Here is a 115,343-nt window from a genome sequence, read left to right as displayed (position 1 = left end):
TCTGGCAATGGATCAAGCATCAAAAGCCGCTCAGCAATGGCAACGTGGTAACCAAAGAGCTATTTACGCAGTACCTCGAAGAAGAAATGGCTGTGCTTGAAAACGAACTGGGCACTGAACGTTTTGCTCAAGGGCGATACCGCCAAGCGGCAACGTTAATGGCCGAGCTGACAACCAGTGATGAGCTAGTTAACTTCTTAACCCTGCCAGGGTACGAGTATTTGCCTTAATGGGCATGGAAGCAAAACAACAACATGGAATGAAAGCGAAGGGCTGACAAGGCTCTGCTAACAAAGAGGAATGGAACATGACTTTGACTCGCCAACAACAAATCGCGCAACTGGAAAAGGATTGGGCTGAAAATCCACGCTGGAAAAACGTAAAGCGAACGTACACCGCTGAAGAGGTGGTCAGTATGCGCGGCTCTTTTGTCCCCGAGAATACCATTGCTAAACGCGGTGCAGCTAAGCTGTGGGATCTTGTTAACGGCAGTGCGAAAAAAGGCTATGTTAACTGCTTGGGCGCGTTAACGGGTGGCCAAGCTGTGCAGCAAGCAAAAGCCGGCATTGAAGCTATTTACTTGTCAGGCTGGCAAGTGGCAGCGGACAATAACACAGCGTCCAGCATGTATCCGGACCAGTCACTGTATCCAGTTGACTCAGTCCCCTCGGTTGTTAAACGTATCAACAATGCTTTTCGCCGCGCGGATCAAATACAGTGGTCAAAAGGTGGAACCCCAGAAGAGGGGACTGATTATTTTCTCCCTATTGTTGCCGATGCCGAAGCTGGCTTTGGTGGTGTACTCAACGCCTATGAGTTGATGCGCAATATGATTGAGGCAGGCGCAGCAGGCGTCCACTTTGAAGATCAATTGGCGTCAGTGAAAAAGTGTGGTCACATGGGTGGAAAGGTATTGGTGCCAACCCAAGAAGCCGTGCAAAAGCTGGTTGCAGCGCGTTTGGCGGCGGATGTTGCAGGGACTGACACGCTCGTGATTGCCCGTACCGATGCTAATGCGGCTGATCTGCTTACCTCAGACTGCGACCCTTATGATAAAGACTTTATTGCAGGTGAGCGCACCGCAGAAGGTTTTTATCGCGTGCGTCCAGGGATTGAACAAGCGATTTCCCGTGGTCTCGCTTATGCACCGTATGCTGATTTGATTTGGTGTGAAACCGCGACACCGGATCTGGAAGAAGCACGTCAATTTGCCGAGGCGATTCATGCGCAATATCCGGATCAATTATTGGCATATAACTGCTCGCCATCCTTTAACTGGGAAAAGAACTTGGATGCCGACACCATCGCTCGTTTCCAGCAAGCGCTGTCCGACATGGGTTACAAGTATCAGTTCATCACCTTAGCGGGCATTCACAACATGTGGTACAACATGTTCGATCTTGCCCACGCTTATGCGCAAGGTGAGGGAATGCGCCATTATGTAGAGAAGGTACAGCGACCTGAATTTTCTGCGGCGGAGCGTGGTTACACGTTTGTGGCTCACCAGCAGGAGGTCGGTACTGGCTATTTTGACCAGATGACTAATATTATCCAAGGCGGTCAATCTTCGGTAACCGCACTGACGGGCTCAACGGAAGAAGATCAGTTTTAATTAAAACCGTTATCATGGAAATGAAGCCAGAAAGGGAGTGGAAACACTCCCTTTTGTTTATTCACCTTCTTCCATCGGCTCGCTTTCTTCTTGAATTTCGAGCAAGGTCGACGCAATGGCGACAAAGTCACTATCAGTAATGATCCCAACAAGGCGTTGATTTCTAATCACGGGTAAACACCCTATTTTACGCGCTAACATTGATAATGCTGCGGCACGTAACGACGCCTCTGGCGAGACGGTGACAAGTTGCTTATCGGTAAATTGTGCGAGTGGGGTATGGATTTGATGATCGCCATTGGTTGCTCTTCCTAAAGACGATGCCTGGGCTGAAAGCACATCGCGCTGGGTAACGAGCCCAAGCAAGCGTTCATTATCATCGACGATGGGTAAGTGACGGAAGCGTTCCGCGCGCATTAAGCGGTGGGCATCATCAAGCGTATGATCCGGACTCAGTGTATGTGGATGGCGAGTCATCATATCATCAACGGTAAACATGGCACCTCCTTGTTATCAGTGCACAGGATTAATTTAACTGTAGTGCACTTGGCACGGGGTGGACGTGATACACATCAATTATCTGCGCGAGGCTATTATCCGCAAAAGGCTATTATTCGCAAAAGGCAATGATCTGCAAAAGGACATCATCCACGAAAGTTAATCATCCGCCAAAGTTAATCATCCGGCAAAGGCTTCAAACGTAAATATCGCCATGCTATTAATGCGCACTGAAACGATTGCCTGCTTCGCTCGCTTGATATTCACGGTGGGCTACCTATACTAGCGGCCTGCTTTTTATCTAGGCAAACGTCATGCAATTATCCGATTTTCACTTTGAACTCCCTGATGAGTTGATTGCGCGCTATCCACAGCCGGATCGCAGTGCAAGTCGCTTATTGTCACTTGATGGCACCAGCGGTGAGGTAGCGCATCGTCAGTTTAAAGATATCCTCGAACTGGTTGAACCTGGGGATTTGATGGTGTTCAACAACACACGTGTGATCCCTGCACGCGTGTATGGCCGCAAAGCCTCGGGTGGAAAAATAGAGGTGCTGGTGGAGCGTGTGCTCGACGAACGTCGTTTCCTTGCCCACGTGCGCGCGTCTAAAGCGCCAAAACCCGGTGCTGAATTATTCCTCGGTGATGACGGACAGATCCCGGCAGAAATGGTGGCACGCCATGACGCCCTGTTCGAAATCCAGCTAAACAGCGATAAAGGCGTAGTGGATACACTCAACGACATCGGCCATATGCCGTTGCCGCCGTATATCGACCGTCCTGATGAAGAAAGCGATAAAGAGCGTTATCAAACCGTGTATAACCAAAAACCTGGGGCGGTGGCTGCGCCAACGGCGGGATTACACTTTGATGATGCCATTATGGCAACGCTCAAAGAAAAAGGCGTCAATATTGCCTTTGTTACTTTGCATGTGGGCGCCGGAACATTCCAACCGGTTCGGGTCGACAACATTGAAGAGCACATTATGCATGCCGAGTATGCTGAAGTGCCTCAAGAGGTGGTCGATGCGGTCAATCAAACGCGTGCACAAGGTAAACGCGTGATTGCGGTGGGGACCACGTCAGTACGGTCATTGGAAAGTGCAGCACAAGCGGCGAAGCAAAAAGGTGAACCACTGGCGCCATTTTTTAATGACACCCAGATTTTTATCTATCCCGGTTACCAGTGGCAGCTAGTGGATGTGCTTGTCACCAACTTCCACTTGCCGGAATCAACCTTGATCATGCTGGTGAGTTCTTTTGCCGGTTACGAACATACCATGGCCGCTTATCGCGCGGCAGTTGAAGCGCGCTATCGCTTTTTCAGCTATGGCGATGCCATGTTTATAACCCGTCAGCAACAACCTGATTAATTAAGTTCACGCGAAGCCTGGCTTCGTGTGATCTAAGCTTGCGGCAGGGTAAACCTTGTTAGCATAAGACACACGCCAGACTGTTTCTCTGGCACTGAGGAGGATTCGTGGAATACGAACTGAAGAAAACCGATGGACGCGCCCGCCGTGGCCGTTTGATTTTTGAGCGCGGCACGGTCGAAACCCCGGCATTTATGCCCGTGGGGACCTATGGCACCGTAAAAGGCATGACCCCAGAAGAAGTGAAAGGCACTGGGGCTGAGATCTTACTCGGTAATACCTTCCATTTATGGTTACGTCCGGGGCAAGAAGTCATGCGACTGCATGGGGATTTGCATGACTTTATGCAGTGGCATGGCCCTATTTTAACCGACTCTGGCGGCTTCCAAGTTTTTAGCTTAGGAGATATCCGTAAAATCACTGAAGAAGGAGTGCATTTTCGTAACCCGGTTAACGGTGATCGGATTTTCATGGATGCGGAAAAATCCATGGAGATCCAATACGACCTTGGCTCAGACATCGTGATGATCTTTGATGAGTGTACCCCGTATCCTGCGACGCACGCTGAAGCGAAAAAGTCGATGGAGATGTCACTGCGCTGGGCCAAGCGTAGTCGCAATCATTTTGACAAACTTGGTAACAAAAATGCGCTGTTCGGCATTGTGCAAGGTGGTGTATATGAAGACTTACGCGATGTGTCGGTAGAAGGCCTAACTGAGATTGGCTTTGATGGTTACGCCGTTGGCGGACTTGCCGTCGGTGAGCCAAAAGAAGATATGCATCGCATCTTGGAGCATACCTGCCCGCAGTTGCCGGAAGACAAACCCCGTTATCTAATGGGAGTGGGTAAACCGGAAGACCTCGTGGAAGGGGTGCGTCGTGGCGTTGATATGTTCGATTGCGTGATGCCGACCCGAAATGCTCGAAATGGTCACCTATTTATTACCGGTGGTGTGATCAAGATCCGTAATGCGAAACATAAAAGTGATACCTCGCCTCTGGATCCTGAGTGTGACTGTTACACTTGCCGCCATTATAGCCGTGCCTATCTTTACCACTTAGACCGTTGTAATGAAATCCTCGGTGCGCGACTCAATACTATCCATAACTTGCGTTATTATCAGCGCGTCATGGAAGGTTTGCGTAACGCGATTGACGAAGGTAGATTAGATGCCTTTGTAGCGGATTTCTACGCGCGTCGTGGCAAGGAAGTGCCACCGCTCGATTGATTTCGAATTCAACAACTAAAACGAGGACGTGATTGAATGTTTATCTCACAAGCTCACGCAGCGGCTGAAGCCGGCCCACAAGGTGGCGGTATGCAGCTTTTTATTATGCTTGGTCTCTTTGCGGTTATTTTCTATTTTATGATTTATCGCCCGCAATCTAAGCGTGTTAAAGAGCATAAAAACCTAATGGCATCCATGAGCAAAGGAGACGAAGTACTGACCGGTGGTGGTTTGGTGGGTAAAATCACCCAAATTGCTGAAGACAATGACTTTATTGTTATTGCTCTTAACGACAATAACGAAGTGACCATTAAAAAAGACTTCGTGACGGCAGTACTGCCCAAAGGTACTATCCAGTCTCTCTAATTCTCGCAACCATAAAGGATGCATGCTGTGCTAAACCGTTATCCTTTGTGGAAGTACATCATGGTGCTAATAGCCTTGGTTATTGGCATCGTGTATGCGCTTCCCAATTTATACGGTGAAGATCCAGCAGTACAAATTTCCGGGGCGCGTGGCGCCTCGGTAGATATGACTGCGCTGGACTCCATCAAACAAACTCTCGAATCTAATGACCTCTCCTACCAATCCATTGCGCTTGAAGACGGCACTGTCTTAGCTCGCTTTAAAGACACTGAATCGCAAATCAGTGCTCGTGATGCGTTGATGTCTCGCTTTGATAGCAATAACTATGTGGTCGCATTAAACCTGGCGCCAGCGACCCCTTCTTGGTTGGACGCCCTTGGCGCAACACCAATGAAATTGGGACTCGATTTACGTGGCGGGGTACACTTCTTAATGGAAGTGGACATGGACGCTGCGCTAGAAAAGTTGATTACCCAGCAAGAAGACAGCTTTCGTACTGATTTACGTGAAGCGCGCATTCGCTATCGTGGTTTACGTGTCGAAGATAACACGCGCGTAATGGTTAACTTGCGTAACGCAGAAGACACCAATAAAGCGCTCGAGCTACTGTCGAACAATTATCGGGATATGAACTTCTCGATTGATGAAGACGACGGCACCTTAACCGCGGTGTACAAAGAAGAGCGATTAAAAGAAATCCGTAACTACGCGGTGGCGCAAAACATCACTATTTTGCGTAATCGTGTCAATGAGCTCGGGGTCGCAGAGCCTTTGGTCCAACGTCAAGGTGCGAGTCGCATCGTGGTTGAGTTGCCAGGTGTGCAAGATACGGCCCGAGCAAAAGAAATTCTCGGTGCGACCGCGACCTTGGAATTTCGTGAAGTCGACCAAGATGCCGATTTATCTGCAGCGATGGCAGGGCGTGTTCCGCCGGGTAGTGAGCTAATGAGCTCGCGTGACGGGCGTCCTGCGGTGTTGAAAAAGCGAGTCATCTTAACCGGTTCACACATCACAGACGCCAGTTCATCACGTGATGAGTACAGTCGCCCACAAGTGAACATCTCGCTCGACAGCGAGGGCGGTGACAAAATGTCTGACTTCAGTAAGCGTAACATTGGCGAGCTGATGGCAACGGTGTTTGCTGAGTACAAAGACAGTGGTGAGCGTGACGAAAATGGCAAAGTGATCTTGGAAAAACACGAAGAAGTGATTAACCAAGCGACCATTCAATCGGCATTAGGCCGTGACTTCCGAATTACCGGGATCGACTCAGCAGCTGAAGCTCACAACCTTGCGTTATTGCTACGTGCCGGTGCGTTGATTGCGCCCATTTCGATTGTTGAAGAACGCACCATAGGTCCATCCATGGGGCAGCAAAACATCAATATGGGTATACAAGCCTGTTTATGGGGCCTCGTTGCAGTCATGCTGTTTACACTGGTGTATTACCGCCGCTTCGGCTTGTTTGCTAACTGTGCCTTGTTCGCGAATATCATCTTGATTATTGGGATTATGTCGCTTATTCCGGGCGCCACCATGACGCTACCGGGCATTGCCGGTATTGTCTTAACCGTGGGGATGGCGGTGGATGCTAACGTGCTTATTTTTGAACGTATTCGAGAAGAGCTGCACGAAGGGCGTAGTCCACAACATGCGATTGATCGGGGTTATTCCAACGCCTTTAGTACCATTGCCGATGCTAATATTACCACGCTGATTACGGCGATCATCTTGTTTGCTGTGGGTACTGGCGCAATTAAAGGTTTCGCGGTGACACTATCGATTGGTATTTTGACCTCCATGTTTACCGCTATCGTGGGAACGCGTGCACTGGTAAATCTTGTGTATGGCGGCAAGCGCGTCGAAAAACTGTCGATTTAAGGGAGCCCAAGCATGTTTCAAATATTTAAACCGGACATGTCGATCAACTTTATGCGTTGGTCTAAAGTGGCCTTCGTGTTCTCGATCTTCATGATTGCGGCGTCTGTGGTCACCTTATCAACCAAATGGTTGAATTGGGGGCTCGATTTTACCGGCGGTACCTTGATTGAAGTCGGTTTTGAACAACCGGCTGATCTTGCCCTAATCCGTGATTCGTTATCCGCTGAAGGCTTTGGCGATGCGGTGGTGCAAAACTTTGGTAGCGCCACGGACGTGATGGTTCGGCTGCGCCCACGTGATGACATGGAAGGTGAAAACCTCGGTAATGAAGTACTGAATGCCATCAAAGCCGGTACCGGTGATAACGTCGAGATGCGCCGCATCGAGTTTGTCGGCCCCAATGTCGGGGACGAGCTGACCGAAGCGGGTGGCTTGGCAATCATCATTGCATTGGTTTGTATCCTGATCTACGTCTCGTTCCGTTTCGAATGGCGTCTAGCTTCCGGTGCCGTCATGGCGCTGGCTCACGATGTGATTATTACGCTGGGGATTTTCTCTCTGTTCGACGTGGAGGTGGATCTCACTATCGTCGCTGCTTTGCTGACAGTCGTGGGTTACTCGCTTAACGATACCATTGTGGTGTTTGACCGTATTCGTGAGAACTTCCGCAAACTTCGTAAAGGCGAGTCAGACGAAATCATCAATGCGTCTGTTTCACAAACCCTAAGTCGGACAACCATTACTTCAGGCACTACCTTGTTTGTGGTGATTTCGCTCTTTACCTTGGGTGGGTCGATGATCCATGGGTTTGCCATGGCACTGTTGATTGGTATTACCGTCGGGACATACTCATCGATTTATGTCGCTTCGGCGCTGGCCTTGAAACTCGGTATTGCGCGCGAGCACCTCTTGATCCCTGAAGTGGAAAAAGAAGGGGAAGAGTTCGACGCGATGCCTTAACCACGCTTGCCCTGTGCTTAGAGTGGGGCTATGCAGTGACCAAGTGGCGAATTGTTTACAAGCCGTCATCATCTTCAGGTACAAAAAAGCGGCGCTCATTGAGCGCCGCTTTTTATTAATATCTTATCGGTGTCTTTATTTTTTCATCGACTCAGGCGCGTGTTCGCGAACTTTGGCGAGTATACCTTTCACCACACGTGCGCCACCGCTGACAATATTGCCAGAGCGCATATAGTCGGTACCGCCGTTAAAGTCAGTGCAAATGGCACCCGCTTCGCGCGCAATTAACTCACCCGCAGCCAGATCCCAAGGCTTAAGGCCTAGTTCAAAGAAGCCGTCAACACGGCCCGCGGCAACGTAGCAAAGATCGAGCGCTGCCGATCCAGTACGACGGAAGTCAGCACAATCGACAAACAACGCCCCAACAACGGCGATAAAGCCTTCAGCGTGCTGTTTAGCTTTAAACGGGAAGCCGGTCGCTAAGAGGGTGCCGTCAAGCTCTTTGGCGCTGCCAGTACGGATACGCTTGTTATTGAGTTGTGCGCCAGAACCACGTTGAGCGGTAAATAGCTCATTGCGGATAGGATCGTAAACGCAACCAATTTCTGTACGGCCTTTAATGCGCACAGCAATGGAAACGCAGAAATGCGGGAAGTCGTTAATGAAGTTAGTGGTGCCATCCAGTGGGTCGATGATCCATTGATAATCGCTATCTTTGCCTTCCGCCACGCCTGACTCTTCGCTAACGATGGTGTGGTCCGGATATGACTTTTTAATAATATCGATAATGATTTGTTCCGCCGCTTTGTCGACATTAGTGACGAAGTCATTAGTGCCTTTTTGTGCGGTTTCGATGTTGTCTTTGTTTTCTGCAGATTTAGCGATAAAATCGCCAGCCTTCCGTGCAGCACGGACGGCGATGTTTAGCATCGGATGCATACGGTTTTCCCAACGGATGTTAAAGAACGAAAGCGGGGCGGAGTATAACAGAGCCAGAGCAAAAGGAAAGTGGGTATTTTTTAACCGTCAATAAGCGCGTGCTCTCTGCTAAATATGACGCCAGCCGCAGGCTTAGCTGAGAAGTATTATCGATTGCACTGTGATAAACTGCGCAGATCTGACAGACCGCTGCCCATCCCATCCAAGATGGACAGAGCAAGAGACGAAAACAACATCATGCTAGATCAAATTCGCGTTGTATTAGTAGGCACGTCCCACTCCGGAAACATTGGCTCAGCCGCCCGAGCGATGAAAGTCATGGGACTGACCAACATGACATTAGTGGCGCCTGGCTGTGAAGTAGACGGTCAAGCCATTGCCTTAGCCGCAGGGGCCAGTGATATTGCCAATAACGCGAGAGTGGTGAATACGCTTGAAGAAGCGGTGGCCGATTGTGGCCTAGTGATAGGCACCAGCGCAAGAAGCCGAACATTAGAATGGCCGATGCTGGATGCGCGAGCGTGCGGCCAAAAAGCCATTCAAGAAGCCGCAACACATCCGGTTGCCATCGTTTTTGGCCGAGAGCGAACTGGCTTAACCAATGAAGAGCTGCAAACATGTCACTATCATGTTTCGATTCCATCCAATCCAGACTACAGCTCTTTGAATTTGGCCATGGCTGTGCAAACGCTGTGTTATGAAATGCGTGTCGCCTGGTTGGACAGTCAAGCCTATCAAGGCCCAACCCTTGAACAAGACTATCCGCTGAACCAAGATTTGGCGCGTTTTTATACGCACCTCGAAACGGTTCTTACTAAAACAGGGTTTATCCGTACTCAGCACCCTGGCATGGTCATGACAAAACTACGTCGCTTATTTAATCGCGCGCGCTTAGAGAGTCAGGAACTCAATATTTTACGAGGCGTGCTGTCTTCGGTGGAAAAGGTGACCAAACAGGCGGCATCGAGCGAGCAAAATACCGATAATCACTCCCCACGTTGATCCTTTCAAATGAGGCGTCGTACACCTTGGTGAAAACTTGACAAAAATACTCAGGTAAATACTTGACCAAAATACTCGGGTATGTAACCATTTGAGCATCTATTCACCACAGGTAGCGTGTTATGAGATTGACTTCGAAAGGCCGTTATGCGGTTACCGCCATGCTCGACGTGGCGCTTCATGCCGAGCAGGGCCCTGTGCCCCTGGCGGACATCTCTGAGCGTCAAGGCATTTCCTTGTCTTATCTTGAGCAACTTTTTTCACGGCTCCGTAAGTCGGGACTGGTCAGCAGTGTTCGTGGTCCAGGCGGTGGTTATCGTCTCGGGATAGCAGCCAACGAGATTGCCGTTGGCGCGGTGATTGCCGCGGTTGACGAATCGGTGGATGCGACAAAATGCCAAGGTAAAGCAGACTGCCAAGGCGGAACCCGTTGTTTGACACACACCTTGTGGCACGACTTAAGTGCCCGTATTAGCGGTTTTCTAAACGACATCACGCTCGGTGAGCTGATGCATGATAACGAAGTGAAGCAAGTAGCAGATCGTCAGGATGCTAAACTGGACGCCTCATTGGCGCCAAGAAACACGTTTAGCTCGAAGGTCAAACAAGATAGCGCCACCATAGGCGTGAACGTTCGCTCCTGATGACCAATGTCGGTGTAATTGGAGAAAAACATGAAATTGCCCATATATTTTGATTATTCAGCCACGTGTCCGGTTGATCCGCGCGTTGCTGAAAAAATGAGTCAGCATCTGACCATGGACGGGGTCTTCGGTAACCCAGCCTCTCGCTCGCACCGTTTTGGCTGGCAAGCAGAAGAAGCCGTTGATACTGCACGCGAAAACATTGCCGATTATTGCAATGCCGATCCGCGTGAGATCGTGTTCACCTCTGGCGCGACGGAATCAGACAACCTAGCCATTAAAGGTATTGCCAATTTCTACTCGAAAAAAGGCAAGCACATCATTACCTGCAAGACCGAGCACAAAGCGGTACTTGATCCATGCCGGCAGCTAGAGCGAGAAGGCTTTGAAGTCACCTACCTCGACCTAGAAGAAAACGGCTTAGTTGATCTGAAAAAGCTAGAAGCGGCGATGCGTGATGACACCATTTTGGTCTCTATCATGCACGTGAATAACGAAATCGGCGTGATTCAAGACGTTTCGGCTATCGGCGAATTATGCCGCGAGCGCAAAATTATGTTCCATGTGGATGCTGCACAATCTGTGGGCAAAGTGCCTTTAGATGTGAAAGAAATGAAAATTGATCTGATTTCTTTCAGCGCGCACAAAGCTTACGGACCAAAAGGCATCGGCGCTTTGTATGTTCGCCGTAAGCCACGGGTGCGTATTGAGGCGCAAATGCACGGTGGTGGTCACGAGCGTGGTATGCGCTCAGGCACCTTACCGACCCACCAAATTGTGGGTATGGGTGAAGCCTTCCGTATCGCTAAAGAAGAGCGTGAAAAAGATTTTGAACATGCACTTGCGTTACGTAATCGCTTTTATGACGGCGTCAAAGATTTAGAAGAAGTTTACGTTAATGGTGATTTGGAGCAGCGCGTTCCACACAACTTGAACGTGAGCTTTGCCTTTGTTGAAGGTGAGTCTTTGTTGATGGCGCTAAAAGATCTGGCGGTATCGTCTGGGTCGGCGTGTACATCAGCAAGCCTTGAGCCTTCTTATGTTCTTCGTGCGCTAGGACGCGACGATGAGCTAGCACACAGCTCACTACGTTTTTCATTTGGTCGTTTTACTACTGAAGAAGAAGTGGATTACGCGATTGAAAAAGTCCGTGAGGCCGTGAACAAGCTGCGAGAAATGTCACCACTTTGGGACATGTACAAAGACGGTATTGATTTAAGTACCGTTGAATGGGCGCACCACTAATACGAAAAACGCGCCAACTGGCAACAGTGAGCAATCATATTGAGGAAACAATTATGGCTTACAGCGAAAAAGTAATTGACCACTACGAAAACCCACGTAACGTTGGCTCGTTTGAAAAAGGCGATCCATCCGTCGGTAACGGCATGGTCGGTGCCCCTGCATGTGGCGACGTCATGAAGCTACAAATCAAGGTGAATGACGAAGGCATCATCGAAGACGCTAAATTTAAAACCTATGGCTGCGGGTCAGCGATCGCATCGAGCTCGTTGGTTACCGAATGGGTAAAAGGCCGTTCGATTGACGATGCCGCTGCAATCAAAAACTCTGAGATTGCGGAAGAGCTTGAGCTGCCACCGGTTAAAGTCCACTGCTCTATCTTAGCGGAAGACGCCATTAAAGCAGCAGTTAGCGACTACAAGAAAAAACACCAGCAGTAAAACGAAGGGGTTGTTGATACTATGGCTATTACCATGACACAAGCGGCATCAGATCGCGTAAGAGCGTTTCTAGACAACCGTGGAAAGGGCATTGGCTTGCGTCTTGGCGTACGGACGTCAGGATGTTCTGGCATGGCCTATGTCATTGAATTTGCTGATGAGCTTCAAGAAGGTGATCAGGTATTCGAATACGATGACGTCAAGGTAATCGTCGATGGCAAGAGCTTGCTCTATCTCGAAGGGACAGAGTTAGATTTTGTCAAAGAAGGCCTAAATGAAGGTTTTCAGTTCAACAACCCTAACGTCAGTAGCGAATGTGGTTGTGGCGAAAGCTTCAACGTGTAAAACGTGAGAGCACATGAATCATTTTGAACTCTTCGGGCTACCGTATCAGTTTGAGCTGGACGGTAGCTCGCTTTCTTCAACGTTTCGGGAGCTGCAACGCCAGTATCACCCAGATAACGTTGCTAGCCAAGACGATAAAACGCGTCTTCAGGCGGTGCAGAAAGCCTCGCAAATTAACGATGCGTTTCAGACGTTGAAAGGTCCCGTTCGACGCGCTGAATATATGCTGACGTTACAAAGCATTGATATAAAAGACGAAAAGCAAACAATGCAGGATCCTGAGTTCTTAATGCAGCAAATGACACTGCGTGAAGAACTGGAGTCGATCACTGATAGCCAAGACGATGCTGCGTTATTTGATTTTGGCGCAAAAGCACAAGCGCTTTATGATGCCTTGATCAAAGAGGTTAAGCAGGCACTCGCTGCTTCTCAATGGCAAGAGGCGGCAGTGATTGTGCGCAAGCTTAAGTTTGCAGAGAAGCTTTGCTCCGAAGTGGAGCGCGTCGAAGATCAGCTGATGAGCTGATCGGCACTATTCGCCTGTCAACGCAGTAAAGTTTAAGGATTAGACATGGCACTGTTACAGATTTCAGAGCCCGGTCAAAGTGCCGCGCCGCATGAACACAAGCATGCAGTCGGCATCGATTTGGGTACGACCAACACTTTGGTTGCCACGGTACGAAGCGGTGTCGCAACCACCTTGAACGATGAACACGATCGATCACTGATCCCGTCGGTGGTCCACTATGGTGGTGATGCCATTTCAGTGGGTTATGATGCCCTTCCTCATGTGCAAACGGATAGTGCCAACACCTTGGTATCGGTCAAGCGCATGATGGGACGCTCTTTGGATGACGTCCAGACACGTTATCCGCAACTTCCTTATCGGTTTTCACAAACTGAAAATGGCCTGCCACAAGTCGAGACACGACGTGGTGCCATCAACCCAGTTCAAGGCTCGTCCGATATTTTGCGGGCGGTACGTGAACGTGCAGAAGTCAGCTTGGGTGATGCGCTTGAAGGCGTGGTGATCACTGTTCCAGCTTATTTTGATGATGCGCAGCGAGCAGGCACCAAAGATGCCGCGACACTCGCGGGCCTGAATGTACTCCGTTTACTCAATGAGCCAACCGCAGCGGCCATTGCTTATGGGCTCGACTCGGGCCAAGAGGGCGTGATCGCTGTGTATGATCTCGGGGGCGGGACCTTCGATATATCGATTCTCCGTCTCTCCCAAGGCGTGTTTGAAGTCATGGCCACCGGGGGCGATTCAGCACTAGGTGGGGATGATTTTGACCACCTGCTCGAGCAATGGATCTGTGAGCAAGCCGGGTTTGAAACCCTCAGTGGTGATGAGCGCCGTACGGTGCTCCACGCAGCGACACAGGCTAAAATCGCATTGTCTTCCTCCGCCAGTACCGACATTGACGTACTCGGTTGGCAAGGTACGCTGACACGTGACACCTTTGATGCCTTGGTCGCCCCTTTGGTTAAAAAGACCTTGATGTCGTGCCGTCGTGCGCTTAAAGACGCCGGCGTCAGTGCCGATGAAATCCTAGAAGTCGTGATGGTCGGCGGGTCAACCCGGGTACCGGCCGTTCGCCATCAAGTCGGCGACTTCTTTGGTCGTGAACCGTTAACCAGTATCGACCCAGATAAAGTGGTCGCGATAGGTGCCGCAACACAAGCGGATATTTTGGTCGGCAATAAGCCCGACTCTGACATGTTGTTGCTGGACGTGATCCCGCTTTCGCTCGGCATTGAAACCATGGGCGGCCTGGTAGAAAAAATCATTCCACGCAATACCACCATTCCTGTGGCGAAAGCCCAAGAGTTCACCACGTTTAAAGACGGTCAAACCGGCATGAAAGTGCACGTGGTACAAGGTGAACGTGAAATGGTGGATGATTGCCGCTCGTTGGCGCGTTTCTCCTTAAAAGGCATTCCACCGATGACCGCGGGGGCAGCCCATGTCCGCGTGACCTACCAAGTGGATGCCGACGGTTTGCTGTCTGTGTCGGCCATGGAAAAGTCGACTGGTGTGGCCTCGTCGATCCAGGTTAAACCGTCTTACGGGCTCAATGATGACGAAATCGCCAACATGATCAAATCATCATTTACCCATGCGGAAGAAGACAAAGATGCCCGCTATTTGGCGGAGCAACGCGTTGAAGCCGATCGGGTGATCGAAGGCCTACTGGTCGCCATGCAACAAGACGGTGACACCTTGCTCGATCATAATGAGCAACAAGCGCTCGTGAACGAAATTGAAACATTGATCGCGCTGCGTAACGGCGATGATGGCGCTGCCATTGAAGCGGGAATCAAAGCACTAGATAAAGCCAGCCAGACCTTTGCGGCACGTCGTATGGACAAATCGATTCGTAATGCGTTGGCCGGTCAATCCATTGATGAGGTGTAATCATGCCTAAGATTATTGTTCTGCCGCACCACGAGTTATGCCCAGAAGGTGCGGAACTGGAAGGGAAAGAAGGGGAGACCGTCCTCGATGTGGCGCTAAAAAATGGCATTGGCATCGAGCACGCGTGTGAAAAGTCTTGCGCGTGTACTACCTGTCACATTGTGGTTCGCGAAGGCTTTGACTCGCTCGACGAAAGTGATGAGCTTGAAGATGACATGCTCGATAAAGCATGGGGACTTGAGCCAGAGTCCCGCTTGGGCTGTCAGGCGAAAATTACCGATGAAGATCTGGTGGTCGAAATTCCACGCTACACCCTAAACCATGCAGCGGAAAATCATTAATCTAATGCTGTAACGGACGGAGAAGCAAAATGAGTTTAAAATGGACGGATTCACTCGATATTGCGATTGAGCTGTGTGACGCTTACCCAGATGTCGATCCTAAAACAGTACGTTTTACCGACTTGCATCAATGGATCACCGAACTGGATGACTTTGACGATGATCCTGAGCGCTCGAATGAACGGATTTTGGAAGCGATCATTATGTGCTGGATGGATGAGCAAGACTGAGGGCTAGCTCTCGTGAGTGATTGATAATACTTGTGTTATTGTCACCGGCTCGGCACAGTATCGACGGCCAAATAGAGTTATTACCAAAAGCGGGCCCATCGGTTCGCTTTTTTTATTCCACTGGGTGCCATGTACTCAACGTACGCTGCCCAGTCAAACACGCTGTACAGTAAAAAACAGCGCGACAGTACAAGGAGTACAAAATGTCAGAAACATTAAAAGTAACCCTGTCGCATCAGCCGGCAGCCGCGCAATGGGGCGATAATGCGCTGGTCTCTTTTGACGCCGATAAAGCGCTTATCCATGCACCGAGCGACACCAATCAACGAGATAAGGTGCAACAAGCCGCGCGTAAACTCGAGGGGCAAGGTGTCCCTGCACTGACGCTGACCGGCGAGCATTGGGATCTTGAATTAGTGTGGGCCTTTTACCAAGGGCTTCGCGGTCCTAAAAATAAAGTGGCTTTTGCGCAAGCGGTCTTAAATGACACAGACACCAAGGAGTTCGAACTTCGGCAAACTGTTGGTGACTGGGTGCGCGATATTATCAACCAACCGGCAGAAGAAGTCGGTCCGCATCAGTTGGTGGCCCGCGCAGGGGAATTTGTAAAATCGATGGCACCGGAGCCGGAGCATGTCACTTACAAGATTATTTCAGGCACGGATCTGTTAGAAAAAGGCTGGCACGGCATCTATACCGTTGGACGAGGCTCTGCCCGTAAACCGACCATGTTGCAATTGGACTACAACCCGACCGGCGATCCGGATGCACCGGTTTATGCATGCTTAGTCGGAAAAGGGATCACCTTTGATTCGGGCGGCTATAGCATCAAAGGCTCAGATTTTATGACCACCATGAAAGCCGATATGGGTGGCTCGGCAACCGCGACAGGCGCATTGGCGATGGCAGTGGCGAAGGGCCTAAATAAGCGCGTGAAATTAGTGCTTTGCTGTGCAGAGAACATGATCTCAAGCAGTGCCTACAAGCTAGGTGATATTATCACTTACAAAAACGGCGTGACGGTTGAAGTATTGAATACCGATGCCGAAGGACGCTTGGTGCTCGCGGATGGCTTAATGTATGCCAGTGAGCAAAAGCCTGAACTCTTAATTGATTGCGCCACCCTGACGGGCTCAGCAAAAGCCGCATTGGGTAACGATTATCACGCATTGTTTAGCTTTGATGATAAGCTCGCCCATCGTACCCTTGAGGCGGCACAGCAAGAGGGTGAAGGAATGTGGTCTCTCCCTGTGGCTGAATTCCATCGTAAGTTACTGCCTTCTTCATTTGCTGATATTGCCAACGTATCGACAGGCGCGTACATGCCAGGTGCGAGCACGGCCGCCGCGTTTTTATCGTATTTTGTCGAAGATTACCAAAAAGGCTGGATGCACATCGACTGTTCGGGGACTTATCGTAAAGCCGCCAGTGACAAATGGGCGGTCGGTGCCACCGGGATGGGCGTGAAAACCTTGGCGCGTGTGTTATTGGATGAAGCCAAATAACCTCATCAATTAATCGGTGAGGTGTTAACGAATTTTTTGTGTGAGTTAACGCTTCACCGCATTGGTGATAGGGGCAGACAACAAAGTTTGCTAGGGTAAGCGCGTTGTTGCTCCTAGTGAGCCTGATTTAGACAGTAAAAGGACAAGCGAATGACCATTGAACGCACTTTTTCTATCGTCAAACCTGATGCCGTAGAGCGTAACTTGATTGGTACGCTTTATCAGCGTATCGAAAGTGCTGGCTTACGCATCGTGGCAGCGAAAATGTTACACCTTAGCAAAGAACAGGCTGAGGGGTTTTATGCTGAGCACCAAGGTAAACCTTTCTTTGCGTCCTTAGTCGAGTTTATGACCTCTGGACCGATTATGGTGCAGGTGTTGGAAGGCGAGGGTGCCATTAACCGTTATCGTGAGTTGATGGGCAAAACTAACCCCGAAGAAGCGGCTTGCGGGACATTGCGCGCTGACTACGCGGAAAGTATGCAATATAACTCCGTACATGGCTCGGATAGCCCAGGCTCGGCTGAACGTGAAATTGCGTATTTTTTCACCGCGGATGAGATTCATCCTCGTTGTTAACGCAAAGACGGATATAAAAGGTTTATAAAGAGGCGCGAGCCTCTTTTTTGTTTTGTTCTTCTCCTGCCTCTTACCTGAATAACCACGCTCATAGAGAGTGGAAAGTGTGATCTAAAGCCTGTACAATTTCGCGCCTTAAGCGCGTTCCGAACAGGGATCTTGACTAGATTCAAGGTGTATTCACTCGAGAACGCCAGGCCAATACCCGTGTCTTACCATATAGCTAGTTTTTACGAGGCAACCCCAATGACGACAGAGAAAGTAAATCTGCTTGATTTTGACAGGCAAGGATTGCGTGCCTATTTCGCCGATGAGCTCGGTGAAAAAGCCTTCCGCGCTGACCAAGTCATGAAGTGGATGTATCATTTTGGTTGCGATGACTTCGATGAAATGAACAACATCAACAAGAAGTTACGTGAAAAGCTCAAGCTGGTCGCCGAGGTTAAAGCCCCTGAAGTGAGTGAAGCGCATTACTCAAAAGATGGCACCATTAAATGGGCGATGCGAGTGGGCGGTCAAGATGTGGAAACCGTGTATATCCCTGAAGATGACCGGGCAACATTGTGTGTTTCCTCTCAGGTTGGTTGTGCGCTCGACTGCAAATTTTGCTCGACCGGTGCGCAGGGTTTTAACCGTAATTTGCGGGTTTCTGAAATTATTGGCCAGGTTTGGCGTGCCGCAAAAGAAATTGGTATCGAAAAAGAAACCGGACGCCGTCCTATTACCAATGTGGTGATGATGGGGATGGGCGAGCCGTTGCTGAACATGAAAAACCTGCTGCCGTCACTCAACCTGATGCTCGATGATAATGCCTATGGCTTGTCGAAGCGTCGTGTCACGGTATCGACTTCCGGTGTGGTGTCTGGCTTGGAGCAGATGATTGGTAAAATTGATGTTGCGCTAGCGATTTCACTGCACGCGCCGAATGATGAACTGCGTAGCCAAATTATGCCGATTAACGATCGCTGGGATATCGACGCTTTCTTAGATGTGGTGCATCGTTATATTGAAACCTCGAATGCCAACCGTGGCCGTGTCACGGTTGAATATATTTTGCTCGATCATGTGAATGACTACATGGAGCATGCGCGCCAACTCGCAGAGCTGTTAAAAGATACACCGGCGAAGATTAACCTGATCCCATTTAACCCGTATCCTGGATCGCCATTCAATAAACCAAGTAACTCTCGTATTGATAGGTTTATGAAAACCTTAATGGAATACGATTTTACGGTCACGGTGCGTAAAACGCGCGGCGATGATATTGATGCGGCGTGTGGCCAATTAGCCGGAGACATTGTCGACCGGACAAAACGCGCCGAAAAGCGACTGGGTGCGCAGGAGGTGATCCCTGTTCGACCCGTCTAGCATTATAGGTCTTTATAAGGGAAGAACATGGTAAAAACTGGCTGGGTATGGGTGTTGATTATCACGTTGGCAGGTTGTGCCTCGCCAGTTTCACAGCAAAACGACGCTAAGTTTGATAAGATTCAAGCGGCCGAGGCACGAATTTCGTTGGGGTTAGGTTACTTAAACAGTGATCGCTATCAACAAGCGCAGCAAAACTTGCAGCAAGCACACCAATATGCGCCTAATTACTATCGTACCTCGCTGTCTATGGCGTATTATCAACAACGTGTCGGTGAAACCGACCAAGCGGACCGTTTATATCAAAAAGCGTTATCGCAAGCGTCTAAAAAAGGCGATGTGTATAATAACTACGGTGTGTTTTTGTGCGAACAACAGCGTTTTGCTGAGGCAAAAGAGGCATTTTTGCAAGCCGTCGCACAACCGTATTATCATCGCGTGTCAGACAGTTATGAAAATGCCGCGTTCTGCCAGCTAAAAGCGGGCGAAACTAAGAGCGCGAAGGCCTTGTTGGAAAAAGCGACTGAGCATGACCCGCTGAATGTCCGCGCAGGATTACAACTTGCCAAGTTAGAGATAGAACGAGGGCAAGAGGCAGGTGCCATTACGCGTATCAAACGACTCCATAAACGCGTTGGTGCCCATCCCAGCGGATTATTATTGTTGGTCAAAGCTTATCAGCAACAAGGCAACACGGAGCGAGCTGCCCATGATGCTCAGCGATTGGCGCACCAGTTTCCAGAATCCAAAGAATATCAATTGTACTTAGCGAATGAATACTGAACAGACGGAAGAACACGCGCAAAAAGATACGCAACCTGCGCCCGGGGAAGTATTAAAGCAAGCGCGAGAAAAAATGGGCTGGAGTGTTCGCGATGTGGCTGACCGACTGCGATTGCGCGTCAGTGTCATCGAGGACCTCGAAAGCAATAATCCAGATATGGATCAACTGGCCACGTTTACGCGTGGCTATTTGCGATCCTATGCCAAGTTAATGCAAATCGACGCCGACCAGCTTCTCGGTGACAGCAATATGGAAGCAAGCAGTGCGGCAACGGTTCAGAAAATGCAAAGCTTTTCGCGCAAGACACGACGGCAAAGGAGTGAAAGCCGTTTGATGTGGTTGTCTTGGGTGATCATTGCTATTGCGGTGGGTATTACTGGCGTGTGGTATTGGCAAAATCAACAAGCGATGACATCGTTACCCACGCAGCTGGATAGCGAACAAGCCGATGAGTTAGTAACCACCCCTTCTGACCAAGACAGTGCTGTGATTGCCGCCGAGCCCCAACCGAGCACCGATGAACTCGACACTGAGCCTGCTAAAGCAGTCGATGCGCCGCAGCCGGTAGAACCCGCGGCCAAAGCCAGTGATGAGGGGCAATCGAATCCTGTGTCTACCTCTGATGAGGCAACAGCCGCTAAGACACAAATGGAGGCGCAAACGACTGACGCAGCGAGTCGTCAGGAAACAGCACAAGCGCCAGTGACGGATCCGGCAGCAAAAACGACCGCAAGCGCCAACGAAAATCGCCTGGTCATGACCTTTACTGGCGATTGCTGGATTGATGTGCGTGATGCCAATGGCGAACGCTTGGCGACAGGAATAAAAGCTGAAGGTGAGCAAATTACCTTAACTGGCGAAACGCCGTACCAATTGGTACTTGGGGCGCCAAGTGTGGTGAACATTACCTTTAATGGCGACAATATTGATCTTGATGGCTACCCAACCGGGCAAGTGGCTCGGTTGCGCCTTCCGCAGTAATCAGAGAACGTCAATATGCACAACGAAAATCCGATTAAACGTCGTCCGTCCAAACGTATCAATGTGGGCAATGTGCCGATTGGTGATGGTGCGCCCATTGCAGTGCAATCAATGACCAATACGCGCACCACGGATGTTGAGGCGACCGTGGCGCAAATAAAAGCGCTCGAAAATGTGGGTGCAGACATTGTTCGCGTGTCAGTCCCCACTATGGATGCCGCTGAAGCCTTCAAAACAATTAAAGCGCAAACGTCGATCCCGCTAGTGGCAGATATTCACTTTGACTATCGTATCGCGCTTAAAGTCGCTGAATACGGTGTCGATTGTTTGCGGATCAACCCTGGGAATATCGGTAAAGAAGAGCGCATCCGTGCGGTGGTCGATGCTGCTCGCGATAAAAACATCCCGATTCGAATTGGTGTTAACGGTGGCTCGCTAGAACGTGATCTCCAGGAAAAATACGGTGAGCCAACGCCAGACGCGCTGGTAGAATCCGCGATGCGTCATGTTGATATTCTCGATCGACTCAACTTCGACCAATTTAAAGTCAGTGTGAAAGCATCAGACGTTTTTTTAGCGGTGGAATCCTACCGCAAATTAGCACAACAGATTGAGCAACCTCTTCACCTCGGGATCACCGAAGCAGGTGGTGCGCGCGCAGGGGCGGTAAAATCATCGGTTGGGCTAGGCATGTTACTCGCTGAAGGTATTGGCGATACGTTGCGTGTGTCGTTAGCAGCCGATCCTGTTGAAGAAATTAAAGTTGGGTTTGATATTCTTAAATCCCTCCGAATTCGCTCACGCGGGGTGAATTTTATCGCCTGCCCAAGCTGCTCTCGTCAGGAATTTGACGTCATCGGCACCGTGAATGCGCTTGAACAGCGCGTAGAAGATATTCTGACGCCAATGGACGTTTCAATCATTGGTTGCGTTGTCAATGGCCCAGGCGAAGCCGAAGCGTCACATCTTGGCCTTGCTGGTGGCAACAAGCGCAGTGCTTATTATCTCGACGGCAAACGTCAAAAAGAGCGCTTTACCAATGACAACTTGGTGGATGAGTTAGAAGCAAAAATCCGCGCCAAAGCGGCGATGATGGATGAGCGCAACCGCATCAAGGTGTCTCAAATCGATCAAGAAGGCTAAGCCATCAGGCTGCCTTTTCCCCTTTTATATATGATATCGGTAACGGAAGTTAACGTGGCTAAAACAATTCAAGCAATCCGAGGCATGAATGACTGCCTCCCTTCTCAATCTCCTTTGTGGCAGAAGCTCGAAAATACGATTAAACAGGTCGTCAGTGCCTATGGCTACAGTGAAGTACGTATGCCTATCGTCGAAGCAACACATCTGTTTAGCCGTGCGATTGGTGAAGTGACCGACGTTGTCGAAAAAGAAATGTACACCTTTGATGATCGAAACGGTGACAGCCTAACGCTACGACCTGAAGGCACGGCGGGTTGTGTCCGCGCAGGGATCGAAAACGGCTTGCTCTATAACCAGGAACACCGTTTGTGGTATACCGGGCCAATGTTCCGTCATGAGCGTCCACAAAAAGGCCGCTATCGTCAATTTCATCAATTTGGAGTGGAAGTCTTTGGCTTGAATGGCCCTGACGTTGATGCCGAATTGATCATGATGACGGCCCGGATGTGGCGTGAGCTGGGGATTGCTGAACACGTCCGTTTAGAACTTAACTCCATTGGTTCGCCGCAAGCGCGTGCGGATTATCGCCAAGCACTGGTTGCTTTTCTGATGCAGCACGAATCGGTGTTGGATGAGGACAGTAAACGTCGCATGCAGACCAATCCGCTACGTGTATTAGATACCAAAAACGCGGATATCCAGGCGATTCTTGTTGATGCGCCAAAGCTCAGTGATTATCTGGATGACGAGTCAAAACAACATTTTGCTGGATTGTGTGAACTCTTGGACGCGGCAGGTATCGAATACCAAGTGAATCACCGTCTAGTACGTGGACTTGATTATTACAACCGCACGGTCTTTGAGTGGATTACCGATAGCTTAGGCGCGCAGGGCACGGTGTGTGGCGGCGGCCGCTACGATGGTTTGGTTGAACAACTCGGTGGTAAGGCAACACCGGCGGTCGGGTTTGCAATGGGCCTTGAGCGCTTAGTCTTGATGCTCGAAAACCTGAGCCAAGATGATATCCGCCCAGTGGTGGATGTATACATGGTGACGGCAGGCGAGGGCGCCTTAGCCGCTGGGATGAAACTAGCCGAAAACCTGCGTGAGCAAGTGCCGGGGTTACGCGTTATGTCGCACTTTGGTGGTGGCAGTTTTAAAAAGCAATTTAAACGTGCAGACAAAGTCGGCGCATCCGTCGCATTGGTTTTGGGCGAAGACGAAGTCGCTAATCAAACGGTAGCGCTAAAAGATTTAAAAGGCGGCGAGCAACAAACTCTGAAGCAGGATCAGATCGCTGCGACATTAAAAGCATTGATTTAGAGAGGACAGATCGTGGACGTCTACACCACAGAAGAGCAGCAAGTTGAAGCCATTAAAAAGTGGTGGCGAGATAACGGGAAAGCGGTTGTAATCGGCGCTGTTGTCGGTTTAGGTGCCTTGTACGGCTGGCGTTATTTCCAGTCGCAACAGGTCGAAAGTAAGGAACAAGCCTCTCAACAATACGAACAAACTTTGAACAGTATCGAGAGCGGTGATGGCACGGCACTGAGCCAGCTCGAGGGGCATGAAGGTTATCAAGCGCTGGCGGCACTTAACCTGGCAAAGAAACAGGTTGAACAGGGAGAGCTAGACAGTGCACGTAAACAGCTGCAAACGGCCCAGCAAGCGGTAAATGATGATGCGCTCTATGGGTTGGTAACCACGCGTTTAGCGCGTGTGAACGCGGAGCTGGGTCAGTATGACGCGGCACTGAGTGAACTGGATAAAGTGACCGCGTCAAGTTGGACAGCCAAAGTACAGGAAATTCGCGGTGATATTTTGCTTCGGCAAGGGGACAGTGAGGCCGCTCGTGATGCCTATACCGCCTCGCTTGAGGCAGGAGCGAGTCCAACCGTCACGATGAAGCTTGATAACCTCAGTCAATAAGGGCGTGGTATGAAAAAAGGATTATGGCGCATAGCCGCTGTGGCCACGACTTTGGCGATACTGACCGGTTGTGCGGGTGAAGAAGATGTTGTGCAAATGGCACCATTACCCACTGTAACGGATAAAATTGCATCATCACAGATTTGGCAAGCCCAAGTCGGTGATGGTGTCGGGCAATATTATTCGGCCCTTCAACCGACGGTCGCGTACGATAAGGTATTCGCCGCTGACCGCCAGGGAGAAGTGGCTGCGTTTGATCTTGAAAGTGGCGAGCGTATTTGGCAGCAGTCGGTGCAAACTGAGACGCCAGCGTTGTTATCTGGTGGGCTGAGTGCATCCTACGGTAAAGTGTATGTTGGCGGAGAAACCGGCGAACTGTATGCCTTGGATGCTGAAACAGGCGAGCGCCTTTGGCAGCAAAATGTGAACGGTGAAATCCTGGCCAAGCCTTTGGTCGACGCTGGTATGGTGATCGTTAATACCAGCCGCGGTGAGTTGGTTGCGCTTGATGCGGAATCCGGTGAGCCTCAGTGGAGTAACGCCAATGATGTCCCTAATCTAAGTTTGCGCGGCGAGAGTGCCCCCGTAACCGTGTCAGGCGGTGTATTCTGGGGGATGGCGAATGGTCGTCTTGGCGCCGCGATGATCGAAACAGGTCGCTCTATTTGGCAAATTCCGATTTCGACACCCAAAGGGGCGACCGAAATTGATCGTCTTGTTGATGTGGATGCGACCCCTGTGATTGATGGCGACCGTTTGTATGCCGTGGGCTATAATGGGCAGTTAGTGTCGATTGATTTACGCTCGGGAAAAGCAGCATGGAAGCGTGATTTTTCATCGGCCAACGATTTTATTGCGGCGGGTAATAGCCTTTATTTAATTGATGATAAAGACAATATTGTCGCATTAGATGCACGTAATGGTTTAGAGAAATGGCGCAACAGTGAGTTAGCGTATCGCATATTAACTGCGCCAGCGGCAAGCGATGGTTATCTCGTGGTTGGAGATAGCCAAGGGTACTTGCATTGGCTCGATCCAGAAACTGGGGATTTTGTTGCCCAGCAATCGCTTGAAGGCGAGGGTATTGCGGTGGCGCCCGTGCAAACCGATAATGGCTATATCGTGATAACACGCGATGGCCAATTGAGAAAGCTGGCTATCGACTAGTATCAGCCACCCAGTTTTATATTTAGGCTCCTGGCTGTATAGACAGTTGGGAGCCTTGTTTATTGATAAGAGAATGAAAATTAAGAGGTCTACATGATTCCTGTTATAGCCCTAGTAGGGCGCCCGAATGTGGGAAAATCGACGCTCTTTAACCGTCTTACCCGCACGCGCGATGCATTAGTAGCGGATTTTCCGGGACTGACCAGGGATCGAAAATACGGCAAGGCATTGCTGGATGAGCACGAATTTATCGTGATCGACACCGGCGGGATTGATGGTACAGAAGAGGGTGTAGAAACCAAAATGGCCGAACAATCGCTTGCTGCGATTGAAGAAGCCGACGTGGTGTTATTTATGGTGGACGGGCGTGCAGGATTAACACCTGCTGATCGGGATATTGCTCAACATATCCGTGTCCGCGAAAAAACTAGCTTTTTGGTCGTCAACAAAGTAGACGGTATTGACCCAGATACCGCAACCGCAGACTTTTGGCAATTAGGCATGGACAACATGTATCAAATTGCTGCCGCACACGGTCGTGGGGTCAGCGGATTGATTAATCGTGCTCTAACGCCCTTTGCCGAACAAGCGCTACAGCAAGCGCAGGAAGAGACAGGTCTGGTTGACCTGACCGATGAGCAAGATGACATCGATGATCAAGACAACCCGACCGTGAACACAGAAGAGCAGGCAGAAAATGAGTACGCCTACCTTCAATCACTGCCGATTAAAATTGGTATTATAGGTCGCCCCAATGTGGGTAAATCGACCTTGACCAATCGCATGCTCGGTGAAGAACGAGTCGTCGTTTACGATATGCCGGGGACCACACGAGACTCCATTTATATCCCGATGGAGCGCGATGGGCGCGAGTACGTGATGATTGATACGGCCGGTATACGTCGTCGTAAACATGTTAGTGAAAAAGTTGAAAAATTTTCTGTTATTCAAACACTTAAGGCTATCGAAGACGCGAACGTCGTGCTGCTAGTGATTGATGCTCGAGAAAATATATCTGATCAAGACTTGAGCTTGCTAGGGTTTGCCTTGAATGCGGGCCGTTCGATCGTGTTGGCGGTTAACAAGTGGGATGGCTTAGATAGCGAGATTAAAACGCGGGTGAAATCCGAGCTGGATCGTCGCCTTGGTTTTGTCGACTTTGCACGCGTTCACTTTATTTCTGCGTTGCATGGTACCGGTGTCGGTCACTTGTTTGAGTCCATTCAAGAAGCCTATCAGTCGGCGACCAAACGTGTCGGAACCGCGATGCTAACCCGTATTTTGAAAATGGCGCAAGATGACCATCAGCCTCCAATGATACGTGGCCGCCGAGTGAAGCTAAAATATGCACACGCCGGTGGATATAACCCACCCATTGTGGTCGTCCATGGTAACTTGGTGAGTGAGTTGCCAGACTCCTATAAGCGCTACCTGATGAATTATTATCGTCGAACCTTAGACATTATGGGCACACCGATAAAGATTCAGTTCCAGAACAGTGAAAACCCGTATGAGGGTAAAAAAGAAAAGCTGACGTTATCTCAGTCACGTCAACGCAAACGCTTGATGGACATGGTTAAAAACCGCAATAAGAAGTAAACGAAAGCCCAGCCTTGATGCTGGGCTTTTTTGATCCCGCCTACTTTTAACGATCCAAACCTGGATCTTGAATTTATCATTCGTGATCATAATCACATTAAAGCCACGTCGTCTGTGATGTCGTGGATCTTAGCTTATCGCGTGACTGGGCAGGTTTTGAGCGGCGATAATTGCATCACCCCTTCACCTCACTCTCATTTCATTTATGCTGGATCTTTAATTTACAACGCTATTTTTTAGTGTTTTATATCGATAAAAATCCAAATGCAGAACATGTAACTTATGCTTTYGGGAAGTGTATTGATAAATATTCTTTTCAGGGTAGGAAGCTGATCAAGGGGAATTAACCCCAAGATCGCTCGATCGCTTACTGATCGGTTAGATGTGTATTGTACAGAGTTTAATCAGCCGACTGACTTGGATGACGCTGTTGTACCACGCTGGTGATCTCGCCGTTACTGAGCTGGGTGCGCAGGATATCGCCTTCATGCAGTTGATTGATGTTATTAATAATTCGCCCATCACTGTCACGGCTAATCGAATAGCCACGAGAGAGCGTCGCTAATGGACTGACGGCATCCAAGGTCGCCACCAAGGTCAAAAGTCGCTGCTGCGCGTGTGACAATTGCGAGTTCATCGCGTGGACGAGGCGTTGATGGTGCTGTGCCAATTGAGCCTGATGTTGATGAATACGATGCTCAGGCGTCACGCGTTGTAACCGGCTATCCAGGGCATTAAGCTGGTGGTTATATCGTGAAAGCTGTTTCGTCAGTCCTTGGTGAATGCGCCTTTGCAGCTCATCAATATGCTGACTTTGCTGTTGCAGACGACGACGGGGGTGTTGGTGAGACAAACGGTGTTCGTGTTGCGTCAGTTCCCGTTGCTGGCGATAAAGTAGCGTGCCGATCGCGTTTTTAAGCGCTTGCTCGCGCTGCTGATATTGCTGCAAGCGATAACTCAGATCACGGCTAACAAGTTCTGCGGCAGCTGATGGGGTGGGGGCGCGAACATCGGCAACAAAGTCAGCAATGGTCACATCCACTTCATGGCCTACGGCACTGACGATGGGGATCTGACTCGCGGCGATGGTACGGGCGACGATTTCTTCATTAAAGCACCATAAATCCTCGAGTGACCCACCGCCACGACCAACAATCAGTACGTCACACTCATGACGGCTATTGGCGCGCCCGATCGCTTGCGCTATCGATACTGCCGCATCTTGCCCTTGCACCAGGGTCGGATAAATCACCACCGGCAGGCTAGGGTCCCGTCTTTTAAGTACATTCAGAATATCATGCAAGGCAGCGCCGGTTTTGGAGGTGATTATGCCAACGCGCTTTGGTTGGTCGGGCAAAGCTTGCTTAGCGGTTTGTGCGAACAACCCTTCTGCGGCTAACGCTTGTTTACGTTGCTCAAACGCCTGCTGCAGTCGTCCATCGCCTTCGGGCTGCATGCTTTCTAAGATTAGCTGATAGTCGCCTCGAGGCTCGTACATAGACACACGCGCGCGCACCAGGACTTGATCCCCATTTTTGGGTTTAAAGGTCACGCGACGATTGTTACCACGAAACATGGCACACTTCACTTGGCTTTGGTTGTCTTTGAGTGACAAATACCAATGGCCAGACGTTGCCGCGGTAAAATTGGAGAGTTCGCCCGTTAGCCAGACAATGCCAATGTTTTTTTCTAAGCAAAGACGCACCTCCGCATTGAGGCGGGAAACGGACAAAATATGTTGATTACTCGCGGTCACAATCGCTGATCCTTTTGATAAACCTGATCGCATACTACCTGCCGTATACTGGGATGCCAACTGACTCAGCATGACGATAGCCAGGCGATCGAAGCAATCGATTGCGAAAAAATGAACAATGTATCCGTTGATAAATCAACCGACTAAATCTGTCTTGGACAATCAATCGCTATTCTTAGTAAAAATCGATAGCCAAACGTTTGCGCTGCACGTATAATTCTGCGGCAATATTTTGTTCCCCTTCACAACTTTTAGTGTGAGATATTGCAATGCTGAGAATCGCGAAAGAAGCGTTAACCTTTGACGATGTACTCCTCGTCCCTGCCCACTCAAATGTACTCCCTAACCATGCGGATCTGCGGACCCAATTGACCCGTTCAATTAGCCTGAACATCCCTGTGCTCTCTGCAGCAATGGATACAGTGACCGAAGCCCGTTTGGCCATCGCATTGGCACAAGAAGGCGGCCTTGGCTTTATCCATAAAAATATGACCATCGAGCAGCAAGCCGAGCAAGTGCGCTTGGTGAAAATCTATGAAGCGGGCATGGTGTCTAACCCGGTTACGGTGACGCCTGAGATGACCATTGCCGATGTCAAAGCCTTGACCGAACGCAATGGCTTTGCCGGTTATCCAGTGGTGAATAAACAAAAAGAGCTGGTTGGCATTATTACAGGACGCGACGTGCGTTTTGTCTCAGATCTTAGCAAACGTGTTGAAGATGTGATGACCCCTCAGTCTCGTCTCGCCACCGTGCGTGAGGGCGCTGAGCGTGAGCAAGTGCAACAGTTGATGCAGCAGCATCGCGTCGAAAAAATTCTGGTCGTCAACCAAGACCATCATCTCAGCGGCATGATCACCGCCAAAGATTTCCAGAAAGCGGAAAGCAAGCCTAACGCCTGTAAAGACGAACAAGGTCGTTTGCGTGTCGGTGGTGCCGTCGGCGCAGGGGCGGGCAATGAAGAGCGTATCGCGGCCTTGGTGGAAGCGGGAATCGATGTGTTACTTATTGACTCATCACACGGCCACTCTGAGGGCGTCCTACAACGTATTCGTGATGCCAGAGCCTCGTACCCGCACTTACAAATTGTGGGCGGTAACGTTGCCACTGCCGAGGGCGCACGTGCCTTGATTGACGCGGGTGTGGATGCCGTAAAAGTCGGTATTGGCCCAGGCTCTATTTGTACCACGCGTATCGTCACTGGCGTGGGTGTGCCGCAAATTACCGCGATCAGTGATGCCGCTGCCGTCGCGCAAGAGTATGGTATTCCGGTAATTGCCGATGGCGGTATTCGTTTCTCGGGTGACTTGTGTAAAGCCATTGCTGCCGGCGCATCCTGTGTGATGGTGGGCTCAATGCTCGCCGGTACCGAAGAGTCTCCGGGTGAAGTCGAGCTTTACCAAGGCCGCGCGTACAAATCTTATCGCGGTATGGGCTCAGTGGGCGCCATGTCAAAAGGCTCATCTGACCGTTACTTCCAAAGCGATAACGCCGCCGATAAGTTGGTGCCTGAAGGCATAGAAGGGCGCGTTGATTACAAAGGCATGATGAAAGAGATCATCCACCAACAAATGGGCGGGTTGCGTTCAAGCATGGGCTTAACGGGCTCTGCCACCATAGAAGAGATGCGCACTAACGCGCAGTTTGTTCGCGTGACCGGCGCGGGCATGAAAGAATCACACGCGCATGATGTCACCATTACTAAAGAAGCGCCGAACTATCGCCTCGGCTAAAGACATCACTACCGCGATGCATTTGAGAGGGGAGCACAGCTCCCCTTTGTTCCACTTAATTGAGAAAGCCAGATAATGACCCAGAACATTCATGCTCAACGTATTTTGATCCTTGATTTTGGCTCCCAGTACACCCAGTTGATTGCGCGCCGTGTCCGTGAAATTGGTGTGTATTGTGAGCTTTGGAGCTGGGATGTCGATGAGCAAGACATTCGTGACTTTGCTCCCAACGGCATCATCCTATCCGGTGGCCCAGAGAGCGTGGCAGAAGCCAACTCGCCACGTGCACCGCAATATGTCTTTGACGCAGGCGTGCCTGTGTTGGGCGTATGCTATGGCATGCAGACCATGGCTGAGCAGCTTGGTGGTAAGGTTGCGGGCTCTGAGCATCGCGAGTTTGGCTACGCGCAAGTAAAACGCGTTGGCCAGAGCGCACTGTTTGATGGCATTGAAGATGCTATTGCCGATGATGGTCACCCACTTTTAGATGTGTGGATGAGCCACGGCGATAAAGTGGTCGCGATTCCGGAAGATTTTGTCAAAATCGCTGAAACAGACACCTGTCCGTTTGCAGCCATGGCCAACGAAGATAAACGTTTTTATGGTGTTCAGTTTCACCCAGAAGTGACGCACACGCGCCAAGGCAAACGGATGCTTGAGCAGTTTGTGATGCAAATCTGCCAGTGCGAGCGTTTGTGGACACCGGCAACCATTATTGACGATGCGATTGAGCGTATTCGTGAGCAAGTGGGGGATGACGAGGTGATCCTTGGCTTGTCTGGCGGCGTCGATTCTTCTGTAGTGGCTATGCTGGTTCACCGTGCGATTGGCGATAAGCTCACGTGTGTGTTCGTTGATAACGGCCTGCTGCGCCTTAACGAAGGTGAGCAAGTGCTGGAAATGTTCGGCGATCACTTTGGGTTGAACATTATTCATGTCAATGCGGAAGACCGCTTCCTTAATGCCTTGAAAGGTGAAGCCGATCCCGAAGCGAAGCGTAAAATCATTGGCCGGGTGTTTGTCGAAGTGTTCGACGAGCAAGCGAGTAAAATGGACAATGCTAAATGGCTGGCGCAAGGCACCATCTACCCAGACGTGATCGAATCGGCGGCTTCGAAAACCGGTAAAGCGCATGTGATCAAATCACACCACAACGTCGGTGGCTTACCGGAAGAGATGGAAATGGGTCTGGTTGAGCCACTCAAAGAGCTGTTCAAAGACGAAGTCCGTAAAATCGGTCTTGAGCTGGGCTTGCCATATCACATGCTGTTCCGCCACCCCTTCCCAGGGCCAGGCTTAGGTGTGCGCGTGCTGGGCGAAATCCAAAAAGAATACTGCGATCTGCTTCGTCGCGCCGATGCGATCTTTATTGAAGAGCTACGCAACGCCGATCTCTACGAGAAAGTCTCGCAAGCCTTCGCCGTGTTCTTACCGGTTCGCTCGGTGGGCGTGATGGGCGATGGCCGTAAATACGATTGGATCATCGCCCTGCGTGCCGTCGAAACCATCGACTTTATGACCGCGCACTGGGCACACCTGCCATACGATTTCCTCGGCAAAGTGTCGAACCGCATCATCAACGAAGTCGACGGCATCTCCCGCGTGGTTTACGACGTCTCCGGCAAACCGCCTGCGACGATTGAGTGGGAATAAGCGTTTGAGAAAGTAAAACGCTAGTTTAACGACATAAAGCCCATGCCTAGCGTGGGCTTTTTTGTTTCTAAATGTTTCATTGCTGTCTGTAAGCATCCGTTTTTTGTGCTGCTTTTCTAACTTTAAAGGAATTTAACATTGGGTTAACTGGCTTACTTATGGCTAACTATGCTGATTTTTGCTTTACTGACGATAATTTGTCATTTTATTGTCATTAAAGCCTGCTGGATCAGGTAAGCCAAAACACAACATCGAAAATAATGGAGTTCCCAGTGAGTCAACACATTAATCCAGCAACCGATACAGGCCGACCGCGCGGCATGGATCGGTTTTTAAATATGATAGAGCGTGCGGGTAACCGGATCCCAGATCCTGCCTTATTGTTTTTCTGGGGCCTGGTGACGGTTTGGGTGCTCTCCGCTCTTTTGTCACAAATCACGTTTAATTCTGTTCACCCATTGACCGGGGACACCGTCCAAGTCAAAAACCTGCTCACCGGTGATGCGCTCGCCCACTTTTTAGCCAATATGGTTGACACTTTTACAGGTTTTGCGCCGCTTGGGATTGTATTGGTTGCGATGTTAGGGGTGGGTGTGGCTGATCAGTCAGGCTTTATCACCACCGGTTTGAAGAAAATGCTGAGTGTGACGCCGAAGCAAGCACTCACACCCATGCTGATTTTGGTGGCGATCGTGTCACACACGGCGGCGGATGCAGGCTATGTACTGGTGATCCCACTCGGCGGGATTATCTTCCACGCGGCGGGGCGTCATCCGCTAGCGGGGATTGCCGCCGCTTTTGCTGGGGTGTCGGGAGGCTTCTCGGCCAACTTTATTCCGTCTGGCATTGATCCTTTGCTGGCAGGCTTTACCGAGTCGGCCGCACACGTGTTGGATGACAGCTACCAAGTTAATCCCCTCGCTAACATCTACTTTACGGGCTTGTCGTCTATTTTAATCGTGGCGCTGGGCTGGTTTGTGACTGAGAAAATTGTCGAGCCACGCTTAAATCGCACACCGATTGATGAGGATGCCGAAGAGGCGCCTGATCTGGGCTCATTCACCACCATTGAAGGTAAAGCCTTTAACCGTGCCGGATTGGCGATGCTGGCCGGGATTGCCGCGCTGGTGGCGGCCTCATGGCCGGAAACCTCGCCGCTTCGGTCACCGGCGGGCGAGCTCACCGCCTTTGATGCACCGATTATGCAATCGATCGTGCCGCTCATTTTTGTGCTGTTTATTATTCCAGGCATTGTGTATGGCAAAACCGCAGGCACCTTTAAAACCAGCCAAGATGTGATTAAATCCATGTCTGACACCATGGCGACCATGGGCGCTTATATGGTGATGGCATTTTTCTGTGCGCAATTCTTAGCCGCATTCACCCAATCAAATATTGGTACCTTGTTAGCGCTGAATGGCGCGGAGCTATTGCAGTCAATGAACCTGCCAGGTGAGATGACGATTGTGGGGATGATTTTGCTCACCGCACTCGTGAACCTGTTAATCGGTTCTGCGTCAGCGAAATGGGGTCTGATTGGACCGATTTTGGTGCCAATGCTGATGGTTGTCGGTATTTCCCCTGAATTGTCACAAGCGGCCTATCGTGTCGGGGATTCCGTTTCGAACATTATCTCGCCATTAATGGTGTTCTTCCCACTCGTTGTGGTGTATTGCCAGCGCTATGTTAAAGCAACAGGCATTGGCACCGTGGCGTCAATGATGATCCCTTATTCATTGACCATGCTGGTGGGCTGGACCTTGTTCTTGCTAGCGTACTGGGCATTCGGATTGCCACTGGGTATTCAAGCAAGCTATCAGTACCTGGTGCAATAACGGTCACATAGAGCGCGTATCGTCTATCATGACGTTGCAGACACAAGCCGGCCTTCGAGCCGGCTTATTTGTGTCGTATACTAGCGATGAATTACATAGCCAATAAACCGAGGTTGGAATGAACGAGCCACAAACGTCGGATACGATTCACGACGTTTATATGCGCCAGGCGATCACACTGGCCGACAATGCTGAGCAAGAAGGTGAAGTGCCTGTCGGCGCCGTGGTGGTGTATCAAGGTGAGGTTGTGGGCACAGGGTGGAACCGAACCATTACCCAGCATGATGCCACTGCCCATGCCGAAGTGATGGCCTTACGCCAAGCCGGCCAAGTGCTGGGTAATTATCGCCTATTAGACGCGGATCTTTATGTGACACTCGAACCGTGCCCGATGTGTGCGGCGGCGATGGTGCATGGCCGTGTCAGAAAGGTGTATTTTGGCGCGCCGGATCCCAAAACCGGCGCGGCTGGCTCGGTGATGAACCTACTCAGTTATGAAGAGGTAAATCACCATGTGCAAAGCGAGGGTGGGATATTAGAAGCTGAGTGCCGTGCGCAACTGCAAGCGTTTTTCCGCCGTCGTCGTGCTGAAAAAAAGGCTGCAAAAAAAACAGCCCGTGGTGAGGCTTCTATTGTGTCGTCTGATTCAGACCAAGCGTCTTAAAACGCCTCATCAAACGCGGCAAACTCACGAATCGCAAACGCGCGTTGGCGCCATAGTACTTTCTTGTGCATATTTTGGCGCATGCGCTTGCGACGGTTAGCCGATGAAATATTGTTTTTACGAAAGCTTTGTTTCACCAGCCGTTTTTTTGGCACCATAGGATCCTCATTGCGGTTGCTTTTCTGATTGCGATATTGGGTTTTGTTCAGAGCCCTCTGGCGTAGTATCCGGCGCTGGTTCAGCAACTTGCTCGGAGGATGGCTCGGGCGCAATGATGGTTTGCAGCCCACCGAGCGATTCGACTTGCTGACTGTCCAGCGACTCTATATGTGCTTTTTCATAGCCTAGAATACTCTGATAATAACGGCGAATATTCTCAACATAGCTTAGCGCTTCATAGCCACGTGCATAGCCGTATCGCGTTTGCGTGTAATATTGGCGCTTAGCGAGCAAGGGAAGTCGCTGTTTCACATCACTCCACGAGTTAGGATTGGCGCCTTGCGCTTCAGTGAGTCGCCGTGCATCCATCATATGACCAAAGCCAATGTTGTAAGAGGCGAAAGCAAACCAAATCCGCTCGTGTGGGTTAACACTGTCGGGAATCCGGTCGAGCATACGCTGCAGGTAGAGTGAGCCGCCTTTGATGCTTTGTTCGGGATCCAGACGGTTGCGCACGCCGACGGATTTAGCGGTCGGTAACGTCAGCATCATCATCCCACGTACCCCTGTGGGAGATATGGCGCGTGGGTTCCAGTGCGATTCTTGATACGACAAGGCGGCAAGCAGGCGCCAATCAAAATCGTTCGCATGCTTTTTGAAAAGGGGCTCCCACTGCGGGAGTTTGCTTTCTATGGCGCGCAAAAATGCGCGGGTATCAACGTAATCAAATTGATTCACGTGGCCAAAATACTTTTCTTCTAAAATTGCCAAGTCACCGGTTTGGTTCAGCTCACCAAAAAAATTCACCATCAGGGCATAGGCGCTGCTGTCGCCCTGTTTTTTCATAAACCAGGCGACGGGCTCATCTTCACTCAGAGCCATGGCGACGGCAATATCGGGTTGGGTGCGTTGCATTAAGGCAATATCGACGGAGTCGGCAATGGTAAAATCGATATCACCGTCTGCAACCTGTTTAAGCAGTTCATCGTCGTCGGCGTCTTGCACAACTTTCCAGCTTAAATCGGGGTGATCGTTTTTAAGCGATTGTAAGGTGAGATCGTGACTCGAACCTTCCACTACCGCCATTACCGCGTTCTCGCGGTTAAAATCGCCAACATCGCGAGGGCGCCAATGTCCCTTTTTATACACCACTTGTTGGCTGACAAAATAGTAGGCGGGGCCGGGGCGAAATTGGGCCAAGCGTTGGTCGGTAATGGTGAGTCCTGCAGCAATTAAATCGACATCACCGCGCTCTAATGCAGGAAAGAGGCCGGATAACGTATAGGTCGGCACCATTTCCAGCTTTACGCCAAGCTTGTCAGCAAAACGTGATGCAAGTTCGTAATCCAGCCCGGTTGGGCCATCAGGACCAATGTAATAAGAAAGTTCGTTATTGAGCGTTCCGACTCTTAGCACGCCGCGGTCGCGGATTTTTTCCAGTACGGTGCGATCGTCGAAGTGCCAATCACACCCCGTTAATACCAGGCTAACTACCAGCACGACAAGGCTAGTCATCCATGATTTCAGAGAAAAGTCACGCTGTATCAAAGGCTGTCGCTCGCAGTTGCTGGCTAGCGTGGTAGTGCTAGCGATGATCGATAGACGCCACATTCTACGTGAATAGGTTGGATACGGATAGAGGGAAAATTTTTTGCGCAAACGGTTGCGTCAGGTGTGTTGTCGCTAAGGATTTTGCCCTATAATGGCCGCCGTCTGCTTAAAAGGCCAGCGAAAACGCATTTTTGCGTGTTCAAACCACTGCGGTCAAGAGCGTGGTGATACCCAAGTTATCGTGCCAGGATGCGTCAATTTGGGTATACCCTTTCATTTACCGCTAACGAGAGACGTACGCACATGGATATTTTGCGTGGTTCCCCCGCACTGTCTGAGTTTCGTGTCAATAAACTACTGGCCAGCTGCCAAGCGCATCAGTTACCGGTCACGGCACTGTATGCTGAGTTTATTCATTTCGCTGATTTGCATCACCCTTTGGATAGCGCGAGTCGCGAGAAGCTCGAAAAGCTGCTGACTTACGGACCCACTTTACCGCCGCACGCACCTGAAGGGACGCTGTTTCTCGTTACGCCTCGTCCCGGCACCTTGTCGCCGTGGTCATCCAAGGCAACCGATATTGCCGATAATTGCGGGTTGGACGCGGTGAAACGTTTAGAGCGTGGTACCGCGTACTATATTCAACTCTCTGCGCCATTAACTGATGAGCAACACGCAACCTTAATCGGGTTGTTGCACGATCGGATGATGGAAACGGTATTTAGTGAGCTTGAGGCCGCTGAGGTGCTGTTTGAACAAGCGGAACCTGCGCCGATGCACAGCGTGGACATTCTCGTGGGTGGTCGAGCCGCTTTGACTGAGGCGAACCAAGTCTTAGGATTGGCTCTGGCAGAAGACGAAATTGACTATCTAGTTGAGAACTTTACCCAGCTGGGGCGTAACCCCAACGACATCGAACTGATGATGTTTGCGCAAGCCAACTCAGAGCATTGCCGCCACAAAATCTTTAACGCCGACTGGACCATTGATGGTGAAAAGCAGCCTAAATCGCTGTTTAAGATGATCAAAAACACCTATGAGCAAACCCCAGATAACGTGCTGTCGGCGTATAAAGACAACGCAGCCGTAATGACGGGCTCAAACGTTGGGCGCTTTTTCCCGACGCCAGAGAGCCACAGCTATCAGTATCACCATGAACCCGCCCATATTTTGATGAAGGTGGAAACCCACAACCACCCCACCGCGATTTCACCGTGGCCAGGGGCCGCGACCGGCTCTGGCGGTGAGATTCGTGACGAGGGTGCGACCGGTGTCGGCGGTAAACCCAAAGCAGGGTTGGTCGGTTTTTCCGTCTCTAATCTGAAAATCCCGGGCTTTATTCAGCCGTGGGAGCGAGACTATGGCAAGCCTGAGCGCATTGCCACTGCGCTCGATATTATGCTGGAAGGCCCGCTAGGCGGTGCGGCGTTTAATAACGAATTTGGCCGTCCTAACTTGCTGGGCTACTTCCGTACCTATGAGCAATCAGTGACCTCGCATGCCGGTGAGGAAGTGCGCGGCTATCACAAGCCGATCATGCTCGCAGGCGGAATGGGCAACATCCGCGATGGCCATGTGCAAAAAAGTGAGATTGACGTGGGGGCCAAACTGATTGTGTTAGGTGGCCCGGCGATGAACATCGGCCTTGGTGGCGGAGCAGCATCGTCGATGGCATCCGGCCAGTCGGCGGAAGACTTGGACTTTGCCTCGGTACAACGTGAGAATCCAGAAATGGAACGCCGTTGCCAAGAGGTGATTGATCGCTGCTGGCAGCTTGGCGAGGATAACCCAATTGCCTTTATCCACGATGTGGGCGCGGGTGGCCTTTCAAATGCGATGCCAGAGCTGGTTGATGATGGCGGCCGCGGCGGGTGTTTTAACTTACGTGATATTCCGAATGATGAGCCGGGAATGAGCCCGCTCGCCATTTGGTGTAACGAGTCACAAGAGCGTTACGTCTTGGCGGTCAAACCCGAAAACCTGGCGCTTTTCGAAGCCTTGTGCGAGCGTGAACGCGCCCCGTACGCAGTCATTGGTGATGCCACCGACGCGCGTCACCTGTCGCTTGAAGATAGCCACTTCGGTAATAGCCCTATCGATATGCCGATGGATATTCTGCTGGGTAAAGCGCCCAAAATGCACCGTGACGTTACACGCCAACAAGTGACAGGTACCGCGCTAAACACCCAAGGCATTGAACTGGCACAAGCCTGCGAGCGTGTTTTACGCTTGCCAGCAGTGGCGGAGAAAACCTTCTTGATCACCATCGGCGACCGCTCGGTGACCGGATTGGTTGCGCGTGACCAAATGGTTGGCCCGTGGCAAGTGCCGGTGGCGAACTGTGCGGTGACGGCGGCCAGTTATGACAGTTATCACGGCGAAGCGATGGCGATGGGCGAACGTACCCCGTCCGCCTTGCTCGATTTTGCTGCCTCTGCCCGTATGGCAGTGGGTGAAGCGTTGACCAATATCGCCTGTGCCGATATTGGCAGTCTGACCAACATTAAACTGTCTGCCAACTGGATGTCCGCGGCGGGTCACCCGGGCGAAGATGCTGGCTTGTACGAAGCGGTCAAAGCCGTGGGTGAGGAGCTGTGTCCTGAGCTATCACTGACCATTCCGGTGGGTAAAGATTCGATGTCGATGAAAACTCAGTGGCAGCAAGACGGTGAAAACAAAACGGTGACGGCACCGATGTCGCTGATCATCACCGCCTTTGGCCGCGTGGAAGATGTGCGTCGTACCGTGACCCCACAATTGCGTAGCGATAAAGGTGACAGCCACCTGATTGCGATTGATCTTGGTGAAGGCGCGCAGCGTCTGGGCGCAACCGCGCTGGCTCAGGTGTATCATCAATTGGGCGATAAGCCTGCCGATGTCACCAACAGCGCCCGCCTAAAAGGCTTTTTCAATGCGATGCAAACCTTGGTGGCAGAGCAAAAACTGCTGGCGTATCACGACCGAGCCGATGGCGGGCTATTCGTTACCTTGGCTGAAATGGCCTTTGCCGGTCACACCGGTATTGACGTGGACATCGCCCGTTTAGGCGACGATGCCTTGTCGGTGTTGTTTAACGAAGAGCTGGGCGCGGTGATCCAAGTGGCGACGCAAGATCTCGAGCGTGTTAATGCGGTGTTGGATGAACATCAATTAACCGCATGCAGTCACCTGATTGGCGGCCTAAGTGATAGCGATGAGATTATCGTGCGTCACGGTGAGGCACCTATCTATCAAGCCAGTCGCCAGCACTTACGTCAGATTTGGGCTGAAACCACCTATCAAATGCAAGCGCGACGCGATAATCCGGACTGTGCACGCCAAGAGTTTGACGCCAAACAGGCGGCCGATCCTGGGTTGCACGCTAGTCTGAGCTTTGATGTGCACGAAGATGTTGCTGCGCCATATATCGCGACCGGTCAACAACCGACCATGGCTATTTTGCGTGAGCAAGGCGTGAATTCGCATGTGGAAATGGCCGCCGCCTTCGATCGCGCTGGATTTAACGCCGTGGACGTTCATATGAGTGACATTCTCTCAGGACGCGTTAGTTTGGACGGTTTCCAAGGGCTGGTGGCCTGTGGCGGTTTCTCTTACGGTGACGTGTTAGGCGCTGGTGAAGGTTGGGCGAAATCCATTCTGTTTAATAGCCGTGCGCGCGACCAATTTAGTGCCTTCTTTGGCCGTGAAGACACGCTAGCACTTGGGGTGTGTAATGGCTGCCAGATGCTATCGAACCTGCATGAACTGATCCCAGGGGCTGCACACTGGCCACGATTTGTTCGCAATGAGTCCGAGCGCTTTGAAGCCCGCTTTAGCATGGTGGAAGTGCAATCAAGCCCATCCGCCTTTTTTGCCGGGATGGCAGGGTCACGGATGCCCATTGCGGTATCGCATGGTGAAGGACGGGTAGAAGTGCGCGATGCTGAGCACTTGGCGGCGATTGAGGCGTCAGGCACGGTGGCGCTGCGTTACACCGATAATCACGGCCAGCCAACACAAGCGTATCCTGCCAACCCGAATGGCTCACCAAATGGCATTACCGCGCTGACTACCGAGTCGGGCCGTGTGACCATTATGATGCCGCACCCTGAGCGGGTATTCCGTACTGTCGCTAACTCTTGGCACCCAGATGATTGGGGTGAAGATAGCGCGTGGATGCGGATGTTCCGCAACGCGCGGGTTACTCTAGGGTAAGCACCGTACCAATAAAGCCGCCCACTTTGGCGGCTTTTTGGTGATATGCGAGAATCGATGGATGATTTTTTATCCTGCTGCGATACAATTTCAGCTAAACAACTGATCCATCAGGACCGGCTGCGGCCAACGAGAAGGATAACGGAATGAAAAAAATTGAAGCCATCATCAAGCCATTCAAACTCGATGACGTACGCGAAGCGCTGGCAGACGTCGGGATTACAGGGATGACCGTCTCAGAGGTAAAGGGTTTTGGTCGTCAAAAAGGCCACACTGAACTATATCGTGGTGCCGAATACATGGTGGACTTTCTGCCTAAGGTGAAATTGGAGGTAGTGGTGTCTAACGATGTTGCTGAGCAATGTGTCGATACCATTATTGAGACCGCGCAAACCGGCAAAATTGGTGATGGTAAAATCTTTGTCTTTGACGTTGAGCGTGTGGTGCGTATCCGTACCGGCGAAGAAGACGAAGAAGCGATTTAATTGCACGAGTTAGACTAATACGGCAAGCAATAAAAAGCCAAGCGTGATGCTTGGCTTTATTGTATTCACGGTGTAGATAGCGTATTCACGGTGTAGATAACGTATGCGCGGTGTAGATACTGTCTACGCGCCACGATTGGCCGGATGCGCTTGATAGCGTCCCGGTTTGTGGTTCATCGCTAACACTAAATTGAGTACAATCGCACCGGCCACAGACCACATCAGCAGGTTCAGATCGATAAGGAAGAAAGATAACGCGAGAATGGTGCAGTCGATGCCCATTTGTAGCTTTCCTGCCGAGATCCCAAACTTGTCCTGACAATAGAGCACCAGTACGTTAAAACCGCCTAAGCTGGCATTATGGCGGAAAATCATCAACATACCGACGCCCATCAATAGTCCACCAATCACCGCACAGTAGGCGGGGGCCAGCCAAGTGATTTGAAAAAAGTAGGCAATATGATCAGCCATCACCGATACGGCGCCACCGGCAAGTAAACTGCGTAATGCAAATCGCGGACTCATACGAAACCAAGCCATTACATAAAACGGGCAATTGCAAAGAAAATACAAAGTACCGAACGATAGGTCGGTAAATTGGCTGACTAATAACGCCAGGCCTGTGGTCCCCCCGGTTAAGAGTCCGGCCTGTTGCAAGAAAAATACCCCCTGGGCGACTAAAAACGCGCCCGAGGCGATAGCAATAATGTCTTCTTTAAAGCTGTGTTGATACTGGCTCACACGGCTTCTCCCTACTTAATTAGCGTGATAAAAACAAAAACGTGTTAGCAACAAAAGCCCCGCCAAAACCCAATAGGCTGGCGGTTAAAAAAGGTTAATGGGCACTGGCGACGAGTGCCTGCGGGTGCGGGCGCGCATTCTATCGCCAATGAGGCTTGGGAAACAGTCGACAACGTAAATAACCTGCGTCTTGATTGTCATTATTATGATACTCCGCTGTAAAGTGTTTACAGTGGATAGCGTGCTGCTGCGCCGTGATACAAGCCAAAACAGCCAGGTTTTAAATAAAAAAATCATCCCCCAGGCTACCTGATTGAAGGGAATTTTTGTAGAATAGCAAACGCAGTCATGGCGGTAACGAAAACGTTTGCGTAAGTGAGTCAAACGTTTGATGTTGCCTTGGCTTAATCGCTTTGATTCGCAGGTGAAAGCGATTAAGCCAGGGCGTGATCTAAAACATCACACCGAGACTAATTGTTGCTAGGTGGCCTATCGGATCCTAGCGTTCGCTTTATGGGTGATTGCCCGCCAATGTTAAGTCAGGAGAGACCAATGCTAAAGCGTGACATGAATATCGCGGATTATGACCCAGCGCTGTTTGCGGCGATGGAAGAAGAAAGTACGCGTCAAGAAGAACACATTGAGCTGATTGCGTCAGAAAACTACACCAGCCCGCGCGTGATGGAAGCGCAAGGCTCTCAACTGACCAATAAATACGCGGAAGGCTACCCAGGTAAACGGTATTACGGCGGCTGTGAATACGTGGATAAAGCCGAAGCCTTGGCGATTGAGCGTGCCTGTCAACTCTTTGGCTGTGAGTATGCCAATGTTCAGCCGCACTCTGGCTCACAGGCGAATAGCGCGGTCTACATGGCGCTACTAAACCCAGGTGATACGGTACTGGGTATGAGCTTGGCGCATGGTGGTCACTTAACCCATGGTTCGCCAGTTAACTTTTCCGGCAAGCATTATCATGTGATCCCTTACGGTATCGATGAAGCCGGTAAAATCGATTACGAGCAAATGGAGCAGCTTGCACTCGAGCATAAGCCAAAAATGATCATTGGCGGGTTTTCTGCATACTCACAAGTGGTTGATTGGAAACGCATGCGTGAGATTGCAGATAAAGTCGGGGCTTGGTTCTTGGTGGATATGGCACACGTGGCTGGCTTAATTGCCGCTGGTGTTTATCCCGATCCACTGCCTTACGCACATGTGGTCACGACGACGACGCACAAAACCCTTGCAGGTCCGCGTGGTGGTTTGATCTTATCAAATGCCGGTGAAGATATTTATAAAAAGCTCAACTCTGCGGTGTTCCCTGGCGGCCAAGGCGGCCCATTGATGCACGTGATTGCGGGTAAAGCCGTCGCGTTTAAAGAGGCGATGGAGCCAGAGTTCAAAGCCTATCAAGCGCGCGTGATTGATAACGCACGTGCGATGGTGAAAGGGTTTCAAGCTCGCGGTTATAAAATCGTATCGGATTCCACTGACAACCACTTGTTGTTGGTTGATTTAATTGATAAAGACATTACTGGGAAAGAAGCCGATGCCGCGTTAGGTGCCGCTAACATCACAGTAAACAAAAACAGTGTACCGAACGATCCACGTAGTCCGTTTGTCACCTCCGGTATTCGTGTGGGGACGCCAGCGATTACACGTCGTGGCTTTACCGAGCAAGACGCCGAACAACTCGCGCATTGGATGTGTGATGTGCTTGATAACATCAACAATGAGCAAGTGATTGCAGAGACCAAAGAGAAGGTCCAAGCCATCTGCCGTCGTTTGCCGGTATATGCTTAATAAAGCAATACAGATTATCTAAAAAGATGGGCGCCTATGGGCGCCTTTTTTATATTTATCTGAGAACGAAGTCTAGTTGAGACACAAAACCCGTACTCCGTCTCCTTAGAGAGGCTTTTTCATCCTCGCAAATCGGTTACACTAGCAGGACAATATTGAGGAGACGACGCGCATGCACTGTCCATTCTGTGGTGCTACCGACACCAAAGTGATCGATTCTCGACTCGTGGCTGATGGCCATCAAGTTCGCCGTCGTCGCCAATGTTTGGCGTGCGCTGAGCGATATACGACGTTTGAAACAGCGGAATTAGTCATGCCACGGGTGATCAAAACCAACGGTAATCGAGAGCCCTTTGACGAAGATAAATTGCGGGGCGGTATTCAACGTGCGTTGGAGAAGCGTCCTGTCAGTACGGATGATATCGAAAAGTCGATAAATAGCATTAAGTCGCGTTTGCGAGCGACGGGTGAGCGAGAAATAGGATCAGCCATGGTTGGCAACTTGGTCATGGAAGCACTGAAGGAGCTTGATAAGGTGGCTTATATCCGTTTTGCCTCTGTTTACCATAGCTTTGAAGATATTCGCGAATTTGGTGAAGAGATTGCACGGTTACAAAAATGACAACTAGCCATCAAGATCAAACGATGATGGCGCGCGCATTAGCGCTTGCGGCCCAAGGTCGCTTTACCACCACCCCTAACCCCAATGTCGGCTGTGTGATTGCTCACGGTGATGACATTGTGGGTGAGGGGTTTCACATTGCTCCAGGTGGTCCACACGCCGAAGTTCACGCCTTAAAAGCAGCGGGGGAGCGCGCGGTGGGCGCGACGGCTTATGTCACTTTAGAGCCTTGCTCTCACTATGGTCGCACGCCGCCGTGTTGTGATGCGTTGGTTGCCGCCAAGGTCACGCGTGTTGTCTGTGCGATGCAAGACCCTAATCCTAAAGTGGCAGGGCGCGGTCTCGCGCGGTTACAACAAGCCGGTATTGAGGTCGTGGTTGGTGTGATGGCTGAACAGGCCAAAGCGCTGAATCCTGGTTTTATTAAACGTATGCAAACCCAGATGCCCTATGTTCAGCTCAAACTGGCGGGCAGTCTTGATGGGCGCACCGCCTTGGCAAATGGGCAAAGTAAATGGATCACGGGTGAACCAGCGCGCGCCGATGTGCAGACATTTCGCGCCCAAGCGAGCGCTATTTTATCGACCAGCGCCACGGTATTAGCCGATAACCCCAGCCTAAATATACGTCGTAGCCAGCTTGCAACTGAGATCCTCGACCATTACCCGCAATCAGTACTGCGCCAGCCGACGCGCGTGATCTTGGATAAACATAATAAAACGTCACCTGAAGCGACCGTCTATCAGCTTGAGGGCGAGGTGATCCGAATTGTCGATATGCCAAGTAGTCAGATATGGCCGGATAACGTCCACGAATGGGTCATGCCCGACGCTTCGCTCAGCGCTATCCTTCACGCATTGGCACAACATGATATCGATAAGGTTTGGGTAGAAGCAGGCGCGAGGCTGGCGAATCAGTTATTAACTGAGTCGTTAGTGGATGAGCTGATTGTTTATCAAGCGCCGGTATTGCTGGGGGCAGATAGCCGCCCGCTGATTGCTTTAGACGGGTTGCAACGTATGGATGACGCACCGCGTTTTTATTTTAATCAAGTGACGCCTATCGGTGACGATGTTCGCCTAATCGCAACGCTCTCGGAGCATGCGGTCATCACGCAAGAGTATTAATACGATGTTTACTGGAATTATCGAAGCGGTGGGCCGAATTCAAAAGCTGACTCGCCGTGGCCAAGACATGACCCTCACCATAGAGAGTGGTGCCCTCGACCTCTCGGATGTCAAACTGGGCGACAGCATCGCCACCAATGGGGTGTGTTTAACCGTGGTTGCATTGACCGCAACCGGTTATAGCGCCGATGTGTCGTCAGAAACGCTGGCGCGTTCATCACTCGGGATCTTGTCTGTTGGTGATAACGTCAACCTGGAAAAGGCGATGTTGCCGACTACGCGTTTTGGCGGACACATGGTCTCTGGGCATGTGGATGGCCTAGGGGAAGTGACGTCAGTGAGTCAAACGGGACGTGCATGGGAGTACTGGATTGCATTACCGCCTGAACTTGCCAAATATGTGGCGTTGAAAGGATCGATAACGGTGGATGGCATTAGCCTGACGGTGAACGACGTCAATGGCAGTGCGTTTAAGCTCACTATCGTACCGCATACGGCTGAACAAACGACAATTCAGCACTTTGCTCCGGGGCGTAAGGTGAACATTGAAGTCGATGTCATCGCCCGTTACCTTGAGCGATTGATGCTCGGAGACAAAGCGGCTGAACCGACACAATCAACGGGCGTGAGTCTTGAAACGCTCGCCCGTTCCGGTTTTTTGAAATAAGGAATCCAAGATGGCAATTAGTAGCGCCCAAGAAATCATTGATGATATCCGCCAAGGTAAGATGGTGGTATTGATGGATGACGAAGATCGCGAAAATGAAGGCGACTTGATCATTGCAGCAGAAGCCATTACGCCAGAAGCGATCAATTTTATGGCGACCCACGGGCGTGGTTTGATTTGTTTAACGCTGACTCAACAGCGCTGTCTGCAACTTGGATTGCCCTTGATGGTGTCAGATAACAATGCGCAGTTTTCCACCGCCTTTACTGTCTCGATTGAAGCGGCCGAAGGCGTGACCACTGGCATTTCGGCGGCCGACCGCGCGCGCACCGTGCAAGCGGCGGTGGCGTCAGATGCCAAAGCCGCCGACTTAGTACAGCCTGGGCATGTTTTTCCGCTCATGGCGCAAGAGGGCGGTGTACTGACTCGCGCAGGTCATACAGAAGCGGGCTGTGATCTGGCGCGCCTAGGCGGTTTTAACCCTTCCTCGGTGATTGTTGAGATCTTAAATGAAGACGGCACCATGGCGCGTCGTCCTGACTTAGAAGTGTTTTGTGACAAGCATGGTATTAAACTTGGCACCATTGCCGATCTGATTGAGTATCGTAATTTAAACGAAACGACCATCGAGCGTGTTGCTGCCTGTACTCTGCCGACCGAATTTGGTGAGTTTGATCTGGTAACCTACCGGGATACCATTGATAACCAAATTCATTACGCGATGCGTAAAGGCGAGATTAGCACCGATCCGACATTGGTAAGGGTTCATCTGCAAGATACGTTTACCGATTTACTTCGCTCCGATCGTACTGCTGAGCGCAGCTGGGGGCTGACTCGTGCGATGAAGCGCATCAGTGAAGAAGGCGGTGTGTTGGTTATTTTGGGGAAAGAAGAGACGCCTGATTCCATTATCAGTAAAGTCAAAGCGTTTGAAGCGCAAGATAAAGGTGAGAAACCAGCAGGTGCCAAATGGCAGGGCACGTCACGCCGAGTCGGAATTGGATCACAAATATTAGCCGATCTGGGCGTGAAACAAATGCGTTTGCTCTCTTCATCGACAAAGCGTTATCACGCCCTGTCAGGCTTTGGCCTGAACGTGGTTGAATACGTGACCGAATAAATACTGAGAGAAGCGATGAGGCTCGGGCGCGTTTCCCAAGACACTGAGCATGGTGTCAATGGTAAAAAGTATGCTAGAATCGCGCGGTTTCTCATTCCGGAAAGCAAGTCACAGGAAGGCTCATGAACGTAATCGAAGGTGCATTTGCCGCGCCCAATGCGCAGGTTGCTATTGTTATCTCTCGCTTTAATAGCTTTATTAATGAGAGTTTGCTAGATGGTGCGGTTGACGCACTGAAGCGCCAAGGCCAAGTCAACGACGATAATATTACCGTGGTCCGTTGTCCCGGTGCTTACGAGTTGCCTGTGGTGACCCAAAAGTTGGCGAAAAGCGGTCGTTATGATGCGATTGTCGCGTTAGGCTCAGTGATCCGCGGCGGCACACCGCATTTTGACTATGTTGCCGGAGAATGTAACAAAGGGTTGGCACAAGTAGCTCTGGAGTATGAAACCCCAGTTGCTTTTGGTGTGCTGACGGTAGACACCATTGAGCAAGCGATCGAACGCGCAGGTACCAAGGCTGGTAATAAAGGGGCAGAGGCTGCACTGAGCGCGCTTGAAATGGTGAATGTTCTGTCCCAGATTGAATCCTAATGGGGGTTAAAGTGAAACCAGCCGCACGGCGTAATGCTCGCCAATTTGCATTGCAAGCCATTTACACATGGCAAATCGCAAAAGGGAATGTCGCTGATATTGAAGCGCAGTTTTTGGCCGCAGATAAATACGAAGAAGAAGATGAGCACCAGAAAACAGAGCCACTTCTTCGCGATCCGGAAACAGATGTTGCGTATTTTCGTACGCTGTTCAGTGGTGTTGCGCTCAGCCATCAAGAACTTGATAGCAAGATGCGTCCGTATTTGTCTCGTCCATTACAAGATCTTGACGATATGGAGCACGCCTTATTGCGTCTTGCGATGTATGAGCTGATCAAATGCGATGATGTCCCTTATAAAGTGGTCATCAATGAAGCCATTGAGTTGGCTAAACGCTTTGGTGCGGAAGACAGCCATAAATTCGTTAATGGTGTCTTGGATAAAGCGTATCCTCGGTTACGTTAATCCCTCCTTACTAGGCCAGCCATGCTGGCCTTTTTATTGATCTAATCCGATAAATAGTTTTTATGACGCGCAACGAATTTGATTTGATTCGCGATTATTTCGCACGTCAACCGGTTAACCGTCGAGATGTCGCCCTAGGCATTGGCGATGATTGTGCGATCACTGAGGTGCCAGACGGCTGCCAACTCGTGGTCACCACAGATACGTTAGTCGAGGGCACGCATTTTCTTCCTTCCGCCAAGGCATCCGACGTTGCTCACAAAGCCTTAGCCTCTAACTTAAGTGATCTTGCCGCAATGGGTGCGATGCCAGCTTGGTGCTCGCTCGCTCTAACCTTGCCCGATTCTGATGAAGCCTGGGTGGCCGGTTTTTGTCAGGGGTTTTCTGCTTTGGCTGAACACTTTCAGGTTCAGTTAATCGGGGGCGATACCACGCGAGGTCCAAGAAGCATTACCATGACGTTGCATGGCCACGTGCCTAAAGGGCAGGCACTGACGCGTTCAGGCGCCAAACCTGGCGACTGGATCTATGTAACGGGATCGCTAGGTGAAAGCCAGGCAGGGCTTGCTTATGTGCTTGGCAAACCCATCGTTGATGAGGCGCGTGCTAATCGCTTGATTAACCATCATTATCGCGCTCAACCGCGCGTAGCTGCCGGGCAGGCACTGCGGGGCATTGCTTCGGCTGCTATCGATATCTCTGATGGTTTGTATGCAGATTTAACCCATATTCTCCAAGCCAGTGATGTCGGGGCGCAAATTGAGGTCACACGGCTGCCGATTTCTGAACGTTTACTCGCAGAGGTTGATAGCGAAACAGCCGCACAAAAAATGGCCCTGACGAGTGGCGAGGAGTATGAACTTTGCTTTACTGTCCCAGAAATGCATCGTGGCACACTTGATACAGCATTAAAACACAGTGGCACTAAGGTGCAGCGTATTGGCCAAATTAATGGCCACCGTGCGCTTGAGTTAGTTTCACAAGGTCAGCCACTTGATTGGACGCTGACAGGTTGGGATCATTTTAAGGAGTCAAATTGTGACGGATCCTAAACACCGTTTATCGTTGTCTAATCCTATCCACTTATTGGCGCTCGGGTTTGGCGGTGGCTTATCGCCGATAATGCCCGGCACAGTCGGTACGTTAGTTGCGATTCCGTTTTATTGGGCGCTGGTCACTTTTGGTGGGGTTGTTGGGCTTTGGATCGCCATTATTGTTGGCGGCATCGCAGGGATTGCCATCTGTGGGCGTGCGTCTAAAGACATGCAAGTCCACGATCATGGTGCGATTGTTTGGGATGAGTTTGTCGGCTTCTGGTTGACGATGGCGCTTGTCCCCACAACAGATTGGAAAACGGTATTGGCTGGCTTTATTTTATTCCGCCTGTTCGATATGGCAAAGCCTTGGCCAATCAGCTGGTTAGATAAACATGTTCATGGTGGTATCGGTATCATGGTGGATGATATTCTCGCCGGAGTGATGGCGATGCTAAGCTTGTGGCTCTTAACGACCTACATGCCTACGCTTTTTTAGCATGACTCATTCAGTATTAATCATGCATTAAGGATGGCGCTCCCACAGGGACTCGAACCCCGATCGATCGCTTAGGAGGCGACTGCTCTATCCTGTTGAGCTATGAGAGCGTGCGGCCATTATACGTAAAAACAGGCGCGATTTAAGCGCCTGTTTTTATTTAGTTAAGCCCTTTGGTCACTATGTCGCCAATTTGAATGCTGCCGGTTAAGGTTTGAGGCTGAATCACAGCTTCAGCACTACTCTCATACACGCGAGCCACGGTCAGGGTGATACCGCTTTTGCGGCGCTGAGTGCGTACAATCCCTAAATCATCAGTGAAAGAAGCGACATGCCATAGGTTTAATTGATCACCTTGCTGCACACCATTCACACGGCCTACATTAATTTGCGCAATATTGTCTTTTAATGACACTATTTTAGGCTTACTGGCACGGCAAGCCAGTGAAGACTCGAGATCCAACAAAATATTTCGGCTCATCCGGCGCGCCATCTGCCCATAGGGTGATTGCCAAAACCGTGCCGTTTGCGTATCGACTTGGCTGTGTCGCTCAAACGGCCATTGCGCGATATCACGATAGCGGCGTTGGAAGATCACTTCCCCGCTCTCACTGTCCATCGCTTGTACATTGACCGCTAATTGTCGATTATTTTTAGCTTTACCGAAGCCACTATCATCCGTGGTGGCAGATAAGTCGGTGATCGCACCTGTCACAACAAACTGCGCGTCTTTGTCGTCCGCCAGCATGGTAATCGCGTTTGGCATATTGGGTGATACATCAACATTGGCGATCCCGCGTCCCACAAAACTTTGTGCATGCTGTTTAACTTCACGGCTCAACAGAACTGAAAAGTCATCACCGAATTGATAGATCCCACCTAACGCTGCCTGCTGTGGCGACATAATGGGGAAACGGGTTAACACTATGCCTTTTTTATACTGGGTTTTGTGGCAAGCGTTTGCCGAGGGGTAGATATCTAGCCGCAGGTTAACCACATAATTGCCACCTTGCGTGCCTTCCTCCAGCACTTGCACCTCGCGCACCGCGTTACCGCTAAATAGATAGTCAGGTTTTACTTGTGTATAAAAACGTTTGAGCTGCTGAAGGCTCCCCACATCGGCACCCGCAAAACGAATGGCGTCAAAAGTTGCCGCTTCGAGTGCGCGCACGCGCGCCGCTTGCTGGCTTTCGAGTATAGGGGAACTGGCGGATACCTCATACCAGGCAGCTTGCGTGAACGGAGTGACAACAAAGCTAACAACCAGTGTTAGCCGCGCCAAAAGGGTTTTCATAGTCAAGATCTCACTTAGTGGGTACGGAAATTGCTTTAACTTCATTAACGCGTAGGGTAACGGCCTACCAATAAGATGACGCAAAGACGCTGATGCAAGTTGTGTTCCTAAATGAGAATGAGCAATCTAAGGTAAAGGTTTGACGACATTGACCGATACACTAGATAACACACTTGTCTCACATCGATGACTGAGCGCGGAGCATGATACGATGAAAAAGTGGATAGTGGCGATAGTAGCGCTATTGGTAACGGGCTGTGCTTATACGCCTATTTATAACGGTAAAGAGCCGTATTCAGGCAGTGAGTTTTTTCTTAAGCAGCGGCCACGCCACACACTCGACTATTTTTTAAATAGCATGGCGGATGAACTTTTAGCGACGAATGCTTATTTGACGGCACGCACACCGCTGGCCGTGACTTCGTTTGTCGATCTGCAAAATATGGGCGAAACAAACTGGTTAGGAAACACTGTCACCGAAGGGTTGATTTACCAGATGCAAAGCCGTGGTTTTACGGTGGTAGACTTTAAGTCAACGGGCGCTATTCGGGTCACAGAAGAAGGTGATTTCACGATCAGCCGTGACTGGAAGGAGCTCGATCCTGAGCAGCAAATCGACTATGTATTAACAGGCACCATGCTGCGTCAAGGCGGTGGGGTGCTCGTCAATGCGCGTGTTATCGGTATGGAGTCGCGTGTGGTTGTCGCCTCAGCGCAAGGGTTTTTACCCGCGGACCGGATTGGCCGTGATATCGATAGCTTGTACAAGGTGCGTAAACGTGATGGTGTGATCATTCGCGACGATCAAAACCGCATGAAACGTGAAACCGTCGTACTAAAGCCTTAGCACAGGAAAAGAGTAAGGTAGATAAATGTTTAAAAGACATGGATTACTTTTCGCCGCATTATTGATGCTCTCTGCATGTCAGCCTCTTACCAGAATGAAAGAAGAAAGCATTATTTCGGCGGTTGGCATGGCCTCGATCAGCGCCCAACAAGGTGCGACCCAAGAAGACAAAGAAACACGGGCGATGCGCGCGTCTAAAGTGGACGCCTACAAAGAGTTGAGCGAGCAAGTTTATGGATTGCGGATAAGCAGCCGTGCGAGCGTTAACGATCAAAGTCTAGGTCGTGACAGCACGCAAGGCGCCGTCGATGGCATTATTCGCGGCGCCGAAGTGGTGGCGAGTTACAAAGTTGGTGATAGTTACGTCACAGAGCTCGAACTGAACCTAGATACAATGCAAAAAATGAAACGCTATGGTGAGTCACAGCAGGTGCCAACCAACAACTCTATTATCTTCTAATGGCGCTGTCTGATTTTCCAATAATATGTGCGTGAACAACGACAATAAAGCGGGCCAAGTGCTCGCTTTTTTAGTTGGCTGATTGATTGTGATTAAAAACGACCGTTGCTTAATCTGTTTTTCGCGTTGGGACGGTTGAAGCTTTAATAGATGGCAAATATTTGACGCGCAGGCTTAGAGAGGGCGAGGGGAAGATGGACAGCGCTTTTTAGGCTTTGATGTTAGTGCCGAGTGTTTTTCTCCCTGATGCATTGCCGTCCTGGTTGTAAGTCAGCTCTGATTTGCCACCGCTTTCTTGGAACAAGTTGCGCAGACGATGAATGCTTAAGCTGGCTCGTTGCAATGCAACGCCGTTGGTTTCGTTTTGTTGTTTACAGGTGGACAAACACGTTTGGATCGCGCTGATGTGTTCACGCATGGTTTCGTCATGATGGAGTGAATCACGTTCAGAGTGACGACTGATTTGCGCATCATTTCGCTGGATTTCATTGATTAACGCTTGTTTTTCTTTCGCGATGGTTTCGATATCATCCGATACACGGCTCGCGATGATACTGGCTTCTTTTTCAAGGAGCGTTTGCAGCGCTTGAACACACTCACGCTGTTGCTCGACAAGCGTCATTAAAGGCGCAGTAGGACTCATAACCACTCCGTCAGCTTAGCTTTCGTTTAGATCATTCTCAAAGCGCATCATGTTGGCAGCCAGCTTGTCAGCATCCACTCTATACGAACCGTTAGCAATCGCTTGCTTGATTTGCTCAACCTTCGCACTATCAAAGTGGGGCTCGGCGGCCATTTCTTGATTCATTTTGTCGATCTTCTGGCTTTGTTGGCTTAATGAAACAGCATCGTCTTGAGATTTCACTCCCTGCTGTTCACGGACCGCGCCGCCTTGTGTCTCTTGTGTTTTGGTCTGGTTACTGGTGTTTCGTGTGGTGGTCAGCGCTTGCTGGTTACCACGTAGTTGATCAATACTCGCCATAACATTGCCTTACTGTCAGTCGCTTTTGAGTCCGTCGCTCAGCATATCGGCACATTTTGCAGTTACTTTAGCATTGAGACGTAAAAAGTCAGAAATTAACCGTTACTTCGCCGACCGCTGAGATTGTAGCATCGACGAGACGTTTAGATTTGTTGTTCTTGACTTTTATTTGCTCACCTAGCGCTCCATCACTTAATGCCGTGCCTTTTGCAACAATATTGAGTCCGTTTCCTTGTGCAGTGATTAAAACGTCATCATTTCGACACACCGCACAGACATCACTACTGCTAATCGGTTCGCCCATCCCCACCGTCCGTTTGACTTTGGAACCAATCAAGCGGGCGGGCTGAGTATAGGTTCTACCGCGTTGAAACCGACTATTTACCATTTGAATGGCAAGATCATTTGAAGCAATAGTCATGCCACGATTAAGAGGCCGCTTCGCCACGACCGAGGGTGTCATCAGCTCAATCTTAACCGGAATGTACACTTGCCAGTTGTCTTGATCACAAGACACCATCACAGTAACCGACGTATTAAGCTGTTGTCGTCCAGGCACATCGGTATCCAAAGGAACAGGGCAGTCTGTTAAACGCATGCGAGAATCCAGATTACCTGCTGTAATATCGATTTTGCCGTTTTTGGGCACAGAAATAATGTCTGCAACATGTTTTTCTGCTGCATCTTGTACCGCTTCAATTTGACTTACTGTTGCAGCGGCTATACTTAGGCTAAAGCTTGCGAGCAAAGTGACGCTAAATAAGCGTAATATCTTGGACATAGTTCCAAACCATCGGTAGCGGACAAAGAAGAAATTTCCCTTCTTTCTCGAGAGTCATGTGATTACCCACTATGATTACCATGCTACTCTACAAAAAAAATGGGGCAATATGGAGTTTATCTTATGACAGGTGGTGTTCTTGATTCGGTCAACCAACGTACGCAGTTGGTGGGGCAGAACCGCTTAGAGTTGTTGACTTTCCGCCTGATGAGAAACCAACGCTTTGGCATTAATGTCTTTAAAGTCAAAGAGGTCTTGCAGTGTCCGCGATTGACGGCGATGGCGAATTTGCATCCTCTTGTCAAAGGCGTGGCCCATATTCGAGGTCAAACGATCTCTGTCATTGATATGAGCCTTGCAACGGGTGGGCCAGCTATTCCCGATCCTGAAAATCGATTTGTGATCATTTCAGAGTTTAACCGATCCATGCAAGGATTCTTGGTAGGTTCTGTTGAGCGCATTGTTAATATGAATTGGGAAAAAATACTGCCCCCGCCACAGGGAACGGGCCGCTCGCATTATCTGACAGCCGTCACTGAAATCGATAATGAGCTGGTTGAAGTGCTTGATGTCGAAAAAATCCTCAACGAAATCGCCCCAGTGAATGAGGACATCAGTGAAGAAGTCTTGTCAAAACGTGAAGAGCGAGAGGAAAGCGCGCCTAGTCAAGTTTTGGTAGCGGATGATTCCAGTGTCGCGCGTCGACAAGTGAAACGTGCTGTAGAAAGTGTCGGCTATGACGTTATCCTCGTGCAAGATGGCAAAGAAGCGCTCGATAAGCTGAAAGAAATGGCTGCAGAGGGGAGTATCTATAGCCAGTTGGCCTTGGTGATATCCGATATCGAAATGCCTGAAATGGATGGGTACACGCTCACAACTGAGATTAGAAAAGATTCGAGTCTTAAAGATCTTCATGTAGTATTGCACTCATCACTAAGTGGGGTTTTTAACGAGGCGATGGTTCAGCGCGTCGGAGCCAACTCGTTTATCGCTAAGTTCGATCCAGATGAGCTGGGATCTACCGTCCTTGAAGCGGTTAAGTCGTAACGTAACCAGAGCGATTGAGTGAATTAATGACAAATGTAGCAATCAGTGATCAAGAATATCGAGACTTCTGTAGGCATCTCGAGTCCAAGTGTGGGATCGTACTCGGAGACAGTAAACAGTATCTGGTGCGTAGCCGCCTGAGCCCACTTGTGAATAAATTTGGCTTGGCGTCACTGTCGGAGCTGGTCAAGTCGGTCATCACTGGACGAAATCGTGAATTAGCTGTCGCGGCCATTGATGCGATGACGACCAACGAGACGTTATGGTTTCGTGATACCTATCCGTATGAAGTCTTGGCACATCGTTTACTTCCAGAGCTGGCGAAAGCACGTAAACCAATCAAAATTTGGTCGTCAGCCAGTTCATCGGGGCAAGAGCCTTATTCGATTGCCATGACGGTCGCAGAAACACAGCAGCGAAAACCTGGGATGCTGAGCAGTGTCAGTATTACCGCGACAGATATTTCCACGTCGATGTTAGAGGCGTGTCGGCAGGGCATCTACGACAACTTAGCGTTGGGCCGCGGTTTATCTCCAGAGCGTCGCCGCACTTTTTTTGAAGATGTGGGTGACGGCAAAATGCGGGTCAAAGACAATATCAAGCGAATGGTGACTTTCCGTCCGCAAAACCTGATGGAAAGCTACAGTTTGCTGGGCAAGTTCGACATTATTTTCTGTCGTAATGTCTTGATTTACTTTTCTCCGGATATGAAAGCCAAGGTGCTTAATCAAATGGCAGGGGCGCTCAACCCCGGTGGGTATCTTATTCTCGGGGCGTCGGAGTCACTCACTGGTTTAACCGATAAGTTTGAGATGATCCGTTGTAATCCAGGCATCATCTACAAGTTAAAATAGTATTTTAAAAAGCGGCACAGTGTTTGCCGCTTTTTTGTTTAACACCTGCCTCCTCGCTGCATTATGTCGAAGTATGAGTGCTTCGAACCCGCGTCCTACCTAGTGTTCACTTTAAAAAACAGTGCTAAATCGAAACTTGGCACTTTGTTTGCTTTATTCTATTCAGTAAGAATTCGGAGGTTGTCCATGGCGATTACATTTGACAATGCATTGGGTGTGCACCAGCACACCGTTGGCGTAAGAGGAAAGCGGGCAGAGACCTTGTCTAGCAATATCGCTAATGCCAACACGCCAGGCTACAAAGCGCAAGATATTGACTTTCAACGCGCGCTCAAGGCGGCAAGCTCCGAGGCAAGTATTGGCCTAAGTCGCACAAATGAGCGGCACATCGCTGCCTCTAGCCGGGTGACCGGAGAGAAAAAGTACCGTGTCCCATCACAGCCGGATACGGGCGATGGTAATACGGTTGATGCGCAGCTAGAAAAGAATTTGTTCATGCAGAACGCACTGGAATACCAGGCCTCACTCGATTTTCTTGGCTCTAAGTTCAAGAATATGAAGAAGGCATTGAATGGGAAATAATCGATGAGTTTGTTTAATATTTTTAACGTGTCGGGATCGGCCATGAGCGCCGAATCAGTACGATTGAACACCACATCAAGCAACCTGGCCAATGCCAATTCGGTGAGTAGCTCTGCTGAAGAGACATACCGAGCACGGCATCCCATTTTCTCTGCGGAGCTTAATCGCTTTAAGCAGCAGGGCGAAAGTGTGCCGGTCAACATTGATGGTATTGTCGAAAGCCAGAAACCATTACGCGCGGAATATAACCCCAACCATCCGATGTCGAATGACGAGGGGTATATTTTTAAACCGAACGTGAATGTGATGGAAGAGATGGCGAACATGATTTCTGCGTCGCGATCTTACCAAACCAATGTTCAGGTGGCCGATGCGAGTAAACAAATGCTGATGCGTACGCTTCAGATGGGTCAGTAATGTAGGAGGCGAAGATGGCCGGAATTGACGGTACAGGTTCAAGTAACGGACTGTCCTACATTGACCAGCTAAAGGCGCAGCAAGAGAAAAAACTGCAAGAGAAGCAAGACTCGACCACGGGTAAGCAAGCACTCGAACAGGAAGACTTTCTCAAATTGCTCACCAAGCAGCTGTCACAGCAGGATCCGTCCAAACCTGTCGATAACGACAAGATGATCTCGCAGATGGCGTCGTTTGCCACGGTAGAGGGCATCGGCAAAATGAACAAGCAGTTTGATACGTTCAATGAGTCGATTACGTCCAACCAGGCATTACAAGCGTCATCGTTAGTAGGGCGTGACGTGCTAGTTCCCGGCTCCACCGGTGTGAAAGGTGAAACGGGCGGTGTCGCGGGCATGGTGAAGCTGCCTCAAGCGCTAGATAATGTCAGTGTTCGAATTGAGAACGAACAAGGACAACTATTGAGAACGTTCAGTATGGGTGCCAAACCACCAGGTGATCATCGCGTCGAGTGGGATGGGATGGATGACAACGGCAATCCTATGCCGGAGGGCACTTACAAGCTCAAGGTGAGTGGCATGGTTGATGGACAGACACAAGAGTTTGATGTGTCCACCTATGCCAATGTGAACAGTGTTTTGTTGGGGAATGGTGGTGGCAATGTGATGTTAAATATTGCTGGCTTTTCCTCACCGATGAAACTGGCTGAAGTGCTAGAGGTCGGTAACGCCGACGTCGGTAATGTGACGAAAGGCTGACCGATTTATTAGGAGTGAAAAGCAATGGGTTTTAATATTGCGTTAAGTGGCCTTGGTGCGGCCCAGAAAGACATGAACACCACCAGTAACAACATTTCTAATGCCAATACCTATGGCTTTAAGGAATCTCGCGCAGAGTTTGGTGATGTGTATTCGACGTCGATCTTCTCAAACTCGAAGACTACCAACGGCACAGGTGTTCAAACATCGACCGTGGCGCAGCAATTCCACGAAGGCTCGAGTATTTATACCAATAATCCGCTCGATTTGCGGATTAGCGGCAATGGCTTCTTCGGTGTGTCAAATGACAAGCTACAAAACAATGATTACCATTTAACCCGCAACGGTGCTTTCCACCTTGATAAAAATAACGACATTATCAATTCCGAAGGTCAGTACTTGCTTGGTTACAACGTCGATCCTGATACCCAGCAGGTCTCTTCTTATGAGCCTCAGTCTCTTAATGTACCGGATCAGTTTGGTCAGCCTCGTGCGTCACAAAATGTTGATATTGGTTTGAACTTACCAGCCGGCGGTGCACCAAAAGATCCGAATCAGTTTAATTTTGAAGATCCTGAAACCTACAACAAGCAAACTTCTGCGACGGTTTATGATTCGCTCGGTCAGCCGTACAAGTTGTCGACATATTATGTGAAAGGTAACGATACGGCCAATCCCAATAGCTGGTCTGTGTTTTACACCATGACGGATCCTGAAGGTGAAAAGCCGGTGAATATCCAAGGTGGCAATTCAACTAATGCCACTGGACAGGTTGGTCACACCATCGACTTTAACTCAGATGGTTCAGTGAACAATATTAATGGCGGTAATCCGATCGTGACCGATGCCTTGGGCCCAACAGGCGCTGGATTAGAGATGAACGGTGCCAACGGTGATCAGCAGCTCACGCTCAACTTTGATAACCCGACTCAGTATGCCGCGCCGTTTGAGATGCGCAAATTTTCTGATGATGGGGCGACGACGGGCTATCTGACTAAGGTCGACATTGATCCAAAAGGAACCATTATGGCGACCTACAGTAATGGTGAAAACGTCGCATTAGGTCGGGTTGGTATGGTGCGAGTCGCCAACCAGCAAGGCTTAGCACAGGTAGGTAATACTCAGTGGGATATCACCCAAGACTCGGGCGATCCCATTTTTGGTGAGGCGATGCAAGGCGCATTTGGTCAAGTGAAAAGCGGGACCATTGAGCAATCCAACATAGATATGACTCAAGAGCTGGTCGATTTGATCACCGCGCAACGTAATTTCCAAGCGAACTCGCGAGCGCTGGAAGTGAGTAACCAGATGCAACAGAATATCTTGCAAATCCGTTAAGCTCGCTTTTATTGCCGCCTGCCTATCAGGCGGCAAGTCCTCGCCTTCGTTTACTGCTTTTATCTCCCCTTTCTTGATTTTCTCTTTCTATCTTTCTGAAAAACATGCATTTAATTAATGGCACGCTCCTTGCTTTGTTACCTACAGAACGATTGTGGAGGCAACCAATATGGATCGCGCGTTATACCTCGCCATGAGTGGCGCTAAGCAAGATATGCAGGCAATGCAGTTGCGCGCCAACAACCTAGCTAATGTCAGTACCACGGGATTCCGAGCTGATCTTGAGCAGTCTCGCTCTATGCAAGCTTACGGTGAGGGGTTACCAAGCCGAGTTTTTAATATGACTGAGCGACCTGGTTATAGCTTCGAGCAAGGCTCCACCATCACAACCGGCCGTAATCTTGATGTGGCCGTTCAAGGTGAAGGCTGGATGTCGGTATTAGACAGCCAAGGCCAAGAAGGCTACACCCGTGCCGGTCACTTGAAAGTGGATCAAACTGGGTTACTGCAGAACAGTAACGGCAATCTCATTTTGGGTGAAAATGGTGGGCCGATCTTTATTCCTTTGCCGGCGGCAAGAATTGAAGTCGGAAAAGAGGGGGGCGTCTCGGTATTGCCCCAGGGGGCGCCGCCTGATGCTATGGAAATGGTGGATAGAATTAAACTCGTTCGCCCAGATAACCAAGACCTTTTCAAAGATAAAAATGGGGTATTTAAGCCCAAAGAACCTGGCACCGTATTTCCAGCGGATGCAGGCGTGACGTTACAAACGGGAGCTTTAGAGGGCAGTAACGTTAACGCAGTGGGTGAAATGACGGGGCTGATTGACTTGCAACGTCACTTTGAGATGCAAGTGAAGTTAATGAAAACCACAGAAAAAATGGACGAGTCGTCTTCATCGTTATTGCGGCTTGGCTAAGGTTTATTAAGAGGAAGTAATTATGCATCCAGCATTATGGGTCAGCAAAACCGGACTTGATGCGCAGCAAACTAATATTTCGACGATTTCGAATARCCTAGCCAACGCATCGACGGTCGGTTTTAAAAAGTCACGCGCGGTATTTGAAGATCTTTTTTATCAAAACATTAATCAACCGGGCGGCCAATCATCTCAGAACACAGAGCTGCCGAGTGGTTTGATGTTGGGGGCAGGGTCAAAGGTCGTTGCCACTCAGCGTGTCCATACCAATGGTAATGTACAAACAACAGACAATGCGCTCGACATGATGATCGAAGGCGATGGCTTTTTCCAAGTGTTGCTCCCCGACGGCAACATGGGTTACCAACGCAATGGTCAGTTCACCCTCAACGATGAGGGGACTATCGTTACCTCAGGGTCGGGCTATACACTGGAGCCTGAAATCACGATACCGGATGATGCTGTGCAGGTGACCGTCGGCACGGATGGCGAAGTCTCTGTCCGTTTGCGCGGTCAGCAAGAAAACCAAGTCTTGGGTCAAATCACGACGGTGGATTTTATTAACCCAGGTGGTTTGGAGCCGGTTGGTCAGAATATCTACCTACCCACGGGCGCCAGTGGTGATCCGCAAGAAGGCGTACCAGGCCTGAATGGGTTTGGCGAAGTAAAACAATCGATGCTCGAAACTTCAAACGTCAATGTGACCGAAGAACTGGTCAATATGATCGAAGCCCAACGTGTTTATGAGATGAACTCTAAAGTTATCTCATCCGTTGACCAGATGCTCAGTTACGTAAATCAACAGTTATAAGCATGGTGAAGGTATAAGGGGGCAATGATGACGGTGCAACGTGGATTAATATCGGGCCTTTTCTTTGCCACGCTCCTAGGGATGGGCGGTTGTTCATTGCCGGGGCAGCAAGATACAGGCAGTGATCTTGACCAAGCCACCTCGACCACGGATGCGGTTGAAGGCGATACAACACCGGAAGGTGAGGGCTTGATTGGTTTGTTACGTCAACGTGAAGATCCCAAAGCTGACGATCCGTCTTGGTCTCCGATTCGCCCGCAACAGCCTCCGGAGCACTATGCAACGGCGACAGGATCTTTGTTTAATACCAGCCAACAGCGTGATTTATATAATGGCTCAAAACCCAGTGGACTTGGGGATATCGTGACGGTCATGCTTGAGGAAAACACTCAGGCTCAAAAAAGTGCGAGCTCCGATTTGGCCAAGTCAAACGACTTGAGCATGGATCCTCTGTCCTTAGGAGGGGAAGAAATCACCATTGGCGAGCGCACCTTGTCGTATGAAGTGAGCAATGATAATTCATCAACGGGTTCTTCATCGGCAGATCAAAGTAATAGTCTGCAAGGCTCTATTTCGGTACAAGTGATTAATGTGTTGGCCAATGGCAACTTAATGGTGCGCGGCGAAAAATGGTTAACGCTGAACTCAGGCGATGAATACATTCGCTTGAGCGGTACCATTCGACCCGCCGATATTGGTCCGGATAACACCATTGCTTCAACCCGTATATCCAATGCCAGAATTCAATATTCCGGTACCGGCGAGCGACAAGATACCCAAGAACAAGGCTGGTTGGCACGATTCTTTAATGTCACCTTGTAGCCCTATATTGTGACGGAGAGTTGACGTGAAAAAGTGGTTGTTATCGATAGTCTTGCTGGTTGTAGCCACACCAAGTCTTGCGGCTCGAATAAAAGACGTTGCCGAGGTTGCTGGGGTCAGGAGTAACACGTTGACGGGCTATGGTTTAGTGGTCGGTTTGCCGGGGACAGGTGAAAGCACTGATTTTACTGACCAAAGTTTTAAGTCGATGCTAAATAACTTTGGTATCGAACTTCCTACTGATACAACCCCTCAATCAGACAATATCGCCGCAGTCGCAGTGACCGCAGACCTCCCTGCGTTTGCCAAACAGGGTCAAAAACTTGACGTGACTGTGTCATCGATTGGCTCGGCGGAAAGTTTAAGAGGGGGAACCTTGCTCCAAACCTTTCTGAAAGGGCTGGATGGCAACGTCTATGCCACCGCACAAGGCAACTTAATTGTCGGTGGGTTTAGTGCCACGGGGGCCGATGGCTCACAACTGGTGGGGAATACCCCTACTGTGGGTCGAATCACGAACGGAGCCTCGGTCGAGCGCGAAGTGCCGAATCCATTTGGTCGAGGTGATCACCTTACCTTTAATCTTTTTCAATCCGACTTTACCACCGCTCAACGTATGGCGGATGCGATTAACCGCTTTCTAGGACCATCAACAGCGTCTGCGATGGATGCTACGTCGGTGCGTGTCAGAGCGCCACGTGATGTGAGCCAGCGGGTCGCGTTTTTATCCACCTTAGAAAATATTGAATTTCAACCTGGAGATGGTGCGGCTAAAATCATCGTCAATTCTCGTACGGGCACCATTGTGGTGGGACAAAATGTGCGCCTTCGTCCAGCTGCAATTACGCATGGCGGCATGACCGTCTCGATTCAAGAAGACTTTAATGTCGATCAGCCCAACCCACTCGGTGGTGGGGAAGCGGTAGTCACACCGGATACCGAGATCAATGTCGAAGAAGAAGAAGGGCGAATGTTCCACTTTAAACCAGGCGTGACCTTGGACGATTTAGTTCGCGCAGTCAATGGCGTGGGGGCAGCCCCCTCAGACTTGATGGCCATCTTGCAAGCGCTAAAGCAAGCGGGTGCCATCGATGGCCAGTTGATAGTCATATAAGGGACAGCAATGAAATCTCCTGTTGATAGTCAATTTGTACACGATATTAGCCAGCTTGATTCGTTGCGCCGTCAAGCGACTAAGAATGGCGATGGCGATAAAAGTGCCGCATTACGCTCTGCGGCAGAGCAATTTGAAGCCTTGTTCACCCAGATGCTGTTTAAATCAATGCGTGATGCCAATGAAGCGTTCGAGTCCGATCTCATCGACGATCGCACCTCTAAGTTTTATGAGCAAATGGCAGACGAACAAATGGCAAGTGAGCTCAGCCGAGAGGGATCGCTGGGGCTGGCTGATATGATTGTGGAACAACTGGGCCAGGCTCTGGGCGATAGTGAACCTGACTTGGAAGATGCGGCGCGCACATCGGCGCAATCTTTGCCTTTGGATCAAAATCGAAGTCGAGAGGCGGCAGAAAAAGCGATTGCCGCGCTGGATAGCCAGTCGATTGCCCCACCGGCAGCGGGAAGTGAGGCGGGACAACGTAATGAAGGCTTTGATTCGCCTGCCGCATTTGTTGATACATTAGCGCCTCATGCACGACGCGCGGCGCGGGCACTTGGCACCGATCCAGCAATCATTTTAGCACAAGCTGCCTTGGAAACCGGCTGGGGTAAAAAAGTGATCGCCAATGCCCGTGATAACAGCCATAACTTGTTCAATATTAAAGCGGATCCACGCTGGAGCGGAGACAAAGTCGCGACGCAAACACTCGAAGTGTATGATGGGATCCCGGTGAAAGAAACGGCGAGTTTCCGCGCGTATCCATCCTATCAAGAGAGTTTTGATGATTTTGTTTCGTTTTTACGAGAGAACCCCCGTTACGAGCAAGCCCTGTCTCAATCTGCGCAACCTGAACAGTTTATTCGCGAACTCCACCAAGCGGGCTATGCCACTGATCCTGAGTATGCCGACAAAGTTATCCGTGTGCTCGATCAAGTCCGTGGCATGATGGAATAATTGAGCGGCAGGCAAAGGCTTGCCGTTTTTTATTTCAGCTTGATTTTTGATGCCTTTAAATCAGTTAATATATTGTTTTACATCGCTTTAAAACCCCTCTATCTTCTCTGGCCTGATTTTTGCTTTACTTTGATTATCTCGTTTTAATTGCCGGGTTACTTGGAGGCACAATGGGCTTGGACCTGCTTTCCCTTGGATCGCAAGGCGTACTGACTGCGCAGCGACAGCTGAATACAACAGGTCACAATATCTCTAACGTGAATACGGAGGGGTATAGCCGTCAATCCGTTGAGCAACAAACCAATGATCCGCAATTTTGGGGTGGCAACAATTACGGTACCGGTGTTCACGCTGCTGCGGTACGCCGTAACTATGATAAGTTCGCGGTTAATGAACTGAATGTGACGACCTCGAACTTGTCTCACGCCGCCGCGCGCAACGATCAACTCGGTCGACTCGACGATATGATGGCGCATTCAGCCAAAAAAATTCCTGAAAACATGAATGAATTCTATGGCGCGGTTAAAGGGTTAACTGACAGCCCCAGTGATATGGGGGCGCGAAAAGTCGTGCTCGAAAAAGCGCGAATGGTCGCTGCCGGCATGAATGACGTTTATGGCGTGTTACAGCAGCAATCAATTGATACCTCGTCACAAATTGATGCCACGGTAAAGCGAATGAACGACATCGGCCAAGAGCTGGTGGATGTGCATAAGGCAATACTTAAAACCCCCGCCGAAGCTAATGACCTATTGGACCGTCATGATAAATTGATCCGAGAGCTGTCTGAGTACACCCAGGTAAGCGTGAATGCACGCGAAGATGGTCTTTTTAATGTCATCATTGGCAGTGGCCATATGCTGGTATCCGGGATGAATAGCAGTGAGTTAACTACCTTGCCGGGTGAGCCGGATCATCAAGAGCGTCGTTTAGCCCTCGTTGAAGGTAAGAGTGTGAAAGCCATTTCGAATAGCGATATTCGCGGTAAACTTGGTGCATTATTTGAGTACCGTGATGACACACTCAGCCAAGCGCGTGACGAGTTAGGCCGAATGTCGATTGGGTTTTCTCAGGCGTTGAATGATTTGCAGGGACAAGGCTTCGATCTTAATGGTGAAGTGGGCAAAAATATCTTTACCGATTTTAACAGTGATCGCATCGCCCGTTCTCGCGTGGTTCAAAACGGTGACTCCACCGCGGACCTTAAAGTTTATATCGATGATTTGCAAAAGCTTAAACCGGGTGACTATCAACTTAAGTTCGATGGCACACAATATACGCTGACCGCCCCAGACGGCAAACAAGCCGCCGTTACCCCTAGTGGTACGCCTCCCAGCTTCAATGTCGACGGAATGCGTGTTCAAATTGATGCAGGATTGGCGGCCAATGAGCGAGTATTAATTCGCCCGGCACGGTCAGCGGCAGGGCAAATGCGGGTGGCGATGGAAGATCCTGCTGATATTGCCGCACAAAGCTATATTAGTGGTAGCTCGGTGAGTAAAGGTGAGGGCGACGTCCGTGTACTGCAAAGTGGCGGACAAAAAGAATTTCAAGTTCGAATCTCACCGGATGGCAGCCAATTTGCGGTGACAGACACCAAAGGTCAAATCTTGGTTGCGCCTCAAGCTTATCCACCTGGTGGGCCGATAGACGTGAATGGGACCGTGATTGATCTTAATGATAAAGCGGTGCCTGACGATGTCTTGGCCGTAAGCTTGATCCCGGCGGATGGCGACAACAGTAACTTAATTCGCATGCAAGAGTTGCAAACGCAAAAGTTGATGGATAATGGCCGCTCCACCGTGCTTGATGTCTATGAAGGGCTGAGTACCGATTTAGGGGTGCAAAAAGCGTCGTATGAGCGTTTGCAGGATGTGAGTATGGTTGAACATGATGCGGCAGAAGGACGTGTCGCCCAAGTGTCTGGGGTTAACCTTGATGAAGAGGCGGCGAATATGATGAAGTTTCAACGCGCTTATATGGCGGCGTCACGCATCATGACTGCGGCCAATGAAACCTTTGATTCTCTGCTCAATGCAACGCGATAAGGGTCGATCAGTATGATTAGTCGTATTGCTAGTTTTCATAATTACCAATCTGTCTCCAACGACATTATGCGCCAAAATGTAAAGGTGCAAGATAATCAGGAGCAAATGGCGACCGGAAAACGTGTGATCACATCCGGCGATGACCCCGTCTCATCAATCTATATTCAGAACTTTCGCCAGCAAGATGAGCAGATTGATCAGTTTATTGATTCGATCACCTTGGCGAGAAATCGTCAAACACGTGAAGAGATCGCTATTGATGAATCAGAGCAAATCATGGATGGCGCCAAGCGTAAAGTGATGGCGATGATTAATGGTTCGTTATCGGTGGAAGACCGCACTGCGCACCGCCAAGATCTGCAAGGAATGTTTGATAACTTTATGGACTTGGTGAACACCAAGGACGAGTCAGGCAACTTCTTGTTCTCCGGCACCCAAACCAGTACCCAGCCTTTTTATCGTGATACCCAAGGCAATGTCCGTTATGCCGGCGACAGTTACTTTCGTACGGCTCAAGTAGCGCCTGCAGTAGAAGTGCCGACCTCCGATCCCGGCGATAAGATGTTTATGGAAATTGATAACCCTTTTGGCGATTATCAACCGGAATACGATCTTGAAGATGGATCTCTGCTGTTGCTGGCAAACGCGGAAAATAGCAATGATGCTGATACGGCCAACTATTCGGTGTCGTTTGATGTGAATGCGAGTGGTGATACCACGTACTCACTGATGCAAGATGGCACCGAAGTCAGTGCTGGCCTGTACGATCCGCAAACCGGCATTGAGTGGAACACGCTCAAAATGACCTTTGAAGGTGAGATGGGGCCGGGTGATACTATCAACTTAGAAAGACAAGATAGCTTCAATATCTTCGATGCGTTTAAAAATGGTGCGGCTTTATCGTATGCGGATATCGATGATGCCTCGGCAACGGCAGAGCTCCATCAAGTCACTGAGCAGTTTTCAGCCGCCTTTAAACACTTGAACAAAGCACGCTCAGAAGTGGGAACGCGGTTGACCACGCTCGATCGACAAGAAAGCATGCATAAAGATTTTAAATTAGTGTTGAATCGCTCTTTGGGTACCATGGAAGATTTAGATTATACCCAAGCCGCCATTGATATGAACGAAGATATGCTGGCACTGCAAGCGTCCCAGCAGGCCTTTGCTAAGACTAAAGATCTTTCGTTGTTTAATTATATCTAACCCAAGGTTGAAGCCTTAGGTTACCGCAAAGTATCAGGGATGAATAAAAAACGGGGCCGTCTCAGCGGCCCCGTTTTTATTGGTGGAGGCTGATTCTCCCTCTTTTTACCGACCGAGATCGTCAACCATACGGCGTGCTATCGCATCAAGCAGTGGCTGTTTGTCTTTGATCATTGGCGGATAACTAAACGCATACTCTGCGTAGCCTGGCATCGACTCTGGCGTTTGTATATCGCTCTCTTTATGGCCGGCAAAAAACACATAGCAAGGTGTGCCGACGGCAACCGTCAGCCGATGCACCGCTGTCCCCGCAGTAAATACCCCCGAGAGCTGTTTGATCGCATGCGCGGTCCCCATAAAATCATTTTTAAGATCCAATCCGGGCAGTGACACGATCTCAACGCCCGTTTGTTTTTTGATTTTACTCAGCTCTTTTTCACACTCACCATATTGTAAATTGACAAACTGGGCGTTAGGACAAAGCTGGCGAACGGCTTTTATCCAGCCTGCTAATTCTTCAGCCACCAAGTAGTGAATGTTACGGGTGGCAGCCGCAAGACCACTGCGCCAGCATAGCCCAAACACAGGCCCTTTCTGATGCAATTTAGCTAACGGTGCTATCCAAGGCGCATGGGGTGCGACATCAGGAACAATATAGGTTTGCTGATAAAGATGACGGTCAAAGTGGTGATAGCACAACCCTGCCAGTGATCCACCGGCCACCCAACTATCAATGTCAGCGAGAACATGCTCAGGGACGAAAATATCTTTTCCATCTTTGCGAGAAATCGGCACAATTTCTGTACTTGGAAATGCTTGACTCAGTAAGGGCTCTAGACGCGGATCGCAGCCAACGTACACTTTTCGAGCACGCTCAACCACCATTGACACGTTATGAAAATAGGCGAGTTCATCCCCGACACCTTGCTCAGGCATAATGAGTACGGCATCGGTTTGTGGTCGCGACAAATCCCAACGGGGTAAATCACCGTGGTATTTGAGTCGACGGCCGCAATCAAGTCCTGCTTCATTCGCCGAGTAAAACTTATCCCACGCCATTTGGGTACGATAGACAAAGGCAAGGTTAAACCGCAGCGCATGATCATCGGGTTGCGCCGCTAATAACGTTTCTAGGCGATGTTGGGCTTGTTCGATATTCCCCATATACCAATCGAGCTCGCCTAATTGTGCATTTAAGGTATTCGCTTGTTTATCGCTGACATGAACGAGAGCTTTCTCGTGGATCTGGTAGCAATCGGTCAATTTATCCTGCGTAAATTGATGATGCTGCTTGAGTCGCTCGAAGGTAGCACGGGCATAGGCATAGTGTAATTCTCCGCGCTCGGGGTCATCACGCAAACATTGCTTGGCCAGTTTACTCGCTTCCAACCAATTGGCTTCCTTGAGATACACCACCAACAGTTGGTGCAAAAAGGCTGGATCTTGAGTTTGCTTATGGGCTTGCAAGCAGCGTTGGCGAGCGCTTGTATACGCACCGAGCCCTGACTCTGCTCTTACCAAAAGCAGTTGCCACACTTGATGAGATTGCGCCTTGTCATTACCGCGTAATAAGAGCTGCTGGGCCTTACCGTATTCTTGTTCATCAAGCGCATGCTGAGCCAACGCCATCAATGCAGGAGGGTAGTCGGGCTCAAGCGTTAGTATCGTTTGATAAAGTTGTTCGCTTTGTGCCGTGTGGCCATCCTTCATCAAATTAGCGGCCAACGCCATGGTTTTGTTGATTTCCTCAGCCAGGCCTTGATTTTTAATTTGATGCAATTCATCACGCAAAGCATGTGTACGACGGCTCTCACCTTGCAAGCCAAGTTTTGCGGTTAATTGTTCACGTAAACTAAGGATATCTTGGTTGGTGGGAGCGGCGGCAAACAAAGCGTCGACAATGTCTAAGGCCGCTTTGTTGTGGCCTTGCTGGGTGAGCAGTTGCGCTTTGTCGAACAACAGAGAGTGATCATCAGGCGCGAGCGTAAGGGCATGTTCAAGATGTGTCATCGCTTGGCGATATTGCCCTTGTTCAGCGTCTAATACGGCGAGAACCTGCCGCACGGGAACGGTATCTGGTGCATGGCTCAGTATCTGTTCAAAAACTTGCCGTGCATCGACTTTATTGCCGTCTTGATAGAGGCGAATACCGAGCTGGAACGCGTCATCCAGCGTCATATTCGTTTGACCGTCGTTTTCTTGCGTCATCAGTGACTTCGTCCTGTTATTTATGATTGCCTCGACTTAGTGTCAAGACGCTGGTGGGATGATGAGTGTTAGATATCTGCAAAAAATATCTGCAAAAAATATGCCTTCTAGCTCAGTCGTTACCGGCGTTGGCCGCCTATTTGCAAGCGTACATCGACAAGCGATAGACCGGTCATGCCGGCAACCGAAGGCGAGGCGTTGCCGCTATATTGCCGCTGGTACAGAAAATCGGCAGATTCCGCTGTCATTATTGCGCTCTATTATACAAAAAAATCTAGTAAGATACTGATTTGGATATATTTTAAAAAGTTGGCACATATATTGTATTTAATCAACCAAGCGGCCAGTTTTTGAACGGGCTGAGACTAAAACTGATTAACAAGCTGTTCCCGCAGCACCGCCATTACACAGTGCAACACGTCGCGGGTAGGCTGTTTCGCAAAGCAAGCGAAAGTCAAAGGAGAGCAAAATGGGTGTAACAGTTAACACCAACGTGTCTGCGATGACTGCGCAGCGTTACCTGAATAAAGCGACCGATGAGTTGAACAATTCAATGGAACGTCTGTCGTCAGGTAGCCGAATCAACAGTGCTAAAGACGACGCGGCGGGTTTGCAGATATCTAACCGATTAGTGGCCCAAACTCGAGGGCTTGATGTGGCAATGCGGAACGCCAATGATGGTATCTCGATTGCCCAGACTGCCGAAGGGGCTATGCAAGAGTCTACCAATATTTTGCAGCGTATGCGGGACCTTTCCTTGCAATCTGCTAACGGTGCTAATGGTAAATCTGAACGTGTGGCTATCCAAGAAGAGGTCGAGGCACTGAAAGATGAGCTGAACCGAATTGCAGAAACGACAGCCTTTGGTGGACGTCGATTACTGAATGGTTCGTTTGGTGAAGCCTCGTTCCAAATTGGTGCGGATGCCGGTGAAGCGATCATTATGGGACTCTCGAGCATTCGTGCAGATGATTTCCGTATGGGTGGCGTAGAATTTGTTGGTGGTCAACCCAAATCAGCTGGCTGGGAAGTGGATGGTGCAGCCTCGACATTACAGCTGCAATTTACCACTAAAGAGGGTGAAAACGTCAGCTTAAGTATCGGCGCGAAAGCAGGCGATGATGTGGAAGAGCTGGCAAGCTATATCAACGGTCAGTCAGATGAAATGCTCACCGCCTCCGTTGACGAAGAAGGACAGCTGCAAATCTTTATTGAAGAGAATAAAGTCGCAGGTGCCGTCAATTTTAGTGGTGGACTCGCCGCCTCTCTGGGCATGGTTTCGGGTAACGGTGACTTAGTGACAGCGGCAGACCTCGATGTGTCCGATGTCGGTGGTGCTCAAATGGCTGTTGGCGTTGTCGATTCGGCGATGCGTTATATCGACAGTCAGCGGGCGGATTTGGGCGCGAAGCAAAATCGACTCAGCCACACCATTAGCAACTTGTCGAATATCCAGGAAAATGTGTCGGCTTCAAACAGTCGTATTCGAGACACAGACTTTGCGCGTGAAACGACGGCAATGACCAAAGGTCAAATCCTACAGCAGGCGGGTACCTCGATGCTGGCTCAGGCCAAACAGATGCCGCAAGCAGCATTGAACCTTCTGCAATAACCTCTCGTTTTTACGGGTAAAAAAAAGCGGCAAGCGGTTGCCGCTTTTTTTATGCCGATTTTTATCAAAATCCCACTAAAGATATCTCTCCTTTGGGCGTTAACCTTAATAGCGCCATACGGCATCGGTATTAATACCGACACGCACAACAAAAAAGCTAAAGCTTTCTCAACGTGCGCCGCTACATGGGTTATGAACAATTTTACACTGGTTTTCCCTGGTCAGCTGGGCGAAGCCGGACCTAGAACCTAAGGAGAATAGTTATGGCTATTACTGTTAACACTAACGTCCCTGCGATGACAGCTCAGCGATTTTTGAATAATTCAACCGATGCGCTGAACAACTCAATGGAGCGTTTGTCATCCGGCTCTCGTATCAACAGTGCCAAAGATGATGCGGCAGGTCTTCAGATTTCTAACCGCTTGATGGCACAAAGTAGTGGGTTGGGTGTGGCTGTTCGAAATGCCAATGACGGTATCTCAATGGCGCAAACCGCTGAAGGGGCGATGGAAGAGTCAAGCAACATCTTGCAACGTATGCGTGACTTGTCACTGCAATCCGCTAACGGTGCAAACGGTGATGCTGAGCGTGGTGCAATCCAAGAAGAGGTTGTGGCGTTACAAGATGAGTTGAACCGTATCGCAGAAACCACCTCGTTCGGTGGTGCTAAGCTTCTCAACGGCACATTTGGTACGCGTTCGTTCCAAGTGGGTGCTGATGCTGGTGAAGCGGTGATGATGGAGTTCAAAAACATCCGTGCTGACCACAGTGAAATGGGTGGCGCTAGCTTTACGGCTACGAATGGTAAGTCAGCAGGGTGGACAGCTACTGCTGGTGCAACCATGGCAATCAATATCACCAATGCGGATGGCACCTCAACGTCGATCAATGTAACGGCGAAAGGCGGTGATGACATTGAAGAAATCGCCACCTACATTAATGGTCAGGCTGACGATAAACTCAGTGCATCGGTGACGGAAGACGGTGAGCTGCAAATTGTCACTGGGGCAGGTTCGGATGCAACCTTCTCAGGGGCGCTGGCTACGTCGCTATCCATGGGAACCAAAGTGGATGAAACCATCAAAGATGTGGATGTTTCGTCTATGGGTGGCGCACAAAAAGCGGTCGGTATGATCGATAATGCGATGCAATTTATCGATTCTCACCGTGCTGAATTGGGTGCGAAGCAAAACCGTTTGAGCCATACAATTGCGAACTTGGATAACGTCAATGAAAACGTATCGGCCTCTAACAGCCGAATCCGTGATGTTGATTTCGCGAAAGAAACAACGAACTTGACCAAATCGCAAATTCTGCAGCAGTCTGGTACCTCGATTTTGGCGCAAGCCAAGCAGGCGCCACAAGCGGCACTGAGCTTGCTCGGTTAACCATTCACGAGCGGCGGCCTAATCGCCGCCGCTACGTTTTTGGAGGTGAATAGCAATGGACATTTCATCCGTTTCCAATTCATCCCTGCTGCACTCAAAACCCTCTGATGGCACAAAGATTGCAAAAGATGTAAGAGTTGGAAAAACGCAGTCTGATCCGGTGAATCAGCATCAGCAAGCTGAACGCCGAGAAGCGCGAGAATCAATGCAGCAACGGCGTGTTGAACAGTCGCAGCGCATTGAAGAAAACCGTCAGCTACAACGACAACAGCTTGAAAAGCTGGTCGCCCGGCTAGATGAGTTTATGTCTGACTTTAACAAAGGGCTCGCATTCCGACTGGATGAAGACACAGGACGTAGCATTGTCACCGTGTATGAAATGAACAGTGGCGATATCATCCGTCAAATTCCAGAAAAAGAAATGTTAGAGCTTGCTAAGCAATTGTCGCAACACGCGCGAGGGCTGGTCACAGAGAAGGTGTAACGAGGTGAGAGAGTCGTTATGAGTGTAAAAGCAGCAGGCATGGGCGGTGGCATGGATATTAATGCCATGGTCACTAAAATCGTGGATGCTGAACGTGCACCCAAGCAAGAGCGGATTATCAAACGCACTAATGACGTTGAAACCGACATTAGTGCGTTTGGTCGCTTAAAAGATTCTCTCGCGACACTTAAAACCCAGATGTATGATTTTCGTCGTAACGAAGGTTTTTCGGCGAGAATCACATCGGTGAGCAACCCCGACGCGCTCGGTGCTACGGCAACCCCGGACGCCATCCCTGGACGTTATCAGATTGATGTACAGCAACTTGCGGGGGCTCATAAGCTTGTCTCGCCAGGCGTCGATCCTGATGCATCGTTGGGTACGGGTAAACTTACGATCACCATGGGTAATCGCACCAGTGTGCTCGATGTACCACAAGGCAAAGACAGCTTGGCTGACGTTGTGCGGGCGATTAACAACGATCCTAAAAACCCCGGGATCCAGGCGTCGCTTATCCAAGACGATAGTGGCACACGTATGGTGCTAAACGGTAATAAAACCGGGGAAGCGAATCAAATCGAAGTGAATGTTGATGCTCAGATAGGCAGTGCACTCCACCAGTTAGGGTTTCAAGCTGGACAAGCTAATAATGGCATGACGCAAATGCAGGCAGCACAAGATGCCAAGATACTGATTGATGGTATCGCCTCGGTGTCCAGTACAACCAATACATTTGATAATGCTATCGAGGGTGTCTCGTTAGAAGTTGACCAAACTAGTGATAAGCCACTTTCACTGGCGGTAGAGCATGACCGAGAATCGGTACGATCAACGATTACGTCTTTTGTTGATAACTACAATGCGTTCTTCCGTGTCTCTCAAGCCGTTAGCCAATATGATCCCGAAACGCAACAAGGCGGTCCGTTGGCGGGTGAAAGTGTGATACGTACGGCAACCAGCCGGTTACGTAACTTATTTTCATCTCCGATAGAGAAAGCGCCTGAAGGGATGAAAACATTGAGTGAACTTGGGGTGACGACTACCATGGATGGTCGTTTAGAAATCGACAATAACGTGTTAGACCGCCAGCTGCGTCAAAACTTTAACGCCTTAGAAGGTTTTTTCGGTGGCAACGATGGCTTTGCGCGTCAATTAGAGCAGGTGGTCAATGGGTTCACCGGCGCGGGTGGAGCGATCAGTAACCGTGAAAGCACGCTTTCAGAGCAAAAGCTGAGATTACGTGATGATCAGCGTGAGTTAGATAGACGTATGGAAAGCTTAGAGTCACGAACCATGCAGCGCTTTTCTGCGATGGAAGAAGCAACGAGTCAAATGCGTTCTCAATTGCAAGCAATGCAAAACATCATGCCAGGTTAGCCATGACAGAGATTGCGGATTGGCTCGCCACCTTAGAGGTAATGGATGCAGACATTGCTCAGCACTTAACCCTAAGTGATATTGATCCAGAAAAGCTGGCTCAACAATTGCATGATAGAAAAACGCTGCTCGATAAGATTGCAGCGTCAACACAGGCGCCGAGTCATCCACAATGGTCCGAGGCGTTGGCAAGAACAAAAACGCTCATTGATACGCTCGAAGAGCACAAAGCAGAATCTGCCAAGCGCTTGTTACAGCAGCGCAAGGGGAAGCAGTCTGTGCAGCTGTATAAGAAATTTCAATAGGTGAGGAAGACTATGAGAGGCTCACTACAGGCCTATAAGAAGGTCTCGGTTGACAGTCAGTTAAGCGCCGCGTCGCCTCATAAGGTTATCCAGATGCTGATGGCCGGGGCTATTGAGCGTTTAATTCAAGGCAAGGCGGCGATGGCACAAGGCGATTTATCCGTCAAAGGTGAGCGCCTAGGTAAGGCATTGGATATTATTATCAATCTACGGGCTTGTTTATCTATGGATGAGGGCGGTGATATCGCGGATAATTTGGATGCCATTTATGACTTTATGATTCGACAAGTCAGTGCCGCCAACTTAGACAATACGCCAGAACCCATTGACGATGTGATTGAGCTATTGCGAGAGATAAAATCAGCTTGGGACCAGATTCCCTCTGAATACCATAATATGACCCAAGCGACCAGTTAAACCGCCTACCAAAAGACGGACATGGCACTGGAGTCACAGGTTTACTGTGTCTCCGGTTGCCTTATGCGCGTTCTCTATTACAATGTCTTGATTAAAATTGAGATTGTTGTTGCTTACGAGCGGCACAATAATAATAAGTTATCAGGGCAGACGTATCTCACACATGCAAGATTTAGCAAAGATCCTTGTTATCGATGACGATGACCAGTTTCGTCACGATCTCGGCGTGATACTCGATTTTATCGGCGAGCGTTACGCGCTTCACTCGACCACAGATGTCAGTGATGCACTCTGGGAGCAAAACTGGGGCGCATGCTTTCTTGGTCACGTCCGCTCGACATCTCTGTTAGAGAAAGTGCTTGACCAACTTGCGACCTATCACCATGTTCCAGTGATTGCGATTCGACGTCATGATCGTGAACTTTCCGGGTTGCCTAATTATGTCGGCGAACTGGGCTTACCGTTAAATTACCCACAATTGTTTGACGCCTTACACCATTGCCGTGAGTTTGCTGGAAAACAAGCGTTTAGTATTCCACAACTCGCAGGTGACAACACCGCCTTTCATAATATGGTTGGCAAGAGCGATGTGATTGAACAGGTTCGTCATTTAATTGATCAGGTTGCTTCAACCGAGGCAAGTGTGTTGATTTTAGGTGAGTCTGGCACCGGTAAAGAAGTGGTTGCACGCCATATTCATCATTCATCCTCACGCGCGACCGGTCCTTTTGTGCCGGTGAACTGTGGTGCGATTCCCGGAGAGCTCCTCGAAAGTGAACTCTTTGGCCATGAAAAAGGGGCATTTACCGGCGCAATTTCAGCGCGCAAAGGACGTTTTGAACTTGCGGAGGGTGGAACGCTCTTTTTGGATGAAATCGGCGATATGCCGATGCCAATGCAAGTGAAGTTGTTACGCGTCCTTCAAGAGCGTACGTTTGAGCGAGTGGGAGGAAATAAAAGTATTCGCGCCAATGTCAGAGTGGTTGCTGCCACTCACCGCACACTGGAAACGATGATCCAAGAAGGCGAATTTCGCGAAGATCTCTATTACCGACTCAACGTATTCCCGATTGAGATGCCTGCATTGCGAGATCGTATTGACGATATTCCCTTGCTTATCCACGAACTGATGTCTCGTCTAGATGGTGAAGGAAATGGACGAATTCATATTTCACCGCGAGCAATTAATTCGCTAATGGAACATCAGTGGCCGGGGAACGTGCGTGAATTGGCCAACCTTATCGAACGCTTGGTGATTTTATATCCGGGGCAAATGGTGGATGTAAATCACCTTCCCGCGAAATATCGCTACAGTGATATTCCTGAATTTCAGCCAGAAGCGTATTCGGTAGAAGACACCGAAATGGCAGAGCGAGAGGCACTCACTGCGATGTTTTGTGAGCCAGATATTCCCGCGTTTGACGATGAGATGCCAGGCTTTTCTGACAGTCCAGGTTTTACTAGTTTGCCTCCCGAGGGCGTTAATCTTAAAGAGACCCTGGCTGAGGTAGAAGTTGATCTGATCAAGCAGGCACTTGAGGCGCAGTCAGGCGTCGTCGCCAGAGCCGCGGACATGTTGAGTATGCGGCGAACCACCTTGGTGGAAAAAATGCGTAAGTACGGACTCAACAAAGAAGAGTTAATATAAATCGGTAATGTGTCAAAAAGCGGAGTCAAAAAAATGACTTCGCTTTTTTGTCCTCAACAAGCTGATATTATTGACTATTTTTATGGCATAATCCCTGCTTAAATGAGTAAAACCTTGATTGAAATGTGTATTGCTTAAATGGAAACCCAATCGTCGCCACTTGGATCAGTGGATCAACAAGTTACTCGATATAAGCAAGTTCTGGATGTTATGCCTGCGGGGGTTATCTTGCTGGACGCCAATGGACGTGTTGCTGAAGCCAATCCAGAGGCGCATCGACTACTGGGTGAGCCATTGACTCAGCAGCGTTGGTTTGAGGTGATACAACGGGCTTTTTCCCCACGTGACGATGATGGGCACGAGGTATCACTAAAAGATGGTCGGCGAGTAAAGCTGGCCATCTCAGCGTCCGATTCGGGGCAGCTCATTTTAATTACCGATATGACCGAAACCCGTTTATTGCAATCGCGTGTCAGTGATCTACAACGCTTATCATCGTTAGGTAAAATGGTGGCATCATTAGCGCATCAGGTGCGTACGCCACTATCGAGTGCCATTTTGTATGCGTCCAACCTAGGTGCCCCAAACCTGAATAATGCGACCAGGCAGCGTTTTCAATTCAAGTTGTTAGACCGTTTGCATGATCTGGAAAAGCAAGTCAATGACATGTTGCTATTTGCCAAAGGCGGCGACAATAACGTGGTCAAGGTATTCAGTGTCGAACAGCTATTTAATGAATTTGAGCCCATGGTGGATGCGGTCGTTCAAGGACATGATGTTGATTTTGCAATTAACAGTGACGACGAAAGTGTAAAGGTGTTGGGCAACCCCAATGCGTTAGCCAGTGCCTTAAGTAATCTTGTGATTAATGCTGTCCAGGTGGCGGGCAAAGGCTGCCAAGTCGTTGTCGATTCACGGCTGCAGGGCGATAACCTTTTACTTTCGGTGGCGGATAACGGGCCAGGCATCGCGCCGGAGTTACATGCCAAAGTCCTTGAGCCTTTTTTTACCACGCGACAACAGGGGACAGGTCTTGGCCTCGCCGTTGTGCAAATGGTGTGTCATGCCCATGATGGCAAGCTCACCTTACAATCTGAGCCTGAAAAAGGGGCCTGTTTTACATTGTGTTTGCCGCTTGCCAAAGGGGCGGTGGCAGATCATGGTGAGAGCGTAGGAGAAACACAATGAGCCAAACAACCGTGCTAATCGTGGAAGATGATGAAGGGTTGCGCGAAGCGCTTGTCGATACACTGGCGCTGGCAGGGTATCACTGGCGAGAAGCGGACAGTGCCGAGCAAGCCTTAGTGACCCTGAAATCAGAGGCCATTGATATTGTCGTCTCTGACGTGCAAATGGCAGGAATGGATGGCCTTGCACTTTTGCGCTCGATTAAAACACACATGCCGAATTTACCGGTTTTGCTGATGACGGCCTATGCCAACATCGAAGATGCCGTGGCGGCGATGAAAGAGGGCGCGATCGATTACATGGCTAAACCGTTTGCCCCCGAAGTGCTGTTAAATATGGTGAGCCGCTATGCCCCTGTCAAAACCGATGACTCCGATGCGATTGCTGAAGATCCAAAAAGCGTCGCCTTACTGGCGTTGGCAGACAAAGTAGCAAATACCGATGCGAATGTGATGATCTTAGGGCCTTCAGGCTCAGGAAAAGAAGTCATGGCGCGCTATATTCACGATCATTCAGCACGTGCCAATGCCGCTTTTGTCGCCATTAACTGTGCCGCGATTCCAGAAAACATGTTAGAAGCCACGTTATTTGGCTACGAAAAAGGGGCCTTTACTGGCGCGGTTCAGGCTTGCCCGGGCAAGTTTGAACAGGCACAAGGCGGAACCATTTTACTGGATGAAATCAGTGAGATGGAGCTTGGGTTGCAAGCGAAATTACTACGCGTGTTGCAAGAGCGTGAGGTTGAGCGTTTAGGTGGACGAAAAAGTATCCAGCTTGATTTGCGGGTGCTTGCCACCAGTAACCGCGACTTAAAAGAATACGTAGCGCAAGGCCACTTTCGAGAGGATCTTTACTATCGCTTGAATGTCTTTCCCATCACTTGGCCGGCGCTCAGTGATCGGCTCGGCGATATTATTCCACTGGCGCATTATTTACTGTCACGCCACTGCCAAAAACAAGGCTTACCTTGCCCAAGTTTGCATCCAGATGCCGAACAGAAACTGCTCGCGTACCCGTGGCCTGGTAATGTCAGAGAGCTCGATAACGTTATGCAACGCGCATTAATCTTGGCCACGCAGTCGCACATTCAAGCCTCTGATATTCTACTGGAGGGGCAAGATTGGCAAGATGCGTCTAGCTTACAAAATCAAGTAATGAATACGCGCTTTAACCACCAAGCACAAGCGCCGGCTTCTCCTCCAACGGCCACTGAGCATGTTGAGCAGCCCCCCAATGGCGTAGGATTGGGCAATGAGTTACGCGATCAGGAATTTTCTATTATTTTAGAAACGATCCGCGCTTGTGAAGGACGCCGCAAAGATGTTGCAGAACGCCTTGGGATTAGCCCGAGAACCTTACGCTACAAATTAGCCAAAATGCGTGATGCTGGCATCGATATTCCCCAATAATCGCGCGGTGTTGCGGCTTTTTGCTAAAGTGGTCTCAAAGTTGCAAACACACAGATATCTGATAGAAATCTGACTCATTTGACAAAAAATTGACACAGGAAGGATCGACGATGAAAGCCAATGCCCTGACGCAAGAAATGCAAGCCATGGCGGTAGCCGCGAAAAATGTGTCTCAGCCTGCCACGGGACAGCAAGTTAGCCAAGAGTTTGGCGATATGCTCTCCAGTGCCATTAATCATGTCAATGGACTGCAAAAAACATCCGGTGAACTCGCCACCCGGTTTGATGAAGGCGATCGTAATGTGAGCTTATCGGATGTCATGATCGCCCGGAACAAATCCAGTGTGGCCTTTGACGCAACAGTGCAAACGCGCAACAAACTGGTTGAAGCGTATAAAGAATTAATGAACATGCCTGTTTAATGTAGGAATTAATCAGTGGCTGAAGAGAATCAAAATACCGATCTCGCGGTGTCAGATGGTGCAGCAGCATTACCATCGACCGATGCAACGCTAGACGCGGAGCAAAGCGCGCAAGATCCGGATGCACTCGAACAATCGGCGTCGTCAAATTCGATATTTGGCGATCTCGACATGGTGCGTCAACTGATCTTGGTGCTCGCGGTCGCGATCTGCGTGGCCCTGATCATGATGCTTTTTTTCTGGGTACAAGAGCCAGAGATGCGGCCACTGGGGACGTACGAAACGGAAGAGCTTATTCCGGTTCTCGATCACCTAGATCAAAGCAAAGTCGATTATCAACTCGATGGAAACACCATCCGCGTTCCCTCTAGCGATTACTCGTCCATTCGTCTTGGGCTCACCCGAGCGGGCTTAAATACAGCCACGGCAGAGGGCGACGATATTTTGCTCAATGATATGGGCTTTGGTGTATCGCAAAAGCTTGAAACAGAACGCTTAAAACTGAGTCGTGAACGTCAACTGGCGGCAGCGATCGAAGAAGTGCGTCAAGTGCGAAACGCGAGAGTACTGTTGGCGCTGCCCAAACAGAGTGTTTTTGTGCGTCACAACCAAGAAGCATCCGCAACGGTCTTTTTGACCCTTGGCGGGCGTAATACCCTAGGCCAGGAAGAAGTCGACTCGATTGTTGATATGGTGGCCTCCGCAGTGCCTTCTCTGAAACCTACGCGCGTAACCGTCACCGATCAGCACGGACGTTTGCTCAACTCAGGCAGTGAAGATCCAGCGTCGGCGGCGCGGCGAAAAGAGTACGAATTAGAACGTAAACAAGAGCGCCAGTTACGGGAAAAAATTGATTCCATTCTCATCCCTGTTTTGGGCTTAGGGAATTATACCTCTCAAGTCGATGTTGCCCTGGATTTTAGCTCGTTGGAAGAAACGCAACGGCAATATAACCCCAATACGCCAGCGACGCGCAGTGAATACACACGTGAAGATTATAACGGCTCCGACCGTGTGGCTGGTATCCCTGGGGCATTAAGCAATCAACCACCAGCGGACGCCTCTATTCCAGAGGATGTGCGAGATTTAAAAAATGGCGCAGGCGGAAATGGTTCGGTCAGTCGAGAAGCGACGCGTAATTTTGAATTAGATACGACAATTCGTCATCGGCGCGCGCAATCAGGCGTGATCGACCGCCAAACTGTTTCAGTGGCGGTGAATTTTAAGCAAAGTGTCGATCCGGACACCGGTGATGTGGTTAAAGAGCCTTTAACGGATGATGAACTGGCAAAAATCCGCCGCTTATTAATGGGCGGGGTAGGATTTAGTGAGCAGCGCGGTGATGTGCTTGAAGTGATCGCCGTACCATTTGTCGAACCTGAGCAAGCTGCCGAACAAGATGTTGCTATCTGGGATCATCCAAACTTTAATGATTGGGTACGCTGGTTGGCGGCTGCTTTAGTCATTATCGTGATTATTGTGGTGTTGGTCCGCCCAGCGATGAAAAAGCTGTTGTACCCCAATATCGACGAAGATGGCAATACTGTCGGGCCTAATGGCGAAATCTTGGGTCCGGATGGCCTACCCATTACCCCAGATGGCGATGACGTTGGCTTGATTGGTTCAGAGCTCGATGGCTCGAGTAATTTTGCCATGTCAGCGTCAGATGTTGAGCTGCCAAACTTACATAAAGACGAAGACTTGCTAAAAGCGGTCCGAGCGCTGGTCGCCAATGAGCCAGACTTGGCCGCACAAGCGGTAAAAAACTGGGTGACCGAAGATGGCAAATGAAGTCGCAAACACGGGTGAAGAGCAAGCCGGCTCAAGTTTCGATATCAGCTCTTTAAGTGGGATTGAGAAAGCCGCCATCTTACTGTTAAGTTTAAGTGAGCAAGATGCAGCAAGCATCATTCGACACCTCGAACCTAAACAAGTGCAGCGAGTCGGTTCGGCGATGACATCAATGACCGATCTTAACTCGGACAAGGTCGCGGCGGTGCATCGTGCGTTTTTGGAAGAAATCCAAAAATACACATCGATTGGGATGGGAAGCGAAGACTTTGTGCGTAACGCACTGGTGGCGGCGCTGGGTGAAGACAAAGCTAATAACTTGGTTGACCAAATCTTGCTTGGCAGTGGCTCCAAAGGCTTAGACTCACTCAAATGGATGGATCCGCGTCAAGTCGCCAGCATCATCATCAACGAGCACCCGCAGATTCAAACTATCGTGCTGTCATACTTAGATCCTGAACATTCGGCAGAAATTCTCTCCCAGTTTGTTGAGCGTGACCGGCTCGATCTGATGATGCGGATCGCCAACTTAGAAGAAGTCCAGCCAGCGGCATTACACGAACTAAACGAAATCATGGAGAAGCAGTTTGCTGGCCAAGCGGGTGCTCAAGCCGCCAAAATTGGTGGCTTAAAAGCGGCTGCCGAAATCATGAACTACATGGACAACAGTGTAGAAGGTGTCTTAATGGACTCCATTCGTGATCAGGACGAAGAGATGGCATCACAAATCCAAGACTTGATGTTTGTCTTTGACAACTTAATTGATGTGGATGACCGCGGTATACAGACCCTATTGCGCGATGTGCCGCAAGAAGTGCTGCAAAAAGCACTTAAGGGAGCGGAAGATAATTTACGCGAGAAAATCTATCGCAACATGTCTAAACGTGCGGCCGAAATGCTGCAAGATGATATTGAAGCCATGGGGCCAATTCGTGTCTCCGATGTTGAAGGGGCACAAAAAGAAATCCTTTCCGTTGCGCGTCGCCTTGCCGATGCCGGTGAGCTGATGCTCACTGGTGGCGGCGGTGATGAGTTTGTATAAGTTGCTTTTCTTTCGCGTAGAGGTTGTCGATGAGTTTAGATAAACGCCGTGGCTATATTCGTGCCAACGAAGCTGACGCCGAAACGATCGATCGTTGGACACTGCCGCCTTATGGCGATCGAGATAATCTGCCCAAAGATACTGCGCTCAATTATGATCCGAGCTGGGAGCCAGAAGCGGATACTGACGTTGAAGAAAGTGAGCCGGCCCCAGAGCCATTAACGGCCGATGCCCTAGAAGCGATTCGGCAACGAGGTTATGACGAAGGCTATGAAGAAGGCAAACAACTCGGGCATCAAGAAGGGCTAGAGGGTGGCCTAGAAGAAGGGCACGAAAAAGGGTTCGAAGAAGGCAAAAAGGCAGGGTATGAGCAGGGTGTTGAAGAGGGAAAAGCATTAATTGAGACGCGCTGTCAGCATCTTGACACCATTCTTAATCAGCTCAGTCATCCATTGGAGAAGCTTGATATAGACGTCGAACAGCAACTTTTGGTAATGGTCCAAGCATTGACTAAGTCGCTGACCGGCGTGGAGTTAGAAACCAATCCGCAGGTCATTTTACAGACATTACGCGCATCGATAGCTGCACTCCCCGTGGCGGATCATCCCGTCACAGCCGCGTTACATCCTGATGATTATGCCGTGGTCACCGAAGCCTACGACGACGCCATGTTAGCCTCACGGGATTGGACGTTACAATCAGAGCCCGCGTTAGCGCGTGGTGATGTACATGTGAAATCGAAAGATTCTGTGGTTGATTATCAATACAGTGAACGGGTGGACGCGTTGCTCCGCGAGTTTCAAGGGAAAAACCAGTCACGGCAATCAGTGCCATCCCAGTCTTCCACGTCTGGCGCTGACGATCCCAGTGTTAATACGTCCAATACTGAAACCGATACGCTCAAGTCGTCGGCGCAACCGTCGTCAGACGCAGCGGCACAAGCGCAAGAGCAAGCGCAAGCAAAACCTCATGCTTCATCCTCCTCATCCAGCGATGATGACGGCGTGTCGTCATGAGTCAGCTGGCTGAGCGCTTAAAGCGGTGTCAATTAGATAACCTTGCGCCAAAACCCGTGGCATCCGGAAAATTGGTACGAATGGTCGGCTTAACGCTCGAAGCGATCGGCTGCCGGGCGCCCATCGGTTCTGTTTGTGCGGTCGAGACCTTAAATGGAACCATCGAAGCGGAAGTGGTGGGGTTTGCCGGAGAGTTGTTGTACTTGATGCCAAATGAACAAGTCTCTGGGGTACTCCCGGGTGCACGCGTGACGCCTTTATCTGAACGTAGCCAACTTTCCGTAGGCATGGAGCTGCTTGGCCGTGTTATCGACGGTATGGGAAACCCACTGGATGGCAAAGGGGATATCTACACTGATAAGCAGGCCAGTTTAGAAGGTACTCCCATCAACCCATTAGCGAGACAGCCAATTAGAGAACCCCTCGATGTGGGGATTAAAGCGATTAACGGTCTGCTTACTGTCGGTAAAGGGCAGCGAATTGGGTTGTTTGCCGGCTCTGGTGTGGGTAAATCCGTAACGCTTGGGATGATGACACGTGGCACCACGGCACAAGTTGTGGTTGTGGGGCTGATTGGCGAACGTGGCCGAGAAGTAAAAGAATTTATCGATGATATCTTAGGGGAGGAGGGCCGGGCCCGTGCCGTCGTTATCGCCGCCCCTGCTGATTCATCGCCGCTTGTGCGCTTAAAAGGCTGCCAAACGGCACTAACGATCGCTGAGTATTTTCGCGATCTTGGGTTGGATGTGCTTTTGCTGATGGACTCATTAACACGTTTTGCTCAGGCACAACGTGAGATCGCATTATCCGTGGGTGAACCTCCCGCGACCAAAGGCTACCCACCCTCGGTATTTGCCCGTTTACCCTCATTAGTCGAGCGTGCAGGAAATGGTGCTGTCGGGCAGGGCTCGATCACGGCATTTTTTACTGTATTGACCGAAGGTGATGACTTACAAGATCCAATTGCCGACGCTGCACGCGCCATTCTTGATGGTCACATCGTGTTATCTCGCGAATTGGCGGATGGTGGGCATTATCCGGCGATTGATGTCGAACGCTCGGTAAGCCGTGTGATGCCGAATATTACCAGTGACGAGCAAATCTTGATGTCGAAAGCGGTGCGGCAAGTGTTGTCCGTTTGCCGCAAAAACCAAGACTTGGTCTCAATTGGCGCGTACAAGCCAGGCAGTGATGCAGCCGTGGACCAAGCCTTTCACCTGAAGCCAAAACTGGATAATTATTTGCAACAAGGGATGAAAGAGGTGGTCCCTTTCGATATGTGCGTCAATATGTTGCGCTCAACCTTGCAAGGATAATTTATGGCTGACCATGCACTGCATTTATTGTTAGAAAAGGCCCAAGAAGATGAAAAGCAGGCGCAACTTAGCGTCAGTGAAGCCCAGCAAGCATTAGATGGCTATTATCACCAGCTCGAGCAAATTGAGCAGTATCGTCTGGAATATTGCCGACAAATGTCTGACCGGGGTCAGTCAGGGCTCTCTGCCAGCGCGTTTGGCCATCTTAATAAATTTATCGTCCAGCTTGATGAAACCTTGGCAAAGCAACGAGGTGCTGAGCATCAGTTTAAGGATCATTTAGAACAGTGCCGTCAAGCATGGCAACAAACACGCCAACACCGGCAGTCTCTCGAGTGGTTAATCGAAAAGCGAGCGCGAGAAGAAGCGGAACGTGCTCATTATCAAGAACAGCGTCAAATGGATGAAATGGCAGCAATTATTGCACGCCGACGTCCCTCTCCCTTTTCCTAAGAATAAAATGGCGCGATAATTGCTTTATCATTACCGACATGCCAGCACATTGAGGCTCGGTTTAAAGGATAACCATAAGGTAATGACGAGAAACTTATGACGCAGTCTACGCTGACGCTTTCCAATCTCTCACCTAAAACCCCTCCCGCGACCAATGACGGTGCGACAGGCGAGGTAAAAGGTGATAAAAATACCGGCTTTTTAGCGGCGTTGCGCCAGTCCATTGATGGCAAGGGTGAGCAAGGCGACATACCGATTAAACTGACCCAAGATGGCAAGACTTTACTGGTTGATGGTCAGGCAATTGATGCCGAGGCGATGCTTGCTGATGGCATGTTTAGCGAAGCGGAAATGGCCGAAATTGCCGATATGACAGCCATGGAAGAGAGCCAAGCACTGCTGATGCGACTGAATCAAGCGGCAGCCATGCTTAATGGCAAATCTTTGCCTACTGCCGACGCTGATCCCTTATCTGCCAGTGCGGATGCGGTATCAGCACAGACGCTAAACGTGACGCAATCTGATGACGATGAGAGTGTGCAGATAGACGGTGATAACACAGAAGGGGTGATCGGCAGACAAGCGTTATTGACTGAGCTGGCCAAAAACTTGCCGGAGGGTGTGTCACCCGAAAAAGTACTCGATCAGTTATCGCCGGATCAGTTGGCGGCGTTGGCAAGTCAAGTAAGAGCGACGCAATCACTTGACGCTGAGAGTGCTGCACATCGCAAAGATAACGCGCTTGAATCGGATGGAAGCGCGATAAAATGGTCAACCGCCAAAGCGCAACAAGAGACAGATAATCCAGCATCTCTAAGCAAAGAGAAGGAAACGCTGGCGAAAGAAGGGAGCGGGAAAGAGAGCCTGCTAAAAGAGGGCCCCCTGAAAGAGAGCGTCACAAAAGAAGGCGCGACACTATTAAAGAGTAGCGAGCTGACCGATAAAACGCGTCATGATACAAAATCAGCCGCCAACCCCAATGCCAATCCAGCGTCGTTATTAGCAGGAAAAATGGGCCAGTCGGATGACCTCAGCAAAGCCGCATTAAAAGCGATGGCAGAGCAAGCGGGTCAAGCGGACACCGCATTGACAAGTGGCAGTGCTTCTAGCGCAGCAGAGGGAGCCACACGCCATGAAAACTTAGCGCAACAATTGGCCAGTGGTTTAGGGTTGTCGTCGGCCCAGTCCGCCACGGCACGACAAGATATGCAAGCAGCGCAGAGTGCACAGGCGCCCCTCCCGCTCGGACAAACGCCCACAGAAGCTGGTGCTGCCTTGACGGAGCGTATTAACATCATGCTGTCAAAAAACCTCAAGCAGGTTGATATTCGGCTTGATCCTCCTGAGCTAGGGCGAATGCAAATTAAGTTGGGAATGAACAACGATCAAGCGACGGTTCACATTACAGTCGCCAACCAGCAAGCGCGAGACGCGGTTGAACAAGCAATGCCGCGGCTTCGTGATATGCTACAGCAACAAGGCTTACAGTTGGCTCAAGGATCCGTTCAGCAGCAAGACAGTGGCGCGCAACAAATGGCTTCAGGACAACAAAATCATGCTGGGGCAGGGTCGTCAGGCGGCTCACCTCTTGGATTAACGACCGGTGAGGACAATGATGACGCGATGTTAGCAGGGCACGCGTTAAACGTTTCACACAATGATCGCGCTGTCGATTACTATGCTTGATCAAAACGCACCAATAATGAGGAGCATGAATAGCCATGGCAAATGACAACGCAACCTCGGAACAAGGCGGGGGCAAGAAAAAGCTCATCATTATCATTGTTGCTGCTGTGGTGTTATTGGCGGCCGTAGGCGGTGGGGCTTTTTTCTTTTTATCGGGTGACGATAAAAGCCAAGACGATATTGTCTTGGAGGAAGAAAATAACACGCTTCCGGCCATTTATGTCACTCTACCTCAGCCGTTTGTCTTTAACGTGACTGGTGATGAACAACAACGGCTGGTGCAAGTGAATGCACAATTATTGGTGCGTGGTAGCGAGAGAGAAGCGCTAGCGAAGGAAAATTTGCCGCTGGTAGAACACGCGTTACTCAATACCTTTGGTGCTGCCACAGTTGAGCAACTGCGGACCCCTCAAGGTCAGCTAGAAGTCCGACGCCAATCCGCCGAGAATGTGCGCGCGGCTTTAATTAAAGTAACGGGTGAGCCGGTGGTAGAGCGGGTTCTCTTCACTGGGTTTGTGATGCAATAGGTGATGACGTGACTGACTTACTCAGCCAAGACGAGATTGACGCGCTCCTTCACGGCGTTGACGACGTCGATGACGACGATAATGAGCCCGAGGTTGGAGAAGATGGGACGGTCTCCTTCGACTTCTCGTCACAAGATAGAATTGTGCGCGGGCGCATGCCGACGCTCGAGCTTATCAATGAGCGTTTTGCGCGTCACATGCGCATCAGCTTGTTCAATATGCTGCGGAAAACCGCCGAAGTTTCGATAAACGGCGTGCAGATGATGAAGTTTGGCGAGTACCAAAACACGTTATACGTTCCGACCAGTTTAAACATGGTACGGTTTCGTCCACTAAAAGGGACGAGCTTAATCACTATGGAGGCCCGACTGGTCTTTATTTTGGTTGAAAACTTCTTTGGTGGCGATGGCCGATTTCATGCCCGGATCGAAGGGCGCGAATTTACTCCAACCGAACGACGCGTCATACAGATGCTGCTGAAGCTGATGTTTGAGGATTATAAAGACGCGTGGGCCCCTGTTATGGAAGTGGCCTTTGAGTATCTTGATTCGGAAGTCAACCCAGCGATGGCAAACATTGTCAGTCCATCGGAAGTGATTGTGGTCAGTTCATTCCACATCGAACTGGATGGCGGGGGCGGTGACATTCATATGGTCATGCCTTATTCGATGCTGGAGCCAATCCGTGAGCTCCTCGACGCCGGGGTACAAAGTGACAAGATGGATACCGACGTGCGCTGGAGTAAAGCGCTACGTGATGAAATCTTGGACGTGAATGTGGAACTCAGTGCAAAATTACTCGATGTGACCTTATCGTTGCGCGATTTGATGGAGTTACAAAAAGGGGATGTGATCCCGGTTGATATGCCAGATGCGTGTACGGTTTTTGTGGAAGACTTGCCAACCTATCGAGCGAAAATGGGCCAGTCTAACGATAAACTGGCACTGAAAATTGTTGAAAAACTAAAACGACCTGATATGGCGAAGTCTGATATTTCGCTATTACAGGATAAACCTGAGCTACTCGATGATCTCGAGGAAGATTTACCGATTGATGGTAAACAAGGTAAAACTCAGTGAATAAGACCAGTAAACAGGGGTAAGACGTCATGGATCAAAATGATGTAGATGATGATTGGGCTGCTGCCCTGGCTGAGCAGTCTGATTCGGAAGGATCAGATGATGTACAAGCGGCACCATTGGATGAGCTCACTGACGACAGTGAGAAGCAACTGGGCGCGGATGAACAACGTAAGCTCGATGCGATTCTCGATATTCCGGTGACCATTTCGATGGAAGTGGGACACACCCAGATTAATATTCGGAATCTTCTCCAGCTTAACCAAGGCTCGGTGGTTGAACTCGACCGTCTCGCCGGTGAATCGCTCGATGTTCTGGTGAACGGTACCTTGATCGCCCACGGTGAAGTGGTGGTGGTTAACGATAAATTTGGTATTCGTCTTACCGATGTCATCAGTCAAACTGAGCGAATTAAGAAGTTACGATAAGATGATCGTGAACCGACGCGTTTGGGGAATATTGTTGGTGCCGATGCCCGCTTGGGCAGCGGCGCCAGATGTAAGCATAGTGACAATGCTGTTGTCTCTCGGGCTGGTATTGGCATTAATCTTTGGGTTAGCGTGGCTATTACGTCGGCTTAAGCTCCCTGGCTTGGCGCAGCAAAGCAATGGGATCAAAATTGTCAGTCAATTAGCCATTGGCCAAAAAGAGCGGATATTAGTTGTGGACGTGCATGGAGAGCAACTTGTCATCGGTGTTACAGCTTCTCAGGTGCAGCTATTAAAAGCGCTAGATAATCCGGTGCCCACAACAGCGCCGACTTCGCCAGACTCTCACTCTCGCTTTGCAAATCAGCTTAGCCAACTATTGAATCGAAAATGACGATACGCACGCTATTGGCAGCCTGGGTTCTGGTGGTGGCCACTTTGATGACACCGTTTGCTTTCGCCGAGCAAGAAGCCACGCCCGCCCAGGAAAGCATCACAACCGAGTCACTGAATGATAGCGGTGAAGCGGTTCGCCTGGAAACGCAGCGCAATACCGGAGGCGGGATCCCTGCGGTGACCATGCGAGTCAATCCGGATGGTAGCGAAGACTACTCAGTGACCTTACAAATTTTAGCGCTGATGACCGCGTTGGGGTTTTTGCCAGCGGTCGTCATTTTAATGACGTCCTTTACCCGCATTGTGGTGGTGATGGCGATCCTTCGCCAAGCGATGGGGTTACAGCAAACGCCGTCCAATCAAGTCATTATTGGCATCGCCATGTTTTTGACCTTGTTCATTATGTCGCCGGTGATCGATAAAATGAATACAGAGGCGGTACAGCCGTATATCAATGAGCAGATGACAGCGCGTGAGGCCTTCACTCGGGTGCAAGTGCCACTACGAGAGTTTATGCTTAGGCAAACCCGTGTCAAAGATTTGGAAACCTTTGTCAATATGTCGGGCGCTCAAGTTGACGAGCCAGAGCAGGTGCCAATGACCGTACTGATCCCCGCATTTGTGACATCAGAACTGAAAACCGCGTTCCAAATTGGATTCATGCTGTTCTTACCGTTTTTGGTGATTGACTTGGTGGTAGCGTCGGTATTGATGGCGATGGGTATGATGATGTTGTCGCCCATGATAGTGTCATTACCGTTTAAATTAATGCTCTTCGTGTTGGTTGATGGGTGGAATTTGATCCTTTCTACCCTCGCCGCCAGTTTTGGCTAAAGGAGGCAGCAATGGCCCCGGAAGCGTTTGTTGAACTGTTCCAGGATGCGCTTTACCTGGTACTACTGTTAGTGTCTGCGATTGTCGTGCCGGGTTTGTTAGTCGGTTTGATCGTCGCTGTATTCCAAGCGGCAACCTCGATCAACGAGCAGACACTCAGTTTTCTTCCCCGTTTAATTGCGACGTTTATTGCGCTGATGTTTTTTGGTCATTGGATGACACGGATGTTGATGGAATATTTTTATCGTTTGATTGATCACATCCCAACCATTCTGTACTGACGGAAAGGCATATGGAATATCCGGCCTCGGTGATTTTATCTTGGATGGCTAACTACTTTTGGCCGTTTACACGCATCTCATCGATGATGATGGCGATGACGTTTTTTGGTGCCCGTTTCGTGCCTACCCGGATCCGTTTATACCTTTCTCTTGCGATTACCTTTGCGGTCATGCCTGCACTTCCTGCGGTGCCAGAGGACATCGAGTTAGTGTCATTTGCCGGATTTATGGTGCTCGCGCAGCAAGTCGTGATTGGCGTTGCGATGGGGCTAGTCACGCAGTTCATTACCCAAACCTTCGTCATCCTCGGCCAGATCTTAGGGATGCAATCAAGTTTGGGTTTTGCGTCAATGGTGGATCCAGCCAACGGTCAAAACACGCCACTATTGGGTCAGTTTTATCTCTTCTTGGCCGTTATGTTATTTCTTTCCACCGATGGCCACTTGAAAATGCTTAACCTAGTGGTAATGAGCTTTGAGACGCTCCCCATTGGCGAGATGATAGGGGCCGCAGATTATCGCAGCCTCGCAGCATGGTTTGGGATCATGTTCGAGGTCGCATTGAGTATGTCGCTGGCGGGTGTCATTGCTTTGTTAGTGGTCAATTTGTCTTTTGGTGTGATGACCCGAGCGGCGCCACAACTTAATATTTTCTCACTTGGCTTTGCATTTGCATTGTTGATGGGGTTGTTGATCAGTTGGTACTTACTGTCCGGTATGTTGACGCACTACAACAACCATTGGCAAACCGGGCTCAATCAAATTTGCTCCCTTATCCGGCTGAATTGCGAGTTTAACTAATGGCAGAAAGTGACGGTCAGGAAAGAACAGAAGACGCCACACCCCGAAGGCAGGAGCAGGCGCGGGAAAAGGGCCAAGTACCGCGCTCAAGAGAATTAGCGTCAGTGGCTGTTCTGGTGGTGGGTGCCGTCAGTTTAATGTGGTTTGGACAAGCGTTGGGCGAAGCGTTAATGGCGCTGATGACGCGCTTGTTTTCACTTTCGCGTGCTGAAATCTTCGATAGCTCAGAGCTGATGCTGGTGGTCGTTGGTGAGCTACTGCATCTAATATTGCCCTTAGGCTTGATCCTTGTGGTGTTATTTATCTCCGGCCTCGTCGGCGCAGCAGGTTTGGGAGGTGTCAGCTTCTCTTGGGAAGCCGCGCGGCCCAAATTATCAAAAATGAGCCCGATTTCTGGCTTCAAGCGTATGTTTGGTACCCAAGGGCTCGTCGAGCTGTTGAAGTCAGTGTTGAAAGTCTTACTCGTCGCCGGCGTTGCGACCTATTTGGTCTATATCAACTTAGAAGAGTTTTTTGAGCTGACGATCGATACCTTCCCCAGCAATCTTTATCACGCGTTAAATATTTTATTGGACTTTGTGTTGTTGGTCTGTTGTTCACTGTTGGTGGTGGTGGTGATTGATGTGCCATTCCAAATTTGGCAACACAATGAGCAGCTGAAAATGACTAAACAAGAGGTCAAAGATGAGCACAAAGAGACCGAAGGTAGCCCTGAAGTTAAAGGGCGTATTCGCATGCTGCAACGGGAAATGGCGCAACGTCGGATGATGGCCGATGTGCCTCAAGCTGATGTTGTGGTCACTAACCCTGAGCACTATTCGGTGGCGTTACGCTACAACAGCGACATGGATAGTGCGCCGGTTGTGATAGCCAAAGGCTCTGATTTTACCGCACTGAAGATTCGTGAAATTGCAGCAGAATATGATGTTGCCATTGTACCTGCACCACCGCTAGCACGCGCGCTGTATTTCAGTACCGAGCTAGAGCAGCAGATCCCAGACGGTTTGTTTACTGCCGTTGCTCAGGTGTTAGCGTATGTCTTCCAGCTCAAGCAATACAAAAAAGGCCGAGGCCGGCGGCCCACGCGCCCAGATGATACCTACTTACCCATCCCTACCGATTTGAAACACGATTAACCATGGTGTCATCGTACGCGTGAACGAAGTCCCGCTATCGAGTTGCTTGTCGGTGTTTTTTGGCTGGTAGACGCGCCAAAAAGCTGACACATTATCCGCTTTTTCTGGCGTAAAAATTGCTTGCCTTGCACTCTCGTTTTATTTCCGCGTGGCAACTGGCCCACGTTCACCAATCATGGACTTAAACGCCTGACATGTTAAAAGCCAAGTGGCGATTGCCATTTTCTGACAAGGTACCTTACCACCGCTTGGGTGCGATGCCGGCGATCGGCGCACCGGTACTGGTATTGGCCACCTTAGCGATGGTGGTGCTGCCTGTACCGCCGATGCTGCTCGACTTAATGTTTTCTTTCAACATTGCCTTGTCGTTGATTGTATTGCTGGTCACTATTTATACCCGCCGCCCTCTTGAATTTGCTGCCTTCCCCGCGGTGTTGTTAATTGCAACCTTGATGAGACTAGCACTTAATGTTGCCTCTACCCGGGTGGTTTTGCTTTATGGTCACGAGGGCCCCGATGCAGCCGGTCAGGTCATTGGTGCATTTGGGTCAGTCGTGATTGGTGGCAACTACGCTGTCGGTTTGGTCGTCTTCCTGATTTTGATGATCATTAACTTTATGGTTGTCACCAAAGGCGCAGGCCGGATTTCCGAGGTCACGGCGCGTTTTACCTTGGATGCGTTGCCCGGTAAGCAAATGGCCATTGATGCCGACTTGAACGCAGGGTTAATCGATCAAGAGCAAGCGCGTGCTCGGCGCCAAGAAGTGACGCAAGAGGCTGACTTCTATGGCTCGATGGATGGTGCGTCCAAATTTGTTAAAGGCGATGCGATTGCCGGGATCTTGATTCTTTTCATCAACATTGTTGGTGGGCTGTCTATCGGTATGGGCCAACATGATTTAGGATTTTCAGACGCGATAGAAGTGTATACCTTGCTCACCATTGGTGACGGTCTTGTCGCGCAAATCCCTTCATTGCTGTTATCCATTGGTGCCGCCATTATGGTGACGCGTCAAAATACCGATGAGGATATGGGACAGCAGGTGGTGTTCCAGCTGTTTGATAATCCACGTGCCCTCATGATTGCCACCGGTATTCTGACGATCATGGGCGTGGTGCCTGGTATGCCACACCTGCCTTTTCTATTTTTGGCGTTGGCTTGTGGTGGGCTGGCATATTGGAAATACCAGCAGTATCAAAAAGCACAACAAGCGCCAGAGCAGTCTGATGTCCCTGATGCAGCCCCTCCGGCACCAAAAGAGCTGTCCTGGGATGATGTTCAACCGGTTGATGTCATTGGCCTCGAAGTGGGCTATCGGCTCATCGCTATGGTCGACCGAGACCAAGGGGGCGAATTGTTAGATCGAGTGAAAGGGGTGCGTAAAAAACTCTCGCAAGACTTTGGCTTTTTAATCCCGCCCGTACACATTCGCGATAACCTAGAGTTACCACCGCATAACTACCGCATTACGTTAATGGGCGTCGCGGTCGGTGAAGCAGAGGTACACCCCCAACATGAATTAGCAATTAATCCAGGCCAAGTGTTCGGACCCATTGACGGTGAACCGACTCAAGACCCGGCGTTTGGCTTAGAGGCCGTCTGGATAGAGCCGAGCCAGCGCGAGCACGCGCAAGCCTTAGGCTACACAGTGGTTGATTCAGCAACGGTACTGGCGACACACCTGAGCCAAATGCTCACCAATAATGCCGAGCGACTACTCGGCCATGAAGAAGCGCAGAACTTGATAGATATGCTGGGTAAACAAGTTCCTCGTTTGGTGGAAGGGCTTATTCCCGATCAGATCCCACTGAGCGTGTTAGTCAAAGTGCTCCAGAACTTGCTCAGTGAAGCGATTCCTATCCGTGATATCCGCACCATTGTGCAGACCATGGCGGAGTACACAGGAAAGAGTCAAGATCCCGACATCCTAACGGCAGCAGTGCGGATTGCTCTGCGTCGCTTGATTGTCCAAGAAATCAATGGCAGCGCGCCTGAGCTACCGGTTATCACCCTTGTTCCTGAACTGGAACAGATGTTGCATAAAACAATGCAGGCGTCCGGTGGGGAGTCAACAGGCATAGAACCTGGTCTTGCTGAGCGGTTACAGTCTTCACTGGCTGAAGCAACTCAGCAGCAAGAACTACAAGGTGAGCCTGCGGTATTGCTGACATCGGGTGTGTTGAGAGCCACGCTCGCAAAATTTGTCAAGAATACGATTCCGACGTTACGTGTGTTGTCTTACCAGGAAGTACCGGACGAAAAACAAATTCGTATCGTTAATGCGGTTGGCAACAATTAACCTCGTTTATGAGTAGGGCCGTGCTTTGAAAATAAAACGTTTTTTTGCAAAAGATATGAGAGCTGCGCTGAGCCAAGTGAAAGAAGAGCTGGGCGCGGATGCCGTTATCATGTCTAACAAAAAAGTGACAGGTGGCGTAGAGATTGTCGCGGCTGTGGATGCAGACACTGAGCCGATGCCGGATAAGCCTGCTCCTAAGGCGCAGCAGCAGTCGGCAAACGCCTATTCACAGGCACATCGGCAATTGGCTGATGATCAAGTTCAATTGCGCCAGCGTCAGCAAAGCCACGCGCGTCAAAATGGGCAAAGCAAGCGACCGCCTCGCTTTTCTGCGATGCTTGATGAGTATCGGGAACAATCACAGCCAACTGAACCCGAAACCGAAGCTGACTCGCTCACTGCCTTGCTACAGCGTCAGCAAAAGCAATCAGGTCACGGTTCGCGCCCCCAACCTCCAACTGACGCGCGTCAGTCGGCACTGGGTCGTGGCTATGAGCCTCGTCGCCAGTTAAAGAGCAATGGTCGCTCAGGTTGGCAAGATGCATCACCAGCGCCCCGTTCATCGCCCGCTAAACCGCAGCTCGATCCGTCCCGGTTTGAAGGACGGCAATCGCAAGCCTCGGATAAAGAAATTGATGCCATGCGTCAAGAAATGGCCTCGATTCGAAGCTTACTTGAACACCAGTTATCGGGGTTGATGTGGCAAGAGGTGGAACGTCGAGAGCCATTAAGAGCGATGCTAATCAAACGCTTAGAGCGGATGGGGCTATCCTCTGAACTGGCCGATCAACTGGCGTGTTATATCCCAGAAGAAACGCCGCCGAATGAGGCGTGGCAAGCGCTGTTAGATTTGGTGGCTGATCAAGTGATTACGGTTGATGAGAACATGCTAGAAACCGGGGGCGTGATTGCCTTGCTTGGTCCTACAGGAGTGGGGAAAACGACCACCATTGCTAAGTTAGCTGCGCGCGCCGCGATGGAATTTGGCCCTGAGGATATTGCCTTAGTCACCACGGACACCTTCCGTATCGGTGCCCATGAGCAACTCGCCACGTATGGGCGAATCCTTGGCTGTCCCGTTAAAGTCGCTAAAGATGCGGATGAGCTTGCCGATATCCTCTATCAACTGCGTCATAGACGCTTGATATTGCTAGATACCGCTGGAATGGGACAGCGTGATCTTCGGTTGTCGGAGCAACTGGATACCCTGATGCAAAACAGTGGCTCACATATCCGTAGCTTGCTGGTGTTGCCTGCGACATCGCAGCGCCGCGTATTGCAAGAAACCATCGAACACTTTCGCCGTATCCCTTTATCGGGATGTGTACTGACCAAGCTAGATGAGTCGCTCAGCCTCGGTGAATTATTGTGTGTCACCATCGAAAATGCCTTGCCTGTGGCCTACTTGGCCGATGGGCAACGTGTGCCGGAAGATATCCGCCAAGCCACGGGACAATTTCTGGTGGTAAAAGCCAGTGAAATGTTGGAGTCAGGCACGGATCAGCACAATCACTTCTGGAGCAGCGATGTCCCAGAGTCGAATGGGGCGGACTTTTATGATTGAGACAACCATGCAAGATCAAGCAAGCGGCCTTCGCCGTTTAACCAATCCGTCACGTACCAAGGTTATTACCGTAACCGGGGGGAAAGGTGGCGTAGGAAAAACTAACGTTACGTTAGGGATGGCCGCGTCCATGGCTCGTCAGGGCAAAAAAGTGATGGTGCTTGACGCCGACCTTGGCCTCGCCAATGTAGACGTATTACTTGGATTGCGGGCGGGTAAAAACCTATCGCATGTTCTCCAAGGTGCCTGTGACCTCAAAGATATTATTCTGGAAGGGCCGCATGGTATGAAAATCGTCCCCGCTTCGTCTGGCCTTCAAGGCATGACAGAGCTGACACCCGCCCAACATGCTGGTTTAATTCGTGCTTTTGGTACACTCGAAGAAGAGGTTGATGTACTCTTAGTGGATACGGCGGCGGGTATTTCTGATATGGTATTGAGCTTCTCGCGCGCGGCACAAGATGTCGTCATTGTGGTCTGTGATGAGCCCACGTCGATTACTGATGCGTATGCGTTGATTAAACTATTAAGCCGAGAACACGGGGTGACGCGCTTCAAAGTTGTCGCAAATATGGTCAGAAGCTACCGTGAAGGGCGAGACTTGTTCACAAAATTAACGCGAGTCACTGAACGTTTTCTCAATGCTAATCTAGAATTAGTAGCATGTATTCCCGTGGACGAAAGGGTGAGGCAAGCCGTGAGAAAACAAAAAGTTGTCATTGACGCATTTCCTCGCTCCCCCGCATCATTAGCCATGAATGCGCTCGCAAATAAAGCGCTGACATGGCCGGTACCACGTAATCCGGGAGGCCATCTGGAGTTTTTCGTTGAGCGATTGCTGATCAAAAATGATGACGCAGGAGAGTTAGTTCGTGAATAAAGCGCTCACGTATAGCCGCGTAGGGGTAGATCGCCAAGCGGTACTTGAGCGTTATTCGAGTTTGGTTAAGCGCATCGCGCATCATTTGATGGGGCGCTTACCACCGAGCGTTCAAGTAGAAGATTTAATCCAAGCTGGCATGGTGGGTCTTCTTGAGGCGCAGCAAAATTATGACCCGTCAAAGGGCGCAAGTTTTGAAACTTATGCTGGTATTCGTATTCGCGGTGCTATGCTGGATGATATGCGCCGCGGTGATTGGGTTCCACGGTCTGTCCACAAGGCGAGTCGAACGATCAGTGATGGCATTGCATCGTTAGAGAAAACCTTAGGGCGAGACCCAACTGATGTGGAGGTGGCAGAAAAGCTCGATATGAGTTTGGATCAATACCATCAGGCGCTTAACGACGTAAGCTGTGGGCGTTTAATCGGTATGGATGATCTAGGTGTCTCTGAAGATGCATTCACAACGGAGAGTCACCGTAACGACAACACTCCCTTTCAGGGCGTTGCGGAAGATAGTTTCAAGGCCGCATTAGCGGGCGCGATCAAAAGTCTTCCTGAAAGAGAGGCACTGGTTCTATCTCTCTATTATGATGAGGAATTAAACCTTAAAGAGATAGGCGCTGTGATAGGGGTCAGCGAATCCCGGGTCTGTCAGATTCAAAGTCAGGCTACGCAACGTTTGAGAGCCAAGCTAACCGCTTGGCATAGTGAGTAACTGTTTCGACAATAAAACGAGACCTCACCGGAGGCAACCTTGGATAAAAACATGAAAATTCTCGTTGTTGATGATTTTTCAACAATGCGCCGTATCGTAAAGAATCTTCTTCGTGACTTGGGTTTCAACAATACCGTTGAAGCAGATGACGGCTTAACCGCGCTGCCAATCCTTAAAAAAGGCGGTATTGATTTTGTCGTGACCGATTGGAATATGCCGGGCATGCAAGGGATTGACCTGCTTAAAGAGATCCGCAAAGACGATGAACTTAAGCACCTTCCTATATTGATGATCACCGCCGAAGCGAAACGCGAGCAGATTGTAGAAGCCGCGCAAGCTGGCGTGAACGGTTATATTGTAAAACCTTTTACTGCCGCAACGTTGAAAGAGAAGCTCGATAAGATCTTCGAGCGCATGTAATCAGTAACGCGCACAGTTAAAAGGAACCGTCATGATCAACCTGGACCAAGCGAAACAATTGGTCGCGTATCTTGAGAGTGGAGAGCAAGATAACGCTAACACGCTTCTGACTGAGATAGCGAAAGAAGCACGTGACCCGCTGTTTAATGAAGTGGGTAAGTTGACCCGCCAATTACATGATTCTATTACTGACTTTCGCTTGGATCCCAGAGTAAGTGATTTGGCGAATGTCGATATACCTGATGCTCGCGATCGGCTTACGTATGTGATGCAGAAAACCGAATTAGCGGCAAACAAAACCATGGACGCGGTCGAGCGTACCATGCCGATTGCCAGTGATTTGCAAGACAATCTGCAAGCGGTACGGCCTAATTGGAACAGCTTGATGCGGGGCGACATTGCTTTGGATGAGTTTAAGCCATTGTGTCACAGCATTGAGGGTCTATTGACTCAGGTTGAGGGGGGGGCAACAGAACTGCATGCTCACCTTACTGAAATATTAATGGCACAAGATTTTCAGGACTTAACGGGGCAGGTAATTCGACGTGTTATTGAATTAGTGCAGGAAGTGGAACAGCAACTGGTTGAAATACTGACTGCGTTTGGCATGGATAGCGCTGCAATCGAAGCAGCATCGGCAACACAAGCAGATGATACCACCAGTAAATCAGCCCCTGAGGGTCCTGTGATTCATCCCGAAGAGCGTGATGACGTGGTTCACAACCAAGATGATGTTGACGACTTATTATCGAGTTTGGGTTTTTAGAGGTGCGCTATGAGCTTTGAGATGGATGAAGAAATCCTTCAGGACTTTTTGATTGAAGCGGGGGAAATCCTCGAACAAATGTCTGAGCAATTGGTCGATTTGGAGCGTGCCCCTGATGACGCAGACTTATTGAACAGTATCTTCCGAGGGTTCCATACCGTAAAAGGTGGGGCAGGCTTTCTTGGCCTCAATGCCTTAGTTGACACTTGCCATGGTGCCGAAAACGTTTTTGATAATTTGCGTAATCGTGGTCGTGAGTTGACGTCCGACGTGATGGACACCATTTTGCAGGCATTGGATACCGTTAATGACCAATTTTCTGCCGTGCAAAATCGTGAAGAGCCTGTTATCGCAGATCCCACACTGTTGGAAGCGCTTCACCGTTATGCCAAACCGGCAAGCGAAGACGAGGAAGTACCCGCAGAGCCAGAGCCAGAGCCGGAACCTGAGCCAGCACCGACTGCTGAACCAGAGCCGCAAAACGATGCGACACCGGCACAAAACGAAGGTGCGATAAGCGGTGATTCCGTCGATGAAATTACCGAAGATGAATTCGATAAATTGCTCGATCAGCTTCATGGCGAAGGCAAAGCACCGACATCTTCAAATGAATCATCGCCCGCTAAGCCAGAAGTGGTGGAAAGCACCGAAGCGGATAGCGGTGATATCACCGACGATGAATTCGAAAAGTTACTTGACGATCTGCATGGCTCTGGTAAAGGCCCAGCCGCACCGCAGCCAGGCGATGATGCAGCTAAAAACAGTGCTTCAGCACCGAGCCAACCCGCCTCATCGGGTGGTGATGATTTTATTGACGATGATGAATTCGAAAAGCTGCTAGATGATTTGCATGGTAGAGGTAAGGGGCCAGCGGCAGATGCTGAAAAAGCGAAAGCCGATGCAGATAAAGTCGACGCTAAGCCTGAGCCTAAACCGGATCCTGCGCCGGCTAAAAAAGCGAGCAAGCCAGAACCCGCCAAAGAAGCAGCACCTAAAAGTGCGGGGGCAGGAGCAAAAGCGCCTGCCGCTGTAGAGAAAGCACCTGAGAAAAAACCGCCTGCAGCACCACAGCAAGAGCAGACCGTTCGGGTGAATACCTCCACGCTCGACGGCATTATGAATATGGTCGGCGAGCTTGTGTTAGTGCGCAATCGACTCGTCAGCCTGGGTCAAAGCAGCAATGATGAGAGCATGGCCAAAGCGGTTACCAACTTGGATGTGGTCACGGCGGACCTGCAAGGCGCGGTGATGAAAACGCGGATGCAACCGATCAAAAAGGTCTTTGGTCGTTTCCCTCGTGTTGTCCGCGATCTTTCTCGCAGCTTGAAAAAAGAAATTGTCTTGGAAATGCAGGGCGAAGAGACCGATCTCGACAAAAACCTTGTCGAAGCCTTGGCGGATCCTATGGTCCACTTGGTGCGTAACTCGGTTGACCATGGCATTGAAATGCCTGATGAGCGTGAAAAAGCAGGCAAACCACGTGTGGGTACCATTACCTTAAAAGCCTCCCAGGAAGGGGATCATATCTTGCTGACCATCGCCGATGATGGTGGCGGTATGGATGCAGAAAAGCTGAAAAGCATCGCGGTTAACCGTGGGGTGATGGATGCTGAAGCCGCCGCTCGCTTGAGCAACAGTGAGGCATATAATCTTATTTTTGCCCCAGGCTTTTCGACCAAAACAGAAGTGTCCGACATTTCCGGCCGTGGGGTTGGGATGGATGTAGTTAAAACGGGCATCACTAAGCTGAATGGCTCGATCAATATCGACTCTGAGCTGGGCCGAGGCACAGTGCTGGAAATCAAGGTACCGCTCACCCTTGCGATTCTTCCAACCCTCATGGTTGGTGTGGGAGACAACCCGTTTGCTTTCCCACTGTCCAACGTGAGTGAGATCATCAGTTTAGATATGTCCCGAACTAACACGGTTGATGGTCAGCTCACGCTTATTGTTCGAGATAAAGCGATCCCGATTTTCTTCTTGCAAGATTGGTTGTGTAAACGTGCAACGGAGATTGATAAAACCAAAGGGCATGTGGTGATTGTACAAATTGCTCACCAACGTATTGCCTTTGTTGTAGATACCCTATTTGGGCAAGAGGAAGTGGTGATTAAACCGCTTGATGAATTGCTGCAAGGTACACCGGGTATGGCGGGTGCAACCATCACCAGTGATGGTCATATCGCCCTGATTCTGGATGTGCCCAACCTGTTGAAACATTACGCAGGTTAATGAGAGAAAAGGACGCCCATGGCAGTAAAAGTATTGGTGGTAGATGATTCAAGTTTCTTCCGTCGCCGCGTGAGTGAAATAATCAACGCTGATCCAAGAATGGAGGTGATTGATAGTGCGGTGAATGGCAAAGAAGCGGTTGAAAAAACCGCGCAACTTAAGCCAGACGTGATCACTATGGATGTCGAAATGCCGGTGTTAGACGGGATTTCAGCGGTGCGCCAAATCATGGCGCAAACGCCAACACCTATCTTGATGTTCTCATCGCTAACACACGATGGCGCAAAAGCGACGTTAGATGCACTCGAAGCAGGTGCACTCGATTTTCTTCCCAAAAAGTTTGAGGATATCGCGCGTAATCGAGATGAGGCAACGAACTTACTCCAGCAGCGCGTGCTTGAGATCGCGCGTAAGCGCCCGGTCATGCGTCGCGCTACACGTCCGTCACCTGCTTCCGGCTCTGAGCAAACCGTACCACCGACGGGTGGGGTGCGAGCGCCTGCACGTCCGGTGTCTAGACCCACCGCGGGTACGGCGTCTTCAGCAAAAGCGCCGGCAAAATTTGCCGCTTCGGGTAAGCGCTATCAATTAATGGCAATTGGTACCTCAACGGGGGGACCGGTTGCGCTACAAAAGGTACTGACTAAACTGCCAGCGAACTTTCCACTGCCCATTATCTTAATTCAGCATATGCCAGCGACATTTACCGCCGCATTTGCTCAGCGTTTAAATGGCCTGAGTAAGGTAACCGTGGCCGAGGCAAAAGATGGCGATATGCTCAAACCGGGTCATGCTTATCTTGCGCCTGGTGGCATGCAAATGATGGTAGATGGTCGGCCGGGTGCTGCACGTTTAAAAATTCTCGATGGCGGCGAGCGGATGAATTACAAACCCTGTGTGGATGTGACATTTGGCTCGGCGGCAAAAATCTATGGCGATAAAGTCCTATCTATGGTGCTAACAGGCATGGGAGCGGACGGTCGAGAAGGTGCACGCATGCTCAAAAATGCGGGATCGACGATCTGGGCGCAAGATGAAGACAGTTGTGTTGTTTATGGCATGCCGCAAGCGGTCGCCAAAGCGGGCATCTCATCGGAAGACTTGCCACTTGACCGGATTGCCGAGCGCATACTGGTTGAGTTGAATTTAAAATAAGGAGTGGGGCTTGATAGTCTGGAGTATCGCCAACCAAAAGGGCGGTGTTGGTAAGACAACCACCACAGTGACATTAGCAGGATTGATTAGCGAGCGTAAGAAACGTGTCCTGCTGGTGGACACCGACCCGCACGCCTCACTATCGACGTATTTGAATTTTGATTCGGAGCAGCTTCCGGCAAGTTTGTTTGATTTATTCCAATTACAGACCGTGAATAAAGACACGGTCAAACCGATTATTTTAAAGACCCAGTATGAAAACATAGATTTGATCCCCGCTCATATGTCACTGGCAACGTTGGATCGTGTCATGGGTAACCGTGGTGGCATGGGGCTGGTACTAAAGAAGGCGTTGAGCGCACTCTCGGATGACTACGACTATGTATTAATTGATTGCCCGCCCATACTAGGTGTGATGATGGTTAATGCGTTAGCGGCGAGTCATCGAATTTTAATTCCTGTACAAACTGAATTTTTGGCCATGAAAGGGCTGGAGCGAATGATGCGGACGTTACAGATCATGCAAAAATCTCGTAGCTCCAACTTTAATCTCACCATCATTCCTACCATGTACGACAAGCGAACACGCGCCTCGTTAGAAACATTGCAAGAGTTAAAGATTCGCTACAGTGATCAAGTGTGGGCGTCAGCCGTTCCTATTGATACCAAGTTTCGAGATGCGAGCCTCAAACATATGCCAGCGTCTTTCTATGCCAAAAACTGCCGCGGTGTCTTTGCTTACAAAACGCTATTAACCTATTTGGAGCGACTGGAACAGGATGAACAAGCATAACACCCTCTCCAGTGGTCAGGCGCTCGATGACTATTTTGAAGCCCTACTGGATGACTTAGGTGACAGCTCGGAAAGCGATTCCCAATCCGTCACACCCGATTTGGGCGTGACGCGGGTGTCGTCTGCCTCACTGATCGAGGATAATGATCCGACACAGCCGCGCTTGCAGCCCAAGCCACAACCTAGTGCAGCACCGCTGAAGCCCGATCCGGTTGCGTATGCCGAGCCAGAGCGCGATCTGGCAGAAGTTGAGCGTTTGTTAGCTCAGCTTAGAATTGATGAAGAAGCTGAAGTCGACGCGCAAGCGGAAACCTCAACGCAAACGGAGACTGAACGCGCCCAAGACACTGCGACTGAAACAACAGAACCCTTGGTTGAAGAAGCGTCTGAGTCAGTGGTAGACACTTACACCATGGCTGATTGGGGCCTACAAGAAAAAGACGCGATTACGGTAGACGAGTCTGTGCCTGAGGTAGAGACTGCATTCGAGACCGAGACCGAGACCGAGACCGAGACCGAGACCGAGACCGAGACCGAGACCGAGACCGAGACCGAGACCGAGGCCGAGACCGAGACCGAGACCGAGACCGAGACCGACGAAGATATCTCCGTCGAGTCCGAAGCAACGGTATCTACGTCCGACCAAGAAGAAGTGCGTGTTGATGAGGCGTTCAGGACGGAGCAAGCACAACAGGCGGACGTTGACGTCGAGGTTGACACTCAAGCCGGTGAAGAGATTCCTCCCACACAGTGGGAAAATGCTGAAACTGAAGCGGAGTTTCAGGTATTATTTTTTGAGAGTATGGGCGTTACCTATGCCGTGCCACTTGCAGAATTAGGTGGTATTCATCAACTCGGAGACTGTAATCGTTTGATCGGACGACCAGATTGGTATCTAGGATTGCAGACAGAGAAGCAGCAGCAGCTTGATGTCGTTGATACTGCTCGTTGGGTGATGCCAGAAAAACTGGCAGATAATCAGCACAGGGACGACTATAATTATATTGTGATACTGGGGGACAGTAAGTGGGGGTTGGCGTGTGATCAACTCCTAGGCACACAAGCTCTCAGTGGAAAAGCCATTCGCTGGCGAAAACAAGCCGGAAAAAGGCCTTGGCTAGCGGGCATGGTCAAAGAGAAAATGTGTGCTTTGATCCATGTCCCAGCATTTATTGCTATGTTAAATCAGGGGATTGACGCCAAAGCGATGGCGTAATAACTAGTTACACAGCGCGTAAAGAGGAAAATTAATGTCTCAGGTAGCTGAAATTCAAAAAGAAGGCGTCAATGACGAAGTATTGCAGTGGGTTACTTTTCAGCTTGAAGAAGAGACCTACGGCATCAACGTAATGCAGGTGCGTGAGGTATTACGGTATACCGAAATTGCACCGGTCCCTGGCGCCCCTGACTATGTATTGGGTATCATTAATCTGCGTGGTAACGTCGTGACAGTGATCGACACACGCTCTCGCTTTGGTTTAGCCTCTGCCGAGGTCACAGACAATACGCGTGTGATTGTTATTGAAGCAGAAACCCAAGTCATTGGCATTATGGTCGACAGCGTGGCCGAAGTGGTATATCTGAAAACATCAGAAATTGATACCACGCCGAGCGTCGGTACAGAAGAAAGCGCCAAGTTTATTCAAGGCGTAAGCAACCGTAATGGTGAACTACTTATCTTGGTCGATCTCAACAAGTTATTGACCGATGAAGAGTGGAATGAAATGGCCATGCTGTAATGGTTGAGCTGCTGCTTACTTGGTTGCCGGTTGTGGTGACGGTGGTGTTTGCCATCGTCACTTTGTGGCGCTTGGGCGCGGAAAAGCGCGCTCGGGAGCGATTAGAGAACAAGTTGCAGGCGATGGAAACCGTGCTAAAAAGTGCGCGTCAACGCCATGACAGTCTTGCTAAGCAGTTTAATGAATTGCGTGCCGGTAGTATGGGTATGGGTAAAAAGTTGGCGGATTTATCTGCCAATGTCGACGATCTACTGGAAAAGCACGTCGAGCTGGAGATGCACGATTCAGGTAGCCGCTTATACAGCCGTGCGAGCAAAATGGTCGACCTCGGTGCCGATGTCGATGAACTGATGCAAGAATGTGATCTCCCCAAAGCCGAGGCTGAGCTTTTACTGAGTTTACGTAAGCGTCAAGCGGCCAATCAGCAACGCTAGTCTTTATACCTGCGTATTGATTGGCTTATGCTCGTGCCAGCCTGGTGGGGTTTTTCCTTCCAACACCCACGCATAAGCAATCAACTCTGCTATCACTTGGTAAAGAATCGGCGGGATTTCATCCCCCTTTTCAAGCTTTTCTAACCACGCGAGCAGGTGAGCATCTTCGTGAATTAGGCAGCCTTGTTCATTAAGTGCTTCAATGAGTTCATGCGCGAGTTGGTTAGACGCTTTGGCTTGAACCGTCGGAGCGTTATAACCATCATATCCAAGCGCGATAGCACGTTTTTCACCTTTCTTACCTTTGCCACCTTTCTCACTTTTCATCATTATACCCTCACTGAAATGCCGGCCCCTGGTGGCACTTCGGCTGTATTCGGTGTGACGGTTTCTACTTTATCACTAACATCGATCTTCATCGTAATGGCTTGCTGAGCGAGTCGGTCATTAAGCCAATCAATCGTTTGATAAATTCGCTGCTGGAGTGCGTGTGTCGGGGCGGTTAGCGTTATTTTATTCTCGACATCTGAGACGTCGACATCCGCACGAATAAATTGGCGGCCAACGGGAAGATAAAGTCGAATTTGCCAGCTTAGGTTTGGTGCCGACTCCGATGAATCTTGAGCCCCGCATCGACGCGCGTTTACCCGAATAGGGGGTTGCTGGGGGTCGGAAAAGGGCAGCACCCATTGCCACTCGCCCGGGCGAACCGATTCAGCGACCCGTTGTTCGGCCATTAATCGCAATGCGCCCTTCATACCGTCGCCTTCAGATTGTGGTGTCAGCCATTGGCGCAGTAACGTCGCCATTAATTTATCTGCGGGGCGTTGTGACAGCCATTCGGCGATTTTCTCCGGGTTCAGGTCGTGTGAGCGACTCGGTAACGTCCACAATGACAGCAACGATTGTATCAGCGTTTGTGTCGCGGCAGGCTGTTGCTGGATAGTGGCGGTCAGCGCGGGCAATAGGTGTAACTGAGCCAGCACCCCGGAGAGGGATGCCTGGGACTGACCGGTTAGCAACGTAAATTGCGCCTGCGTCAGTGCACGACTGTCTATCTGACCTGTCATTGGTCTTGCAAGCGCTGCTGGTTTTTCCACCCATTGTTGTGGATTCGTTGGCCCAATCTTCATGGTTTCTCACAATTATTTACGCGAGTCACACTTTGCAACCCTATGGTAACTAACAGTCATTTTGACCATTGTGATACTATGCGTCCACTTTTGTAACACAAAGCAGGATGCAACATTTGTCATGTTGGAAGTGAAACAGCTGTGCTGTGTTCGTGATGATCGAGTGTTGTTTGATGCGCTGACATTCTCTCTGTCTCCGGGTGATCTTGTTCAAGTTGAGGGACCAAACGGGGCAGGCAAAACCACGCTATTACGTATTATCGCGGGTCTAGGCTTAGCGGATAGCGGAGAGGTCTGTTGGCAGCAGCAGACGATTACCCAACAGCGCGACGTGTTTTATCGTAATCTTCTCTTTTTAGGGCATACCCCCGGGGTGAAACGCGAACTAACCGCCTTTGAGAATCTCTCTCATGCGATGCAAATGCATGGCAGCTATGACAGTGATGCGATTTGGCAAGCCTTGGCTAAAGTCGGCCTGGCTGGGCGCGAAGATATTCCCGCTGGACAACTATCAGCGGGTCAAAATCGACGCGTAGCATTGGCCCGTTTGTGGCTTACCGACCGTCGATTGTGGATTCTCGATGAACCGTTAACTGCGATTGATAAACAGGGCGTGAAGGTGCTTGAAGCTGTGTTCGAGCGGCATGTCAACCAAGGTGGCATTGTATTGTTCACCACGCATCAAGATATGTTTGTCGACCATCCTTTGCTGCGTCGTATTCGTTTGGGGGCCCAATGATCCAAGCCATGTGGTTGACCATTCGGCGAGAGCTAAAAGTGGCCTTCCGTCAGCCTGCTGACAGCCTCAATCCATTATGGTTTTTTATTATCGTGATTACCTTATTTCCATTAGGGGTAGGGCCTGGCCCGCAATTATTGCAGAAAATTGCCCCTGGTGTGATCTGGGTCGCGGCCTTGCTCTCTGCATTATTATCCTTAGAGCGGCTTTTTCGCGACGATTATCTGGACGGCTCATTAGAGCAGATGATGCTGATGCCTGTCCCTTTACCTGTGTTGGTGATCGCCAAAGTGATTGCACACTGGTTGTTAACAGGGTTGCCTTTGCTGCTTGTGAGCCCGGTACTGGCGTTGTTGCTGTCATTAGATAGCACTAGTTACCAAGCGGTGGTCTTAACCTTGTTATTGGGGACTCCAACACTGAGTTTTGTTGGCGCTATTGGCGTGGCGCTAACCGTTGGGTTACGTAAAGGCGGCGTCTTGTTGAGCCTATTGATCCTCCCTCTTTATATCCCTGTACTGATTTTTGCGACCTCAGCGATTGATATGGCCGCATTAGGGGCAGACATCAGTGGGCAACTGGCTATTCTTGGCGCCATGTTGGTGGGATCGGTCACCTTGGCGCCATTTGCTATCGCCGCCGCGTTGCGTGTGAGCGTGAATTAATTATTAATCAGGAAGTAGAGCAATTGTCATGTGGAAGTGGCTTCACCCTTACGCAAAACCTGAAGTGAGTTATCGGCTCTGTGGGACTTTGCTCCCTTGGTTTGCCGTGCTGGCTGGGCTGAGCTTAATGATCGGAAATATATGGGGGCTGGCGTTCGCGCCCGCAGATTATCAACAAGGCGATAGTTTTCGCATTATCTATATCCACGTGCCGGCCGCAATCTGGTCGATGGGTGCATATATGTCGATGGCGATAGCCGCTTTTATCGGTCGAGTCTGGCAGATTAAAATGGCCGATTGGGCCGTGGGTGCCATTGCGCCTGTCGGGGCCGTTTTTACCTTTATAGCGTTGGTGACCGGCGCAATTTGGGGTAAGCCGATGTGGGGCGCCTGGTGGGTCTGGGATGCCCGACTCACGTCTGAGTTGATTTTGCTGTTCCTTTATATCGGTGTGATGGCACTTTACAACGCGTTCGATGATGCGCGTACCGCCTCACAAGCCGCCGGTATTTTAGCCATGGTCGGCGTGATTAATCTTCCTATTATTCACTTCTCGGTAGAGTGGTGGAACACCTTACATCAAGGCGCCACCATCACTAAGTTCGCTCGGCCGTCTATCGATCCTGGCATGCTATGGCCGCTATTGGTTTGCCTGCTGGGTTTCGCTTGTTTTTTTATCGCCCTGACCTTGATGGGGCTGCGTAATCAAATTTTGTTACGCGAGTCTCATCGACCGTGGGTCCGTGCGCTGGCGGAGGACCACTAATGCATTTTGATAGTATCAGTGCGTTTTTATCCATGGGGGGCTATGCCGCCTATGTGTGGAGTGCGTTTGGTATCACCGCGGGTGCGATGATTGCGCTGATTATCGGTTATCACCGTACTCACAACAAACGCCTGCAAGCCGTTAAACAACAAATCGCACGAGAGCAGCGAATAAAAGACGCTCAATCACTGGAGAACACCTTATGACGCCCCGACGTAAGAAACGATTGTGGATTACCCTTGCTTTGGTTCTTGGCGCCTCGACCACGATTGGGCTCGTTGTTTACGCCTTGAATCAGAATATGGACTTGTTCTATACCCCCACTGAAATCGTGCAAGGCAAACCCGATGGGACCAAGCCAACAGTCGGTCAGCGTCTTCGTATCGGCGGTATGGTGGTAGAAGGCTCGGTGAAACGCGATCAGGAGTCTTTGCAAATTCAGTTTGATGTCGCCGATGTAGGCCCTGCCGTCACTGTGACCTATGAGGGGATCTTGCCGGACTTATTTCGAGAAGGACAAGGCATTGTCGCGCAAGGGGTACTTGTTGATTCGCGTACGGTGAAAGCGAGTGAAGTACTGGCTAAGCACGATGAAGAATATATGCCGCCAGAAATCGCGGAGGCGATGGAGAAAAACCATCAGCCACTTGAATATACCGAGGAGCAAAAACAAGGTAGTCAGTTATGATTGTTGAGCTCGGGCATTATGCGTTAATCCTCGCCCTGGGGCTGGCGCTACTTTTAAGTTTTTATCCCCTCTATGGGGCGAGTAAAGGGCATGAAGGCATGATGAAAATGGCACGACCACTGTCTGTGGGCATGTTTGCCATGTTGCTGTTTTCTTTTATCGCCTTGAGTTGGGCCTTTTACACCAATGACTTTACGGTAGCTTACGTCGCCAGTAACTCCAACAGTGCACTGCCTTGGTACTATCGCCTCACTGCGGTATGGGGCGCTCACGAGGGCTCATTATTACTTTGGGTGTTGGTGCAAGCACTGTGGACGGTAGCGGTGGCTGTGTTTAGTCGCGGCATGCCGCTGTCCTCTGTCGCGCGCGTTTTAGCCGTCATGGGGATGATTTCGGTTGGCTTTTTACTCTTTATTATTCTAACGTCCAATCCCTTTGATCGCACCTTACCTTACTTTCCTGTCGACGGGCGTGATTTAAACCCATTGCTGCAAGACCCAGGACTTATTGTCCACCCACCGATTTTGTATATGGGTTATGTGGGCTTCTCGGTTGCGTTTGCTTTTGCGATTGGCTCATTGTTGGCCGGTCGCTTAGATACCGCCTGGGCGCGTTGGTCACGACCTTGGACTACGGCCGCTTGGCTATTTCTTACCCTTGGGATCGCACTTGGCTCCTGGTGGGCGTATTACGAACTGGGCTGGGGAGGCTGGTGGTTTTGGGATCCGGTCGAAAACGCGTCGTTTATGCCGTGGCTTGCTGGGACGGCATTAATGCACTCGCTGGCAGTGACCGAAAAACGGGGCACCTTTAAAGCCTGGACCGTATTATTGGCGATATCCGCATTCTCATTAAGCTTGTTAGGTACTTTCCTAGTGCGCTCAGGCGTCTTGGTCTCGGTACATTCTTTTGCGTCCGATCCGGCGCGAGGGCTATTTATTCTTGGCTTCCTGGTGGTGGTGATTGGTGGTTCATTGTTGCTCTATGCGTTGCGCGCCTCAGAAATTCGAGGGAACACCAAGGTGTCGCTCATTTCACGCGAGAACGCTTTGTTGGTTAACAATACCTTGTTGATGACCGCGTTGGTGATAGTCTTAATCGGCACCTTGCTTCCCTTGGTGCACAAACAAATTGGGTTAGGATCGGTCTCTATTGGCGAACCTTTCTTTAACTTTTTGTTCGCATGGCTAATGCTGCCTTTCGCCTTTTTCTTAGGGATTGGCCCCTTAATCCGTTGGAAGCGCGATAAGCTTTCCACTCTCGCCAAACCCATGCTCGCAAGCGGGATCGCGGCGGTCGCTTTGGGGATTGGGTCCATTGCCTTATTGGCTGATAGCTTTAAAGCGATGGCGGCCATGGGGGTCACCATGGCGTTGTGGATTACCTTCTTGCATGGCTATGAGCTACATTTACGCGCCACGCATCGGCATCCATTCCGTGTCGGGATCAAAAAGTTAGGGCGCAGTCACTGGGCGATGGTGTTGGGACACATTGGCTTAGCCATTACCATCATCGGTGTAGCCATGGTGGAAAATTATGATATTGAACGTGACGTTAAAATGGCGCCAGGAAGCAGTGTCACGCTGCAAGGGTATACCTTTAACTTTACTGACTTGTCGGAAAAGCAAGGACCGAACTATCAAGCTTATGTGGCATCCTTTGATGTGTACCATGGCGAGCGCTTTATCAATCATTTAGAAGCAGAAAAGCGTTTTTATTCGGTTCAGAGTTCGATGATGACAGAAGCAACCATCGATCGCGGTTTAACCCGAGATCTCTACATTGCTATGGGTGAAGAATTGCCGGATGGCGCTTGGGCGATGCGGCTTTATTACAAACCTTTTGTCCGTTGGATTTGGTTTGGTGCCATCGTGATGGCACTCGGCGGCGCGTTAGCGATCAGTGATAAGCGCTACCGCTTTCGTCGTAAATCGATCTCATCAACTGCGACATCGGAGGCGAAAGGATGAAGAAGTTACTGTGGTTTCTCCCGTTACTCGCCTTTGTTGCTCTCGCTGGCTTTTTTGTCGCCCAGCTCGATAAAAATGCGCAAGGAGACGATCCCACCAAGCTTGAATCGGTGTTGGTAGGCAAGCCGGTGCCCGCTTTTCATCTCGAAGATTTGCAAACGCCGGGCAAAGTGTATGACCAGGCTATTTTTAATGGTGAGCCTTTACTGTTAAACGTATGGGCGACTTGGTGCCCTACCTGTTATGCCGAGCATCAGTTTCTCAATAAACTGGCGTCGCAAGGGGTCAAAATCATTGGACTCAACTACAAAGATGATCGCGGCAAAGCGGTAAAATGGCTGAATAATCTTGGCAATCCTTACCAGATCAGTCTGTACGATGGCGATGGCATGCTAGGGCTTGATTTAGGGGTATATGGCGCGCCAGAAACCTTTTTGATCGATGCCAACGGTATCATTCAATACCGGCACGTGGGGGATGTTAACGCACGTAATTGGCAAGAAACCTTAAAGCCTAAATTTAACGCATTGCAGGAGGAGGGATCGTGAAAAAAGTGATCATGATTGTCCTATTGTGGGCCGGTGCGACCTTAGCATTTGCCAATGCGATTGATGTCTATCAGTTTGATTCGGCCAAACAAGAGGCGCGTTTTCGCGCCCTCACCAGTGAATTACGGTGTCCTAAGTGTCAGAACAATAGCATTGCTGATTCCAATGCCGAATTGGCGCAAGACTTACGGCAAAAAGTCCATCAAATGCTGCAGCAAGGGCGTACTGACGATGAAATTCGCAGCTTTATGATTGCACGCTATGGCAATTTTGTGACCTATAATCCGCCATTGACTGCCTCCACCATAGTTTTATGGCTTGCGCCTGCACTGGTCATGTTCACGGGGCTTGGGTTGATGGTTGTGCGCAGTCGCCGAGCCAAGCAAACGCTGAATGAGGCGTTCAGTGATGAAGAACAACAACGGCTTGATGCGTTATTAGCTTCAGAGAAAGCGACCTTAGCCTCAGAAAAAACGACCGACGCAGAGCCTAAAGTATCCGCTGAGCATGGATCAACCGAACAGAAAAAGGAGCCAAAATGATTGAGTTTTGGGGCGCCACCTTGGTGTTTTTTGTACTTGGCGCGGTGATGTTTCTCTGGCCCCTTTGGCAAAAAAGCGAACACGACCATCAAGCCAGCCGGGATGCACTTAACAAAGCCTTTTATTATGACCGGGTTGAAGAAATCCAGTCTGAGGGTGCCGAAGGGCTGATTGATAATGAGCAGGACCTAACGCAGGATTTGCAACAATCCTTGTTGGACGATATCCCTGAAAAAGAAAAAGCCAAGCAGGCTCGTCATTTGCGCTTAACGCCAATGCAATGGGTGCCGGGGCTTATTGTGCTTGCGATAGTGAGTTTTGGGTTATATGGCATCGAAGGGAGTGCGAATCAGGTCGCGCAGTGGCAGCAAACCGCCAAACAGTTGCCCGAGCTATCAAAGCGGTTACTCGAGGGCGAGAAGCCATTAACTCAGCAAGAGATGCAAGATCTTACCTTGGCGTTGCGGACCCGCTTGCAGCACGAGCCGCAAGACAGTACCGGTTGGTTGTTGCTCGGACGCATTGGCTTGGCCAATCGGGATGGCGAAACCGCCAAAGGGGCGATGGAAAAAGCTTATGCCTTGGCACCCTCACAATCCGATATTCAAGTGGGGTTGGCGCAAGCCTTGCTGTTTGCAGGTGATGAGGCAGACAGTGCCCGGGCGCAGAATTTATTAAAATCTGTAGTGAAAGACGATCCCTTTAATCTACAGGCGATGTCGTTACTGGCCTACCAGGCGTTCGAGCAAGGCCGTTATCAAGATGCCATCGCGACTTGGAATGCGATGAAAACCTTGATTGGCAAAGACGATCCGCGTAACCAAACCCTTGATCAGTCGATTGCCCGTGCCCAGCTAGCCCTCAACAGTGCCGCAGGAGCCAAGATAGCGATCACGGTGAAACTGGGGGAGCAGGTTGAATTACCCGAGGATGGCGTGCTGATCATTTCCGCGCATGCATCGGCTGAGGCAGCGATGCCGATTGCCGCTAAGCGTCTCCCACTGTCTAAGTTTCCGGTTTCACTGGCCTTGGCTGATAGCGATAGTTTGAACCCGGTGCAGGCACTTTCCTCGCTTGATAGCGTGGTGATCAAAGCGCGTATTGACCGAGATGGCAATGTCGCGACTAAGCAAGGCGACTGGGTGGGTGTCAGTGATCCGGTGGCCTTAAGCAAAGGGGTTGAACTGGTTATCGACAAACAGCAGTAACCAAGACAAAATAGACAGATTGTTACTAAGGCTGGGCATTCCCAGCCTTTCATTTTATAGAGGAATCCCATTTGATGTGGAAACGTCTGTGTTTAATGGCGCTTATATTAGGTCTTGTCGCAGGGTGTGCGTCACGCCCACCGGGTGCCGAGCCGCACCCCGATGATCCATTAGAAGGATTTAACCGTGCGATGTGGACGGTAAATTACGATTACCTTGATCCCTATGTTGCGCGTCCGGTTTCGATCGCCTACGTCGATTATGTGCCGAGCCCAATGCGCACCGGGATTTCCAATTTTTTGGGTAACCTAGAAGAGCCAGCCAGTTTTTTAAATAGCGTGCTGATGCTAGAAGGCGAAAAAGCGGTCACCCATTTTAACCGCTTTTGGATTAACACCTTGTTTGGCTTGGGTGGCTTAATTGATATCGCCTCTGCAGCCGATATTCAGCAATACGACCAACGTGAGTTTGGCGATGCGATGGGGCACTATGATGTCGGTACGGGCGCCTATATTATGCTGCCGGGTTATGGTCCCACGTCGGTCAGAGAAGGCGCCGGCGAAGTGGTCGATGGCTTATACCCGCCACTGGCATTACTGACCTTGCCGCAGTCGGCGTTAAAGTGGATGTTTGATGGCATGGAATCACGAGCGGCCTTGGTATCGCAAGAATCACAGCTGGACAACTCGCCAGACCCTTATGCGTTTGCGCGTGAGGCTTATCTACAAAATCGTCGCTATCGTGCCAAAGGGGATGAGGCGTTAGAGCAACAACCGGCCTTGAATGATGAGTTTCTCGATGACTTTATCGATGATATCGACGCTGCACCGTAAGTTAACGTGAGCTCGTTGAGGATAAGCGTGATCAAAAAAACACCACGGCGACACCGTGGTGTTTTTGATTAATCACTCGCATCGACTGGCGAGCGTTTATTGGTCTAGCACTTAAAAACGATAGCTGGCCTGCACGCCGACTAACCACACATTACCGGTGGTCTCACCCTCAAAGTCACCACCGAATGCAGAACCGCCTTTATCCGACGTGATCCCGTCACGCGGCTCTTTTACCGATGCATCTTTGGCAAAGACATAGGTAAAGGCCGCGTCTAGGGTGAGCTGTGGCGTCATCTCATAGCCAGCACCCACGCTTAACCAGGTACGATCGGTTTCTGGGATGGTCAAGGTACGGTTTTGATCACTGACTGCCGAGGTGTCATAGGCAATGCCTGAGCGCAGTGTTAGCTGTTGATCCCACTGATACGTGGTGCCGATCGCAAAGCGGTAGTTATCTTCCCAGTTTTCGACTTTGACCATTTGTGGGTCACTAGACAGCGATGGAATGTCTGCCTCTAACTTGTTAAAGCTGCTCCACTCGGTCCAGTTAAGGCTGGTGTGTATCGCCCACTGCTCAGTCAGCTGATGTAACGACGAGAGCTCGGCGGTGGCGGGGAGAGTAAGATCCATACTGCCCGCGTAGTGTGTATTGCTGAGGGGGGAGCCTGAGCCATTGGGGTTTATATTGTAGGTTAACCCCTCAGCATGCCCATCCAGCGTGAGGTTCACTTCGGAACGGTAATTAAAACCGACACGGTGCTTGTCATTGATGTCGTACACGGCACCCAATTGCCAGCCCCAGGCACGATCATCGCCTTCCATGTATTTGAGAGTGGTTTGTTCAGGAACTAGTAATGTTGTGTTTTTACTAATAGGTAAATTTACATTACGACTGCTTTTCGCCCCAATACTGCCTTCCCCCAGCACATAACGGATACCGGCGCCAATACGCAACTGGTCGGTGGCCTTCCAGGCAAGGTTTGGGTTGATTTCAAAAGTGGTGACCGCCGCTTCGTTACCAAACTGGGTGCCGGTAAAGTCGTTGCCTAAATCGGTTTCCATGCCAAAGTTGGTGGCCAGCGCGATGCCCGCGGTCAAGCGGTCGTCGAGTTGATGCGAAAAGTAAAAGTTAGGGATCACGGCATCATGAGCGACATCATCGGTTGATGTGGGGCCAGTTGAAGAGTTTTGTCCATCAATATCGACGTTGGGATTCACGTAGATGCCACCCGCTGATACCTGGGTGTCCGCCAAATAGCTGAGCAGGGCAGGGTTGCGAAATTGCGCACTGGCGTTATCGGCCATTGCGGCTTCACCGGCAAAGGCACGACCAAGGCCGGTTGCTGAGGTTTCTGCTAACTGAAAACCCGCGCTGTGGGCGGTGGTGGAAAGCGAGCCGAGTGCGGTGGCAACGGCGAGATAAACGATCTTATTATTTTTCATCTGCTTACTTGTTCGCGGTTTAAAGGGAGGCCTAGAGTAAAAGCT

116 protein-coding genes, 1 tRNA gene and 2 pseudogenes (1 of these 119 running past the window's edge) are annotated in these 115,343 nt (G+C 50.1%); 103 read left to right on the top strand and 16 right to left on the bottom strand.

Going from position 1 to position 115,343, the window contains the following annotated elements:
• Together aceB and aceA are read left to right on the top strand one after the other, a co-directional pair.
• Nucleotides 1-230 carry the final stretch of a malate synthase A gene (aceB, locus tag BZG80_RS01785; RefSeq protein ID WP_021022907.1) on the top strand. 1,378 nt of this gene lie to the left of the window's left edge, so the window shows 230 of its 1,608 coding nt (coding positions 1,379-1,608); its start codon lies beyond the left edge, outside the window; the stop codon is at nt 228-230.
• A gap of 77 nt (nt 231-307) precedes the next feature.
• Nucleotides 308-1,612 carry an isocitrate lyase gene (gene aceA / locus BZG80_RS01780; protein WP_021022908.1) on the top strand — a complete coding sequence of 435 codons (1,305 nt, stop codon included), beginning with the start codon at nt 308-310 and terminating at the stop codon, nt 1,610-1,612.
• Between the two features lie 57 nt (nt 1,613-1,669).
• On the opposite strand, the gene BZG80_RS01775 is transcribed toward aceA, so the two are convergent.
• Nucleotides 1,670-2,110 (bottom strand): CBS domain-containing protein, encoded by a 441-nt coding sequence (locus tag BZG80_RS01775; protein ID WP_077660461.1) that lies wholly within the window; start codon nt 2,108-2,110, stop codon nt 1,670-1,672.
• Between the two features lie 314 nt (nt 2,111-2,424).
• Here BZG80_RS01775 and queA point away from each other — a divergent pair, with 314 nt between their 5' ends.
• The 5 genes from queA (at nt 2,425) to secF (ending at nt 7,919) form a co-directional block, all read left to right on the top strand.
• Nucleotides 2,425-3,483, top strand: coding sequence for a tRNA preQ1(34) S-adenosylmethionine ribosyltransferase-isomerase QueA (gene queA / locus BZG80_RS01770; protein WP_077678609.1), 1,059 nt, complete (start codon nt 2,425-2,427; stop codon nt 3,481-3,483).
• Nucleotides 3,484-3,590: 107 nt separating this feature from the next.
• A complete protein-coding gene (gene tgt, locus BZG80_RS01765) occupies nt 3,591-4,712 on the top strand; it encodes a tRNA guanosine(34) transglycosylase Tgt (protein WP_021022911.1) in 1,122 nt (373 codons plus the stop codon).
• 36 nt (nt 4,713-4,748) lie between these two features.
• On the top strand, nt 4,749-5,078 hold the full coding sequence (yajC, locus tag BZG80_RS01760) for a preprotein translocase subunit YajC (RefSeq protein ID WP_021022912.1): 330 nt from the start codon (nt 4,749-4,751) through the stop codon (nt 5,076-5,078).
• Between the two features lie 27 nt (nt 5,079-5,105).
• Nucleotides 5,106-6,959 carry a protein translocase subunit SecD gene (secD, locus tag BZG80_RS01755; RefSeq protein ID WP_077460262.1) on the top strand — a complete coding sequence of 618 codons (1,854 nt, stop codon included), beginning with the start codon at nt 5,106-5,108 and terminating at the stop codon, nt 6,957-6,959.
• 12 nt (nt 6,960-6,971) lie between these two features.
• Nucleotides 6,972-7,919, top strand: coding sequence for a protein translocase subunit SecF (secF, locus tag BZG80_RS01750; RefSeq protein WP_021022914.1), 948 nt, complete (start codon nt 6,972-6,974; stop codon nt 7,917-7,919).
• 135 nt (nt 7,920-8,054) lie between these two features.
• On the opposite strand, the gene suhB is transcribed toward secF, so the two are convergent.
• Nucleotides 8,055-8,858, bottom strand: a complete 804-nt coding sequence (gene suhB / locus BZG80_RS01745) for an inositol-1-monophosphatase (protein ID WP_077678608.1) — start codon at nt 8,856-8,858, stop codon at nt 8,055-8,057.
• A 237-nt stretch (nt 8,859-9,095) separates the two neighbouring features.
• Here suhB and trmJ point away from each other — a divergent pair, with 237 nt between their 5' ends.
• The 19 genes from trmJ to der all read left to right on the top strand — a co-directional run bounded on the left by trmJ (nt 9,096) and on the right by der (nt 26,579).
• Complete coding sequence (gene trmJ, locus BZG80_RS01740) at nt 9,096-9,860, top strand: tRNA (cytosine(32)/uridine(32)-2'-O)-methyltransferase TrmJ (RefSeq protein WP_021022916.1); 765 nt, start codon at nt 9,096-9,098, stop codon at nt 9,858-9,860.
• A 122-nt stretch (nt 9,861-9,982) separates the two neighbouring features.
• Nucleotides 9,983-10,504, top strand: coding sequence for a Fe-S cluster assembly transcriptional regulator IscR (gene iscR / locus BZG80_RS01735; RefSeq protein WP_021022917.1), 522 nt, complete (start codon nt 9,983-9,985; stop codon nt 10,502-10,504).
• Nucleotides 10,505-10,534: 30 nt separating this feature from the next.
• Nucleotides 10,535-11,749, top strand: a complete 1,215-nt coding sequence (locus BZG80_RS01730; RefSeq protein ID WP_077460264.1) for an IscS subfamily cysteine desulfurase — start codon at nt 10,535-10,537, stop codon at nt 11,747-11,749.
• 53 nt (nt 11,750-11,802) lie between these two features.
• Nucleotides 11,803-12,186 (top strand): Fe-S cluster assembly scaffold IscU, encoded by a 384-nt coding sequence (gene iscU, locus BZG80_RS01725; protein ID WP_025744586.1) that lies wholly within the window; start codon nt 11,803-11,805, stop codon nt 12,184-12,186.
• Between the two features lie 21 nt (nt 12,187-12,207).
• Nucleotides 12,208-12,531 carry an iron-sulfur cluster assembly protein IscA gene (iscA, locus tag BZG80_RS01720; RefSeq protein WP_021022920.1) on the top strand — a complete coding sequence of 108 codons (324 nt, stop codon included), beginning with the start codon at nt 12,208-12,210 and terminating at the stop codon, nt 12,529-12,531.
• Between the two features lie 13 nt (nt 12,532-12,544).
• The gene (gene hscB, locus BZG80_RS01715; RefSeq protein WP_077678607.1) at nt 12,545-13,057 is read left to right on the top strand and encodes a co-chaperone HscB; all 513 of its coding nucleotides are present in this window, start codon (nt 12,545-12,547) and stop codon (nt 13,055-13,057) included.
• Between the two features lie 45 nt (nt 13,058-13,102).
• Nucleotides 13,103-14,953, top strand: a complete 1,851-nt coding sequence (hscA, locus tag BZG80_RS01710) for a Fe-S protein assembly chaperone HscA (RefSeq protein ID WP_077669531.1) — start codon at nt 13,103-13,105, stop codon at nt 14,951-14,953.
• 2 nt (nt 14,954-14,955) lie between these two features.
• Nucleotides 14,956-15,294 (top strand): ISC system 2Fe-2S type ferredoxin, encoded by a 339-nt coding sequence (gene fdx, locus BZG80_RS01705; RefSeq protein ID WP_077460267.1) that lies wholly within the window; start codon nt 14,956-14,958, stop codon nt 15,292-15,294.
• A gap of 29 nt (nt 15,295-15,323) precedes the next feature.
• A complete protein-coding gene (iscX, locus tag BZG80_RS01700; RefSeq protein WP_077460268.1) occupies nt 15,324-15,524 on the top strand; it encodes a Fe-S cluster assembly protein IscX in 201 nt (66 codons plus the stop codon).
• Between the two features lie 203 nt (nt 15,525-15,727).
• Nucleotides 15,728-17,029, top strand: a complete 1,302-nt coding sequence (pepB, locus tag BZG80_RS01695; protein ID WP_077460269.1) for an aminopeptidase PepB — start codon at nt 15,728-15,730, stop codon at nt 17,027-17,029.
• A 150-nt stretch (nt 17,030-17,179) separates the two neighbouring features.
• Nucleotides 17,180-17,608 carry a nucleoside-diphosphate kinase gene (ndk, locus tag BZG80_RS01690; protein ID WP_021022926.1) on the top strand — a complete coding sequence of 143 codons (429 nt, stop codon included), beginning with the start codon at nt 17,180-17,182 and terminating at the stop codon, nt 17,606-17,608.
• Nucleotides 17,609-17,854: 246 nt separating this feature from the next.
• Nucleotides 17,855-18,976 (top strand): bifunctional tRNA (adenosine(37)-C2)-methyltransferase TrmG/ribosomal RNA large subunit methyltransferase RlmN, encoded by a 1,122-nt coding sequence (locus BZG80_RS01685; RefSeq protein ID WP_021022927.1) that lies wholly within the window; start codon nt 17,855-17,857, stop codon nt 18,974-18,976.
• 27 nt (nt 18,977-19,003) lie between these two features.
• Complete coding sequence (gene pilW / locus BZG80_RS01680) at nt 19,004-19,759, top strand: type IV pilus biogenesis/stability protein PilW (protein ID WP_021022928.1); 756 nt, start codon at nt 19,004-19,006, stop codon at nt 19,757-19,759.
• A complete protein-coding gene (rodZ, locus tag BZG80_RS01675) occupies nt 19,749-20,741 on the top strand; it encodes a cytoskeleton protein RodZ (protein ID WP_021022929.1) in 993 nt (330 codons plus the stop codon). The genes pilW and rodZ overlap by 11 nt, the downstream gene beginning before the upstream one ends.
• 15 nt (nt 20,742-20,756) lie before the next feature.
• Nucleotides 20,757-21,884: a flavodoxin-dependent (E)-4-hydroxy-3-methylbut-2-enyl-diphosphate synthase gene (ispG, locus tag BZG80_RS01670; RefSeq protein WP_021022930.1), complete on the top strand. Its 1,128-nt coding sequence runs from the start codon at nt 20,757-20,759 to the stop codon at nt 21,882-21,884.
• Between the two features lie 54 nt (nt 21,885-21,938).
• Nucleotides 21,939-23,207 carry a histidine--tRNA ligase gene (gene hisS, locus BZG80_RS01665; RefSeq protein ID WP_028569626.1) on the top strand — a complete coding sequence of 423 codons (1,269 nt, stop codon included), beginning with the start codon at nt 21,939-21,941 and terminating at the stop codon, nt 23,205-23,207.
• Between the two features lie 12 nt (nt 23,208-23,219).
• Entirely contained in the window at nt 23,220-23,813 is a 594-nt protein-coding gene (locus BZG80_RS01660) for a YfgM family protein (RefSeq protein WP_021022932.1), read from the top strand.
• Between the two features lie 9 nt (nt 23,814-23,822).
• Nucleotides 23,823-24,980: an outer membrane protein assembly factor BamB gene (gene bamB, locus BZG80_RS01655; protein ID WP_021022933.1), complete on the top strand. Its 1,158-nt coding sequence runs from the start codon at nt 23,823-23,825 to the stop codon at nt 24,978-24,980.
• A gap of 93 nt (nt 24,981-25,073) precedes the next feature.
• Entirely contained in the window at nt 25,074-26,579 is a 1,506-nt protein-coding gene (gene der / locus BZG80_RS01650) for a ribosome biogenesis GTPase Der (RefSeq protein WP_021022934.1), read from the top strand.
• Between the two features lie 400 nt (nt 26,580-26,979).
• Here the strand turns inward: der and xseA are convergent, their stop codons facing one another.
• Complete coding sequence (xseA, locus tag BZG80_RS01645) at nt 26,980-28,335, bottom strand: exodeoxyribonuclease VII large subunit (protein ID WP_077678610.1); 1,356 nt, start codon at nt 28,333-28,335, stop codon at nt 26,980-26,982.
• Nucleotides 28,336-28,604: 269 nt separating this feature from the next.
• On the opposite strand from xseA, the gene guaB reads away from it, so the two are divergent.
• From guaB to tadA, 4 genes are all read left to right on the top strand, one after another.
• Nucleotides 28,605-30,068, top strand: a complete 1,464-nt coding sequence (gene guaB / locus BZG80_RS01640; RefSeq protein WP_021022936.1) for an IMP dehydrogenase — start codon at nt 28,605-28,607, stop codon at nt 30,066-30,068.
• Nucleotides 30,069-30,143: 75 nt separating this feature from the next.
• Nucleotides 30,144-31,721, top strand: a complete 1,578-nt coding sequence (gene guaA / locus BZG80_RS01635) for a glutamine-hydrolyzing GMP synthase (protein WP_021022937.1) — start codon at nt 30,144-30,146, stop codon at nt 31,719-31,721.
• A gap of 320 nt (nt 31,722-32,041) precedes the next feature.
• Nucleotides 32,042-33,556, top strand: coding sequence for an AbgT family transporter (locus BZG80_RS01630; protein ID WP_241833844.1), 1,515 nt, complete (start codon nt 32,042-32,044; stop codon nt 33,554-33,556).
• A 118-nt stretch (nt 33,557-33,674) separates the two neighbouring features.
• On the top strand, nt 33,675-34,220 hold the full coding sequence (gene tadA / locus BZG80_RS01625; RefSeq protein WP_077678606.1) for a tRNA adenosine(34) deaminase TadA: 546 nt from the start codon (nt 33,675-33,677) through the stop codon (nt 34,218-34,220).
• On the opposite strand, the gene BZG80_RS15955 is transcribed toward tadA, so the two are convergent.
• Together BZG80_RS15955 and mltF are read right to left on the bottom strand one after the other, a co-directional pair.
• Nucleotides 34,217-34,378 (bottom strand): hypothetical protein, encoded by a 162-nt coding sequence (locus tag BZG80_RS15955; RefSeq protein ID WP_021023011.1) that lies wholly within the window; start codon nt 34,376-34,378, stop codon nt 34,217-34,219. The two genes, tadA and BZG80_RS15955, sit on opposite strands and share 4 nt — an antisense overlap.
• Nucleotides 34,379-34,385: 7 nt before the next feature.
• Entirely contained in the window at nt 34,386-35,894 is a 1,509-nt protein-coding gene (gene mltF, locus BZG80_RS01620) for a membrane-bound lytic murein transglycosylase MltF (RefSeq protein WP_077678605.1), read from the bottom strand.
• Nucleotides 35,895-36,233: 339 nt separating this feature from the next.
• Between mltF and purL the strand changes: the two genes are divergently transcribed.
• Both purL and glnB read left to right on the top strand, forming a co-directional pair.
• Nucleotides 36,234-40,124: a phosphoribosylformylglycinamidine synthase gene (gene purL, locus BZG80_RS01615; protein ID WP_077678604.1), complete on the top strand. Its 3,891-nt coding sequence runs from the start codon at nt 36,234-36,236 to the stop codon at nt 40,122-40,124.
• A 146-nt stretch (nt 40,125-40,270) separates the two neighbouring features.
• On the top strand, nt 40,271-40,609 hold the full coding sequence (gene glnB, locus BZG80_RS01610; RefSeq protein WP_021023014.1) for a nitrogen regulatory protein P-II: 339 nt from the start codon (nt 40,271-40,273) through the stop codon (nt 40,607-40,609).
• A 123-nt stretch (nt 40,610-40,732) separates the two neighbouring features.
• Here glnB and BZG80_RS01605 read toward each other — a convergent pair whose 3' ends face one another.
• Entirely contained in the window at nt 40,733-41,350 is a 618-nt protein-coding gene (locus BZG80_RS01605) for a YitT family protein (protein ID WP_077460281.1), read from the bottom strand.
• Between the two features lie 552 nt (nt 41,351-41,902).
• Here BZG80_RS01605 and glyA point away from each other — a divergent pair.
• The 9 genes from glyA (at nt 41,903) to BZG80_RS01560 (ending at nt 49,279) form a co-directional block, all read left to right on the top strand.
• The gene (glyA, locus tag BZG80_RS01600) at nt 41,903-43,153 is read left to right on the top strand and encodes a serine hydroxymethyltransferase (protein ID WP_077460282.1); all 1,251 of its coding nucleotides are present in this window, start codon (nt 41,903-41,905) and stop codon (nt 43,151-43,153) included.
• Between the two features lie 172 nt (nt 43,154-43,325).
• Nucleotides 43,326-43,775 (top strand): transcriptional regulator NrdR, encoded by a 450-nt coding sequence (nrdR, locus tag BZG80_RS01595; protein ID WP_021023017.1) that lies wholly within the window; start codon nt 43,326-43,328, stop codon nt 43,773-43,775.
• On the top strand, nt 43,772-44,902 hold the full coding sequence (ribD, locus tag BZG80_RS01590) for a bifunctional diaminohydroxyphosphoribosylaminopyrimidine deaminase/5-amino-6-(5-phosphoribosylamino)uracil reductase RibD (RefSeq protein ID WP_077678603.1): 1,131 nt from the start codon (nt 43,772-43,774) through the stop codon (nt 44,900-44,902). Before nrdR ends, ribD begins: the two co-directional genes overlap by 4 nt.
• Before the next feature lie 4 nt (nt 44,903-44,906).
• Nucleotides 44,907-45,569, top strand: coding sequence for a riboflavin synthase (locus BZG80_RS01585; RefSeq protein WP_021023019.1), 663 nt, complete (start codon nt 44,907-44,909; stop codon nt 45,567-45,569).
• 10 nt (nt 45,570-45,579) lie between these two features.
• The gene (gene ribBA / locus BZG80_RS01580) at nt 45,580-46,689 is read left to right on the top strand and encodes a bifunctional 3,4-dihydroxy-2-butanone-4-phosphate synthase/GTP cyclohydrolase II (protein ID WP_077460285.1); all 1,110 of its coding nucleotides are present in this window, start codon (nt 45,580-45,582) and stop codon (nt 46,687-46,689) included.
• Nucleotides 46,690-46,811: 122 nt separating this feature from the next.
• The gene (gene ribH, locus BZG80_RS01575) at nt 46,812-47,282 is read left to right on the top strand and encodes a 6,7-dimethyl-8-ribityllumazine synthase (protein WP_021023021.1); all 471 of its coding nucleotides are present in this window, start codon (nt 46,812-46,814) and stop codon (nt 47,280-47,282) included.
• Nucleotides 47,282-47,746 carry a transcription antitermination factor NusB gene (nusB, locus tag BZG80_RS01570; protein WP_021023022.1) on the top strand — a complete coding sequence of 155 codons (465 nt, stop codon included), beginning with the start codon at nt 47,282-47,284 and terminating at the stop codon, nt 47,744-47,746. Before ribH ends, nusB begins: the two co-directional genes overlap by 1 nt.
• Before the next feature lie 62 nt (nt 47,747-47,808).
• Nucleotides 47,809-48,798 (top strand): thiamine-phosphate kinase, encoded by a 990-nt coding sequence (gene thiL, locus BZG80_RS01565; protein ID WP_021023023.1) that lies wholly within the window; start codon nt 47,809-47,811, stop codon nt 48,796-48,798.
• Nucleotides 48,785-49,279 carry a phosphatidylglycerophosphatase A gene (locus BZG80_RS01560; RefSeq protein ID WP_077669107.1) on the top strand — a complete coding sequence of 165 codons (495 nt, stop codon included), beginning with the start codon at nt 48,785-48,787 and terminating at the stop codon, nt 49,277-49,279. Before thiL ends, BZG80_RS01560 begins: the two co-directional genes overlap by 14 nt.
• Nucleotides 49,280-49,313: 34 nt before the next feature.
• Here BZG80_RS01560 and BZG80_RS01555 read toward each other — a convergent pair.
• Nucleotides 49,314-49,389: transfer RNA gene (locus BZG80_RS01555), tRNA-Arg, on the bottom strand.
• A gap of 50 nt (nt 49,390-49,439) precedes the next feature.
• Complete coding sequence (locus tag BZG80_RS01550; protein ID WP_077678602.1) at nt 49,440-50,573, bottom strand: flagella assembly protein FlgT; 1,134 nt, start codon at nt 50,571-50,573, stop codon at nt 49,440-49,442.
• A gap of 211 nt (nt 50,574-50,784) precedes the next feature.
• Between BZG80_RS01550 and BZG80_RS01545 the strand changes: the two genes are divergently transcribed.
• On the top strand, nt 50,785-51,420 hold the full coding sequence (locus BZG80_RS01545; protein ID WP_021023026.1) for a FlgO family outer membrane protein: 636 nt from the start codon (nt 50,785-50,787) through the stop codon (nt 51,418-51,420).
• Between the two features lie 25 nt (nt 51,421-51,445).
• A complete protein-coding gene (locus BZG80_RS01540) occupies nt 51,446-51,880 on the top strand; it encodes an LPP20 family lipoprotein (protein ID WP_021023027.1) in 435 nt (144 codons plus the stop codon).
• A gap of 208 nt (nt 51,881-52,088) precedes the next feature.
• Here the strand turns inward: BZG80_RS01540 and BZG80_RS01535 are convergent, their stop codons facing one another.
• From BZG80_RS01535 to flgA, 3 genes are all read right to left on the bottom strand, one after another.
• The gene (locus BZG80_RS01535) at nt 52,089-52,523 is read right to left on the bottom strand and encodes a flagella synthesis protein FlgN (RefSeq protein ID WP_077678601.1); all 435 of its coding nucleotides are present in this window, start codon (nt 52,521-52,523) and stop codon (nt 52,089-52,091) included.
• A gap of 15 nt (nt 52,524-52,538) precedes the next feature.
• Nucleotides 52,539-52,862 carry a flagellar biosynthesis anti-sigma factor FlgM gene (gene flgM, locus BZG80_RS01530; RefSeq protein ID WP_021023029.1) on the bottom strand — a complete coding sequence of 108 codons (324 nt, stop codon included), beginning with the start codon at nt 52,860-52,862 and terminating at the stop codon, nt 52,539-52,541.
• An 88-nt stretch (nt 52,863-52,950) separates the two neighbouring features.
• A complete protein-coding gene (flgA, locus tag BZG80_RS01525; RefSeq protein ID WP_077460291.1) occupies nt 52,951-53,643 on the bottom strand; it encodes a flagellar basal body P-ring formation chaperone FlgA in 693 nt (230 codons plus the stop codon).
• Nucleotides 53,644-53,766: 123 nt separating this feature from the next.
• On the opposite strand from flgA, the gene BZG80_RS01520 reads away from it, so the two are divergent.
• From BZG80_RS01520 to flgL, 13 genes are all read left to right on the top strand, one after another.
• A complete protein-coding gene (locus BZG80_RS01520; RefSeq protein ID WP_077678600.1) occupies nt 53,767-54,690 on the top strand; it encodes a chemotaxis protein CheV in 924 nt (307 codons plus the stop codon).
• Between the two features lie 26 nt (nt 54,691-54,716).
• Nucleotides 54,717-55,544, top strand: a complete 828-nt coding sequence (locus tag BZG80_RS01515; protein ID WP_077678599.1) for a CheR family methyltransferase — start codon at nt 54,717-54,719, stop codon at nt 55,542-55,544.
• Between the two features lie 186 nt (nt 55,545-55,730).
• Complete coding sequence (gene flgB, locus BZG80_RS01510) at nt 55,731-56,126, top strand: flagellar basal body rod protein FlgB (RefSeq protein ID WP_021023033.1); 396 nt, start codon at nt 55,731-55,733, stop codon at nt 56,124-56,126.
• Between the two features lie 3 nt (nt 56,127-56,129).
• The gene (flgC, locus tag BZG80_RS01505; protein WP_021023034.1) at nt 56,130-56,543 is read left to right on the top strand and encodes a flagellar basal body rod protein FlgC; all 414 of its coding nucleotides are present in this window, start codon (nt 56,130-56,132) and stop codon (nt 56,541-56,543) included.
• 14 nt (nt 56,544-56,557) lie between these two features.
• Nucleotides 56,558-57,301, top strand: coding sequence for a flagellar hook assembly protein FlgD (gene flgD / locus BZG80_RS01500; protein WP_077460294.1), 744 nt, complete (start codon nt 56,558-56,560; stop codon nt 57,299-57,301).
• Between the two features lie 24 nt (nt 57,302-57,325).
• Nucleotides 57,326-58,639 carry a flagellar hook protein FlgE gene (flgE, locus tag BZG80_RS01495; protein WP_077678598.1) on the top strand — a complete coding sequence of 438 codons (1,314 nt, stop codon included), beginning with the start codon at nt 57,326-57,328 and terminating at the stop codon, nt 58,637-58,639.
• 169 nt (nt 58,640-58,808) lie between these two features.
• Complete coding sequence (locus BZG80_RS01490; RefSeq protein WP_077669108.1) at nt 58,809-59,558, top strand: flagellar basal body rod protein FlgF; 750 nt, start codon at nt 58,809-58,811, stop codon at nt 59,556-59,558.
• A gap of 22 nt (nt 59,559-59,580) precedes the next feature.
• On the top strand, nt 59,581-60,369 hold the full coding sequence (gene flgG, locus BZG80_RS01485; RefSeq protein WP_077678597.1) for a flagellar basal-body rod protein FlgG: 789 nt from the start codon (nt 59,581-59,583) through the stop codon (nt 60,367-60,369).
• Between the two features lie 27 nt (nt 60,370-60,396).
• The gene (locus BZG80_RS01480) at nt 60,397-61,191 is read left to right on the top strand and encodes a flagellar basal body L-ring protein FlgH (RefSeq protein WP_445177058.1); all 795 of its coding nucleotides are present in this window, start codon (nt 60,397-60,399) and stop codon (nt 61,189-61,191) included.
• Nucleotides 61,192-61,216: 25 nt separating this feature from the next.
• The gene (locus BZG80_RS01475) at nt 61,217-62,305 is read left to right on the top strand and encodes a flagellar basal body P-ring protein FlgI (RefSeq protein ID WP_021023040.1); all 1,089 of its coding nucleotides are present in this window, start codon (nt 61,217-61,219) and stop codon (nt 62,303-62,305) included.
• A 9-nt stretch (nt 62,306-62,314) separates the two neighbouring features.
• Nucleotides 62,315-63,265 carry a flagellar assembly peptidoglycan hydrolase FlgJ gene (flgJ, locus tag BZG80_RS01470; RefSeq protein WP_077660440.1) on the top strand — a complete coding sequence of 317 codons (951 nt, stop codon included), beginning with the start codon at nt 62,315-62,317 and terminating at the stop codon, nt 63,263-63,265.
• A gap of 170 nt (nt 63,266-63,435) precedes the next feature.
• The gene (flgK, locus tag BZG80_RS01465; protein WP_077678596.1) at nt 63,436-65,313 is read left to right on the top strand and encodes a flagellar hook-associated protein FlgK; all 1,878 of its coding nucleotides are present in this window, start codon (nt 63,436-63,438) and stop codon (nt 65,311-65,313) included.
• Nucleotides 65,314-65,325: 12 nt separating this feature from the next.
• A complete protein-coding gene (flgL, locus tag BZG80_RS01460) occupies nt 65,326-66,519 on the top strand; it encodes a flagellar hook-associated protein FlgL (protein ID WP_021023043.1) in 1,194 nt (397 codons plus the stop codon).
• A 105-nt stretch (nt 66,520-66,624) separates the two neighbouring features.
• On the opposite strand, the gene BZG80_RS01455 is transcribed toward flgL, so the two are convergent.
• Both BZG80_RS01455 and BZG80_RS16190 read right to left on the bottom strand, forming a co-directional pair.
• Nucleotides 66,625-68,727, bottom strand: coding sequence for a tetratricopeptide repeat protein (locus tag BZG80_RS01455; RefSeq protein WP_077678595.1), 2,103 nt, complete (start codon nt 68,725-68,727; stop codon nt 66,625-66,627).
• 119 nt (nt 68,728-68,846) lie between these two features.
• Complete coding sequence (locus BZG80_RS16190) at nt 68,847-68,975, bottom strand: hypothetical protein (protein ID WP_274533700.1); 129 nt, start codon at nt 68,973-68,975, stop codon at nt 68,847-68,849.
• A 221-nt stretch (nt 68,976-69,196) separates the two neighbouring features.
• Between BZG80_RS16190 and BZG80_RS01450 the strand changes: the two genes are divergently transcribed.
• From BZG80_RS01450 to BZG80_RS01270, 37 genes and pseudogenes are all read left to right on the top strand, one after another.
• Nucleotides 69,197-70,339 (top strand): flagellin, encoded by a 1,143-nt coding sequence (locus BZG80_RS01450; RefSeq protein WP_021023046.1) that lies wholly within the window; start codon nt 69,197-69,199, stop codon nt 70,337-70,339.
• A gap of 263 nt (nt 70,340-70,602) precedes the next feature.
• The gene (locus tag BZG80_RS01440) at nt 70,603-71,727 is read left to right on the top strand and encodes a flagellin (RefSeq protein WP_077678593.1); all 1,125 of its coding nucleotides are present in this window, start codon (nt 70,603-70,605) and stop codon (nt 71,725-71,727) included.
• Nucleotides 71,728-71,782: 55 nt separating this feature from the next.
• Entirely contained in the window at nt 71,783-72,211 is a 429-nt protein-coding gene (locus tag BZG80_RS01435; protein ID WP_021023049.1) for a flagellar protein FlaG, read from the top strand.
• Nucleotides 72,212-72,229: 18 nt separating this feature from the next.
• Entirely contained in the window at nt 72,230-73,588 is a 1,359-nt protein-coding gene (gene fliD / locus BZG80_RS01430) for a flagellar filament capping protein FliD (protein ID WP_077678592.1), read from the top strand.
• Nucleotides 73,589-73,590: 2 nt separating this feature from the next.
• Nucleotides 73,591-73,893 carry a hypothetical protein gene (locus BZG80_RS01425; RefSeq protein WP_077677131.1) on the top strand — a complete coding sequence of 101 codons (303 nt, stop codon included), beginning with the start codon at nt 73,591-73,593 and terminating at the stop codon, nt 73,891-73,893.
• Nucleotides 73,894-73,905: 12 nt separating this feature from the next.
• Entirely contained in the window at nt 73,906-74,310 is a 405-nt protein-coding gene (fliS, locus tag BZG80_RS01420) for a flagellar export chaperone FliS (RefSeq protein ID WP_021023052.1), read from the top strand.
• A 163-nt stretch (nt 74,311-74,473) separates the two neighbouring features.
• Nucleotides 74,474-75,958 (top strand): sigma-54 dependent transcriptional regulator, encoded by a 1,485-nt coding sequence (locus BZG80_RS01415; RefSeq protein ID WP_077460303.1) that lies wholly within the window; start codon nt 74,474-74,476, stop codon nt 75,956-75,958.
• 138 nt (nt 75,959-76,096) lie between these two features.
• Nucleotides 76,097-77,146 (top strand): sensor histidine kinase, encoded by a 1,050-nt coding sequence (locus tag BZG80_RS01410; RefSeq protein WP_021023054.1) that lies wholly within the window; start codon nt 76,097-76,099, stop codon nt 77,144-77,146.
• Nucleotides 77,143-78,301 (top strand): annotated as a pseudogene (locus tag BZG80_RS01405) (sigma-54-dependent transcriptional regulator); the annotation flags it as partial. The gene BZG80_RS01410 and the pseudogene BZG80_RS01405, both read left to right, overlap by 4 nt.
• Nucleotides 78,302-78,384: 83 nt before the next feature.
• Nucleotides 78,385-78,555, top strand: a pseudogene (locus BZG80_RS16260) (helix-turn-helix domain-containing protein); the annotation flags it as partial.
• Nucleotides 78,556-78,665: 110 nt separating this feature from the next.
• On the top strand, nt 78,666-78,977 hold the full coding sequence (fliE, locus tag BZG80_RS01400) for a flagellar hook-basal body complex protein FliE (RefSeq protein ID WP_021023056.1): 312 nt from the start codon (nt 78,666-78,668) through the stop codon (nt 78,975-78,977).
• Nucleotides 78,978-78,992: 15 nt separating this feature from the next.
• Nucleotides 78,993-80,768: a flagellar basal-body MS-ring/collar protein FliF gene (fliF, locus tag BZG80_RS01395; protein WP_077460305.1), complete on the top strand. Its 1,776-nt coding sequence runs from the start codon at nt 78,993-78,995 to the stop codon at nt 80,766-80,768.
• On the top strand, nt 80,758-81,810 hold the full coding sequence (gene fliG, locus BZG80_RS01390; RefSeq protein ID WP_021023058.1) for a flagellar motor switch protein FliG: 1,053 nt from the start codon (nt 80,758-80,760) through the stop codon (nt 81,808-81,810). Before fliF ends, fliG begins: the two co-directional genes overlap by 11 nt.
• Before the next feature lie 29 nt (nt 81,811-81,839).
• On the top strand, nt 81,840-82,826 hold the full coding sequence (locus BZG80_RS01385) for a flagellar assembly protein FliH (RefSeq protein ID WP_077678591.1): 987 nt from the start codon (nt 81,840-81,842) through the stop codon (nt 82,824-82,826).
• Entirely contained in the window at nt 82,823-84,142 is a 1,320-nt protein-coding gene (gene fliI / locus BZG80_RS01380) for a flagellar protein export ATPase FliI (RefSeq protein ID WP_077669116.1), read from the top strand. Before BZG80_RS01385 ends, fliI begins: the two co-directional genes overlap by 4 nt.
• A gap of 3 nt (nt 84,143-84,145) precedes the next feature.
• The gene (gene fliJ / locus BZG80_RS01375; RefSeq protein ID WP_021023061.1) at nt 84,146-84,595 is read left to right on the top strand and encodes a flagellar export protein FliJ; all 450 of its coding nucleotides are present in this window, start codon (nt 84,146-84,148) and stop codon (nt 84,593-84,595) included.
• 96 nt (nt 84,596-84,691) lie between these two features.
• The gene (locus BZG80_RS01370) at nt 84,692-86,281 is read left to right on the top strand and encodes a flagellar hook-length control protein FliK (RefSeq protein WP_077678590.1); all 1,590 of its coding nucleotides are present in this window, start codon (nt 84,692-84,694) and stop codon (nt 86,279-86,281) included.
• Between the two features lie 35 nt (nt 86,282-86,316).
• On the top strand, nt 86,317-86,808 hold the full coding sequence (gene fliL, locus BZG80_RS01365) for a flagellar basal body-associated protein FliL (protein WP_021023063.1): 492 nt from the start codon (nt 86,317-86,319) through the stop codon (nt 86,806-86,808).
• A gap of 8 nt (nt 86,809-86,816) precedes the next feature.
• Entirely contained in the window at nt 86,817-87,887 is a 1,071-nt protein-coding gene (fliM, locus tag BZG80_RS01360; RefSeq protein WP_077678589.1) for a flagellar motor switch protein FliM, read from the top strand.
• 29 nt (nt 87,888-87,916) lie between these two features.
• Nucleotides 87,917-88,315 (top strand): flagellar motor switch protein FliN, encoded by a 399-nt coding sequence (gene fliN / locus BZG80_RS01355; protein WP_021023065.1) that lies wholly within the window; start codon nt 87,917-87,919, stop codon nt 88,313-88,315.
• Between the two features lie 7 nt (nt 88,316-88,322).
• Nucleotides 88,323-88,709 carry a flagellar biosynthetic protein FliO gene (gene fliO, locus BZG80_RS01350; protein WP_158011516.1) on the top strand — a complete coding sequence of 129 codons (387 nt, stop codon included), beginning with the start codon at nt 88,323-88,325 and terminating at the stop codon, nt 88,707-88,709.
• Nucleotides 88,706-89,545 (top strand): flagellar type III secretion system pore protein FliP, encoded by an 840-nt coding sequence (gene fliP, locus BZG80_RS01345; protein ID WP_021023067.1) that lies wholly within the window; start codon nt 88,706-88,708, stop codon nt 89,543-89,545. Before fliO ends, fliP begins: the two co-directional genes overlap by 4 nt.
• An 11-nt stretch (nt 89,546-89,556) precedes the next feature.
• Nucleotides 89,557-89,826, top strand: a complete 270-nt coding sequence (gene fliQ / locus BZG80_RS01340; protein ID WP_021023068.1) for a flagellar biosynthesis protein FliQ — start codon at nt 89,557-89,559, stop codon at nt 89,824-89,826.
• A gap of 11 nt (nt 89,827-89,837) precedes the next feature.
• Complete coding sequence (fliR, locus tag BZG80_RS01335; RefSeq protein WP_077576582.1) at nt 89,838-90,626, top strand: flagellar biosynthetic protein FliR; 789 nt, start codon at nt 89,838-89,840, stop codon at nt 90,624-90,626.
• The gene (gene flhB, locus BZG80_RS01330) at nt 90,626-91,762 is read left to right on the top strand and encodes a flagellar biosynthesis protein FlhB (RefSeq protein ID WP_077576583.1); all 1,137 of its coding nucleotides are present in this window, start codon (nt 90,626-90,628) and stop codon (nt 91,760-91,762) included. Before fliR ends, flhB begins: the two co-directional genes overlap by 1 nt.
• Before the next feature lie 194 nt (nt 91,763-91,956).
• Nucleotides 91,957-94,062 carry a flagellar biosynthesis protein FlhA gene (gene flhA, locus BZG80_RS01325; RefSeq protein WP_021023071.1) on the top strand — a complete coding sequence of 702 codons (2,106 nt, stop codon included), beginning with the start codon at nt 91,957-91,959 and terminating at the stop codon, nt 94,060-94,062.
• Between the two features lie 25 nt (nt 94,063-94,087).
• Nucleotides 94,088-95,626 (top strand): flagellar biosynthesis protein FlhF, encoded by a 1,539-nt coding sequence (gene flhF / locus BZG80_RS01320; protein ID WP_077669120.1) that lies wholly within the window; start codon nt 94,088-94,090, stop codon nt 95,624-95,626.
• A complete protein-coding gene (locus BZG80_RS01315) occupies nt 95,619-96,506 on the top strand; it encodes a MinD/ParA family protein (RefSeq protein ID WP_021023073.1) in 888 nt (295 codons plus the stop codon). The genes flhF and BZG80_RS01315 overlap by 8 nt, the downstream gene beginning before the upstream one ends.
• Nucleotides 96,499-97,224: an RNA polymerase sigma factor FliA gene (locus BZG80_RS01310; protein ID WP_021023074.1), complete on the top strand. Its 726-nt coding sequence runs from the start codon at nt 96,499-96,501 to the stop codon at nt 97,222-97,224. The genes BZG80_RS01315 and BZG80_RS01310 overlap by 8 nt, the downstream gene beginning before the upstream one ends.
• A 51-nt stretch (nt 97,225-97,275) precedes the next feature.
• Complete coding sequence (gene cheY / locus BZG80_RS01305; RefSeq protein WP_037353866.1) at nt 97,276-97,644, top strand: chemotaxis response regulator CheY; 369 nt, start codon at nt 97,276-97,278, stop codon at nt 97,642-97,644.
• A 31-nt stretch (nt 97,645-97,675) separates the two neighbouring features.
• Entirely contained in the window at nt 97,676-98,410 is a 735-nt protein-coding gene (locus BZG80_RS01300) for a protein phosphatase CheZ (protein ID WP_021023076.1), read from the top strand.
• Nucleotides 98,411-98,419: 9 nt separating this feature from the next.
• On the top strand, nt 98,420-100,642 hold the full coding sequence (locus BZG80_RS01295) for a chemotaxis protein CheA (RefSeq protein WP_077678588.1): 2,223 nt from the start codon (nt 98,420-98,422) through the stop codon (nt 100,640-100,642).
• A gap of 18 nt (nt 100,643-100,660) precedes the next feature.
• Nucleotides 100,661-101,797: a protein-glutamate methylesterase/protein-glutamine glutaminase gene (locus tag BZG80_RS01290; protein ID WP_021023078.1), complete on the top strand. Its 1,137-nt coding sequence runs from the start codon at nt 100,661-100,663 to the stop codon at nt 101,795-101,797.
• Nucleotides 101,798-101,807: 10 nt separating this feature from the next.
• Nucleotides 101,808-102,590 carry a ParA family protein gene (locus BZG80_RS01285; protein ID WP_077460316.1) on the top strand — a complete coding sequence of 261 codons (783 nt, stop codon included), beginning with the start codon at nt 101,808-101,810 and terminating at the stop codon, nt 102,588-102,590.
• Entirely contained in the window at nt 102,577-103,806 is a 1,230-nt protein-coding gene (locus BZG80_RS01280) for a chemotaxis protein CheW (protein ID WP_077678587.1), read from the top strand. The genes BZG80_RS01285 and BZG80_RS01280 overlap by 14 nt, the downstream gene beginning before the upstream one ends.
• 34 nt (nt 103,807-103,840) lie before the next feature.
• Complete coding sequence (locus BZG80_RS01275) at nt 103,841-104,329, top strand: chemotaxis protein CheW (RefSeq protein WP_021023081.1); 489 nt, start codon at nt 103,841-103,843, stop codon at nt 104,327-104,329.
• Nucleotides 104,329-104,763 carry a DUF2802 domain-containing protein gene (locus BZG80_RS01270; RefSeq protein ID WP_021023082.1) on the top strand — a complete coding sequence of 145 codons (435 nt, stop codon included), beginning with the start codon at nt 104,329-104,331 and terminating at the stop codon, nt 104,761-104,763. Before BZG80_RS01275 ends, BZG80_RS01270 begins: the two co-directional genes overlap by 1 nt.
• A 3-nt stretch (nt 104,764-104,766) precedes the next feature.
• Here BZG80_RS01270 and BZG80_RS01265 read toward each other — a convergent pair whose 3' ends face one another.
• The gene (locus BZG80_RS01265; protein WP_021023083.1) at nt 104,767-105,093 is read right to left on the bottom strand and encodes an EscU/YscU/HrcU family type III secretion system export apparatus switch protein; all 327 of its coding nucleotides are present in this window, start codon (nt 105,091-105,093) and stop codon (nt 104,767-104,769) included.
• Nucleotides 105,093-105,896 (bottom strand): hypothetical protein, encoded by an 804-nt coding sequence (locus BZG80_RS01260; protein ID WP_077678586.1) that lies wholly within the window; start codon nt 105,894-105,896, stop codon nt 105,093-105,095. Before BZG80_RS01260 ends, BZG80_RS01265 begins: the two co-directional genes overlap by 1 nt.
• A gap of 121 nt (nt 105,897-106,017) precedes the next feature.
• On the opposite strand from BZG80_RS01260, the gene ccmA reads away from it, so the two are divergent.
• The 10 genes from ccmA (at nt 106,018) to BZG80_RS01210 (ending at nt 113,855) form a co-directional block, all read left to right on the top strand.
• Nucleotides 106,018-106,635, top strand: a complete 618-nt coding sequence (gene ccmA, locus BZG80_RS01255; protein WP_021023085.1) for a cytochrome c biogenesis heme-transporting ATPase CcmA — start codon at nt 106,018-106,020, stop codon at nt 106,633-106,635.
• Nucleotides 106,632-107,300: a heme exporter protein CcmB gene (gene ccmB, locus BZG80_RS01250; RefSeq protein WP_077460320.1), complete on the top strand. Its 669-nt coding sequence runs from the start codon at nt 106,632-106,634 to the stop codon at nt 107,298-107,300. Before ccmA ends, ccmB begins: the two co-directional genes overlap by 4 nt.
• 28 nt (nt 107,301-107,328) lie before the next feature.
• Nucleotides 107,329-108,066 carry a heme ABC transporter permease gene (locus BZG80_RS01245; RefSeq protein ID WP_077460321.1) on the top strand — a complete coding sequence of 246 codons (738 nt, stop codon included), beginning with the start codon at nt 107,329-107,331 and terminating at the stop codon, nt 108,064-108,066.
• Entirely contained in the window at nt 108,066-108,272 is a 207-nt protein-coding gene (gene ccmD / locus BZG80_RS01240) for a heme exporter protein CcmD (RefSeq protein WP_021023088.1), read from the top strand. Before BZG80_RS01245 ends, ccmD begins: the two co-directional genes overlap by 1 nt.
• Nucleotides 108,269-108,754, top strand: coding sequence for a cytochrome c maturation protein CcmE (gene ccmE / locus BZG80_RS01235; RefSeq protein ID WP_021023089.1), 486 nt, complete (start codon nt 108,269-108,271; stop codon nt 108,752-108,754). The genes ccmD and ccmE overlap by 4 nt, the downstream gene beginning before the upstream one ends.
• Complete coding sequence (locus tag BZG80_RS01230) at nt 108,751-110,724, top strand: heme lyase CcmF/NrfE family subunit (RefSeq protein ID WP_077669129.1); 1,974 nt, start codon at nt 108,751-108,753, stop codon at nt 110,722-110,724. Before ccmE ends, BZG80_RS01230 begins: the two co-directional genes overlap by 4 nt.
• A complete protein-coding gene (locus tag BZG80_RS01225; protein WP_021023091.1) occupies nt 110,721-111,272 on the top strand; it encodes a DsbE family thiol:disulfide interchange protein in 552 nt (183 codons plus the stop codon). Before BZG80_RS01230 ends, BZG80_RS01225 begins: the two co-directional genes overlap by 4 nt.
• The gene (locus tag BZG80_RS01220; RefSeq protein ID WP_077576588.1) at nt 111,269-111,814 is read left to right on the top strand and encodes a cytochrome c-type biogenesis protein; all 546 of its coding nucleotides are present in this window, start codon (nt 111,269-111,271) and stop codon (nt 111,812-111,814) included. Before BZG80_RS01225 ends, BZG80_RS01220 begins: the two co-directional genes overlap by 4 nt.
• A complete protein-coding gene (gene ccmI, locus BZG80_RS01215) occupies nt 111,811-113,022 on the top strand; it encodes a c-type cytochrome biogenesis protein CcmI (protein WP_077678585.1) in 1,212 nt (403 codons plus the stop codon). Before BZG80_RS01220 ends, ccmI begins: the two co-directional genes overlap by 4 nt.
• Nucleotides 113,023-113,096: 74 nt before the next feature.
• The gene (locus tag BZG80_RS01210) at nt 113,097-113,855 is read left to right on the top strand and encodes an MlaA family lipoprotein (RefSeq protein WP_021023094.1); all 759 of its coding nucleotides are present in this window, start codon (nt 113,097-113,099) and stop codon (nt 113,853-113,855) included.
• A gap of 111 nt (nt 113,856-113,966) precedes the next feature.
• On the opposite strand, the gene BZG80_RS01205 is transcribed toward BZG80_RS01210, so the two are convergent.
• A complete protein-coding gene (locus tag BZG80_RS01205) occupies nt 113,967-115,298 on the bottom strand; it encodes an outer membrane protein transport protein (RefSeq protein ID WP_077678584.1) in 1,332 nt (443 codons plus the stop codon).
• Nucleotides 115,299-115,343 lie beyond the last annotated feature (45 nt).

The organism is Salinivibrio sp. MA440 (assembly GCF_001996265.1).
Lineage (GTDB): Bacteria > Pseudomonadota > Gammaproteobacteria > Enterobacterales > Vibrionaceae > Salinivibrio > Salinivibrio costicola.
This window is presented reverse-complemented; position numbering and strand designations above follow the sequence as displayed.

Coding starts and splice junctions, on each gene's coding strand:
- aceA (WP_021022908.1), top strand. CDS start 308: ATGACTTTGACTCGCCAACAACAAATCGCGCAACTGGAAAAGGATTGG.
- BZG80_RS01775 (WP_077660461.1), bottom strand. CDS start 2,110: ATGTTTACCGTTGATGATATGATGACTCGCCATCCACATACACTGAGT.
- queA (WP_077678609.1), top strand. CDS start 2,425: ATGCAATTATCCGATTTTCACTTTGAACTCCCTGATGAGTTGATTGCG.
- yajC (WP_021022912.1), top strand. CDS start 4,749: ATGTTTATCTCACAAGCTCACGCAGCGGCTGAAGCCGGCCCACAAGGT.
- secF (WP_021022914.1), top strand. CDS start 6,972: ATGTTTCAAATATTTAAACCGGACATGTCGATCAACTTTATGCGTTGG.
- suhB (WP_077678608.1), bottom strand. CDS start 8,858: ATGCATCCGATGCTAAACATCGCCGTCCGTGCTGCACGGAAGGCTGGC.
- trmJ (WP_021022916.1), top strand. CDS start 9,096: ATGCTAGATCAAATTCGCGTTGTATTAGTAGGCACGTCCCACTCCGGA.
- iscR (WP_021022917.1), top strand. CDS start 9,983: ATGAGATTGACTTCGAAAGGCCGTTATGCGGTTACCGCCATGCTCGAC.
- BZG80_RS01730 (WP_077460264.1), top strand. CDS start 10,535: ATGAAATTGCCCATATATTTTGATTATTCAGCCACGTGTCCGGTTGAT.
- iscU (WP_025744586.1), top strand. CDS start 11,803: ATGGCTTACAGCGAAAAAGTAATTGACCACTACGAAAACCCACGTAAC.
- iscA (WP_021022920.1), top strand. CDS start 12,208: ATGGCTATTACCATGACACAAGCGGCATCAGATCGCGTAAGAGCGTTT.
- hscB (WP_077678607.1), top strand. CDS start 12,545: ATGAATCATTTTGAACTCTTCGGGCTACCGTATCAGTTTGAGCTGGAC.
- hscA (WP_077669531.1), top strand. CDS start 13,103: ATGGCACTGTTACAGATTTCAGAGCCCGGTCAAAGTGCCGCGCCGCAT.
- fdx (WP_077460267.1), top strand. CDS start 14,956: ATGCCTAAGATTATTGTTCTGCCGCACCACGAGTTATGCCCAGAAGGT.
- iscX (WP_077460268.1), top strand. CDS start 15,324: ATGAGTTTAAAATGGACGGATTCACTCGATATTGCGATTGAGCTGTGT.
- pepB (WP_077460269.1), top strand. CDS start 15,728: ATGTCAGAAACATTAAAAGTAACCCTGTCGCATCAGCCGGCAGCCGCG.
- ndk (WP_021022926.1), top strand. CDS start 17,180: ATGACCATTGAACGCACTTTTTCTATCGTCAAACCTGATGCCGTAGAG.
- BZG80_RS01685 (WP_021022927.1), top strand. CDS start 17,855: ATGACGACAGAGAAAGTAAATCTGCTTGATTTTGACAGGCAAGGATTG.
- pilW (WP_021022928.1), top strand. CDS start 19,004: ATGGTAAAAACTGGCTGGGTATGGGTGTTGATTATCACGTTGGCAGGT.
- rodZ (WP_021022929.1), top strand. CDS start 19,749: ATGAATACTGAACAGACGGAAGAACACGCGCAAAAAGATACGCAACCT.
- ispG (WP_021022930.1), top strand. CDS start 20,757: ATGCACAACGAAAATCCGATTAAACGTCGTCCGTCCAAACGTATCAAT.
- bamB (WP_021022933.1), top strand. CDS start 23,823: ATGAAAAAAGGATTATGGCGCATAGCCGCTGTGGCCACGACTTTGGCG.
- der (WP_021022934.1), top strand. CDS start 25,074: ATGATTCCTGTTATAGCCCTAGTAGGGCGCCCGAATGTGGGAAAATCG.
- guaB (WP_021022936.1), top strand. CDS start 28,605: ATGCTGAGAATCGCGAAAGAAGCGTTAACCTTTGACGATGTACTCCTC.
- guaA (WP_021022937.1), top strand. CDS start 30,144: ATGACCCAGAACATTCATGCTCAACGTATTTTGATCCTTGATTTTGGC.
- BZG80_RS01630 (WP_241833844.1), top strand. CDS start 32,042: ATGGATCGGTTTTTAAATATGATAGAGCGTGCGGGTAACCGGATCCCA.
- tadA (WP_077678606.1), top strand. CDS start 33,675: ATGAACGAGCCACAAACGTCGGATACGATTCACGACGTTTATATGCGC.
- BZG80_RS15955 (WP_021023011.1), bottom strand. CDS start 34,378: ATGGTGCCAAAAAAACGGCTGGTGAAACAAAGCTTTCGTAAAAACAAT.
- mltF (WP_077678605.1), bottom strand. CDS start 35,894: ATGACTAGCCTTGTCGTGCTGGTAGTTAGCCTGGTATTAACGGGGTGT.
- purL (WP_077678604.1), top strand. CDS start 36,234: ATGGATATTTTGCGTGGTTCCCCCGCACTGTCTGAGTTTCGTGTCAAT.
- glnB (WP_021023014.1), top strand. CDS start 40,271: ATGAAAAAAATTGAAGCCATCATCAAGCCATTCAAACTCGATGACGTA.
- glyA (WP_077460282.1), top strand. CDS start 41,903: ATGCTAAAGCGTGACATGAATATCGCGGATTATGACCCAGCGCTGTTT.
- nrdR (WP_021023017.1), top strand. CDS start 43,326: ATGCACTGTCCATTCTGTGGTGCTACCGACACCAAAGTGATCGATTCT.
- ribD (WP_077678603.1), top strand. CDS start 43,772: ATGACAACTAGCCATCAAGATCAAACGATGATGGCGCGCGCATTAGCG.
- BZG80_RS01585 (WP_021023019.1), top strand. CDS start 44,907: ATGTTTACTGGAATTATCGAAGCGGTGGGCCGAATTCAAAAGCTGACT.
- ribBA (WP_077460285.1), top strand. CDS start 45,580: ATGGCAATTAGTAGCGCCCAAGAAATCATTGATGATATCCGCCAAGGT.
- ribH (WP_021023021.1), top strand. CDS start 46,812: ATGAACGTAATCGAAGGTGCATTTGCCGCGCCCAATGCGCAGGTTGCT.
- nusB (WP_021023022.1), top strand. CDS start 47,282: ATGGGGGTTAAAGTGAAACCAGCCGCACGGCGTAATGCTCGCCAATTT.
- thiL (WP_021023023.1), top strand. CDS start 47,809: ATGACGCGCAACGAATTTGATTTGATTCGCGATTATTTCGCACGTCAA.
- BZG80_RS01550 (WP_077678602.1), bottom strand. CDS start 50,573: ATGAAAACCCTTTTGGCGCGGCTAACACTGGTTGTTAGCTTTGTTGTC.
- BZG80_RS01545 (WP_021023026.1), top strand. CDS start 50,785: ATGAAAAAGTGGATAGTGGCGATAGTAGCGCTATTGGTAACGGGCTGT.
- BZG80_RS01540 (WP_021023027.1), top strand. CDS start 51,446: ATGTTTAAAAGACATGGATTACTTTTCGCCGCATTATTGATGCTCTCT.
- BZG80_RS01535 (WP_077678601.1), bottom strand. CDS start 52,523: ATGAGTCCTACTGCGCCTTTAATGACGCTTGTCGAGCAACAGCGTGAG.
- flgM (WP_021023029.1), bottom strand. CDS start 52,862: ATGGCGAGTATTGATCAACTACGTGGTAACCAGCAAGCGCTGACCACC.
- flgA (WP_077460291.1), bottom strand. CDS start 53,643: ATGTCCAAGATATTACGCTTATTTAGCGTCACTTTGCTCGCAAGCTTT.
- BZG80_RS01520 (WP_077678600.1), top strand. CDS start 53,767: ATGACAGGTGGTGTTCTTGATTCGGTCAACCAACGTACGCAGTTGGTG.
- BZG80_RS01515 (WP_077678599.1), top strand. CDS start 54,717: ATGACAAATGTAGCAATCAGTGATCAAGAATATCGAGACTTCTGTAGG.
- flgB (WP_021023033.1), top strand. CDS start 55,731: ATGGCGATTACATTTGACAATGCATTGGGTGTGCACCAGCACACCGTT.
- flgC (WP_021023034.1), top strand. CDS start 56,130: ATGAGTTTGTTTAATATTTTTAACGTGTCGGGATCGGCCATGAGCGCC.
- flgD (WP_077460294.1), top strand. CDS start 56,558: ATGGCCGGAATTGACGGTACAGGTTCAAGTAACGGACTGTCCTACATT.
- flgE (WP_077678598.1), top strand. CDS start 57,326: ATGGGTTTTAATATTGCGTTAAGTGGCCTTGGTGCGGCCCAGAAAGAC.
- BZG80_RS01490 (WP_077669108.1), top strand. CDS start 58,809: ATGGATCGCGCGTTATACCTCGCCATGAGTGGCGCTAAGCAAGATATG.
- BZG80_RS01480 (WP_445177058.1), top strand. CDS start 60,397: ATGACGGTGCAACGTGGATTAATATCGGGCCTTTTCTTTGCCACGCTC.
- flgJ (WP_077660440.1), top strand. CDS start 62,315: ATGAAATCTCCTGTTGATAGTCAATTTGTACACGATATTAGCCAGCTT.
- flgK (WP_077678596.1), top strand. CDS start 63,436: ATGGGCTTGGACCTGCTTTCCCTTGGATCGCAAGGCGTACTGACTGCG.
- flgL (WP_021023043.1), top strand. CDS start 65,326: ATGATTAGTCGTATTGCTAGTTTTCATAATTACCAATCTGTCTCCAAC.
- BZG80_RS01455 (WP_077678595.1), bottom strand. CDS start 68,727: ATGACGCAAGAAAACGACGGTCAAACGAATATGACGCTGGATGACGCG.
- BZG80_RS16190 (WP_274533700.1), bottom strand. CDS start 68,975: ATGACAGCGGAATCTGCCGATTTTCTGTACCAGCGGCAATATAGCGGC.
- BZG80_RS01450 (WP_021023046.1), top strand. CDS start 69,197: ATGGGTGTAACAGTTAACACCAACGTGTCTGCGATGACTGCGCAGCGT.
- BZG80_RS01440 (WP_077678593.1), top strand. CDS start 70,603: ATGGCTATTACTGTTAACACTAACGTCCCTGCGATGACAGCTCAGCGA.
- BZG80_RS01435 (WP_021023049.1), top strand. CDS start 71,783: ATGGACATTTCATCCGTTTCCAATTCATCCCTGCTGCACTCAAAACCC.
- fliD (WP_077678592.1), top strand. CDS start 72,230: ATGAGTGTAAAAGCAGCAGGCATGGGCGGTGGCATGGATATTAATGCC.
- BZG80_RS01425 (WP_077677131.1), top strand. CDS start 73,591: ATGACAGAGATTGCGGATTGGCTCGCCACCTTAGAGGTAATGGATGCA.
- fliS (WP_021023052.1), top strand. CDS start 73,906: ATGAGAGGCTCACTACAGGCCTATAAGAAGGTCTCGGTTGACAGTCAG.
- BZG80_RS01415 (WP_077460303.1), top strand. CDS start 74,474: ATGCAAGATTTAGCAAAGATCCTTGTTATCGATGACGATGACCAGTTT.
- BZG80_RS01410 (WP_021023054.1), top strand. CDS start 76,097: ATGGAAACCCAATCGTCGCCACTTGGATCAGTGGATCAACAAGTTACT.
- fliE (WP_021023056.1), top strand. CDS start 78,666: ATGAAAGCCAATGCCCTGACGCAAGAAATGCAAGCCATGGCGGTAGCC.
- fliG (WP_021023058.1), top strand. CDS start 80,758: ATGGCAAATGAAGTCGCAAACACGGGTGAAGAGCAAGCCGGCTCAAGT.
- BZG80_RS01385 (WP_077678591.1), top strand. CDS start 81,840: ATGAGTTTAGATAAACGCCGTGGCTATATTCGTGCCAACGAAGCTGAC.
- fliI (WP_077669116.1), top strand. CDS start 82,823: ATGAGTCAGCTGGCTGAGCGCTTAAAGCGGTGTCAATTAGATAACCTT.
- fliJ (WP_021023061.1), top strand. CDS start 84,146: ATGGCTGACCATGCACTGCATTTATTGTTAGAAAAGGCCCAAGAAGAT.
- BZG80_RS01370 (WP_077678590.1), top strand. CDS start 84,692: ATGACGCAGTCTACGCTGACGCTTTCCAATCTCTCACCTAAAACCCCT.
- fliL (WP_021023063.1), top strand. CDS start 86,317: ATGGCAAATGACAACGCAACCTCGGAACAAGGCGGGGGCAAGAAAAAG.
- fliN (WP_021023065.1), top strand. CDS start 87,917: ATGGATCAAAATGATGTAGATGATGATTGGGCTGCTGCCCTGGCTGAG.
- fliP (WP_021023067.1), top strand. CDS start 88,706: ATGACGATACGCACGCTATTGGCAGCCTGGGTTCTGGTGGTGGCCACT.
- fliQ (WP_021023068.1), top strand. CDS start 89,557: ATGGCCCCGGAAGCGTTTGTTGAACTGTTCCAGGATGCGCTTTACCTG.
- fliR (WP_077576582.1), top strand. CDS start 89,838: ATGGAATATCCGGCCTCGGTGATTTTATCTTGGATGGCTAACTACTTT.
- flhB (WP_077576583.1), top strand. CDS start 90,626: ATGGCAGAAAGTGACGGTCAGGAAAGAACAGAAGACGCCACACCCCGA.
- flhA (WP_021023071.1), top strand. CDS start 91,957: ATGTTAAAAGCCAAGTGGCGATTGCCATTTTCTGACAAGGTACCTTAC.
- BZG80_RS01315 (WP_021023073.1), top strand. CDS start 95,619: ATGATTGAGACAACCATGCAAGATCAAGCAAGCGGCCTTCGCCGTTTA.
- cheY (WP_037353866.1), top strand. CDS start 97,276: ATGAAAATTCTCGTTGTTGATGATTTTTCAACAATGCGCCGTATCGTA.
- BZG80_RS01300 (WP_021023076.1), top strand. CDS start 97,676: ATGATCAACCTGGACCAAGCGAAACAATTGGTCGCGTATCTTGAGAGT.
- BZG80_RS01295 (WP_077678588.1), top strand. CDS start 98,420: ATGAGCTTTGAGATGGATGAAGAAATCCTTCAGGACTTTTTGATTGAA.
- BZG80_RS01290 (WP_021023078.1), top strand. CDS start 100,661: ATGGCAGTAAAAGTATTGGTGGTAGATGATTCAAGTTTCTTCCGTCGC.
- BZG80_RS01280 (WP_077678587.1), top strand. CDS start 102,577: ATGAACAAGCATAACACCCTCTCCAGTGGTCAGGCGCTCGATGACTAT.
- BZG80_RS01275 (WP_021023081.1), top strand. CDS start 103,841: ATGTCTCAGGTAGCTGAAATTCAAAAAGAAGGCGTCAATGACGAAGTA.
- BZG80_RS01270 (WP_021023082.1), top strand. CDS start 104,329: ATGGTTGAGCTGCTGCTTACTTGGTTGCCGGTTGTGGTGACGGTGGTG.
- BZG80_RS01265 (WP_021023083.1), bottom strand. CDS start 105,093: ATGATGAAAAGTGAGAAAGGTGGCAAAGGTAAGAAAGGTGAAAAACGT.
- BZG80_RS01260 (WP_077678586.1), bottom strand. CDS start 105,896: ATGAAGATTGGGCCAACGAATCCACAACAATGGGTGGAAAAACCAGCA.
- ccmA (WP_021023085.1), top strand. CDS start 106,018: ATGTTGGAAGTGAAACAGCTGTGCTGTGTTCGTGATGATCGAGTGTTG.
- ccmB (WP_077460320.1), top strand. CDS start 106,632: ATGATCCAAGCCATGTGGTTGACCATTCGGCGAGAGCTAAAAGTGGCC.
- BZG80_RS01245 (WP_077460321.1), top strand. CDS start 107,329: ATGTGGAAGTGGCTTCACCCTTACGCAAAACCTGAAGTGAGTTATCGG.
- ccmD (WP_021023088.1), top strand. CDS start 108,066: ATGCATTTTGATAGTATCAGTGCGTTTTTATCCATGGGGGGCTATGCC.
- ccmE (WP_021023089.1), top strand. CDS start 108,269: ATGACGCCCCGACGTAAGAAACGATTGTGGATTACCCTTGCTTTGGTT.
- BZG80_RS01230 (WP_077669129.1), top strand. CDS start 108,751: ATGATTGTTGAGCTCGGGCATTATGCGTTAATCCTCGCCCTGGGGCTG.
- BZG80_RS01225 (WP_021023091.1), top strand. CDS start 110,721: ATGAAGAAGTTACTGTGGTTTCTCCCGTTACTCGCCTTTGTTGCTCTC.
- ccmI (WP_077678585.1), top strand. CDS start 111,811: ATGATTGAGTTTTGGGGCGCCACCTTGGTGTTTTTTGTACTTGGCGCG.
- BZG80_RS01210 (WP_021023094.1), top strand. CDS start 113,097: ATGTGGAAACGTCTGTGTTTAATGGCGCTTATATTAGGTCTTGTCGCA.
- BZG80_RS01205 (WP_077678584.1), bottom strand. CDS start 115,298: ATGAAAAATAATAAGATCGTTTATCTCGCCGTTGCCACCGCACTCGGC.